This is a genomic window from Aureimonas pseudogalii (genome assembly GCF_014196835.1).
GTDB classification, from domain to species: Bacteria; Pseudomonadota; Alphaproteobacteria; order Rhizobiales; family Rhizobiaceae; genus Aureimonas; species Aureimonas pseudogalii.
Genome location: NZ_JACIEK010000011.1, coordinates 57100 through 166443, shown reverse-complemented (window position 1 = coordinate 166443; position 109344 = coordinate 57100). Strand labels below are relative to the sequence as shown.

108 protein-coding genes, 2 pseudogenes and 1 riboswitch (1 of these 111 only partly in view) are annotated in these 109344 nt (G+C 70.1%); of the genes and pseudogenes, 46 read left to right on the top strand and 64 right to left on the bottom strand.

The genetic code is table 11. From position 1 onward, the window contains the following. Window positions 1-194 precede the first annotated feature (194 nt). Window positions 195-1190, top strand: coding sequence for an endonuclease III (gene nth, locus GGR04_RS17745; RefSeq protein WP_183201242.1), 996 nt, complete (start codon window positions 195-197; stop codon window positions 1188-1190). Here nth and GGR04_RS17740 read toward each other — a convergent pair. After that, a complete protein-coding gene (locus tag GGR04_RS17740; RefSeq protein WP_183201241.1) occupies window positions 1132-1902 on the bottom strand; it encodes a sulfate transporter family protein in 771 nt (256 codons plus the stop codon). The genes nth and GGR04_RS17740 overlap by 59 nt on opposite strands. Before the next feature lie 161 nt (window positions 1903-2063). On the opposite strand from GGR04_RS17740, the gene GGR04_RS17735 reads away from it, so the two are divergent. Both GGR04_RS17735 and GGR04_RS17730 read left to right on the top strand, forming a co-directional pair. Further along, window positions 2064-3062, top strand: a complete 999-nt coding sequence (locus GGR04_RS17735) for an adenosine kinase (protein ID WP_183201240.1) — start codon at window positions 2064-2066, stop codon at window positions 3060-3062. 208 nt (window positions 3063-3270) lie between these two features. Then, window positions 3271-4284 carry a glycerophosphodiester phosphodiesterase family protein gene (locus GGR04_RS17730; RefSeq protein WP_246393275.1) on the top strand — a complete coding sequence of 338 codons (1014 nt, stop codon included), beginning with the start codon at window positions 3271-3273 and terminating at the stop codon, window positions 4282-4284. 353 nt (window positions 4285-4637) lie between these two features. Here the strand turns inward: GGR04_RS17730 and GGR04_RS17725 are convergent, their stop codons facing one another. Together GGR04_RS17725 and GGR04_RS17720 are read right to left on the bottom strand one after the other, a co-directional pair. After that, window positions 4638-4988, bottom strand: a complete 351-nt coding sequence (locus GGR04_RS17725) for a hypothetical protein (protein ID WP_183201239.1) — start codon at window positions 4986-4988, stop codon at window positions 4638-4640. A 345-nt stretch (window positions 4989-5333) separates the two neighbouring features. Further along, window positions 5334-6236 (bottom strand): annotated as a pseudogene (locus GGR04_RS17720) (YifB family Mg chelatase-like AAA ATPase); the annotation flags it as partial. A gap of 89 nt (window positions 6237-6325) precedes the next feature. Between GGR04_RS17720 and GGR04_RS17715 the strand changes: the two are divergent. The 6 genes from GGR04_RS17715 to GGR04_RS17690 are packed head-to-tail and all read left to right on the top strand — an operon-like array spanning window position 6326 to window position 10839. Then, window positions 6326-6673: an ArsR/SmtB family transcription factor gene (locus tag GGR04_RS17715; protein WP_062205596.1), complete on the top strand. Its 348-nt coding sequence runs from the start codon at window positions 6326-6328 to the stop codon at window positions 6671-6673. Next, entirely contained in the window at window positions 6670-7200 is a 531-nt protein-coding gene (locus tag GGR04_RS17710) for an arsenate reductase ArsC (protein ID WP_062205601.1), read from the top strand. Before GGR04_RS17715 ends, GGR04_RS17710 begins: the two co-directional genes overlap by 4 nt. A gap of 7 nt (window positions 7201-7207) precedes the next feature. Continuing rightward, complete coding sequence (gene arsC, locus GGR04_RS17705) at window positions 7208-7621, top strand: arsenate reductase (glutaredoxin) (RefSeq protein WP_062205677.1); 414 nt, start codon at window positions 7208-7210, stop codon at window positions 7619-7621. Beyond that, the gene (arsH, locus tag GGR04_RS17700; RefSeq protein WP_062205603.1) at window positions 7618-8343 is read left to right on the top strand and encodes an arsenical resistance protein ArsH; all 726 of its coding nucleotides are present in this window, start codon (window positions 7618-7620) and stop codon (window positions 8341-8343) included. Before arsC ends, arsH begins: the two co-directional genes overlap by 4 nt. A gap of 22 nt (window positions 8344-8365) precedes the next feature. Continuing rightward, the gene (locus GGR04_RS17695) at window positions 8366-9670 is read left to right on the top strand and encodes an arsenic transporter (RefSeq protein ID WP_183201238.1); all 1305 of its coding nucleotides are present in this window, start codon (window positions 8366-8368) and stop codon (window positions 9668-9670) included. Then, window positions 9643-10839, top strand: a complete 1197-nt coding sequence (locus GGR04_RS17690; protein ID WP_082652377.1) for an MFS transporter — start codon at window positions 9643-9645, stop codon at window positions 10837-10839. The genes GGR04_RS17695 and GGR04_RS17690 overlap by 28 nt, the downstream gene beginning before the upstream one ends. A 378-nt stretch (window positions 10840-11217) precedes the next feature. On the opposite strand, the gene GGR04_RS17685 is transcribed toward GGR04_RS17690, so the two are convergent. The 3 genes from GGR04_RS17685 to GGR04_RS17675 are packed head-to-tail and all read right to left on the bottom strand — an operon-like array spanning window position 11218 to window position 13804. Continuing rightward, window positions 11218-11688, bottom strand: coding sequence for a hypothetical protein (locus GGR04_RS17685; protein ID WP_062205607.1), 471 nt, complete (start codon window positions 11686-11688; stop codon window positions 11218-11220). Further along, window positions 11685-13478 (bottom strand): MobA/MobL family protein, encoded by a 1794-nt coding sequence (locus GGR04_RS17680; RefSeq protein WP_062205612.1) that lies wholly within the window; start codon window positions 13476-13478, stop codon window positions 11685-11687. Before GGR04_RS17680 ends, GGR04_RS17685 begins: the two co-directional genes overlap by 4 nt. A gap of 32 nt (window positions 13479-13510) precedes the next feature. Beyond that, complete coding sequence (locus GGR04_RS17675) at window positions 13511-13804, bottom strand: hypothetical protein (protein ID WP_062205615.1); 294 nt, start codon at window positions 13802-13804, stop codon at window positions 13511-13513. A 302-nt stretch (window positions 13805-14106) separates the two neighbouring features. Between GGR04_RS17675 and GGR04_RS17670 the strand changes: the two genes are divergently transcribed. Next, on the top strand, window positions 14107-14370 hold the full coding sequence (locus GGR04_RS17670) for a hypothetical protein (protein ID WP_062205618.1): 264 nt from the start codon (window positions 14107-14109) through the stop codon (window positions 14368-14370). Further along, the gene (locus GGR04_RS17665) at window positions 14367-16475 is read left to right on the top strand and encodes a DotA/TraY family protein (protein ID WP_062205621.1); all 2109 of its coding nucleotides are present in this window, start codon (window positions 14367-14369) and stop codon (window positions 16473-16475) included. The genes GGR04_RS17670 and GGR04_RS17665 overlap by 4 nt, the downstream gene beginning before the upstream one ends. 37 nt (window positions 16476-16512) lie before the next feature. Here GGR04_RS17665 and GGR04_RS17660 read toward each other — a convergent pair whose 3' ends face one another. The 8 genes from GGR04_RS17660 to GGR04_RS17625 form a co-directional block, all read right to left on the bottom strand. Then, window positions 16513-16668, bottom strand: coding sequence for a hypothetical protein (locus GGR04_RS17660; protein ID WP_156419312.1), 156 nt, complete (start codon window positions 16666-16668; stop codon window positions 16513-16515). A gap of 175 nt (window positions 16669-16843) precedes the next feature. Next, a complete protein-coding gene (locus tag GGR04_RS17655; RefSeq protein ID WP_183201237.1) occupies window positions 16844-17095 on the bottom strand; it encodes a hypothetical protein in 252 nt (83 codons plus the stop codon). A 61-nt stretch (window positions 17096-17156) separates the two neighbouring features. Next, entirely contained in the window at window positions 17157-17468 is a 312-nt protein-coding gene (locus GGR04_RS17650; protein WP_156419313.1) for a hypothetical protein, read from the bottom strand. Beyond that, entirely contained in the window at window positions 17465-17956 is a 492-nt protein-coding gene (locus GGR04_RS17645; protein ID WP_183201236.1) for a hypothetical protein, read from the bottom strand. The genes GGR04_RS17650 and GGR04_RS17645 overlap by 4 nt, the downstream gene beginning before the upstream one ends. Window positions 17957-18051: 95 nt before the next feature. Continuing rightward, window positions 18052-18447: a hypothetical protein gene (locus GGR04_RS17640; protein ID WP_062205634.1), complete on the bottom strand. Its 396-nt coding sequence runs from the start codon at window positions 18445-18447 to the stop codon at window positions 18052-18054. A 95-nt stretch (window positions 18448-18542) separates the two neighbouring features. Further along, entirely contained in the window at window positions 18543-19040 is a 498-nt protein-coding gene (locus GGR04_RS17635) for a hypothetical protein (RefSeq protein ID WP_062205637.1), read from the bottom strand. 94 nt (window positions 19041-19134) lie between these two features. After that, on the bottom strand, window positions 19135-19434 hold the full coding sequence (locus tag GGR04_RS17630) for a hypothetical protein (protein ID WP_062205640.1): 300 nt from the start codon (window positions 19432-19434) through the stop codon (window positions 19135-19137). Window positions 19435-20166: 732 nt separating this feature from the next. Further along, window positions 20167-21546 carry a hypothetical protein gene (locus GGR04_RS17625; protein WP_210291850.1) on the bottom strand — a complete coding sequence of 460 codons (1380 nt, stop codon included), beginning with the start codon at window positions 21544-21546 and terminating at the stop codon, window positions 20167-20169. A 577-nt stretch (window positions 21547-22123) separates the two neighbouring features. Here GGR04_RS17625 and GGR04_RS17620 point away from each other — a divergent pair. The 3 genes from GGR04_RS17620 (at window position 22124) to GGR04_RS17610 (ending at window position 26171) form a co-directional block, all read left to right on the top strand. Next, entirely contained in the window at window positions 22124-22960 is an 837-nt protein-coding gene (locus GGR04_RS17620) for a hypothetical protein (RefSeq protein WP_183201234.1), read from the top strand. Window positions 22961-23055: 95 nt separating this feature from the next. Next, window positions 23056-24768, top strand: a complete 1713-nt coding sequence (locus tag GGR04_RS17615) for an ATP-dependent nuclease (RefSeq protein ID WP_062205651.1) — start codon at window positions 23056-23058, stop codon at window positions 24766-24768. A gap of 5 nt (window positions 24769-24773) precedes the next feature. After that, the gene (locus GGR04_RS17610) at window positions 24774-26171 is read left to right on the top strand and encodes an AAA family ATPase (protein WP_062205653.1); all 1398 of its coding nucleotides are present in this window, start codon (window positions 24774-24776) and stop codon (window positions 26169-26171) included. Window positions 26172-26400: 229 nt separating this feature from the next. Here GGR04_RS17610 and GGR04_RS17605 read toward each other — a convergent pair whose 3' ends face one another. Continuing rightward, window positions 26401-27783: a YncE family protein gene (locus GGR04_RS17605; RefSeq protein ID WP_183201233.1), complete on the bottom strand. Its 1383-nt coding sequence runs from the start codon at window positions 27781-27783 to the stop codon at window positions 26401-26403. Further along, window positions 27780-28292, bottom strand: a complete 513-nt coding sequence (locus GGR04_RS17600; protein WP_246393273.1) for a DUF305 domain-containing protein — start codon at window positions 28290-28292, stop codon at window positions 27780-27782. Before GGR04_RS17600 ends, GGR04_RS17605 begins: the two co-directional genes overlap by 4 nt. Before the next feature lie 88 nt (window positions 28293-28380). Here GGR04_RS17600 and GGR04_RS17595 point away from each other — a divergent pair, with 88 nt between their 5' ends. After that, window positions 28381-29532, top strand: a complete 1152-nt coding sequence (locus GGR04_RS17595; protein WP_062205665.1) for a TDT family transporter — start codon at window positions 28381-28383, stop codon at window positions 29530-29532. Here GGR04_RS17595 and GGR04_RS17590 read toward each other — a convergent pair. From GGR04_RS17590 to GGR04_RS17560, 7 genes are all read right to left on the bottom strand, one after another. Continuing rightward, complete coding sequence (locus GGR04_RS17590; RefSeq protein ID WP_062205668.1) at window positions 29519-30223, bottom strand: uracil-DNA glycosylase family protein; 705 nt, start codon at window positions 30221-30223, stop codon at window positions 29519-29521. The two genes, GGR04_RS17595 and GGR04_RS17590, sit on opposite strands and share 14 nt — an antisense overlap. Continuing rightward, window positions 30220-31113, bottom strand: a complete 894-nt coding sequence (locus GGR04_RS17585) for a LysR family transcriptional regulator (protein ID WP_183201232.1) — start codon at window positions 31111-31113, stop codon at window positions 30220-30222. Before GGR04_RS17585 ends, GGR04_RS17590 begins: the two co-directional genes overlap by 4 nt. Continuing rightward, on the bottom strand, window positions 31110-31919 hold the full coding sequence (locus GGR04_RS17580; protein WP_062205685.1) for an anti-sigma factor family protein: 810 nt from the start codon (window positions 31917-31919) through the stop codon (window positions 31110-31112). Before GGR04_RS17580 ends, GGR04_RS17585 begins: the two co-directional genes overlap by 4 nt. Then, entirely contained in the window at window positions 31916-32431 is a 516-nt protein-coding gene (locus tag GGR04_RS17575) for an RNA polymerase sigma factor (RefSeq protein WP_061979106.1), read from the bottom strand. The genes GGR04_RS17580 and GGR04_RS17575 overlap by 4 nt, the downstream gene beginning before the upstream one ends. A gap of 3 nt (window positions 32432-32434) precedes the next feature. After that, window positions 32435-32851 (bottom strand): nuclear transport factor 2 family protein, encoded by a 417-nt coding sequence (locus GGR04_RS17570; protein WP_062205686.1) that lies wholly within the window; start codon window positions 32849-32851, stop codon window positions 32435-32437. A gap of 180 nt (window positions 32852-33031) precedes the next feature. Next, the gene (locus GGR04_RS17565) at window positions 33032-33595 is read right to left on the bottom strand and encodes a recombinase family protein (protein ID WP_062205688.1); all 564 of its coding nucleotides are present in this window, start codon (window positions 33593-33595) and stop codon (window positions 33032-33034) included. Between the two features lie 129 nt (window positions 33596-33724). After that, entirely contained in the window at window positions 33725-34243 is a 519-nt protein-coding gene (locus GGR04_RS17560) for a hypothetical protein (protein WP_062205690.1), read from the bottom strand. 353 nt (window positions 34244-34596) lie between these two features. Between GGR04_RS17560 and GGR04_RS17555 the strand changes: the two genes are divergently transcribed. Further along, window positions 34597-35967, top strand: coding sequence for a DNA cytosine methyltransferase (locus GGR04_RS17555; RefSeq protein ID WP_183201231.1), 1371 nt, complete (start codon window positions 34597-34599; stop codon window positions 35965-35967). A 92-nt stretch (window positions 35968-36059) separates the two neighbouring features. On the opposite strand, the gene GGR04_RS17550 is transcribed toward GGR04_RS17555, so the two are convergent. The 4 genes and pseudogenes from GGR04_RS17550 to gshB form a co-directional block, all read right to left on the bottom strand. Continuing rightward, a complete protein-coding gene (locus GGR04_RS17550) occupies window positions 36060-37745 on the bottom strand; it encodes a recombinase family protein (protein WP_062205696.1) in 1686 nt (561 codons plus the stop codon). Beyond that, a pseudogene (locus tag GGR04_RS17545) lies at window positions 37727-38431 on the bottom strand (magnesium chelatase domain-containing protein); the annotation flags it as partial. The gene GGR04_RS17550 and the pseudogene GGR04_RS17545, both read right to left, overlap by 19 nt. A 173-nt stretch (window positions 38432-38604) precedes the next feature. Further along, window positions 38605-39249 (bottom strand): SH3 domain-containing protein, encoded by a 645-nt coding sequence (locus GGR04_RS17540; protein WP_183201229.1) that lies wholly within the window; start codon window positions 39247-39249, stop codon window positions 38605-38607. Window positions 39250-39360: 111 nt separating this feature from the next. Next, window positions 39361-40299 carry a glutathione synthase gene (gene gshB / locus GGR04_RS17535; protein ID WP_183201260.1) on the bottom strand — a complete coding sequence of 313 codons (939 nt, stop codon included), beginning with the start codon at window positions 40297-40299 and terminating at the stop codon, window positions 39361-39363. 230 nt (window positions 40300-40529) lie between these two features. On the opposite strand from gshB, the gene GGR04_RS17530 reads away from it, so the two are divergent. Further along, window positions 40530-41135, top strand: a complete 606-nt coding sequence (locus GGR04_RS17530) for a hypothetical protein (RefSeq protein WP_183201264.1) — start codon at window positions 40530-40532, stop codon at window positions 41133-41135. A 22-nt stretch (window positions 41136-41157) separates the two neighbouring features. On the opposite strand, the gene GGR04_RS17525 is transcribed toward GGR04_RS17530, so the two are convergent. The 6 genes from GGR04_RS17525 to rph all read right to left on the bottom strand — a co-directional run bounded on the left by GGR04_RS17525 (window position 41158) and on the right by rph (window position 45775). After that, entirely contained in the window at window positions 41158-41553 is a 396-nt protein-coding gene (locus GGR04_RS17525) for a YraN family protein (RefSeq protein ID WP_183201259.1), read from the bottom strand. 49 nt (window positions 41554-41602) lie between these two features. Then, the gene (gene rsmI / locus GGR04_RS17520) at window positions 41603-42547 is read right to left on the bottom strand and encodes a 16S rRNA (cytidine(1402)-2'-O)-methyltransferase (protein WP_246393269.1); all 945 of its coding nucleotides are present in this window, start codon (window positions 42545-42547) and stop codon (window positions 41603-41605) included. Beyond that, on the bottom strand, window positions 42544-42873 hold the full coding sequence (locus tag GGR04_RS17515; RefSeq protein ID WP_183201228.1) for a YnfA family protein: 330 nt from the start codon (window positions 42871-42873) through the stop codon (window positions 42544-42546). Before GGR04_RS17515 ends, rsmI begins: the two co-directional genes overlap by 4 nt. Window positions 42874-43072: 199 nt before the next feature. Continuing rightward, window positions 43073-44272, bottom strand: a complete 1200-nt coding sequence (gene hemW, locus GGR04_RS17510; RefSeq protein WP_183201227.1) for a radical SAM family heme chaperone HemW — start codon at window positions 44270-44272, stop codon at window positions 43073-43075. Continuing rightward, window positions 44269-44937, bottom strand: a complete 669-nt coding sequence (gene rdgB, locus GGR04_RS17505; RefSeq protein ID WP_183201226.1) for an RdgB/HAM1 family non-canonical purine NTP pyrophosphatase — start codon at window positions 44935-44937, stop codon at window positions 44269-44271. The genes hemW and rdgB overlap by 4 nt, the downstream gene beginning before the upstream one ends. A gap of 118 nt (window positions 44938-45055) precedes the next feature. Beyond that, complete coding sequence (gene rph / locus GGR04_RS17500; protein WP_183201225.1) at window positions 45056-45775, bottom strand: ribonuclease PH; 720 nt, start codon at window positions 45773-45775, stop codon at window positions 45056-45058. A 214-nt stretch (window positions 45776-45989) separates the two neighbouring features. Between rph and hrcA the strand changes: the two genes are divergently transcribed. Both hrcA and grpE read left to right on the top strand, forming a co-directional pair. After that, window positions 45990-47114, top strand: coding sequence for a heat-inducible transcriptional repressor HrcA (hrcA, locus tag GGR04_RS17495; RefSeq protein WP_183201224.1), 1125 nt, complete (start codon window positions 45990-45992; stop codon window positions 47112-47114). Between the two features lie 313 nt (window positions 47115-47427). Continuing rightward, complete coding sequence (gene grpE, locus GGR04_RS17490; RefSeq protein ID WP_183201257.1) at window positions 47428-48084, top strand: nucleotide exchange factor GrpE; 657 nt, start codon at window positions 47428-47430, stop codon at window positions 48082-48084. Between the two features lie 76 nt (window positions 48085-48160). Here grpE and folD read toward each other — a convergent pair whose 3' ends face one another. Further along, window positions 48161-49063 (bottom strand): bifunctional methylenetetrahydrofolate dehydrogenase/methenyltetrahydrofolate cyclohydrolase FolD, encoded by a 903-nt coding sequence (folD, locus tag GGR04_RS17485; RefSeq protein ID WP_183201223.1) that lies wholly within the window; start codon window positions 49061-49063, stop codon window positions 48161-48163. A 189-nt stretch (window positions 49064-49252) separates the two neighbouring features. Between folD and GGR04_RS17480 the strand changes: the two genes are divergently transcribed. The 4 genes from GGR04_RS17480 (at window position 49253) to GGR04_RS17465 (ending at window position 53137) form a co-directional block, all read left to right on the top strand. Beyond that, window positions 49253-50032 (top strand): 3-hydroxybutyrate dehydrogenase, encoded by a 780-nt coding sequence (locus GGR04_RS17480; protein ID WP_183201222.1) that lies wholly within the window; start codon window positions 49253-49255, stop codon window positions 50030-50032. Window positions 50033-50072: 40 nt separating this feature from the next. After that, window positions 50073-50216, top strand: a complete 144-nt coding sequence (locus GGR04_RS17475) for a DUF3096 domain-containing protein (RefSeq protein ID WP_183201221.1) — start codon at window positions 50073-50075, stop codon at window positions 50214-50216. Window positions 50217-50286: 70 nt separating this feature from the next. Next, a complete protein-coding gene (locus tag GGR04_RS17470; protein ID WP_183201220.1) occupies window positions 50287-51606 on the top strand; it encodes an NAD(P)/FAD-dependent oxidoreductase in 1320 nt (439 codons plus the stop codon). 283 nt (window positions 51607-51889) lie between these two features. Then, window positions 51890-53137, top strand: a complete 1248-nt coding sequence (locus tag GGR04_RS17465; RefSeq protein ID WP_183201219.1) for an acyltransferase family protein — start codon at window positions 51890-51892, stop codon at window positions 53135-53137. A gap of 43 nt (window positions 53138-53180) precedes the next feature. Here the strand turns inward: GGR04_RS17465 and cobO are convergent, their stop codons facing one another. From cobO to GGR04_RS17435, 6 genes are all read right to left on the bottom strand, one after another. Beyond that, complete coding sequence (gene cobO / locus GGR04_RS17460) at window positions 53181-53822, bottom strand: cob(I)yrinic acid a,c-diamide adenosyltransferase (protein ID WP_183201218.1); 642 nt, start codon at window positions 53820-53822, stop codon at window positions 53181-53183. Continuing rightward, window positions 53819-57535 carry a cobaltochelatase subunit CobN gene (gene cobN, locus GGR04_RS17455; protein WP_183201217.1) on the bottom strand — a complete coding sequence of 1239 codons (3717 nt, stop codon included), beginning with the start codon at window positions 57533-57535 and terminating at the stop codon, window positions 53819-53821. Before cobN ends, cobO begins: the two co-directional genes overlap by 4 nt. 2 nt (window positions 57536-57537) lie before the next feature. Next, window positions 57538-58629, bottom strand: coding sequence for a cobalamin biosynthesis protein CobW (gene cobW, locus GGR04_RS17450; RefSeq protein ID WP_183201216.1), 1092 nt, complete (start codon window positions 58627-58629; stop codon window positions 57538-57540). Between the two features lie 6 nt (window positions 58630-58635). After that, window positions 58636-59157, bottom strand: a complete 522-nt coding sequence (gene cobU / locus GGR04_RS17445) for a bifunctional adenosylcobinamide kinase/adenosylcobinamide-phosphate guanylyltransferase (protein ID WP_183201215.1) — start codon at window positions 59155-59157, stop codon at window positions 58636-58638. Beyond that, window positions 59154-59891 carry a CbtA family protein gene (locus GGR04_RS17440; protein ID WP_183201214.1) on the bottom strand — a complete coding sequence of 246 codons (738 nt, stop codon included), beginning with the start codon at window positions 59889-59891 and terminating at the stop codon, window positions 59154-59156. The genes cobU and GGR04_RS17440 overlap by 4 nt, the downstream gene beginning before the upstream one ends. A 285-nt stretch (window positions 59892-60176) precedes the next feature. Next, window positions 60177-60380 carry a CbtB domain-containing protein gene (locus GGR04_RS17435; RefSeq protein WP_183201213.1) on the bottom strand — a complete coding sequence of 68 codons (204 nt, stop codon included), beginning with the start codon at window positions 60378-60380 and terminating at the stop codon, window positions 60177-60179. Between the two features lie 32 nt (window positions 60381-60412). After that, window positions 60413-60650, bottom strand: a riboswitch (cobalamin riboswitch). A gap of 284 nt (window positions 60651-60934) precedes the next feature. Between GGR04_RS17435 and GGR04_RS17430 the strand changes: the two genes are divergently transcribed. Further along, a complete protein-coding gene (locus GGR04_RS17430) occupies window positions 60935-61801 on the top strand; it encodes an SDR family NAD(P)-dependent oxidoreductase (protein ID WP_183201212.1) in 867 nt (288 codons plus the stop codon). Between the two features lie 4 nt (window positions 61802-61805). Here GGR04_RS17430 and GGR04_RS17425 read toward each other — a convergent pair whose 3' ends face one another. From GGR04_RS17425 to GGR04_RS17415, 3 genes are all read right to left on the bottom strand, one after another. Beyond that, window positions 61806-62387: a cytochrome b gene (locus GGR04_RS17425; protein ID WP_183201211.1), complete on the bottom strand. Its 582-nt coding sequence runs from the start codon at window positions 62385-62387 to the stop codon at window positions 61806-61808. Window positions 62388-62491: 104 nt separating this feature from the next. Continuing rightward, entirely contained in the window at window positions 62492-63955 is a 1464-nt protein-coding gene (locus tag GGR04_RS17420; RefSeq protein WP_183201256.1) for a cobyric acid synthase, read from the bottom strand. Window positions 63956-63972: 17 nt separating this feature from the next. Further along, window positions 63973-64719 (bottom strand): TSUP family transporter, encoded by a 747-nt coding sequence (locus GGR04_RS17415; protein WP_183201210.1) that lies wholly within the window; start codon window positions 64717-64719, stop codon window positions 63973-63975. A gap of 235 nt (window positions 64720-64954) precedes the next feature. Between GGR04_RS17415 and GGR04_RS17410 the strand changes: the two genes are divergently transcribed. After that, complete coding sequence (locus GGR04_RS17410; protein WP_183201209.1) at window positions 64955-66037, top strand: catalase family protein; 1083 nt, start codon at window positions 64955-64957, stop codon at window positions 66035-66037. Window positions 66038-66081: 44 nt separating this feature from the next. Here GGR04_RS17410 and mgtE read toward each other — a convergent pair whose 3' ends face one another. Together mgtE and GGR04_RS17400 are read right to left on the bottom strand one after the other, a co-directional pair. Next, entirely contained in the window at window positions 66082-67449 is a 1368-nt protein-coding gene (mgtE, locus tag GGR04_RS17405) for a magnesium transporter (protein WP_183201208.1), read from the bottom strand. Window positions 67450-67757: 308 nt separating this feature from the next. Then, entirely contained in the window at window positions 67758-68531 is a 774-nt protein-coding gene (locus GGR04_RS17400) for a glutaredoxin family protein (RefSeq protein WP_183201207.1), read from the bottom strand. Window positions 68532-68589: 58 nt separating this feature from the next. Between GGR04_RS17400 and GGR04_RS17395 the strand changes: the two genes are divergently transcribed. The 7 genes from GGR04_RS17395 (at window position 68590) to cobM (ending at window position 75795) form a co-directional block, all read left to right on the top strand. Continuing rightward, on the top strand, window positions 68590-69015 hold the full coding sequence (locus GGR04_RS17395) for a MerR family DNA-binding protein (RefSeq protein ID WP_210291856.1): 426 nt from the start codon (window positions 68590-68592) through the stop codon (window positions 69013-69015). 228 nt (window positions 69016-69243) lie between these two features. Next, on the top strand, window positions 69244-70551 hold the full coding sequence (locus GGR04_RS17390; RefSeq protein ID WP_183201205.1) for a sirohydrochlorin chelatase: 1308 nt from the start codon (window positions 69244-69246) through the stop codon (window positions 70549-70551). Window positions 70552-70561: 10 nt separating this feature from the next. Further along, window positions 70562-71239 (top strand): precorrin-8X methylmutase, encoded by a 678-nt coding sequence (locus GGR04_RS17385; protein ID WP_183201204.1) that lies wholly within the window; start codon window positions 70562-70564, stop codon window positions 71237-71239. Beyond that, window positions 71236-72453, top strand: a complete 1218-nt coding sequence (gene cbiE, locus GGR04_RS17380) for a precorrin-6y C5,15-methyltransferase (decarboxylating) subunit CbiE (RefSeq protein WP_183201203.1) — start codon at window positions 71236-71238, stop codon at window positions 72451-72453. The genes GGR04_RS17385 and cbiE overlap by 4 nt, the downstream gene beginning before the upstream one ends. Next, window positions 72450-73184: a precorrin-2 C(20)-methyltransferase gene (cobI, locus tag GGR04_RS17375; protein ID WP_183201202.1), complete on the top strand. Its 735-nt coding sequence runs from the start codon at window positions 72450-72452 to the stop codon at window positions 73182-73184. The genes cbiE and cobI overlap by 4 nt, the downstream gene beginning before the upstream one ends. Next, entirely contained in the window at window positions 73181-75010 is a 1830-nt protein-coding gene (gene cobJ / locus GGR04_RS17370; RefSeq protein WP_183201201.1) for a precorrin-3B C(17)-methyltransferase, read from the top strand. The genes cobI and cobJ overlap by 4 nt, the downstream gene beginning before the upstream one ends. Beyond that, on the top strand, window positions 75007-75795 hold the full coding sequence (cobM, locus tag GGR04_RS17365; RefSeq protein ID WP_183201200.1) for a precorrin-4 C(11)-methyltransferase: 789 nt from the start codon (window positions 75007-75009) through the stop codon (window positions 75793-75795). Before cobJ ends, cobM begins: the two co-directional genes overlap by 4 nt. A 22-nt stretch (window positions 75796-75817) precedes the next feature. Here the strand turns inward: cobM and GGR04_RS17360 are convergent, their stop codons facing one another. Both GGR04_RS17360 and GGR04_RS17355 read right to left on the bottom strand, forming a co-directional pair. Continuing rightward, window positions 75818-76555, bottom strand: a complete 738-nt coding sequence (locus tag GGR04_RS17360; protein ID WP_183201199.1) for a cobalt-precorrin-6A reductase — start codon at window positions 76553-76555, stop codon at window positions 75818-75820. Beyond that, a complete protein-coding gene (locus GGR04_RS17355; RefSeq protein WP_183201198.1) occupies window positions 76552-77691 on the bottom strand; it encodes a cobalt-precorrin-5B (C(1))-methyltransferase in 1140 nt (379 codons plus the stop codon). Before GGR04_RS17355 ends, GGR04_RS17360 begins: the two co-directional genes overlap by 4 nt. Before the next feature lie 45 nt (window positions 77692-77736). Here GGR04_RS17355 and GGR04_RS17350 point away from each other — a divergent pair, with 45 nt between their 5' ends. From GGR04_RS17350 to cbiB, 3 genes are read left to right on the top strand one after another with little or no spacing between them, the layout of a single operon-like run. After that, complete coding sequence (locus GGR04_RS17350; protein ID WP_183201197.1) at window positions 77737-79092, top strand: cobyrinic acid a,c-diamide synthase CobB; 1356 nt, start codon at window positions 77737-77739, stop codon at window positions 79090-79092. Beyond that, complete coding sequence (gene cobD / locus GGR04_RS17345) at window positions 79089-80126, top strand: threonine-phosphate decarboxylase CobD (protein WP_183201196.1); 1038 nt, start codon at window positions 79089-79091, stop codon at window positions 80124-80126. The genes GGR04_RS17350 and cobD overlap by 4 nt, the downstream gene beginning before the upstream one ends. Then, on the top strand, window positions 80123-81097 hold the full coding sequence (cbiB, locus tag GGR04_RS17340; RefSeq protein ID WP_183201195.1) for an adenosylcobinamide-phosphate synthase CbiB: 975 nt from the start codon (window positions 80123-80125) through the stop codon (window positions 81095-81097). Before cobD ends, cbiB begins: the two co-directional genes overlap by 4 nt. 23 nt (window positions 81098-81120) lie before the next feature. Here cbiB and cobT read toward each other — a convergent pair whose 3' ends face one another. Further along, a complete protein-coding gene (cobT, locus tag GGR04_RS17335) occupies window positions 81121-82137 on the bottom strand; it encodes a nicotinate-nucleotide--dimethylbenzimidazole phosphoribosyltransferase (RefSeq protein WP_183201194.1) in 1017 nt (338 codons plus the stop codon). Between the two features lie 179 nt (window positions 82138-82316). Between cobT and GGR04_RS17330 the strand changes: the two genes are divergently transcribed. Continuing rightward, on the top strand, window positions 82317-83141 hold the full coding sequence (locus GGR04_RS17330; RefSeq protein ID WP_183201193.1) for an adenosylcobinamide-GDP ribazoletransferase: 825 nt from the start codon (window positions 82317-82319) through the stop codon (window positions 83139-83141). Between the two features lie 58 nt (window positions 83142-83199). Here GGR04_RS17330 and GGR04_RS17325 read toward each other — a convergent pair whose 3' ends face one another. Both GGR04_RS17325 and GGR04_RS17320 read right to left on the bottom strand, forming a co-directional pair. Continuing rightward, on the bottom strand, window positions 83200-84555 hold the full coding sequence (locus tag GGR04_RS17325) for a UDP-glucose dehydrogenase family protein (protein WP_183201192.1): 1356 nt from the start codon (window positions 84553-84555) through the stop codon (window positions 83200-83202). Between the two features lie 190 nt (window positions 84556-84745). Beyond that, on the bottom strand, window positions 84746-85717 hold the full coding sequence (locus GGR04_RS17320) for an NAD-dependent epimerase/dehydratase family protein (protein WP_183201191.1): 972 nt from the start codon (window positions 85715-85717) through the stop codon (window positions 84746-84748). Window positions 85718-86099: 382 nt separating this feature from the next. Here GGR04_RS17320 and GGR04_RS17315 point away from each other — a divergent pair, with 382 nt between their 5' ends. Further along, on the top strand, window positions 86100-86267 hold the full coding sequence (locus GGR04_RS17315; protein ID WP_183201190.1) for a hypothetical protein: 168 nt from the start codon (window positions 86100-86102) through the stop codon (window positions 86265-86267). 99 nt (window positions 86268-86366) lie between these two features. On the opposite strand, the gene cysC is transcribed toward GGR04_RS17315, so the two are convergent. The 13 genes from cysC to GGR04_RS17250 form a co-directional block, all read right to left on the bottom strand. Continuing rightward, window positions 86367-87560: an adenylyl-sulfate kinase gene (gene cysC / locus GGR04_RS17310; protein WP_183201189.1), complete on the bottom strand. Its 1194-nt coding sequence runs from the start codon at window positions 87558-87560 to the stop codon at window positions 86367-86369. A gap of 177 nt (window positions 87561-87737) precedes the next feature. Further along, window positions 87738-88568: a 3'(2'),5'-bisphosphate nucleotidase CysQ gene (gene cysQ / locus GGR04_RS17305; protein ID WP_183201188.1), complete on the bottom strand. Its 831-nt coding sequence runs from the start codon at window positions 88566-88568 to the stop codon at window positions 87738-87740. A 194-nt stretch (window positions 88569-88762) separates the two neighbouring features. Next, window positions 88763-89434: a sugar transferase gene (locus GGR04_RS17300; protein WP_183201187.1), complete on the bottom strand. Its 672-nt coding sequence runs from the start codon at window positions 89432-89434 to the stop codon at window positions 88763-88765. 702 nt (window positions 89435-90136) lie between these two features. Beyond that, complete coding sequence (locus tag GGR04_RS17295; protein WP_183201186.1) at window positions 90137-90490, bottom strand: DUF8776 family protein; 354 nt, start codon at window positions 90488-90490, stop codon at window positions 90137-90139. 131 nt (window positions 90491-90621) lie between these two features. After that, window positions 90622-91155: a chemotaxis protein CheD gene (locus GGR04_RS17290; protein WP_183201185.1), complete on the bottom strand. Its 534-nt coding sequence runs from the start codon at window positions 91153-91155 to the stop codon at window positions 90622-90624. Then, entirely contained in the window at window positions 91152-91544 is a 393-nt protein-coding gene (locus GGR04_RS17285; RefSeq protein ID WP_183201184.1) for a response regulator, read from the bottom strand. The genes GGR04_RS17290 and GGR04_RS17285 overlap by 4 nt, the downstream gene beginning before the upstream one ends. A 16-nt stretch (window positions 91545-91560) precedes the next feature. Beyond that, entirely contained in the window at window positions 91561-92613 is a 1053-nt protein-coding gene (locus GGR04_RS17280) for a protein-glutamate methylesterase/protein-glutamine glutaminase (protein ID WP_183201183.1), read from the bottom strand. Continuing rightward, on the bottom strand, window positions 92610-93473 hold the full coding sequence (locus GGR04_RS17275) for a CheR family methyltransferase (RefSeq protein ID WP_312857479.1): 864 nt from the start codon (window positions 93471-93473) through the stop codon (window positions 92610-92612). The genes GGR04_RS17280 and GGR04_RS17275 overlap by 4 nt, the downstream gene beginning before the upstream one ends. Next, on the bottom strand, window positions 93470-93934 hold the full coding sequence (locus tag GGR04_RS17270) for a chemotaxis protein CheW (RefSeq protein ID WP_183201182.1): 465 nt from the start codon (window positions 93932-93934) through the stop codon (window positions 93470-93472). Before GGR04_RS17270 ends, GGR04_RS17275 begins: the two co-directional genes overlap by 4 nt. 6 nt (window positions 93935-93940) lie before the next feature. Continuing rightward, complete coding sequence (locus tag GGR04_RS17265; RefSeq protein ID WP_183201181.1) at window positions 93941-96211, bottom strand: chemotaxis protein CheA; 2271 nt, start codon at window positions 96209-96211, stop codon at window positions 93941-93943. A gap of 14 nt (window positions 96212-96225) precedes the next feature. Further along, window positions 96226-96591: a response regulator gene (locus GGR04_RS17260; protein WP_183201180.1), complete on the bottom strand. Its 366-nt coding sequence runs from the start codon at window positions 96589-96591 to the stop codon at window positions 96226-96228. Beyond that, the gene (locus tag GGR04_RS17255; RefSeq protein WP_246393267.1) at window positions 96591-97169 is read right to left on the bottom strand and encodes an STAS domain-containing protein; all 579 of its coding nucleotides are present in this window, start codon (window positions 97167-97169) and stop codon (window positions 96591-96593) included. Before GGR04_RS17255 ends, GGR04_RS17260 begins: the two co-directional genes overlap by 1 nt. Next, window positions 97169-99139, bottom strand: coding sequence for a methyl-accepting chemotaxis protein (locus tag GGR04_RS17250; protein ID WP_183201179.1), 1971 nt, complete (start codon window positions 99137-99139; stop codon window positions 97169-97171). Before GGR04_RS17250 ends, GGR04_RS17255 begins: the two co-directional genes overlap by 1 nt. Before the next feature lie 472 nt (window positions 99140-99611). Between GGR04_RS17250 and GGR04_RS17245 the strand changes: the two genes are divergently transcribed. The 8 genes from GGR04_RS17245 (at window position 99612) to GGR04_RS17210 (ending at window position 107282) form a co-directional block, all read left to right on the top strand. Beyond that, complete coding sequence (locus GGR04_RS17245) at window positions 99612-99893, top strand: STAS domain-containing protein (protein WP_183201178.1); 282 nt, start codon at window positions 99612-99614, stop codon at window positions 99891-99893. Between the two features lie 64 nt (window positions 99894-99957). Next, window positions 99958-100326 (top strand): response regulator, encoded by a 369-nt coding sequence (locus tag GGR04_RS17240; RefSeq protein ID WP_183201177.1) that lies wholly within the window; start codon window positions 99958-99960, stop codon window positions 100324-100326. A 2-nt stretch (window positions 100327-100328) separates the two neighbouring features. After that, window positions 100329-102377: a chemotaxis protein CheA gene (locus GGR04_RS17235; RefSeq protein WP_183201176.1), complete on the top strand. Its 2049-nt coding sequence runs from the start codon at window positions 100329-100331 to the stop codon at window positions 102375-102377. 13 nt (window positions 102378-102390) lie between these two features. Continuing rightward, a complete protein-coding gene (locus GGR04_RS17230) occupies window positions 102391-102858 on the top strand; it encodes a chemotaxis protein CheW (protein ID WP_183201175.1) in 468 nt (155 codons plus the stop codon). Window positions 102859-102945: 87 nt separating this feature from the next. Beyond that, complete coding sequence (locus GGR04_RS17225; RefSeq protein WP_183201174.1) at window positions 102946-103458, top strand: chemotaxis protein CheW; 513 nt, start codon at window positions 102946-102948, stop codon at window positions 103456-103458. A 5-nt stretch (window positions 103459-103463) separates the two neighbouring features. Then, complete coding sequence (locus GGR04_RS17220; RefSeq protein ID WP_183201173.1) at window positions 103464-104363, top strand: CheR family methyltransferase; 900 nt, start codon at window positions 103464-103466, stop codon at window positions 104361-104363. A gap of 4 nt (window positions 104364-104367) precedes the next feature. Further along, the gene (locus GGR04_RS17215; RefSeq protein ID WP_183201172.1) at window positions 104368-105477 is read left to right on the top strand and encodes a protein-glutamate methylesterase/protein-glutamine glutaminase; all 1110 of its coding nucleotides are present in this window, start codon (window positions 104368-104370) and stop codon (window positions 105475-105477) included. A gap of 5 nt (window positions 105478-105482) precedes the next feature. Continuing rightward, window positions 105483-107282 carry a hypothetical protein gene (locus GGR04_RS17210; RefSeq protein ID WP_183201171.1) on the top strand — a complete coding sequence of 600 codons (1800 nt, stop codon included), beginning with the start codon at window positions 105483-105485 and terminating at the stop codon, window positions 107280-107282. Window positions 107283-107366: 84 nt separating this feature from the next. Here the strand turns inward: GGR04_RS17210 and GGR04_RS17205 are convergent, their stop codons facing one another. Continuing rightward, window positions 107367-108248, bottom strand: a complete 882-nt coding sequence (locus GGR04_RS17205; RefSeq protein WP_183201170.1) for a LysR family transcriptional regulator — start codon at window positions 108246-108248, stop codon at window positions 107367-107369. A 107-nt stretch (window positions 108249-108355) separates the two neighbouring features. On the opposite strand from GGR04_RS17205, the gene GGR04_RS17200 reads away from it, so the two are divergent. Beyond that, window positions 108356-109344, top strand: the 5' portion of a protein-coding gene (locus GGR04_RS17200; RefSeq protein WP_183201169.1) for a CoA-acylating methylmalonate-semialdehyde dehydrogenase. It continues 508 nt past the right edge of the window; only the first 989 of its 1497 coding nucleotides appear in the window; it begins with the start codon at window positions 108356-108358; the stop codon falls past the right edge of the window.

The following is a 109344-nucleotide window of genomic DNA, read 5'->3' as shown; positions in this document are numbered from 1 at the left end:
GGTCTTGCGGGCCCGTCGCCCTCGGCGCCGTACGCCCCGAGCGCACCGACGTGCAAGACTTTGAGCCCATCCGGCGACACGGGTTCACCGGATGGGCTCAAAGTCTTTGTTTGCCGCATTTCCAGTGAAAGCCAACTCGGCTTTCACTGGAAATGCTCTAGAAGCGGACCCCGAGAGATCGCGACAGGCCGAAGATGACAGAAAATCCGCCCCCCGCCAAACCGCCTCGCCGGGCCAAATCACCGCAGCCAGCGGCGCCGTCGCCCGAAGCCTCGCTGCAGGGAACGGGGGGCCGCGTCGCCGAGACGCCCGGCGTCGGCGCGAGGCCAAAGCGCGCCGCCGGACGATCGACGCCCTCCCAGGCAAATGATACGGCTGGAAAGCCCCCAAAGTCAGGCGCGAAAACGAAGGCGGAGGCCGTCGCGAAGGCGGCGCGGCGCAAGGTCGCCGCCCGGCCGCCGAAGATCCCCTATACGCCGGAAGCGATCGCCGAGATCTTCCGGCGCTTCGCCGTGCAGCGGCCCGAACCCCAGCCCGAGCTCGAGCACAGGGATGCCTTCACGCTGCTCGTCGCCGTGGTGCTGTCGGCGCAGGCCACCGATTCCGGCGTCAACCGCGCGACGCGGGTTCTCTTTTCGCTCGCCGACACGCCGCAGGCGATGGCCGCGCTGGGGGAGGAGGCGATCCGCGAGGCCATCCGCACGATCGGCCTCTACCGCAACAAGGCGAAGAACGTCGCGGCGCTGGCGGAACGGCTGATGCGCGAGCATGGCGGCGAGGTGCCGCAGACGCGCGCGGCGCTGGAGGCGCTGCCGGGCGTCGGCCGCAAGACCGCCAACGTGGTGCTGAACACCGCCTTCGGCGAAGAGACGCTGGCCGTCGACACGCACATCTTCCGCATCGGCAACCGGTTGAAGATCGCGCCGGGCAAGACGCCGGAAGCGGTGGAGGAGGCGTTCCTGCGCATCATCCCGGCGGGATTCCTGCGCCACGCCCATCACTGGCTGATCCTGCACGGGCGCTATGTCTGCAAGGCACGCAAGCCCGACTGCGAGGCCTGCATCATCGCCGATCTCTGCCGCGCCGACGAGAAGACCACCGACGTGCCGGCGCCGCTGGTGGCGCTGCCCGTCAGCGGGCCCGGTCCACAGCCGCTGCCGCCGGGAGCGTCGGCGTCGCCGGCGCGCTGAGACTGGCCAAGCCCCCTTCGCGCCGGGCGATGCGCTGGTGGAGATGCACCATGGTGGCGGCCGCGAAGAGCGGCGTCAGCAGGTTGAGGACGGGAACGGCGAGGAACGCCGCGAGCACGAGGCCGGCGAGGAAGATGGTGGTGCCGTAGCGGGCGCGCAGCGCCTTGGCGTCGGCCTCGCTGCGATAGCGCAGCGCCGCGAACTCGAAATATTCGCGCCCGAGCAGGTAGCCGTTGATCACGAAGAAGGCGGCGACGTTGACCACCGGCACGAGGAGCAGCGCGAAGGCGAGGAGATTGCCGAGGATGACGATGCCGAAGAAGCGCAGCGACAGCACGAGGCTGCGCGCCAGCGGCAGCTCGCGGCCGACCGGGCTCTCGGGATAGCTCTCGCGCTCCACCACCTCGGCCGCGTCGTCGAGGAAGAAGCCGGCGACGACCGCGCTGACGGGCGCGATGAGGAAGGCGAGGAGCAGCGCCAGGATCAGCCCCGCCGCGAAGGCCGCGAAGCCCTCGGCATTGTCGAGCCAGGCCGGCATGTCCGGCGCGAACCGGGCGAAGAAGGGGATCAGCTCCGACTGGAAGAGCCAGCGCACCGCGAACCACAGCGCCACCAGCACCAGCGCGGTGAGCCCGAGCGACTTCCAAAGCACGGCGCGGAAGGGCGCGGAGAGAAGATCGCGGAGGCCGAGGGCGGCGGAGGTGAGAATCATCGAGAGCGGCCTCGCGTTGTGCGTGGCAACGAGATGGGGCGCGCGCCGCAGCGCGGCAATGGACGCGCCCGCTTGGCGCGAGGAGGCGGGCGGGCTATGCGGAAGGGCCGCTCCCTGCCGCCCCATCCCCCGCCGCCCCCATCCGAAGAGTTCCCGCGCCCATGCCCCGCTACGACGTTCTGACGATCGGCAACGCCATCGTCGACATCATCTCCCGCACCGACGACGCGTTCCTCGTCCGGGCCGGCATCGAGAAGGGCGCGATGACGCTCGTCGATGCCGAACGGGCGCTGGCGATCTACGCCGGCATGGGCCCGGCGATCGAGATGTCCGGCGGCTCGGCCGGCAACACGGTGGCGGGCCTCGTCTCGCTCGGCGGGCGTGGCGCCTATTTCGGCAAGGTCAGTGACGACGAGCTCGGCCGCATCTTCGCCCACGACATCACCGCGCTCGGCGTGCACTACGCCACCGCGCCGCTCGCCGGCGACCCGCCCACCGCGCGTTCGATGATCCTGGTGACGCCGGACGGCGAGCGCTCGATGAACACCTATCTCGGCGCCTGCGTCGAGCTTTCGCCGGACGACATCGACGAGGCGGTGGTGGCCGCGGCCGCCGTCACCTATTTCGAGGGCTATCTCTGGGATCCCCCGCTCGCCAAGGACGCCATCCTCAAGGCCGCCGAGATCGCGCACGCCAACGGGCGGCAGGTGGCGATGACGCTGTCGGACGCGTTCTGCGTCCACCGCTACCGCGCCGAATTCCTCGATCTCATGCGCTCGGGCACGGTCGACATCGTCTTCGCCAACGAGGCCGAGGCGCTGGCGCTCTACGAGACGCAGGTTCTGGAGGAGGCGCTGCATCGCATCGGCGAGGACGCTCCGCGCCTCGCCGTGGTGACGCGAGGGCCCGAAGGCTGCGTCGTGGTGACCGGCGCCGACCATCAGGCCGTGCCCGCCACCCCCGTCGCCGAACTGGTGGACACGACGGGCGCCGGCGACCTCTTCGCCAGCGGCTTCCTGCGCGGCTACACGGCCCGCCTGCCGCACGAGGCGAGCGCCCGCCTCGGCGCCATCGCCGCCGCCCACATCATCACCCAGATCGGCCCGCGGCCTCAAGGCTCGCTGATGGACCTGCCCGGCGTGCGCGAGATCCTGGGGTAGGGGCTTCGAGGGCCGGACGGCTCGCTCGATCCCGCATCGCTCTGCCGGTGCTCCGGCATGGGAATGCAGGGCGGTGCCCCAGACGGCAAGCGTCCGTTCCGCCGTCTCCCGCCCCGGTCGCTACGAGGCCGGAAGGGCGATCCCCGCGCAATCGTCTGTCATAAGCCGCTGCTAGAACGCTCCGATCCTTCGATCGGAGTGTCCCGTCTTGTCTCGTTCCGTCTTCTTCCTGGCCACGACCCTGTTGGCGATCCTCGGTGCGCCTGCCTCCCGAGCCGAAGACGGTCGCGCCGCCGCGATCGTCGAACGCTTCCGCGACGCCAACGCGTGGCGCGGGCACGTCATGGTGGCCGCCCATCGCGGCGGCTGGATGGAGGGCGGCGAGATCCGTCTCGCGGAAAACTCGCTCTCCTCGCTGCAACGGGCGATCGATCTCGGCGTCGAGATCGTGGAGGCCGACATCCAGCGCACCCGCGACGGCGAGTTCGTCATTCTTCACGACGAGACGCTGGACCGCACCACGACCTGCAAGGGCGAGGTCGCGCAGCAGACCCTGGCGCAGCTCGGCGACTGCCGTCTCGTCGTCGAGGGAACCGGGGCGATCACCGGCGAGGGCGTGCCGACGCTCCGGGCCTTTCTGGAGGCGGCCAAGGGCCGGATCATGGTCAATCTCGACAGCAAGCTCGGCGTCGAGAGTCTGGCGGCGATGACGGCCATGGCCCGCGAACTCGGCATGAGCGAGCAGATCGTGGCCAAGGCCTATGTCGACAAGCCCGAGCAGTTCGAGGCGGCGCGCGCGGTCTTGAGCGCGATGGGGCCGCAGGGCCAGTTCATGCCCCAACTCAGCGACGCGGTGTCGAGCGATCTCGAGCCGATGCGGCGGGCGGCCCTGGACCTGCGCCCCCAGGCGATGGAACTGCGCAACACCCACGAGGCGGGCCAGCCCCTGACGCCGGATGGCGGCCTGTTCTTCGCGATGCCGGCGCGCGCCCTGGCGGTTCGTCACGACGTCCATCTCTGGATCAACACGCTCTATGACGACAAGACCAACGGCCTTCGCTCGGGCGGACGCGGCGACGAGATGGCGATCCGCGCCGGTCTGCCCGGCGAGGTCTACGGCTTCTGGGCCGAACACGGCGCCACCCTGATCCAGACCGACGAGCCCAAGGCCGCGATCGAATGGCTGGCCGCGCACGGATACCGCATTCCCTATCGGGAGTGACACGCCCGGGAGCGACCGCCGGGCGAGATCTCGACGGGGCGGTTCTCTCGCCGGTCATGCCGCCTTGCGCGATGGCCTGAAGGCTTTTGACATGCGATCGGCTCGGCCGTCGCCCGTTCGTTCGGCCGGCTGCATTCGTCCGCGCGTCAATTGGTGGTGCATGATGCCTTTCGCGCAAGCGTCGATCATGTCGGGCGCCTCGCATCCGCCGACATCGCCGCGCCGCCTGTCGCAGTCAGGCAGACGACGAGACAGGCCGCCGATGCAGAGCCGCGCGAGGTGGGGCGGCGTCGATACCGCAGCGCTTCGTCCTTTCGGGATGGTGCGGACATCGCCAAGTCCGCACCGGCCGTTCAGCGACCCTGGAGGACGCGGACGACCTTCGGGCTCGTCTGTCCCCGCAGTTTGTTTCGATAGTCGGCGTAGGTGAGCCTGCCCGACGCGACCGCCTTGACCGCTCGCTCGCACGAGATCCGAACCACCGGGCTGCCCGGTGTGAGGTTCATCAATTTGCGCAGGAAATCTTGATGCTGCGCCGTCGAGCGATCGGACCGGACGCATTGATCGACGGCCTCACGCCGGAGCGCGGGGCTGCCATTCAAAGCCTCTGCCATCGTCGCATATTGTGTCGCGCTGACACATCCAGCAAGACACAGAATGCCGGTCGCCGCCAAGACTGTTGCAATGCTTCTGGATTTTTTCATGAGACGCGTCCTGCGTGGAGTCATTTCACAACGAGATATGATCTGAAGACAATCCAATATCTCGATCGACGCGAGGATAGATAATCGACTGAATAAAGATTCAATGATTCTGCGGATAAAATTGATCCTCTTTTCAAGTTTTTGAAAGTATAATTATCTTATTTTTGAAATGACTGACTATTAAAATTATTGACATGATGATGTCGTCGTTGATCGAGGCGACGGATGCGGCCCGAAACGTCGGTGAAACAAACCGGCTGCGTCTTCGATCGAAATGCATCCGTTGAAGGAATCGAGACCATCGGAAGGCTGGCTGCGCGACCGATCGTCGGGCGGCGCCCGCCCTCACGCCGCGTTCTGGCGACGCTCGGTGACGGCGCGATAGGCGATGGCTTCGGCGAGGTGGGGGCGGCCGACTTCGTCTGCGCCAGCGAGATCGGCGAGGGTGCGGGCCACCTTGAGGATGCGGTGATAGGCGCGTGCCGAGAACTTCATCTGCTCGGCGGCCTCGCGCAAGAGCCGCGCGCCGGCGGCATCGAGCGCGGCCACGGTCTCGACGAGGGCGGCCGGCATCTGCGCGTTCAGCGTGTCGGGGGGAAGGTCGAGCGCGGCGAAGCGCCGGCTCTGGCGCTCGCGCGCGGCCGTGACGCGGGCGCGCACCGTCGCCGAAGTCTCGGCCGGCGCGGGCTGCATCAGGTCGAAGGCGGTGACGGCGGGCACCTCGACGCGCAGGTCGATGCGGTCCATCAGCGGGCCGGAGATGCGGGCCTGGTAGTCGGAGACGCAGCGTGCCCCCCGCGCGCAGACGTGGCCGGGCTCGCCCGCCATGCCACAGCGGCAGGGGTTCATGGCCGCGACGAGCTGGAACCGCGCGGGATAGGTGACGCGGTGGTTGGCGCGCGCGATGACGCATTCGCCCCCCTCCAGCGGCTGGCGCAGCGAATCGAGGACGGCCGGCGCGAATTCGGGAAACTCGTCGAGGAAGAGGATGCCGCGATGGGCGAGCGAGACCTCGCCCGGCCGCGCCTTATGACCGCCGCCCACCATCGCCGCCATCGAGGCGGAATGATGCGGCGCGCGAAACGGCCGGCGGTCCGACAGGCGGCCGTCGGAGAGCTCGCCCGCGATCGAGGCGATCATCGAGACCTCGAGCAGCTCGCGCGGCGAGAGAGCCGGCAGGATCGAGGGCAGGCGCGCCGCCAGCATCGACTTGCCCGATCCCGGCGGCCCGCTCATCAGCATTGTATGATACATAAAACAAGCGCGCTTCTGCGGAGTTTTGCCAGGTCTGCCGAAACGCACTTGAATACTACAAGGATGCTTGCATAGTCGCAGGCATGAACGATGACTCAGCCGTTTCTGCACTCGCCGCCCTTGCCCATGCCGACCGTCTTGCGGCGTTCCGGATGCTGGTCCGCGCGGGTCCGAACGGCATGCCGTCGGGCGAGATCGCCGATGCCCTTTCCATCCCGCCGACGCGGATGAGCTTCCACCTCGCGACGCTGGAGCGCGCGAAGCTCCTGCGGTCATGGCGCGACGGGCGCCGCATCCTCTACGCGGCGAGCTACGACGACATGCGCCAACTCCTCGCCTTCCTGACCGAGGACTGCTGTTCGGGGAATCTCGAGATCTGCGGCGACCTCGCCAACCTCTTTCCCGCCTGCACGTCGGAGACCTGCTCATGAGCGCCGCCCGTCCCTTCAACGTCCTCTTCCTCTGCACGGGCAACTCCGCCCGCTCGATCCTCGCCGAGAGCATCCTGCGCAAGGATGGCGGCGGGATGTTCAACGCCTTTTCCGCAGGAAGCCAGCCGAAAGGCGAGGTCAACCCGATGGCGCTGGAGGTTCTTCAGGAACTCGGCTACCCGACCGACGGCATGCGGTCGAAGTCGTGGGACGAGTACGCCGTGCCCGGCGCTCCCGTCATGGACTTCGTCTTCACTGTCTGCGACCAAGCCGCGGGCGAATCCTGCCCGGTCTGGCCGGGCCAACCCGTCACCGGGCACTGGGGCATCGAGGACCCGAGCCACGAGACGCGCGGCGACATCTGGAAGCGCGCCGCCTTCACCCAGGCGTTCCGCTTCATGAAAAACCGGGTCTCCGCCTTTACCGCGCTGCCGCTCGTCTCCCTGGAGAGGTCGAGCCTGACGGCCAAGGTGCGCGAGATCGGCCAGCTCGAAGGCGCGTCCTTCCCGCGTCCCGATGTCGCCTGAGGTGTCCATGCCCGTCACGATCTACCACAACCCCGCCTGCGGGACGTCGCGCAACACGCTGGAGATGATCCGCCAGTCCGGCGAGGAGCCTGTGGTCATCGAGTACCTGAAGACCCCGCCGAGCCGGGAGACCTTGGCCGAACTTCTCGACGCGATGGGCATGAGGCCCCGCGAACTCCTGCGGGAGAAGGGCACGCCCTATGCCGAACTCGGGCTGGGCGATCCAGCCCTCTCGGACGAGGAACTGCTCGACGCGATGATGGCGCACCCGATCCTCATCAATCGGCCGATCGTCGTGACGGAGAAGGGCGTGAGGCTCTGTCGCCCGTCCGAGGCTGTGCTCCCGCTCCTCGATCGTCCAGTCCACACCTTCACCAAGGAGGACGGCGAGACGGTCGCGGCGCCGGGCGCGTCCGAATGACCGATCCCGTCTCCACCGACCTGCCGAGCGTCGATCCGTCCGCGCTTCTCCCGATCGACGTCGAGGCGCTCGGCCTGCCTGGCGGGCCGACGCATCCGCCGCGCATCCTCGTCCTCTACGGCTCGATCCGGGAACGGTCCTTCTCCCGGCTCCTGTCCGAGGAGGCCGGGCGCCTGCTTCGCTGGTTCGGCTGCGAGGTGCGCACCTTCGACCCGCGGGGACTGCCGCTACCCGACGGGGCCAAGCCGGACCATCCGAAGGTCAAGGAGCTGCGCGACCTGGCGGAATGGTCGGAGGGCATGGTCTGGGTCAGTCCAGAGCGTCACGGGGCGATGACCGGGATCATGAAGGCGCAGATCGATTGGATTCCGCTGGCGGTCGGAAGCGTTCGGCCGACGCAGGGCAAGACGCTCGCCGTCATGGAGGTGTCGGGAGGCTCGCAGTCGTTCAACGCCGTGAACCAGATGCGAATCCTCGGACGCTGGATGCGCATGGTGACGATCCCGAACCAGTCGTCGGTCCCGAAGGCCTTCCTCGAGTTCGACGAGGCCGGGCGCATGAAGCCCTCCGCCCTCTACGGCCGGGTCGTCGACGTCTGCGAGGAACTGGCGAAGTTCACCCACCTCGTACGCGGCCGGTCGTCCTATCTGACGGACCGCTACTCCGAACGCGTCGAGAGCGCCGAGGAGCTTTCGAAGCGCGTCAACCTGCGCGCCATCTGACCCTCCCGCATCCGGACATCCCATGCTCGCCCTCGCGATCTTCGTCGCCACCCTCGTCCTCGTCATCTGGCAGCCGCGCGGACTTGGCATCGGCTGGTCGGCGCTCGGCGGCGCCGTCGTCGCGCTCGCGACCGGCGTCGTCGACTGGGCGGACATCGCCACGGTCTGGGACATCGTCTGGGACGCGACATTCACCTTCGTCGCGCTGATCGTCATCTCGCTGATCCTCGACGAGGCCGGGTTCTTCGCCTGGGCCGCTCTTCACGTCGCACGGTGGGGCGGCGGCGACGGGCGACGGCTGTTCCCCCTCGTCGTGGTCCTTGGCGCGGCCATCGCTGCGGTCTTCGCGAACGACGGCGCCGCGTTGCTCCTAACACCGATCGTCCTCGCGATCCTCCTGCGCCTGAACTTCCCTCCGGCCGGGGCGCTCGCCTTCGTCGTCGCCTGCGGCTTCGTTGCCGACGCGATGTCGCTTCCCCTCGTCGTGTCGAACCTCGTGAACATCGTGACGGCGAACTTCTTCGACGTTTCCTTCGGACGCTACGCCGCGGTCATGGTCCCGGTGAACCTCGTGTCGCTCGGGGCGACCCTGCTCGTCCTCTGGACCTACTTCCGACGGGACATTCCCGAGCGCTACGACACGTCAGCGCTGGAGGACCCGGGACACGCCATCAAGGACCGCCAGGTGTTCCGCGCCGCCTTCCCGCTGCTTGGCCTCCTGCTCGTCGCCTACTTCGTCACCGGACCGCTCGGCGTGCCGATCTCGTTCGTGACCGGCGCGGCTGCCGTCATCCTGATGGCGGTCGCCGGGCGATGGTTCGCGGGCGGTCATGGTGCCGTCGTGCCGCCCGCCAAGGTGCTGCGCGAGGCACCGTGGCAGATCGTGCTCTTCTCGATCGGCATGTATCTCGTGGTCTATGGCCTCGGGAACGCCGGGCTGACCGACATCGCCGCCGGGGTCCTCGTCTGGCTCGGCCAGCAGGGCACCTTCGTCGCCACGATCGGCACAGGCTTTGTCGTGGCGGCGCTCGCCTCCGTCATGAACAACATGCCAGCCACCCTCGTCGGGGCGCTTGCCATCGACCGCGCCACGCTCGACCCGTTGACCCGCGAGCTCATGGTCTACGCCAACGTCGTTGGCAACGACCTCGGACCGAAGTTCACGCCGATCGGCTCGCTCGCGACGCTGCTCTGGCTCCACGTCCTCGCGGGCAAGGGGCAGACGATCACATGGGGCCAGTACATGAAGGTCGGCCTCGTGTTGACGCCGCCGGTCCTGCTCGCGGCGCTCGTGGCGCTATGGGTCTGGCTTCCGGTCGTGTCGTGAGACCGCGGTGGCAGGTCATCCCGGCACTCGGCGTCTTCGAGATCCTCGCGTGGGGGTCCTCGTACTACCTGCCGGCCGTCCTCGCCCTCCCGATCGCCACGGACACCGGATGGCCCTTGCCGTGGATCATCGGGGGTCTGACGGTCGGCCTGCTCGTATCCGCGGCAGCCTCGCCGTGGATCGGCGCGACGATCGGGCGGGCCGGCGGGCGGGCGGTCCTCGCGAGCGGGGCGGTGCTACTCGCGTCCGGCCTCGCCGTCCTCGGGTCGGCCGCGAACCTGCCGACGTTCCTCGCGGGCTGGCTGGCGATGGGGCTTGGCATGGGCATGGGCCTCTACGATCCGGCCTTCGCGACGCTCGGCCGCCTCTACGGTTCCGACGCCCGTTCCGCCATCACCACCCTGACTCTCTGGGGCGGGTTCGCCAGCACGGTCTGCTGGCCCTTGTCGGCGCTCCTCGTCGACCATCTCGGATGGCGGGCGACATGCTTGGTCTATGCCGCCCTCCATCTCCTCGTGTCCCTGCCGCTGGCATTGCGGTTCATCCCGCGGGTGCCGCCATCGACGGTCACGAGGAGCGGACCTGGCAGCGATGGACTTGGTGTCCCGACCGGGGATCGCACGTTCCTCGTGCTGGCCGCGCTGCTCGTCGTCTCGGGCGCGATCATGGGCCTCGTCTCGGTCCATCTCCTGACGCTCCTGCAAGCGCGCGGCGAGACGTTGGCGGCGGCCGTCACGCTCGGCGCGATGGTCGGGCCGGCGCAGGTCGGAGCGCGTCTTTTGGAGATGGCCGGTCGCGAGCGGCACCACCCACTTTGGACGCTGCGTGCGGCTGTCGTCCTCATCGCCGTCGGATTGTGCCTCCTCGCATTCGAGACATCGGCCGTAGCGGTGGCCGTCGTCCTCTACGGCGCCGGGAACGGCATCCTCTCGATCGCCCGCGGTACCGTGCCTTTGGCGCTGTTCGGTCCGGAGGCGTACCCGACGATGATGGGACGGCTCGCACGGCCGGCGCAGATGGCGCAGGCGATCGCGCCGACGGCCGGCGCCGCCATGATCTCCTACGCGGGTCCGTCGGCGACCCTAGGTCTCCTGGCAGTCCTCGCATGCGTCGGCGTCGTCCTCGTGGCCTCGCTGACGATCGCCGCATCGCGGATGCCGTCACGCTGAAGGATGCCAACTGAGAGTCAGAGTACCGGAGCGCCGAGCATGGCGACCGCCCCTCGGCGGACGGCGCGGGAGTCTCGCGTGCGGCGAGCGGTCCCCGGGGTAGCCGCAGGAGCGACAGCCGAAGGCGGTCGCGGGACCGACCACCCCCGACGCCGCACTCCATGGCCCCGGCAGGGGTATTCCGTCCTTGCGGGCCTCCTCCTACGTGTCGGCGTTCGACAGGAGCGGCGAAGACGGTTCGGGTGGTGTCCAAGCCCACCCAAGGGGTCGAAGCGCTTAAAACGGCCTTCCTGCGAGCCATCTCGTCGCATCGAGCGGACGGGGTGGCACTTTCCTACCCCGACGAATCCTTGCGACGTGGCACGCACGCCCGCCGCGTCAGACGGCCGCGAGGCTCCGCTTGCCCGTCCCTCTCGCGGCGAACCGCCCGGCCAAGGTTCCGCCCGCCTCGACGGGTTCGCTCGACACGGCGGCGAGGAGGCGCCGGCCGCGTGCCCGCCATTCGGCCAGGCATCCGGACGGGGAGCGGTCGGCGGCGATGTGCAGGCATCGCCACGCGCTGAGGTCGTCCGGCTCGATCGTCGCGAATGTCGCCTGAAGTTCGTCGTCGGCCGCGATGCTGAGGTCGCGACCAAGGACAGAGCACCATGGCTCGGACGGCCTGCGGACGCGGCGCCACGCGCGGCCGGACGTCGTGGCCGTCACTTCGTCGGCGGCAAGCCACGCGCCCAAGGAGCCATCATAGACGACCCACTCGGTCGCGCCCCTGCCGGCGGCGCGCTCGCGGATGTACCGCCGGAGCGCGTTCGCGTCCCGGCGGGATTCGAGAATGGCGGCGACGGCGGTCACGTCGGGCGCCGCTCGTACTCGTCGGACGGGGCCTTCGGCTCGGGCTGCGCAACGACGGTTGCCGCGTTCGGATCGCGATCGAGTTCGGCGCGGCCCAGCTTCCGGAAGGCCGGGAGGGAGGCCGTGACCTCCTCGCGGTCGGCGCGAGCGAGTTCCGACCGCTGATCGTCGTCCATGTGGCCCTGTACGAACGCTCGGAGATCGGGATCGAGGCGGCGAAGCGCGGCGACGTCGCCCGATGCCGCCGACAGGAGCAAGTCGGCTTCCCGGGTCTCCGACCGCACGGCGCGAAGTTTCGTTGCCGTGTCGGCAATGGAACCGCTCTCTGCCGCCCATGCTGCCGCGACGGCGGGTGACGGCTCGTAGCCGACGAGGTCGATGCCCTGGCGCTGGCATTCCAGCCAGAGCCGGCCGGTTGCTTCTTCAGGCCATGGGCCGTCGAGCGTCAGGCTGCCGCCCCAGTCCTCGGCCGCTTTGGACGCGAGGGCGCGCAAGGACTCGTCCGAAACCGGGCCGAAGAGGTCTACGTGATCACCGGAATCGAGGAGGTTGGAACGGCCGCCAACCCCGACGCGGACCCCGGCGGGACTTTCCGTCACGTCCGCGAAGCCGCGGCGGCGCCATTTGTCCGCGATCGAGATCGACTCGTCCTCGGAAACTGCTGATTTCCGGCGGGTTTTGCCGGGCCTCCCGGCGGAGGCGGTGCGCTCGACGCGGTCGACGCCGTAGCCGGTGGACTCGGCGATCGCGTTCGCGAGGGCGGTGGCGGGCGCGCTGCGCGGCCCCCAAAGGGAAACGGTGCCGGACTCGTCGTCGCTCTCGACCCAGCCGCCGTCGCGAAGGAGGACGCGGACCTTCCGCGGGTCCTTGGCATCGACGAGGTACAGGGAGTCGGCGGTGCCGGGCGGGAGAACTGCGTCGGGGAAGCGATCCTTGAGGAGTCCGAGCTTGTAGTCCTGCTGGTGCAGTGCCTTCTTGCGGTCGGGGGCGCGGGCGAATCCGCGTGCTGACAAGGCCATTTGTTTCTCCGTTTCGATGAGTTCGTTTTCGAGTTTTCGGGTTTCGCGAAGGCCGGTCACGACTGCTGATCGGCGATCGTGTTTCCGTCGTCTCCGGACGGCCGCGACGCGCTGCTCGCCCATCTTCGGCTCAGGTGCACGGGGGTCGCCGCGCGCCTGGTAGGAGCGATGATCGGCGCGGCGTCGCGAGCCGGCGGCGCGGAGGTAGGAGTTCACCACGACGGCGACGCGCTCGCGCTCGGCCATGAGAGCATCGCCTCGAGTGCCGCCGCGACGCCCGCCGCTCTCGAAGATCGCGGCAAGGGCATCGTTCCGAGTCTTGGCGAATCCGGTCGGGCTGGCAGGGTCGAGCCGGCGGCAGGTCATCAGGAGATGGGCATGCGCGTTGATCCCGTTGTCGCCGGCGGGCGGGACGTGGATGCACGTATCGACCACGGCTCCGGCCTCGACGTAGGGGCGCGCTACGTCTGCCAAGAAGGCCCGCCACGCGGCGGGCTGGAGGTCCCGGGGGATCGAGATTTCGATCTCGCGTGCGGTCTGCGAGTTCTTGCGGACCTCGGCCAGTTCCACGCGGCTCCAAAGCGTCTCGCGGTCCAGCGCCCAGGCGGGCGCGTCGGCCGGACCCGTCATGAAGGAATCCAGTACGTGGCGCTTGCGCGAGTAGTCCCAGGTGCTGCCCGTCCGGGCATCGGTCAGACGCGCCCCGGCGCGGTATGCGGCGGCGGCGACGGCGCTCTTCCCGCGGCTTCGCTGAACGATCTTCGCGCTCATGTGGAACAGCGCCTCGTGAGCCGGGAGCGAAGTCACGCGAGGTCGTCCGGCTCGGCGAACGGGTCCCGGCCGTCGTCACTCCACCAGCTTCCGCCGGTGGCACCGAAGTAGCTTGGCTCGTTCTCGAGCGCGCGAAGCCGGTCATCCTCGCGTCGGGCGCGATCGTCAGCGCGTATCCAACGGTCGCGCTGCTCGTCGGCGAAATCGGCGATCGCGTCATGATCGGCACGGGACACGCCCTCCAGCCGCGCGGCGAGGAGGATAGCCGAGGCGTGGTCCCAGGCTGCACGCGAGGCCTCGGCGATCTGACGAAGGACGGTCGGCATGCGGTCTCTCCTCGGCGACGACGGGGAGGCCAGCGCCGCAGGCCGCGGCGATCTCAACGAGATCGCATAACCGCGCCTTCCAGGATTTCGGTTTCCCCTCTCACGAGGGTCTGGCGCCGATTTGCTCGACGCAACCTCCGCACTCACCATCGTTGTCAGGCGCTCCACGTTGGGCACCTCCGGGCCGCGCGAAACCTTGAAAAACTGGTCGGCGGCTCATTCGACGCGGAAGGACTCGCCGCTCCGCGCGATGGGATTCCGCCGGCGGCGTTGGTCGACCGGCGTGATGAGGGGACGGAACGATGGTGGACCTGACGAAGCTCAAACAGAAGCGGGCGCGGCTGGAAGCGAGCCTCGCGGCGGCGACGACAACGCTACGGGATGCCGAGCGGCGGGACGATACGAGGCGCAAAGTCGTAGCCGGCGCGGCTCTCCTATCGGCCGTCCGGGACGGGGCGATCTCGGACGACGTGCTGCCGTCGCTGGTCGGTCGGATGATGCCTCGCGACGCCGCGCTGTTCGCCGACCTGGCCCTGCTCCCCGAACTCGAGGAGAGCCGGTCGTGACCTTCGCCGACCTCCTCGCCACCCCGAGCGATACGGACGTCGCATGGAAGGTGGCAACCACGCTGCTGCCGCTCGACGGGGACGACACCGCGTTCGCGGTGGTCATGCGCTCCCTGTCGTCTTCGCTTGTGCTGATCGCGACGGCGTACCTCGCCTACGCCATCCTGTCCCTGATCGTGCAGGCGGCGCGGACTGGCGAACCCGTGCCCGAGAAGTCGTCCAGCGTCTTCGCGATGCTTCGGGTGGTTCTCGGGTTCGGGATGCTGATCCCGCTCGGCAGCCTGTCGGCCGTCCACTACGTCCTCCGGGACTTCGTCGTGGCACCCGGCATCCAGATCGCGAACGCGGGCGCCTCGGCCGCGGTCGGGTTCACCTTGAAGGACGGGCATCCCCTTTCGCCGGTCTCCGCGTCCGGCCGGGACCTCGTCCTCGCCGTTGCCGAGTCGGAGGTCTGCGCGCGAACCTACGCGACGGCGCGAGAGTGGCGCGTGATCGAGGGAGAAGGTGCGGCGCGCCTGCCCGATCCCGGCGGCTCGCCGATCGTCTCGCCTGCGGAGGAGTCCTGGTGGCCATGGGGCGAGGACCAACCCGAGCGGACGGCCGGCTATGCCTGGTCATGGGGTCCGGCCTGCGGCAGCTTGACCCTGACGACGGCTGAGGGGTTCGCGAAGGGTGAGTTCGGGGAAGCGAGGCGACAGGCCGTCGCCACGGTCATCGGCGCTGTCCGGGCCATGCCCTTCGCCGAGAAGCTGGCGGATGCGGTCAAGACTGCTTCGGATGCCGGGGCGCATCTGACAGGGCCGGACATCGAGACCGTCTACCAATCCCGCGGCCTGCTCCGTGCGCAGGTCGAGTCCGCGCTGCGCGAAGCCGGGAATCGGTACGATCGGGGCCTCTCCGAGATCGCCGCCTCTCTGTCGACCGGTGACGACACGGGCCTGCGCGAGGAGGTCGTGCGCGACGTCAGCGAGCGCGGATTCCTCGCGCTGGGGAGCTACTACCGGGTGCTCGCGCACTCGTCCCTCGCCGCGTCGGAGGCCGTGGCGGAACGTCCGGTCCGGACGGCTCCCGATCCCGCGTCGTGGGAGGGCTTGGCGGGTCCCGTGGGAACGGCACTCGCCCTGATCGACTCCCAGCTCCGTCGTGAATCCGTCGCGACGACGCTGGCTTCCGGCGAGGCATTGACGGGCGAGGCGGCGGGTGCCGGGAACGTCTTTGCGACGCTGCTCGGCTCGGTCACGACGCCGGTTGCCGACTTCCTCACGGGGTACGAGGGGTTCAGGCCCGATCCCGTGGGCGATCTTATGACGCTTGGCAACCGGCTGATGGTCGGAGGCCAGGTTGCGTTCGCGACGGCGCTCGCGGCCTACGGCGGCAGCGCCTTTGCGCTCGGTGCCGGGCAAGGGCTGCTCGACTTCGTCATGGTCCCCGGATGGACCCTGATCGGGCTGGCGTGGCTCGGCGGCGCCATCATGGTCTACGTGCTGCCGCTGGTGCCGTTCTTGTTCATGTTCTTCGCGTTCTCGGCATGGGCGCTCGAGGTGCTCGTCGCAGCCATCGCCGTCGTTGCCTGGGCCTTTGCGCATGTTCGGATCGACGAGCCGGACTTCGTCGGCAAGGCCCAGCTTCAGGGCTACGCCTCTCTGCTGATCTCGGTGATGCTCCGCCCCGTCGTGACGGTCGCGGGCTTCGTCGCCGCGCACATGATGACGGTCACGCTCCTGAACGTGTTCCTGTCGAGCTACAACTTGGCTTTCAATGCGGGTCAGGTCGGGTTCACCCTCGGCGCGACGGGCGTGGTCGTGTCGGTCGGGGTCATGGTCTACGTCCAATGGCACCTGGTGCTCTGGAGCTACCGCATGATCCTGACGGCACCCGAGCGCGTCGGGCAGTTCCTTGGGTTCTCCGTCCCGTCTTGGGGCGAGGGCGAAGCCGGGTCCACCGTCATCGGCGGGGTGGTCGGCGGGCACCGCCACCTCCCGAAAATGGGAGGGGCCGGGGGCAAGGGGAAAGACAAGCCTGGCGACGACAAGGCAGGGGCAAAGGCCGGAACCCCGCTGCGGGCCACGGGCAACGCCAAGAAGCCTGACGCGTCGGCGGCGTAACGAATGCGAAGGGGACCCGATCGGGTCCCCTTGTTCGTCAGATACCGTGGATGACCGACAGGCTCCACAGGAGTGCAAAGCCGCCGAGGGCGGCGAAGGCAACAAGGACCGGACTGGCGACGATCAGCATTGCGGCGAGCGCACGGAGAAGCGGATTACGGATGCCTGCCACCATCGAGAAGTCGTACCGCATCGCCTGATCTCCTGTCGTTCTCTTGGCCGCCCCTGCGGCCGTTCCGACCTCTCGACGCGGCATCTTGGCCGAGGGTAGCTGCCTCGCCTGCGCAGCAGGCGACGCCACGCGCTTGGGCATGAGCGCCCCCAGACAGGTATGCCGTAGAGGTGTGGAGGAACGGCGTCCAGGAAGGTCAAGATTCGATCGGATCGGGCTTGCGGGCGGTTCGGATCGCTTGGCGGACCTCATGGGTCCCGAACATTGCGATGATAGCGCCGGTCAGCCAGTAGCCAGACGCGAGCGTGTCGTCGCTCAAGGCAGCCCCGGCATTGAAGAGCAGGACGCCGTAGACAATGGCGGCAACCCCGCCGAGATACCCGGCGAGGCTGAGGAGGCGGCGCAACGCCGTTCGGCGGCGGAGGGCGAGGAGGACGGTCGTCGGCAACATGAGGGGTCTCCCGTGAGTCAGGAGACCAGCGTGCGGGCGGTCGGCGACGGCGTCTAGGTCAGGAAGTGGCGGCGATGTCGGCCAGGACGGCAACCGCGGCAACCGCAGCGCATGCCTGGGCGTCGTCCAAGGTCGCGGCGATGCCGTGGAGCAGGATGTCGTCCGACACGCCGACGATGGTCCACTCGTAGCCTGACGAGGTGCGCGACGGCTCGATCTCGGCCGCGACGACGAATCCGCCGACCTCGATCTCGGCCCAGGCGGCACCGACGACGGCGTGGCGGTCGGTCTTCCCGGGGAGGTTCACATCCCAGATGACGGGCAAGCGTTTGCCTGCCTCGATTGCACGGAGGCTGGCGGGGAGTCTCATGCGCGCGGCTCCGCGATCTCGTCGGGCAGCGCAGTCCAGGTCGGATCGGCATTGCGGTCAAAACGAGCGATCTCGAGGCTCGTCTTGGCCGCCAAGTAGGCCGAAAAGACCTCCTTCGTCACTACCTCGGAGACCGCGTAAACGACCTCGCGGAGACTGTCGGCACGCTCGCGAGCAGCGGTCTCCACAGCCTCCCTCGTCATCTCCGGGCCGTCGATGTCGATCCAGAGACGGTGCCCTCTCCAGTACACCTCGGACCACCATTGTAGCCGCCCGTCAAAGCGGGCGGGGCGCTGGTAGACCTGGATGGTCATGCCGCCCAGCGTGGCCTCCCGAATCTCGTATCGGGAGTGGTCGAAGGGGGGCATGGCGGGTCGCATCGGGGCCGCGGCCGTACCGGACTTCTGGCCTACGGTGGCGAGGTCCAAAGCGTCGCCAGGCACGCCCTCGTCATCGCGCGGGCGCGTTGTCATTTCATCGATGTCCATGGGTCTCTCCGGGGGATACCGCTCCCCACCAAGGCGCCGCGCGGGTTGGCGGCGGCTTGGTGGAGGGCGGCGGGCCGTAGCCCGCCGGGGGGTCGTCAGGCTGCCTCGCGCCGCTCCCACATCTCGGCAGCGAGGTCCCGCGACTCCCAGACGTATCGACGGTAGAGGTCCTTCCGTGCCGCGACGTCGTCAGGCATCTGCATGACCGAGACCGTGACGGAGCGATCGGGCGCGAAGAAGAAAGCGCGCACCTCGGCGCGGACCTCATCGTCGCTGTCGATCACGAAGAGCTGGACCGTCCACCCCCTCGGCACGCCTGCGGCGCCTTCGATCTCGGTCCCGGTGACCTCGTGGGGAAATTCGGCGGTCCAGTAGCGCGGGTCCTTGGAGCGCATGTTCACACGCATCCAGTCGGACAGGGTGTGCCACCTGTCGGCATAGGGCGGCCGATCGCCCTCGCGCGAGGGCGTCAAATCTTTCTCGATGTCCATGGGGTGTCTCTCCGGGACTCCGCGTCCCGCTGCGGCGCCGGTGATCCCCGGCGGCTTGGTGGAGGGCGGCGGGCCTTAGCCTGCCGGGGTCGGTGTCAGGCAGCCTCGGCGGTCCGACACTGCGTCACGATCCGATAGCGTGCGACATCGTCGCCGAAGCGCTGGACGAGTCGCGCGTCAGTCTCGTCGCCGACGTAGGCGCCTTCCGGCATCCGGAAGGCGCGCAGGATGTCGTCTCCCTCCTCGCGGCCTGAAACGCGCTCCAGGTTGACGGCCTCGCCACCTTCCTCCGTTAGGTCCCGCGCGGCCTGGAGGATGACCTCCTCGTCCTCGATCATGCCGAGGTAGCCGATCTTCACTGCGACGATGACGCGGTAGTCGCCTCGCGTGAAGACCAGCACCGGACCGAAGTCCGCGCGCATCGCCTCGACATGCGCCGCCTCGATCTCCTCGTCCGTGATCGCGTCGTCGACGCCGTAGAACTCGCGGAGCTGCACGGCGGTGTTGCGGACGTTCACGGCACCGTAGTCGACGCCATCCCTGATGGCCTGCGTGAGGTCCTCGACCTCGGTGATGGCCTGCTGCTCGGTCATGCTGGTCTCCAGTTGTTGGTTGTCGCGAGGGTGCCGTCTTGGCCGTCCCCCATTGGGCCGCTCCTGCCGCGAGCGGTCGGGTGGAGGACGGGGATCAGGCTCCGCCCCGTTCCACGATCTCCCGCACCGCCTGCGCGTCTTCCAGCACCCACGGCGCATGGTCGATGACGTATGCCCGAGCCTCAAGCGCCTCGGTCAGCACCGAGCCTGGATCGACGCCAAGACGGTCGGCCAAGGCGGTGAGCCAGTCGGCCGGGTCCGCCGGGAGCCGCAGGAGGCGGGTCGTGGAGTGCCTGCGACGGTAGCGGCGGGAGCGCTCCGCGTCGGTCATCGCGCGGTCGCCGATCGGCAATGCGCCGCAGCGGCGTGGGGTCTGGGTCGTCGTCTCGATCATCGTCGTCGCGCTCTCCGTCATGTGATGACACACACAACATGACGCAGAGCAATACGGGGCGTCAACCACCTCTATCAGCAAAATTGAACATACGTAAAGTTCTAGTTACTTCATCCGAAGTTTATGTGAAGCTCTATCTTGGGTAGAGTGACCGTCCATGCAGGAACTCTGGTGTATCGGGTCGCGGACGTGTCCTACAATTGCGCGGCTGAAGGCACTCAATACGTTTCGAATACTTTCAATCGAATCTTTTGGCGGAGCGAATACAAGGACTCGATCCGGGCGGCGCAAGGACTCGCAAGGATTCGAACCGCGGCGGTCCTGGCCGCGGCAAGGATTCGTCAAGGCGGACGGCACCGCCGATCTCGGCGACGCACGGTGTCCCGACCGACACGGCAGGACGGTCTCAAAGGTATGAGGTCGCCAAAATCGAGAATGTTCCCGGCCTCGCGAACTTTTTTCGATCAGGTTTCGCCCGTCGTCCGCCTGGGCTTGATGAGGGTCGGCAGCAGGGACCCCGATCGGCAGCGGGCGCGAACGGTCCCTGGCACCCCGCCTCGGCCGGGGAAGGCGGCGGCGAGGGCGGACATGATCTGCGCGGCGCCGGGCGCGTCCGTGGCGAGGATCATCAAGGCGGCATCGGCAAGGGCGGACCTGATCGCGTCGTCCGTCGCCAGCGGGACCCAGTCGCGGATGCCTCGCGCTTGGGCCGATCAGGCGCAGACGATGCCCCTAGAACGGCGCGCCGTACTTGATCCAAGAGTCCGCGGACCAAGTTCCCTCCCGCTCCTCGCGGGCGAGCCGCTCGCACAGTTCGAGCGCGGTGCTGCCGTCGATCCAGCAATCGCCGTCCGATACGTCGACGATCGCTTGGAATGCCTTGATCCGGGCGCGCGCATCGTCATCGAAGCATTCGATGAAGGGCACGCCCCGCGACTCGAACGAGAGCAGGGTCTGCACCGTGTCAAACGCGGAACGTCCCCAGCGTCCGTCTTCCTCCAGCATCGTAATCCGGCGCCCGAGCTCGCCGAGTGCATGGCTGACGGTTGCCTCCGTTCGGATGCCCCAATTCCCGACGGCGGCCCGGGCGAAGAAGTCCGGAAGGTCATTGCACCAGTGGTTGATGCTGCCGCTGATCCGATGGGCGAAGTGGTAGATGCCCATGATCGCGCGTCCGTCATGGACGAGGCGCTGGATCGCGAGGAAGTCCTCGAACACGTCGGGACGGTCGCCGCCCCTGAGGGAGACGCGGAGCGTAGCTATCAGGCCCCTGACCTCGACGGACTCCCAGAAGAGGCCCTTGTCCCGCGGGACGGGGAGAGGCGCGACGCGGCCGGGCTTCTCGGCCGCGGCTGCCAAGCGAGCGGCCGCATCCTCGGGCGTCCACTTGCGGCCCCGCCGCAGGGCCAAGAGGTCGCCCTTGGCAACGACGTGGAACGACAGCAGCGCAAGCGGCGCGAACGCCTTCAGGAGCCTCTCCCGCCGCTTGCGACGGGCGGCATCCGTCTCCGCCGGGTCCGACCACAGACGAGCCGCGATGTCGCTCGCGCGAAGGACGCAGAAGCCATCGACGGGGAGGAGGGCCGCTGCGATCTCGTGGAGGATACGGCCGTGCCCGTCCAGCGCGGCCACGCGGGCGTCGCGCTTCGGAGCGCCCCGGCCCGTCGCCAGCGCGCGCGATGCCTTGCGCTCGCTCACGTCGAGGTGCTGCGCGACGGCCTTGGCGGTCACCGGTCGTCCAATCTCCTCAAGGTAGTCGGGAACGACGGCGCTGATGATCAGCTTCTCCACGGCGCGTCCCTCGGCTGTCGTCCGCGGCGCCGGACGGGCACGCTTCTGGCCGAACCGCTGGACCATGAAGCGCGCGACGCCCTCCGCCGTCGTCCGGATCTGAGCGTCGGAGAGATCGACTCCGTCCGGCCGCCCCTCGCGCCAGCGGAGGAGGGCCGACCGACACCAGGCGGCGATTTCCCCGGCCTGACGCTCGGCTTGGGGCATCATGCCCCAGCGCTCGTATGCCTGCGCGCGAAGCCACTCGAAGGCCTCCGGCGCAATGCTCATGTCTTGACGGGTGCGGCTCGATCGCGCATCGTCACCTCCATTGAAACGCATCCATGACCCGGCCGGGACTGCAATCCCATGTGGCCGGGTCGATGCGTTAAAGGGTCAGGTCCGGACGGACCTCCGTCAAGCGTCCGACTGCGTCGGCCGAAGACGGGCCGACCGTCGCTCCGCTCCTAACGGCCCTACCCAAAGACCCTCCCTAACTAATAAAGGCATTTCGGCGAAGACGGCTTTCGCGCCGGGTAAGCGCCTGTATGGTCTGGCGATTTCCAGGAAACGGCGTGTCACATGGCCGGACGCCGAAGTCGCAAAACGCTTCGAAAGTCGAAACATTCGGTTCGAAACTCCCGAACCGTCGAAGGTCGCCTTAGTTCGAGAGTCCCGAACCGTCGAACCATCCGGCTTCGTGTGGTCGTTCGATAGTTCGGGACTCTCGAACTATCCGCTCGGTCGTCGATCCTGCATCGATCGAGAACGTTTCGAAACTCGAAGCGTCTTATTCGAGAGTTCCGAACTCTCGAAGCTCCGCGTTTCGGCGTGGATCCGTGAGAATGCGAGTAGCTTTGGCAACCGAAGGTTTCCTCGATCGTGCCAGGGTGACGGCTCCACGATCGACGGAGTCCTCATGCGTCTAGCCGCCAGCGTCCTGACCATCGCCGCCATGCTCACCCTGTCGCCCGCCGCGATGGCCGGTCCCGATCTGTCGCGGTCGGTCTCGGCGGGGGCGGAGCGGGGTGCAGCCGCCTTCCGCGGCATCTACGGGGAGAGCGGGATCAGCGGCGCCGCCGAGGCGGTCGAGACGTGCTACGGGTCCCTCAACAGGACGGCAACCGTGGAGAAGCTGGCGGAGTGCGCCGCGCTCGACATCACCGCCGCCAACGTCGATGGGCAGGCGGTCGCGAGCCTGGGGGTTCCTGCGTATCCCTTCTTCTCCGGGCCGCAGCTCGAACGTCGAGTCGGCACCGGAATGAAGGTGGCGGGCCTGACCAAGGCCGAGCGCGCCGCCTTCGATCGCGCGATCATGGCGGCGCTGGGCGGCGGGGAGGAGGAGCCGACGCCGTCCTCGTCGACAAAGGCCGAGGTGGTCTCCCTGAACTCGCTCGACGGCCTGCCATACGACCACAACGGGTCCGAGATGATCGTCGACGCCGGGAAGGGTGTGATCGTGTACGCGAAGCCAAAGGCCTCGATCGCCGGGACCGTGAAGCCGGGGACGGTGCTCTACCGCGGCCGGCCGTGGAGCCTGGACCCGAGGTCGGTGCCGATCCGCGGGACCGCCTTCGTCTACAAGAAGGGCTGCGCGCCTGCGCCATACGAAGTCCGGGGGGAGTACCGGGGCCAAGGGTTCAGCCTGTCCGGGGCCGCCCCCGTCCGGTCGAAGACCTCGTGCGCCATCACCGGCGTCACCACCTCGTCGGGGAACGCGAGGTTGGCGTTCGAGAGCACGTACATGGACGAGTGAACTTAGCGGCGACTGACAATCGGACCCGCTTGGCGTAAGTGATTCCTCCATGACGTGGTCGGCATCCATTCGGCCAGCATGGAGCGCCCCGCGACATGACCCGCATCAGAAAACTGAGCGTGCAGAACTTCCGAGGGATTCGCTCGCTCGAATGGCTTCCGGAAGAAGGCATCAACTGCCTCGTCGGTCCCGGCGACAGCGGGAAGTCGACCGTCCTAGAAGCGATCGACCTATGCCTCGGTGCGCGCAGGGCCCCACAGATCGGGGATGCCGACTTCCACCTGCTCGACTGCGGGCGCGAGATCGTGATCTCCGCCACGTTGGGGGCATTGGACGGAAACCTCATGGCGCTGGAGTCCTACGGCCAGTTCCTGCGCGGCTTCGACCGTACGGTCGGCCTGCTGGAGGACGAGCCGGGGCAGGGCCTCGAGACCGTGATCACCGTCGAGATGCGGATCGGCGAGGACCTCGAGCCTCAGTGGTCGCTGGTCTCGGACCGCGCGTCCCGACTAGGGCTGACCAAGAACCTGTCCTGGGGCGACAGGACACGCATCGCGCCGACTCGGCTGGCGGGAGCCGGCGGCCATAATCTCGGCTGGCGTCGCGGATCGGTCCTCAGCAAGGTTTCCGACGAGAAGGTCGATGTGTCTTCCGTGCTGAGCCGGGCAGCACGCGACGCCCGGACCACGTTCGGCGAGGAGGCCGCGAAGGACCTCGCCTCGGCGCTCCAGTCCGTCCAGGGCCTGTCAGATCGGCTGGGGGTGCCGGTGGGCACTGGGGTCACGGCAATGCTCGACCCGCGATCGATGGACATCCGCAGCGGGACCGTGTCGCTGCACGATTCCGACGGGGTCCCCCTCCAGGGCCTTGGGCTTGGCTCGTCCCGTCTTCTGGTCGTCGGCTTGCAGAGGCTCGTCGCCGAACAAGCATCCATGATCCTGGTGGACGAACTCGAGCACGGACTGGAGCCGCACCGCATCCACCGCCTACTCTCGGAACTGGGGTCGAAGGAGCAGGTTCCGCCGCTCCAAGCCTTCCTAACGACCCACTCGCCGGTCGCGGTCAAGGAACTCACGACGCATCAGCTCCAGGTCGTCCGACGCACCTCGTCCGGAGAGGTCTCGATCGTTCGGGTCTCGGTCGCGGGCGACGTGCAGGGTGCCGTGCGGCTCGCGCCCGACGCGCTCCTGTCGCGGTCGGTGCTGGTCTGCGAGGGAGCGACGGAGGTCGGGTTCGTCCGGGGCATCGATCGCTACCGGACGGATCACGGCTATCCATCTTTGACCGCCCATGGTGTCGGCTTGGTGGACGGTGGCGGAAGCAACACCTTCGCGCGCGCCTCAGCGTTCATCGCCATGGGCTATCGCACCGCCGTCCTTCGGGATAGCGACAGGCCGTCTGGACCCGAGGAGGGCGCGTTCCTCGCTCAGGGCGGCGAGGTGTTCGCTTGGCGGGCTGGCCATGCTGTTGAGGACGAACTGTTCCTCGGCCTCGGCGACGCGGCGGTTGGCGCTCTGCTGGAGAGCGCAGTCGCGATGAAGGAGGCCGATCTCGTCGATCAGCACATCAAATCGACTTCGGCAGGGAGACACGGACTAGAGCATCTACGTAACTTGATTGCCTTCGGCGGGCTGGGCCTCGACGAGCGGGGTGCGCTGGCGTCCGCCGCGAAGAAGGGGGGCTGGTTCAAGCAAATCACCGCTATGGAAGACGCGGCTCATGACGTAGTGGGGCCGAACCTCAGGACGGCCGACGCTCAGTTGACCAAGGTCGTAATCGATGCGTTCAAATGGATCGACGGAGTCTAAGGCTCATGGACCTTTTGTCGATTGAGCGCGGTTCGGTCGTCGCACCCGCGGGGTGCGGCAAGACCGAACTGATCGCCACGGCGTTGCTCCGCCATGCCCGGCCGTTGCCGATCCTTGTTCTCACGCACACGCACGCGGGCGTCGCAGCACTTCGCCGCAGGCTTGAGCGGTCGGGGGTCTCCCGTCGGGCCTACAGGCTGTCGACGATCGACGGGTGGGCGATGAGGCTCATATCGACGTTCCCCGCGCGTTCGGGCCATGACCCGGCGATCGTCGAGGCGGCACGTCCCGACTATCCGGAGGCGAGGAGAGCTGCGGCCGGGCTGCTTGCCGCCGGGCATGTCGACGACGTGATCCGGGCCAGCTACGACAGGCTGATCGTCGACGAGTACCAGGACTGCTCCTGCCTCCAGCATGCCACCGTCGCAGGGATCGCGGCTCTCGTTCCGACTGCGGTGCTGGGCGACCCGATGCAGGCGATCTTCAACTTCGGCAAGATCGACTGCATGGCGGACTGGGTCGGCGACGTCCTCGCGACGTTTCCGGTGGCGGAGACCCTGGACACCCCATGGCGCTGGATCAACGCGGGAGCGCACGATCTCGGCGCTTGGCTCCTGGAGGTTCGCGGGACCCTGGAAACTGGCGGCCGCGTTGATGTGAGGAACGGGCCGAACGTCACCTGGGTGCGGCTCGACGGGTCGGGAAGCGACCACCCATCCCAACTGCGCGCCTGCCTCACCAAGTCCCCCGTCGCGGGCGGCAACGTGCTCATCATCGGCGAGAGCACCAATCCGGCCTCGCAACGAGCGTTCGCCAGCCAGACACCCGGCGCGGTGACCGTCGAAGCCGTCGACCTCCAGGACCTCGTCATGTTCTCGCAGCGGCTCGACCTGTCGGCACCGAACGCGCTCGAGGTGATCGTGGACTTCGCCGAGAGCGTCATGAACAACGTCGGGGGCAAGGACTTCGTCCGACGGGTTCAGGTGCTTCGGGGTGGACGTGCGCGGAAGGAGGCTAACGGTGCCGAGTCTGCCGCGATGGCGTTCGAGGACGATCGGTGCCACAGCCGGGTCCTCGCACTCCTGTCGGAGATCAACGCTCAGTCGGGCGTCAGGGTCTACCGTCCGGCCGTTCATCGGGCGTGCATGCAGGCACTCCGTCAATCCACCGATGCCGACGGGTTTCGCGCTGCCTGCGTCCGAATGCGCGAAGAGCATCGCCAACTCGGCAGGGAACTACCGAACCGAGCGGTTGGGAGCACCTTGCTCCTGAAGGGGCTGGAGGCCGACGTCGCGGTGATCCTGTCGGCGGACAAGATGGATGCCCGACACCTGTATGTCGCCATGACGCGCGGTGCACGCAAGCTGGTGATCTGCTCGCGCGCGCCCACGCTGGGTTTCTGATCAAGGCATTCGGTGAACGCCGCAGCGGGTGGTTTTCCGCCCGTCCGCTTACTGCTGCTACTCGTAGGTAGCTGACATTCAGTTGCTCCCGACGGGTTCGGCGACGTCCAAATTTGAGTCCAATCGATCGGCCCCAAAGACAGCGCCACACGCAGCGAACATGCCACCAAGCCAATTCGGCGCGGACTGTTGCTCGCGCCGAGCATGGCGATTTTGGACCCAAGCGTCTCTAGCGGCTGGCGAGGACCGGGCTGGCCGTGCCCTTCAGACCCTCGACCACGACCAGCCCCGGCTCCTTGCCCGCCGTCGGCTCCCCCGGGGCGCCGATCGTGCGCACCGGGCCGATGCTGGAGGCCATGCCGACTCCCTTGTCGTTGGTCTTCAGCACCACGACGGGCTCGGTTTGCCCTTCGAAGAACACGCCGTATTCGGTCATCGGCTTCAGCTTGGCGACGCTGACGTCGATCGTATCGACGAGCCCGAGATTGCGCGAGACGACCATGCCGGAACCGTCCGCGCCCTCGGGTGCCTTCAGCGATAGCGTCAGGTTCTCTGGACCCGCCTTCAACGGCACGAGGTTTTCGGTGCCCGCGCCCTCGGGAACCGCGCCCGGCACGAATACGAGGGCCTGCGGGGCCTGTCCGATCGGGATTTCCGCGACGACCTTCTGCTCGGCCGTGTCGATCACGTCGACCTTGTCGCCGTTCTCGAGCCCGACGAAGATCCGGCTGCCGTCCTCCGATCCCCAGATGCCGTGCGGCAATGCGCCGACGGGGATGGTTGCGACGAGCTGCGTCTTCTCGCCGGGCTTGTAGACCTTCACGACGTTCTCGCCGCCGATCGTGACGTAGACCAGCGTCGCGCCGTCCACCGTGCCGAAGCCGAGATGGTTGGAGATCGGTCCGCTGTCGATCACCTCCTTCACCTCGAGCGTCTTGGCATCGACGCGCGTGACCTTGCCGACGTCCTTGTGCGTCAGCCAGACGTCGCTGCCGTCAGGGCTCACCTGTACGAAGGGCACGAATGGCGAGACGACCGGGATCCGCTTCACCAGCGCATGGCTCGCGACGTCGAAGACCTCGAGCACCGGGTTGAACGAGTTGGCGACGAAGGCGAGCTTGCCGTCGCGTGAGAACTTGGTCATGCCCGGACCGCTTGTCGTCGGGATGCTGCCCGTCTCCTTGAAGGTCGCGGCATCAATCACCGACAGATAGTCCTCACCGCGCACCGTCGCCCAGACTTCCGTCCCGTCCGGCGTGAAGAAGGCCTCGTGCGGGTTGCGCCCGACATAGGTCGTGCCCTTCACGACATTGGTCGCCGTGTTGATGAAGGTGACGGAGTTTGTCACCGTCGAGACGACGACAAGCGTCTTGTGGTCCGGCGAGAAGCCGAGGCCATGAACGTTGACCTCGCCCTTGTAGAGGGGGCTCAGAACGTCCGGGCGCGGATTGCCGAGCCGGATCTGGCCCAACAGCTTGTTCGCGACGGGGTCGATGACCGAGACCGTGTTGGAGTTCTGGTCGGCGGTGTAGACGCGGTCTGACGCGGCAGGCAGCGCGAAGGCCGACGTCGAGACGAGGAGCGCGGCGGCGAGGATGGCGGTGCGGGTCATGGGGTTGTCTCCGGAACGGGCTTTGGTTTGTCGGCGGATGCGGCGAGCATCGAGCGCATCAGCGCGATCTCGTAGGTCTGTTCGGTGATGATGGACTGCGCGAGGTTGCGGATCGCCGGGTCCCCGGTCGAGCCGAGGACGGCCTTGGCCATGTCGATCGCGCCCTGGTGATGCGGGATCATCTGGGACAGGAAGTCGTGCTCGGGATCGCCGGTCACCTGAGCCGACATCATGCCGGCGTGCATCCTCTCCATCGCCTCGGCGGTCGCTTCGGCATAGTGTGAACCGTCGGGCGTGGCCGGCACCATCGGCGAGTGCTGATGAGCGGGCGCGTCCTGCGCCTCTGCCGAGGAGAGTGACGCCCCGGCGAAGGCCAGGGTCAGGAGAAGCGTCTTCAGCATGGATTCACAGGGTCCTCGAAGTACGGGGTCGGCAAGAAGACGCGTGCGGACGCCTTTCATTCCCGTGGCGGCAACATTTATTCGGGGCGAGGCGCCTGAAGCATCCATCGCCTCCATCGATCGGAATGACCAAAACAACGCGTTGGATCGAACGATCGCCGTTGTGCATGGTCCCGGCAGGATAAGGACCCCGCCGATGACCTTCGAACAGATGCGTGCCGTCACCCTCGGCCTCCAACCGCTGTCACGCCTCGACAGCCCGCGGGAGGTCGTGCGCCAGTTCACCCCGAACTGGTTCGCCGCCACGATGGGCACCGGGATCCTGGCAATCGCGCTGTCGCAGTTCCAGGCAGACGTGCCGATGCTGCATCCGGTGGCCGAGGGCCTCTGGATGTTCAACATCGCGCTGTTCACGCTCTTCGCCGGCCTCTATGCCGCCCGCTGGATCTTCTTCTTCGACGGGGCTAAGCGCATCTTCGGCCATTCCGTCGTGTCAATGTTCTTCGGCTGCATCCCGATGGGCCTCGCCACCATCGTCAACGGCTTCCTGATCTTCGGCCTGCCGCGCTATGGTGAGGTCGCGCTCAGGATCGCAGAGACGCTCTGGTGGATCGACGTCGCGATGGCAGCAGCCTGCGGGGTTGCCATCCCCTTCATGATGTTCACCCGGCAGAGCCACTCGATCGACCAGATGACGGCGGTCTGGCTCCTGCCGGTGGTCGCGGCCGAAGTCGCGGCCGTCTCCGGGGGACTGCTCGCGCCGCATCTCGTCGATCCGCATTCCCAGCTCGTGGTGTTGACCCTCTCATATGCGCTCTGGGCGCTGTCGGTGCCGATCGCGCTCAGCATCCTCGTCGTGCTCCTACTGCGCATGGCCGTCCACAAGCTGCCGCACGCCAACATGGCAGCGTCGAGCTGGCTGGCGCTCGGGCCGATCGGCACCGGTTCGCTCGGGCTGATGACGCTGGGCGGCGCGGCCCCCGCGATCCTTTCCGCCAACGGTCTGGAGCGCTTCGGCGCCTTTGCGGAAGGGCTCGGCCTCTTCGGCGGGCTGCTTCTCTGGGGCTATGGGCTCTGGTGGCTGGCGATGGCCGTGCTCGTGACGCTGCGCTACCTGCGCGATGGCCTTCCCTTCAACATCGGCTGGTGGGGCTACACGTTCCCCCTTGGTGTCTATGCCGTGGCCACGCTGAAGCTCGGCACCCTCCTGCCGATCGCTGCCATCCAGGTCTTCGGTGCGGTGCTCGTCGCGGTGCTGGCAGTGCTTTGGGTGATCGTCGGCACGAGGACGGTGCGCGGTGCCTGGAGGGGCGATCTCTTCGTCTCGCCCTGCCTCAAGGCCGATTGAGAGAAGGAAAAGCAGCCGCCGGCGGTTGCTTGTTGAGGAAGGCGGTGACGCCGGCCCGGAACCGGACGGCGCCGCCCTGGGCGGGGTGGCGCACGTAGGTGGCGGGGATACCGAGCCCGTCCGCCGCACGCTGTGCCACCCGGCCGATGCAGAGGATTCGGCGCGGCGCGAAGATCGCGACGATCATCTCCAGCACCTTCCGATGTTCGGCGATCTCGGTCCGCGTCGGCGTCCGGTTGCGCAAGGGCAGAACGCCGCGATGGGGATGGAAGAGCACCGCGTTCCAGAACAACGGCAGCGGGTCGGGCACCGCGTTCCAGATCTCCCGGGAGGTTCCAGACTCCAGTGTCGGCAGGGTCCCGCGGGTCGCCCGCGCCAGCGGCGGATCGAGGCCGAGCCGCTCCGACAGGTCGGCGAGCCGCCCGTCGCCCGTGAACGGCACACCTGTCCGACGCGCTCCAAAGCGCGAGGGTGCTTCGCCGAGCCAGAGGTCATTGACGCCGCGATCCGCCATCGCGGCGAGATAACGCCCGAGATTGCGACGGCGGATGGCTGGCGCGTCAGCGTCCTCAATCTCCGCGTCGAACCCGGCATAGGGGTTGAACAGGTTGGCCTTTTCAGGCAGCGCCGCGAGACGCTCGACGATCGCGTCGACTGAATGTCGTCTGGACGTGGTCGATCCATCGATCACGCCGGCGGCACCTCGATCGTCGGCAGCTCGGCGAGAAAGGCGGCGACGGCGCGGCTCGGGTGACGGTCCCTCGCCAACACCGAATGGAACCCGCGCGACGGCAGGTCGAAGGGTAGCGCCACCAGTGTCCCCGTGCGAAGGCCTGCATCCGCGACCACGGCGGGGAGGATCCCGACGCCGGCGCCCGCCTCAATCGCCGCGCGCACGGCCTCGTTCGAGGGCAGTTCGAGTTCGACCGACAGCGCGGTGAGATCGACACCGAAGGCTTCGAGCGCACCTTCGAGGATCGCGCGGGTGCCCGAGCCCCGTTCGCGAAGCACCCAGCGCGCCGATGCAAGATCCCCGGCCGCGACGGGAGACCTGGAGCCTCTGTGCCCTGATGCCGCGACCAGCATCAGTCGATCATCGGCGACGCGTTGCGTGCCGAGTCGGACATCGCCGAGCTCGTCCTCCACGAAGCCGAGATCGGCCGTGCCATCCAGCACCGCCTCGGCCGTGCGCGCCGTGTTGGCGATGCTCAGCCGAAGTTCGATGCCGGGATGGCGAGCCTTGAAGCCCGCGAGCACCGGCGGCAACCAGTGGTTCGCCACCGTCTGGCTGGCGACGATGCGGAGACGACCCCGCTTCAGTCCGGCAAGTTCGGAAAGCATGAGGCCGGCATCCTCGGCCCGCGCAAGCACCGCGCGGGCCTCGGGCAGGAACAGGCGCCCCGCCTCGGTGAGTTCGATCCTCCGCCCCACGCGGTCGAACAGCCTGATGTCGTGGCGCTCCTCCAGCGCGGCGATGGCGGCGCTCGTCGCCGACTGCGTGAGGTTCAGCGACTTCGCCGCCTCCGTCACGTGCTCGCGTTCGGCAACGGCAACGAAGATGCGAAGCTGATCGAGCGTCACAGCGTACCGCCGGAGATGCCCGGGGCGGGGCGGTTCAGGCTGTCGTAGATGGCCGTCGCCACCTGCATCAACCGTTCGCGCGGCGCCTCGGCCGACACGACGTAGCCAAGGCCGGCGTCGCGCCAGAAGAAGGCTGAGACGCCGTTCTCCTCGACGAACTGGAACGACGTCTCGTCCTTCTCGTCGGTCTTGATGAACAGCGTCAGCCGCGTGCCCTGGTCGTCGTCGTACATCAGCATCGCGGCGGGACCCACGCCCGCAGGCAGGAGGCGCCCGCCCATCAGCCGATAGCCGAGCCCTGTCAGGTCCGGAGCCGACAGCCGCGTTCCCAGCCGCTTCGATAGCCATTGCAGGAGATGTGCCTCCTCGTCGGCCCGCACTTCGACGGGATGGACCACCTCGACCACGAAGGTGCGATGCGCCGCAATCGCCTCGTCGGCCATGACCGCCACACGAGGCATCTGCGGCGGCACGCGCAGGACGTCGTTCGCCAGCCACCCGCCGGCGCTGCCGAGGATCAGCCAGCCCATGACAGCCGCGATGCGCAGACGCGTGACAGCAAACCGACCGCGCCGGGCCTCGCGGATGTTGGCGATGCGTAACCGCGCCGGGATCGGCTCCCCGGCCTTGAAGGCAAGCCGTTCGCGCAGTGCCCGGGCGATCTCGCGGTCGCGATCGAGGGCCGCGGCGATCTCCGGTCGCTCCGTGAGATAGGCCTCGACTGCGGACAGCCGCTCGGCCTCAAGCCGTCCGTCCACATAGGCTTGCAGGTCGTCCTCGCCGACGGGCGTGTCCCTGCGGCTCATTTGACTCTCCTCAAGGGCGCGCGAATCCCGGTCTCCAGGATGGCGCGCAGCTTCTCGCGCGCCCGCGATAGGCGCGACATGACCGTGCCGACCGGCAGCCCGATCACCCGCGCCGCCTCGTCGTAGCTCATGTCTTCGACCCCGACGAGAAGGAGGACTGTGCGGTGCTCTTCACTCAGCGCATCGAGCCCAGCTAGGACGTCGCGGAGCCCGGCGCGGCCGTCCTGGTCGCCGTCCACCGCCGGCGGCGAGGCCATCTCGTCGAGCGCCACGTGAGGCCCACGCCGCTTGTGCTGGCGCAGGCCCGAGAGGTGGAGGTTGCGCAGGATGGCGAACAGCCAGGCGCGCAGGTCGCCGTCGGGCCGGCGCAGGTGCCAGCGCCCGACGGCACGCTCCAGGCAGTCCTGGACGAGATCGTCGGCGGCGTCGCCATCGCGCACCAGCCCATAGGCATAGCGCCTCAGGCCCGGAATGAGCGGTTCGATCCGCGCCGCGATCTCGTCGGTGGACATGCCTTACTTCGCCAGCGTTGGGTCGATCTGCCAGATCTCGTCGGTGAGCTTGCCGTCCCGGAACAGCATGACGTAGCGCACCGGGATCTTGTTGTCGTTGGCGAAGACGACATCGGCGACGACGGTGGCGCCCTTCGGGTTCATGCTCTCGCGCATCTCGACGACGGTGGCCTTGAGGCCGGTCTGCGCCTTGGCGAACTTTGCCCAGGTCGCGGCGATCTCGGGGCCCGTGTAGGTGCCATCGAGCGGACCGCCGACCCAGTGAAGCGTTGCGGACGGCGCATAGGCGGCGGTGACCGCGGCGCTATCGCCCTTGGCGATTGCTTCGATATGCGCCTTCGCCATGTCGCCGGCGGGACCCGCAAGCGCGGTCGAAGCCCCGGCGGAAAGAATGGCGATGGCTGCGAAAAGGGTCTTCATGGCTCGGTGTCCTTCGGTTCGGCCGCGATTGGCCGACGGAAGACGTTCAGGAACGGCGCTTATTCCCAAAGGACTGAAAATTAGAGACGAGCAGGTTCAGTTCGGCGTTCAGACGGAACGTCCGCTAACGGCGCAAGCTGAAAGGGCGCCAAACGGCTCCGAGGGGTCGATAGCGGCGGTTCAGTGCGGCCGTGCCTTGGCGATGATTCGGGAAACGGTTGGCTGGCTCACCTGGTAGAGCCTCGCCATGTCGGCCGCCGTTTTCCGGCCTGACAACACGCTCTCGGCGATCTCCTCGCGCTGGCGGGCGGAAAGCTTGCTCCGACGCCCGCCGACCCGGCCTTCGATCCGAGCTTGTCGGAGACCGGCCGCGGTGCGCTCGCGGATAAGCGACCTCTCGAACTCTGCGAATGCCGCGACCATGTGTGACATCATCCGTCCGGCTGGGGTCGTGGTGTCGATGGCCTCGGTCAGGCTGCGGAATCCCGCCCCCGCGGACTCGACCCGCTCCATGATCGTCAATGCGTCGCGGAGGGACCTCGACAGGCGATCGAGCTTCCAGGTGACGAGGGTATCGCCGGGGCGCAGGTGGTCGAGCAGCCGATGAAGCTCTGGGCGGTCCCAGCGCCCGCCCGACGCGACCTCCTCAAACACGCGATCGCATCCGGCGTCGCGCAGCGCGCAGGCCTGGGCGGTAGTGGACTGATCGTCACTGGTCGAGACGCGGGCGTAGCCGAGGAGCATGGGAGGGGCCTTTCGCAAACGGCCGTTTGGGGAAGGCTCGGGCGGGCACCGACGGCGCAACGGGTTCGGCCTTTCACAATCCTCTTGCGCTGGGTCGGCAAGGCGCAAGCGGTTTCCGGAAGGCGGCGGTCAGCCTGGAACGACTTGCCGGAAATCGAAGCGGACGAGGAACGCCCGCTCCTCCGCGCTCGCCGGGGTGAAGGCGAAGCCGGCGGGCGACGAGTAGTACAGGTAGCCGTCCCGCTCGTAGGCCGTCACGGCTGGGTCGGCGTTCACGACGACATCGCGGAGGCAGGCCGGAAGGCTGCGCGTCGGGATGTAGCAGACGTAGTACGTGCGCCCGTTGACCGACAGGATGTTCGTCGGCCTGTCCGCGATAATCTCTGCGCCGATCACCGCCATGGGCCGGGTCGTGCGGTACGTGGCGCCGGCGACGGCGGGGCGGGAACTGTCCGCCGTGACCGGCGGCGGGAGCAGCACGTCGGGTCCCGACTGGACGGCCCCGGCGGGCAGAGACGGCGCGGGCGCCGCGATCGCGACAGGGCGGGCGCGGTAGAGGTAGTTCGCTGCCGGGGCCGGGACGGTCGTCCCGGCGGCGAGGACGAGGGCCAGGAGGGCGGTGGCGGTCGGGGTGGTTGCGCGGGGCATCGGCATTCCTCGTGAGGTCGGAACTCCGATGGTCGGTGCCGGCGGACTCCCCGTCGAGCGTGATCGACGTCGCCGGCGGGAACGCGGCCGGGGAGCGGCGGCACGGCCGTCGCTAGACGGACGGACCGGGGCGCTGCTCGGCGGGTAGGGCCGTCCCTGTTTTCCAGTCCCGCGAGCCGGGATCGTAGCCGAAGGCGGAGCAGCCCCGGCGCGCCGCGCCGTCACGTAGCGCCGAAGGCGCGCCGGGGCTGTGGTAAACGGGGGCGGGACGGGTCCAGTCGAACGCAAGGTCCGCTCCCATTCCGTTGGCTACGACCGTACCTGAGTTGTTAGGTATGGTGAGGCGGGCGACGTTGCGGACAGTCGAGCTTTTCTGCGGTGCGGGCGGTCTCTCGCTCGGGCTGGGCCGCGCCGGTTGCGAGGTGGCCCGCGCGATCGACGTTTGGCCGGAGGCGGTTGCGGTCTACCGCGCGAACCTCGGCGATCATGCCGAAGTGGCCGACATCGGCGATCTCCTGGCGGTCGCGCCGGCCGTGGCTGCGCTACGTCCCGAGCTCATCTGCGGTGGACCGCCTTGCCAGGATTTCTCCGCCGCGGGGCGCCGCGTCGAGGGCGAGCGGGCATCCCTGATGGTGGCGTTCGCCATGGTCGTCGTTGTCGCGCGACCGCGATGGGTGCTTATGGAGAACGTGCCGCAAGCCGCTAAGTCCGCCGCATGGGCGACAGCGCGGGAACTGCTCGTCCGGGCAGGCTATGGTCTGTCGGAGGCCGTGGTCTGCGCGAGCCGCTATGGGGTCGGCCAGAGTCGCCGACGTCTGATCGTGGTGGGGAGGCTGGGGGAGGCGGACGGATTCCTCGCCTCCTCGATCCGTGCCGCGGCGAGCGACAGGCCGACGACGATCCGCGACGTTCTAGGCGGCGAGGTCGGGGAAGTCGTCCATGCCCATCCGCGGCATGCGGGTAAGCGGCGGCTCTGGAGTTCGGACGGTCCGATGCCGACCATCCGCGAATCGACACGACGCCCGCTGCCTGCGAATGCCGACCTCTCGGCCGCTGACCGGGCCTTGCTCGCACTTGGCGCCCTCTACGTCAGACCGTTCGGCGGCGGACGCGGCGTCCGCAGCGTAGATGAGCCGTGCCCTGCCATCGTCCGGACTTCGGCGGAACCGCCGGGGCCACGCTACCTGTCCGCCCCGCACCGCGACGACATCGCGCCGGCCGGTTCGGTCCCATGCCTGACGCGGGAACAGGCATCGCGTCTGCAAGGGTTCCCGGCGGGCTGGGACTGGTCCGCTGGCGGCCGACTGAGGAACGTTGACCAGATGATCGCCAACGCGGTCCCTTCCGGCCTCGCCGAAGCGATCGGCCGCGTGATCATGGCGCGCGACAGGGGCGAGACGGTGCCGGCACTGGAGCCGGGGTTCTCGACGTGGCTTCGAGCGAAGGGGGTGGTCGGGCAGACCCTTCGAAATCGACGCACCCAACTCGGTCGGGCGCGTCGGCTGCTCGGAGGTCGAATCCTTGCCGACCTCGCTGCCGAACTGGCGATGCTTGAGGCCGTCGAAGGATTCGCGAAGCTCTCGACGGGGGTCCGGTCGGACCTGCGGGCTGCGCTGCGGCTGCATGCCGAATGGCGGGCGATCCCGCCGACGCCGCGTCGGACGAGGTCCGTGATGGTGGCGGACGCGGTCGAAGAGAGGTCCGACGAGCGGGCGGCTGCCTGATCCCCTCCCGGTCCTTCGGACCAGCTCCAACCTTCCCAGGAGGGTCTCACGCCCCCGCAGGGGCGTTGCCGGGATCGGACGGTTCGCGCCGGCTACGCCGACGCTCGCCGTCCCCGCAACTTTGCAAGGATACGGAGGGCTTTCGCATCTTCGTCGGGACGAGGCATGTCCTCGACCCCGGCGAGGCCGGCCGGGTCGGAGTCGTCGTTGAGCCACAGGCGCCATGCCGCCATCTTCGACGCTCCGACGATCGACGGAACCTGATCGGCAGGAAGACCGGGTCGCGGGGTCAAGATCGCAAGAACCCCGATCGCGGGATCGAAGCTCACCTCGGCGACAATTTGGCGGAGCTGCTCGGCGAGGCGCGTCCGGATCGCGTGACGGTCGTCCCCGTCGGCCTCGTTCATCGCCCTCGACAGATCGACGGCCTCGCCGAGCCGAGCCTTGAGTCCTGGGTCGGCGGCGACTGCCGCGGCTGCCTTCGTGGCCTCTGCGAGTTCGCGCCTGATCGTCTTGGCTTCGCCACCGAGCGCCCGGTAACGATCGACTGCTCCCTCTTCGCCGTCCTCCACCAGCGCGAGGAGGCGTCCACGGCCTACCTCGATTTCGGCAAGCCGGGCGGCAAGGAGCGACACGCGATCCGCCTCGGTGGTCGGCTGCGCGCCATTCAGGATGGCTCCGGCATCAAGGTAAGCGAGTCCCCGGAGGAGGCGGGACTCGATATGGTCAACCCGCCAGCGGCCATCGTTCTCACAGCCAGCCTTCCGAGCTGCCACCGAGCATACGAAGTAGCTCCCGCCTTTCGGCATGGCACCTTTGTTGACGAGGTGCATGGCCCCGCCGCAACGCGTGCAACGGCCGAGGCCGAGGAGGAGGTGGGCAACGCCCCTTCCGCGTCGACCAGCGGCGACGCGGCGTCCCTGCGATGCCTGTTGGGCGCGCCAGTAGGTGTCTTCGTCGACGATCGGCGGGTAGTAACCGATGATCGGGTCTCCAGAAGGCTGACGGGTCCCGGCCCGGCTGCTGCCGACGTGAGGCTGGTACTCACCGAGAACAAGACGGCCAGTCAGAATCTTCCCGACCGTTGATATTTGCCACCCGACGCCGCCTCGCCACGTCGGCGTGCCCGCCCCGTTGAGCTTGGCGACGATCTGCCTTCGCCCATAGCCCTCGATCGCCCATTGGAAGATCGTCCGCACGATCTCCGCGCGATCCTCTCGAACGACGAACCGCCCGCCCTCGATCGCGATCCATTCGGGACAACGCGAGGTGAGGGGACGGCCCTCCTCACGGGCGGCAGCCTTCTTGGCGGCCCATGCCGCCCCGACGCGTTCCCCTTTGATCCGGGACTCTTCGTGGGCGCGAGCCATGACCGCGATGGACACTATCAGCGGCGTCCAGTCCGTCCGCAGGCGCTCTTCGGAGTAGACCTGCCCATCGGAGAGGGTGACGACGATCACGCCTGCGCGGATCAGGTCGAAGAGCCTCGCCGCGGCATCCAGGACGGCCTCGCGGGACAGGCGGTCCAAGGATTCGACGATGAGAAAGGAGTCTCGCGGAACCTTGCCTGCCTCGACCAAGGCAAGGAACGACCGGAGCGCGCCGACATCCCGGTTCGCGCCTTTGTAGGCGGAAATGCCAAGGTCACGAAGGCTGTCGTCGAGTTCTAGGCCGCGCGCCTCGCACCATGCACGAGCGGCCGTAAGCTGGCGACGCAGCGAGTCCCCCCGCGCCTGATCCGGGGTGCTGAAACGGATGTAGGAGAAGGCTTTGGGCATCCGGCGTACTCCATCGAATCGATGGAGTTTATGTAGCACACCTTCAAGAGGTTGTGCCCGCCGGCGGCGGCCACCTCCAGCGCGCGCTTGGCCACCGTCTGGCCCTTGATCTCCGCGAGATCCGGCAGGTCGCCGGGCGCCGCCTGCACCGCCGGGGCGGGACGCGCGAGAAGCTGCGTGCCGCGAAAATGGTTGCAGATCTGGATGAGCGAGCGCGCCGCGACGATCTCCATCTCGCCGCTCGCCCAAGCCGCCTCGGGTCCGCAGGCGTCCGGGCAGATCAGCCCGAGGCCGAGCGCGTTGGCGGCCATCGCCGCCGGCAGCACCCCCGCGACCGGCGCGACCATGCCGTCGAGCGAGAGCTCGCCCAGCACCGCGAAGCGCGACAGCGCCTCGGCCGGCAGCGCGCCGAGCGCGGCCATCAACCCCAGCGCGATCGGCAGGTCGTAATGCGAGCCCTCCTTCGGCAGGTCGGCCGGCGCGAGGTTCACGGTCACGCGCTTCGGCGGCATCGACAGGCCGGAGGCGTGCAGCGCCGACTGCACGCGCTCGCGGCTCTCGGCCACCGCCTTATCGGCGAGGCCGACGATCTGCATGCCCATCTTGCCGGGCGCGATCATCACCTGGACGTCCACCGGGTTGGCGTCGACGCCCTGGAAGGCGACCGTCCTCACGCGAGCGATCATCGACGAACTCCGCACCCCTCGGGCACACGCCCCGCTGGTGCGAACCTATCGCGCACGGCCGTTGGAGACAAGAACAGGGCGCGAACAAATTTCGGCGAAAACGCGACCTTCGACAAGAAAAGGGCGGCCCTCATCAGCCGCCCCGATCGTCTGTGCTCGAAAATGCGGAGCGCTCAGTAGCCGTCGCTGCCGTAGTCGTCGACGCGGCCGAGCGGCTCGGGGCGCCCGCCCTCACGCCAGCGGCGCGGCGGGCCGTCCTCGAAGCGGTCCCGGTCGCGCCGGCCCTCGAACCGGTCGCGGTCGCGCTCGAACCGGTCGGCCCGGTCGTCGCGGCGGCGATCCTCGAAGCGGCGCCGGTCGTCATAGCGGTCGCGCACCTCGCGGCGCGGCGGCGGGCCGTCGAAGATGCGGGGGCCGTAGACCCCGTCCCAGCGGCGGCGGTCGCGGTAGAAGTCGCGGCCGCGGTAATGGTCGTCCCAGTAGCGGCCGAAGGAATAGCCCACCACCGGCGCGCCGAGATAGCCGACGACCTCCGGCCCCGTGTAGCGCCGCCCGCCGCGCACGAAGGCGAGGTAGTTCGACGACATCCAGCCGCGCTGGCCGTAGAAGTCGACGTCGCACCAGGAGCGGTTGGAAAGGCAGCCGTAGACCTCGACGTCCTCGCCGCCGCGCACGACGTTCACCGGCGGATAGGCGGTGGAGGGGCCGGCGCGAAGGTTCACGTTGGTGGTCGCGATGGCGGTGGCGGCCTCGGCCATTGCGGGCGCGAGCATCGCGGCGGCGAGGGCGAGGAGGCGGAAGCGGGAGAGCGTGGTCACGGGAAGGCACCGTCCGACAGGGGTGAAGGCGTCGATGGGGGAACCTAGCGCGGCGCGCCCCAACGAAAACGGAATGCGGCGTTCATCGCGCGTTCAGGCAAGTCCGATGGCTCAGAGCTTGGCTTCCACCGCGTCCCAGAACAGGGCCGCGATGTCGGCGCCGCCGAAGCGCTTGACCTCGCGGATGCCGGTGGGCGAGGTCACGTTGATCTCGGTGAGATAGTCGCCGATCACGTCGATGCCGACGAAGACCTGGCCACGCTCCTTCAGCGTCGGGCCGATGCGCTCGCAGATCTCGCGCTCGCGGGTCGTCAGTTCGGTCGCCTCGGCGCGCCCGCCCACATGCATGTTGGAGCGCGCGTCGGTCTCGGAGGGCACGCGGTTGATCGCGCCCACCGGCTCGCCGTCGATGAGAATGACGCGCTTGTCGCCCTTCCTCACGTCCTTCAGGTAGCGCTGCACGATGAAGGGCTCGCGGAAGAGGAGCGCGAAGGTCTCCATGAAGGAGGAAAGGTTGCGGTCCTCCTTCGTCAGGTGGAAGACGCCGGCGCCGCCGTTGCCGTAGAGCGGCTTCATCACGATCTCGCCGAACTCGGCGCGGAAGGCCGCGACCTCGGCCGGGTCCTTGGTGATGATCGTCTCCGGCATCAGGTCGGCGAATTCGGTGACGAAGATCTTCTCGGGCATGTTGCGCACCCAGGCGGGGTCGTTGACCACCAGGGTCTTGGGGTGGATGCGCTCGAGGATGTGCGTCGAGGTGATGTAGTTCATGTCGAAGGGCGGATCCTGCCGCAGCAGCACCACGTCCATCGTCGAGAGGTCCACCTTTGTCGGTTCGCCCAGCGTGAAGTGCCGGCCCTGGTCCTCGGTGAGCACCATCGTCTCCACCCGCGCGGTGGCGACGCCGTCTCGCAACGAGAGCCGGTCGGGCGTGTAGTGGAAGAGTTCGTGCCCGCGCCGCTGCGCCTCGAAGGAGAGGGCGAACGTCGAGTCGCCCTGGATGGTGATGCCCGACACATGGTCCATCTGGACCGCGACCTTCAGCGACATGGCGGCTTCCTCGAAGACGTTCCGGTAAGTCCCCGCGAGGTAGCGGGGTTCGGGGGCCGAGTCCACGGGGAAGGGTTTCGTGGCCGGGGTGCAACACCATCCATGGGTTGTGTCGCAAGATCACGCAAACGTCAGGGTGGACACGGGGATCGAGCGCGCCAGCGCTGTCGATCCGCGAGGCCATCGGCTAGGCGAAGACCTCGCAGGACCAGAAATGCAAGGAATGATAAGTGCTTAGAACCATTGTCGCGACGCTCGGCCTCGCGGCGCTCCTCTCCGGCTGCGCCAAGCCGCTCGTCGACACCACCGGCCCGCTGGCGATCCGCCGCGTCGAGGTGAGCGCCGCGCCGACGCTGAAGGCCGACACCGATCTCCTGTCGCTCGCCCGCCAGACGCTGCCCTCGCAGCTCGTCGGCGCGCACGAGGGCAAGCCCGCGACGCTCGACGTCACGCTCACCGACGTCCACTACAAGAACCCGCTGGCGTCCCTCCTCGTGGGCGACGCCAACCGACTCTCGGCCCTCGGCGTGCTGCGCGGCGAGGACGGACGCGAGATCACCCGCTTCAACACCGTCACGCTGGATGCGGGCGCGATCAACGGCATCGCCGGCGCCGTCATCTCGGCGGCGCAGGACCGGGCCCGCGTCGACCGCGCGCTCGCCCGCGGTCTCGCCAGCACGATCGAGCGGCAGATCTACGGAAAGACCACCCGCGAGGTGATGACGCCCGAGCTCGCCGCGAAGTCCGCTCCGGTGGCTGCCGCCCCCGCCGCCCCAGCGCCGGCGCCGAAGACGCTCGCCCCGAAGGCTCCCGCGCGCGGCGCCGCCGGCGTCTGACGATGGCGGCGGGCGCCGGAGATCACCGCGCCCGCCACGCGTCCTTCACATGCACCGGCCAGCGGCGCGGCACGACGGCGACGATGTCGAAGCGCAGCGAGAGGCGCGCGTAGTCACGCTGGCGGGCGAGCCAGAGATCGGCCGCCGCCTCGATGCGGCGCTGCGCGGCCGGCGTCACGGCGTCCATCGCCTGCTCCACCGTCGCGCGCGCCTTCACCTCGACGATCGCCACCGTGTCGCCCCGCCGCGCCACGAGGTCGATCTCGCCGAGCTTCGTTCGGTGGCGCACCGCGAGGATGCGATAGCCCTTCAGCCGCAGCGCCCAAGCGGCCAGCGTCTCGCCGCGATGACCCCGCGCAAAGCCTTCGCGGCGCTTCGCCAGCTCTTGGCGCCTTGCGTCCGGTCCGCCGTCCGTCATCCTCGCCATGCGTCGCCCTCCGCTCCCGCTCGCCCGGACAGTGTCGGGCTCAGGCGCCCGATTTCAACTGCAGCGCGCGCTGGTAGAGATCGCGGCGCGAAAGCCCCGTCAGCTTCACCGCCTCCTGCGCGGCCTTTGCCGGCTTCATCTCGGCGAGCAGACCTCTGAGAATCGCATCGACGTCAGCCGGTGCGCTGTCCGCCGCTTCCGCCGGCGGGCCGACGCAGACGACGATCTCGCCGCGTACCCGCTCCATGGCCGCGAAGCGTGTCGCGAGATCGGGCAGGGGCCCGCGATAGATCGTCTCGTAGGCCTTCGTCAGCTCGCGGCACACCGCCGCCGGGCGGGGCCCGAAGACATCGGCCATGTCGGCGAGGCTCTCGGCGATGCGATGCGGCGCCTCGAAGAAGATCAGCGTGCCCGGCACCCGCGCCAGCGCCTGGAACCGCTGGCGCCGTGCCGTCTCCTTGGGCGGAGGGAAGCCGGCGAAGAAGAAGGCGTCGGACGGCAGGCCGGAGGCGAGGAGCGCGGCGAGCGGCGCCGAGGCGCCGGGGATCGGATACACGGGGATCCCGTGCGCGATCGCCTCCTCGCCGAGCCGGAAGCCGGGGTCGGAGACCATCGGCGTGCCCGCGTCCGACACAAGCGCCACCGAAAGGCCGGCGTCGAGATCGGCGAGCAGCGCCTCGCCCGCCTCCTTTGCATTGTGCTCGTGATAGGGCGTCATCCGCCGCCGGATGCCGTAGCGCGCCAAGAGCTTCGCGGTGACGCGCGTGTCCTCGCAGGCCAGCCGGTCGGCGGAAGCGATGACGTCGAGCGCCCGCACCGTGATGTCCGCGAGGTTGCCGATCGGCGTCGCCACGAGATAGAGCCCGGGCTCGGGCTTGTGCGCCGAAAACGCCGTGCCGCGCAGCGTGAACGACGCGGCGCTCGGCTCGGGCGCGCCTTCGTCCTCGACCTCGTGGTCCATCGGATCCTCGCCCTCGTCGCTCATGCCACGCTCCGTGGAGCCCAGAGGATCACCGCCGCGCCCAGGAGGCAAAGCGCCGCGCCGATCGCGTCGTATCGGTCGGGCCGCACGCCCTCCACCGCCCAGAGCCAGCCGAGCGAGGCCGCGATGTAGACCGCGCCATAGGCTGCGAAGGTGCGACCGGCATGGCTCGCCTCGACCTGCGTCAGCAGCCAGGCGAAACCCGCGAGCCCCGCCATCGCGGGCGCCAGCCACCAGACGCCGGCACCCGATCGCACCACCGCCCACACCGCGAAGCACGCCGCGATCTCCAGCACCGCGGCCAGCGCGAACGCCGCGATCGCGGTCATGCAGGCAAGACGGGGGCGCTGCCCCCGGCCCCGCCAAGGGCCTGAGGCCCTCGGAACCCCGTCTCTGGTTTCCGATCCCGGGGTGGGCCGCTGGCCCGCCCCGAGGATGGATAGAAGAAAAGCGGGGGCTTCGGGGCGTCAGGCCCCGAGCGGGGACCGGGGCGGCAGCCCCGCCTCACATCGCTCACGCCCGCCGCGCTCATGCGAGGTCCGCGACCACGGCGTCGAGCACGAGCATTCCGGCGGGGGTGGCGCGGATGCGGTCGGGGCCGAGGCGTTCGATCATGCCGTGGCCGGTGAGGTCGGCTTCCACTTCGGGGTCGAGGTCGCGGCCGGCGAGGGACCGCCAGCGCTTGAGGTCGATGCCTTCCACGAGGCGAAGGCCCATGAGCATGAGCTCGTCGGCCTGCTCGTGCGGCTCAAGCGGGGTGTCCTCGGTGAAGCCGGCGTCCCAGTCCTCGACCATCTGGAGCCAGGTCTCGGGATGCCGCTCGTTGGCGACGGCGTGGCGGGCGCCGCCCTCGCCCAGAAGGCGGGCATGGGCGCCGGGGCCGACGCCGGCATAGAGGCCGTAGCGCCAGTAGGTGAGGTTGTGGCGCGACTCGGCGCCGGGGGCGGCGTGGTTGGAGATCTCGTAGGCGGGCAGGCCGTGGGCGCGGGTGATGGCTTGCGTCGCCTCGTAGAGGTCGGCGGAGAGCTCGCCGTCGGGCACGATCAGCTTGCCGGCGCGGTGGAGCGCGTGGAAGGGCGTGCCCTCCTCGATGGTGAGTTGGTAGAGCGACAGGTGGTCGGCGGCGAGATCGATGGCCTCGCCGATCTCGCGTTCCCAGGCGGCGACGTCCTGGCCGGGGCGGGCGTAGATGAGGTCGAAGGAAAGGCGCGGGAAGATCTCGCGGGCGAGGCGAATGGCCCCGAGCGCCTGATTGGTGTCGTGAAGGCGTCCGAGACGGCGCAGGTCCGCGTCGTTCAGCGCCTGCACGCCGAGCGAGACGCGGTTGACGCCGGCGGCGCGATAGCCGCGGAAGCGCTCGGCCTCGACCGAGGAGGGGTTGGCCTCCAGCGTGATCTCGGCGCCCTCGGCGACGGTCCACAAGGCGGCGATCTCGTCGAGGATCGCCGCCACGGTGGCGGGCTCCATCAGCGAGGGCGTGCCGCCGCCGAGGAAGATCGAGGTGACGCGCTCGCCGCGCGAGCGGGCGGCCTGTGTGGCGAGCTCGCGCCGGAAGGCGGCGACGTAGCGCGCCTGATCCACCGGCTGGTGGCGGACATGGCTGTTGAAGTCGCAATAGGGGCACTTGGCCGCGCAGAACGGCCAATGGACGTAGACGCCGAAGCCGGGATCGCCCGCCGGCGGCGTGAACGGCCGGATGTTGGAGAGCGGGCGGAGGGCGACGTTCACGAGATGCCGAGCGCTTCGCGCGCGAAGAGGCGGAAGGCGCGGGCGCGGTGCGAGAGCGCGTGATCCTGGCCGGGCACCCAGCCGTGCTTCTCGTCGGACGGCATCTCGCCGAAGGTGCGCGTCTCGCCCTCGGGCAGGAAGCAGGGGTCGTAGCCGAAGCCGAGCGTGCCGCGCGGCGGCCAGACGATGGTGCCCTCCACCTCGTCGCGGAAGAGATGCGTGGTGCCGTCAGCTTGCGCGAGACAGAGCACGGCGACGAAGCGGGCGCTGCGCGCCGCCGGGGCGGTGGCGCCCTTCGTCTGGAGCAGCTCCTCGATCGTGCGCATCGCCATGGAGAAGTCCTTCTCCGGCCCAGCCCATCGCGCCGAATAGATGCCGGGATCGCCGCCGAGCGCATCCACCACGAGGCCGGAATCGTCGGAGAGCGCCGGCAGGCCCGTGGCGCGGGCGGCGGCGAGCGCCTTCAGCGCGGCGTTCTCCTCGAAACTCGTGCCGGTCTCGTCGGGCTCGGGCAGGGCCTTCTCCGCGGCCGACACGACGGTGAAGCCGAGGGGCCCGAGAAGCTCGCGGAATTCGGCGATCTTGCCGCCATTGTGGCTGGCGACGAGAAGCGGCCCGCCGGCGGGGTCGAGGCGGGGAAGGGTAGGCGTCGTGGCGTCGGTCATGGCAAGCGATCCTCGTCGCCCTCGCGCGGGCATCTGCCGCTCGCAATGTGGGCCGGCTGGCTGGAGTGTGCCACCGCCGGGATCGGGTCCCGGCGGTGGCCTGTCGAAACGGCCGGCGTCAGCCGGCGAGCACCGCGCGCTGGCGCTCCACGAGATCGGCGATGCCGGCCTTGGCGAGCGACAGCAGCTCGTTGAGCTGCGCTTCAGCGAAGGGCTCGCCCTCGGCCGTGCCCTGGATCTCGACGATGCCGCCGCGGCCCGTCATCACGAAATTGGCGTCGGTCTCGGCGGCGGAATCCTCGAGATAGTCGAGGTCGAGCACCGCCGTGCCCTTGGAGATGCCGCAGGAAATCGCGGCGACATGGTCCTTCAGCACCTTGGCGCGCACCACCATGCCGCGTGATTCCATCCAGGCGAGGCAGTCCGAGAGCGCCACGAAGGCACCGGTGATGGCGGCGGTGCGGGTGCCGCCGTCGGCCTGGATCACGTCGCAGTCCACCGTGATCTGGCGCTCGCCGAGCGCGCCGAGATCGACCACGGCGCGAAGCGAGCGGCCGATCAGGCGCTGGATCTCCTGCGTGCGGCCGGACTGCTTGCCCGAGGCCGCCTCGCGGCGCATGCGCTCGCCGGTGGCGCGCGGCAGCATGCCGTATTCGGCAGTGACCCAGCCCTTGCCGGAATTCTTCAGCCAGCCGGGCACGCGCTCCTCGAGGCTCGCCGTGCAGAGCACGTGCGTCTCGCCGAACTTCACGAGGCACGAGCCCTCGGCATGGCGCGACACCGCGCGCTCCAGCGAGACCGGGCGCAGTTCGTCGTTCTGGCGTTGGGAAGGCCGCATGAGGGTCCTGACGTGTTCAAGGCTCTGGGCGCCCGCACGGGCGCCGGGGGAGGCGCCGTCCGGCGCGCGAAGCGGCCTTCTAGCGCATCGCGCCGCGAAGCGGAATCGATTTGCGGACGGAGCGCGCGGGCGAGGTGGAAATTCCGGTCAAGGGGTTGCGACCAAAGCGGTCTCCCTCTAGGCCGCCGATGCGCCGCCGCCTATAGTCTGGGGCATGAAGCTCAGCCTCGTGCCCCCCGCCAAGGATCTCATCAGTGCCCGTCTCGACACCGGGCTGGCGCTCGACGAGCGCTCGCGCGAGGTCTTCCGCCTCATCGTCGACACCTATCTGGATTCCGGCGAGCCGGTGGGCTCGCGCAACCTGTCGCGCCTGCTCACCTCGGCGCTCTCGCCGGCCTCGATCCGCAACGTCATGGCCGATCTCGAGGCGCTCGGCCTGATCTACGCCCCCCATGTCAGCGCCGGCCGGCTGCCGACCGAGATCGGGTTGCGCTTCTTCGTCGACGCCTTTCTCGAAGTCGGCGACATCGCCGAGCGCGAACGCGCCGAGATCGAGGAGAAGGTGCGCGATCTCGGCGACCGGCGCCCCGTCGAGACGCTGCTCACCGAGGCCTCGCAGCTCCTCTCCGGCCTGTCGCGCGGCGCGGGCATCGTGCTCGCCGCCAAGAGCGACATCCGTCTGAAGCACATCGAGTTCGTGCGGCTCGATCCCGAGCGCGCCCTCGTGGTTCTGGTGGGCGAGAACGGCGAGGTGGAGAACCGCGTCCTCGAACTCGCGCCCGGCACCACCGCCTCGCAGCTGGTGGAGGCCTCCAACTTCCTCAACGCCCATGTGGTGGGGCGCACGCTCCGCGAGGCGCGAGAGCGCGTCGAGGCGCTGAAGGAGGACACCGCCCGCGCGCTCGACGCGCTCTCGCGCACCATGGTGGACGCGGGTCTCGCGGTCTGGTCGGGCGCCGGCGCCGGCCAGCCCTCGCGCCTCATCGTTCGCGGGCGCGCCAATCTCCTCGAAAGCGTCACGGCGGCGCAGGATCTGGAACGCCTGCGTCATCTCTTCGACGATCTGGAGACCAAGAGCTCGATCATGGACCTGATCGACCTCACGGAAGCGGGCAACGGCGTGCGCATCTTCATCGGCTCGGAGAACAAGCTGTTCTCGATGTCGGGTTCCTCGATGGTGATCGCACCCTATTCCGATTCCGACGAGCGGATCGTCGGCGCCGTCGGCGTCATCGGGCCGACGCGGCTGAACTACCGGCGCATCGTGCCGATGGTGGACTACACCGCCCGCCTCGTCTCGCGGCTGCTTGCCGGCGGCAGCGCCACGCGCCGGCCCTGACCGGCCTCGCCTCGGCGGGGCCGCGATCCGCGACTTGAGCGGGGCTCGTCTTCCGCGCGCCTTGATTTCCAGCGCCGCCCATTCGATATCCCGCACCGACGACACCCCTTTTCCGGGAGGGTGCGCGCGCTCGAAGGGTTCCCCGGGCGGCGCGCCCCATCTTCTCATGACCGACCGCCAGGAGCGCCCTTCGATGACGAGCGAAACCGACAAGCACGACGCGGCTCCCGCCACCGACACCGCCGAAGCTGCCGCGCAGCCGCGCCCGGCCGGCGAGGGTGCGGCCTATTTCAAGGGCGGCGGCTCGGCCGGCATGACGGCGGGCGACCGCGTGTCGCCCAAGAGCGCCGATGACCGTTTCGCCGCCGAGGACGCCGAGACCTTCGGCTGGGCCGGGGCGGATGCCGGCGCGGGCGACCGCGCGCGGATCGCCGAGCTCGAAGCCGAGAATGCCGACGTGAAGGACCGCCTGCTGAGGCTCGCGGCCGACATGGAGAACCTGCGCCGGCGCACCGAGCGCGAGATCAAGGACGCCCGCACCTTCGCGGTGACGAACTTCGCGCGCGACATGCTCGCCGTCTCCGACAATCTCGACCGCACGCTCCAGGCGCTGCCCGAGGGCGCGCGCGACAGCGGCGACGCCGGCTTCAAGGCGTTGGTCGAGGGCGTCGAGATCACAGGCCGCTCGATGCTCTCCACGATGGAGCGCCACGGCGTGCGGAAGCTGCAGCCGCAGGGCGGCCGCTTCGATCCGAACTTCCATCAGGCGATGTTCGAAGTGCCGAACACCGAGGTGCCCAACAACACCGTGCTGCAGGTGGTGCAGGACGGTTACGCCATTGGCGAGCGCGTGCTGCGCCCGGCCATGGTCGGCGTCTCGAAGGGCGGCCCGAAGGCGGCGCCGGCAGCAGTCGAGCCGGCAGTGGACGCCAAGCCCGGCGTGCCCGACGAAAGCTCGAAGGACGCCTGAGGCGCTCGGTCCGAATGGAGGAAACGGCGGCTTCGGCCGCCGTTTTCGTTCCTGGCCGATCTCGTCGAACCGAAGGTCAGAAGCGCGGCGGCGCTTCGCCTGCGGCGCGATAGGCTGCCGAGACCGTGTTGGCCATCAGCATGGCGATGGTCATCGGGCCGACGCCGCCGGGCACCGGCGTGATCGCGCTCGCCAGTTCCGAGGCCGCCGCGAAGTCGACGTCGCCGACGAGGCGCGTCTTTCCCTCGCCCCGTTCCGGCGCGGCGATCCGGTTGATGCCGACGTCGATCACCACGGCGCCGGGCTTGATGCAGTCGGCGCCGAGCATTTCCGGCCGGCCGACGGCGGCGACGAGAATGTCGGCCTCGCGGCAGACGCGGGCCAGATCCCCCGTGCGCGAATGGGCGATCGTCACCGTGGCGTCGGCGAGCAGCAGAAGCTGCGCCATCGGCTTGCCTACGAGGTTGGAGCGCCCCACCACCACGGCGGACTTGCCGGCGAGGCTCTCGCCCAGCACCTGTCGGATCAGCACCATGCAGCCGGCGGGCGTGCAGGGCACGAAGGCCTCCCCCGCCATGCCGCTGGCGAGGCGCCCGGCATTCACGAGGGTCAGGCCGTCCACGTCCTTGTCGGGATCGATGCGCCCGACCACGCGGTTGGCATCGAGGCCGCGCGGCAGCGGCAGCTGCTGCAGGATGCCGTGGATCGCGGGATCGGCGTTCAGCTGGTCGATGACCGCGAGAAGGTCGGCCTCGGTCGTGTCAGTGGGCAGGCGATGCGTCACCGAGTGGAAGCCGCAGGCCTCCGCCGTGCGGCCCTTGTTGGCGACATAGACCTGGCTCGCCGCGTCCTCGCCCACGAGCACCACGGCGAGGCCTGGCCGCACGCCCGTCTTCGCCGCCAGCGCCGCCCCGGCCGTCTTCGCCCGCTCGATCACGCCGGTCGCCGCCGCCTTGCCGTCGATCACCCTGGCCGTCATGTCTTGCCTCGCGCCTGTCGTCTGCTGCCGCGCCTTATAGGGTTCCCCGCTCGCGCTCGCGAGAAAAAACCGGCCGCCGGGCGGGTGCGGGCGCGACGCCGGGCTTCCAAGACCCTTTCCTCTCCCGGTGCGCCGCCTATCATGGGCGCGTTCGGCCGCGCAGCGGCCTTGAGGAGAGGGACCGCCGTCATGCAGCTTCAGGACCGGGTGGCCGTCGTCACGGGTGCGGGCTCGGGCATCGGGCGCGCCATTGCGCTGCGCTATGCCGGCGAGGGCTGCGCCGTCGCGGTCGCCGATCTCGACGAGACCGCCGCCAGCCGCGTCGCCGCCGAGATCGAGGCTGCGGGCGGCCGGTCGCTGACTGTCTGCATGGACGTCGCCGACGAGGCGGCGGTGGAGCGCGGCGTCGAGGAGACGGTCGCCGCCTTCGGCCGGCTCGACGTGATGGTCGCCAATGCCGGCATCCAGATCGTCCACCCCGTCGAGGACTTCCCCTATGCCGAGTTCCGCAAGGTGGTGGACATCCATCTCGGCGGCTCGTTCCTCCTCACCAAGGCCTGCATCCGCCATTTCTACCCGCAGAAGTCCGGCTCGCTCGTCTACATGGGCTCGGTCCACAGCCACGAGGCCTCGCCCCTCAAGAGCGCCTATGTCGCGGCCAAGCACGGCATCCTCGGCCTTTGCCGCACCATGGCCAAGGAGGGCGGCCGCCACGGGGTGCGTGCCAACATCATCTGCCCCGGCTTCGTGCGCACGCCACTCGTCGAGAAGCAGATCCCCGAGCAGGCCCGCGATCTCGGCATCTCCGAGGACGAGGTGGTGCGCAACGTCATGCTCGGGCGCACCGTCGACGGCGAGTTCACGACGCTCGCCGACGTCGCCGACGTCGCGCTGTTTCTCGCGAGCTTCCGCTCCAACGCCCTCACCGGCCAGTCCATCGTGCCGAGCCACGGCTGGTATATGGGCTGACCCAAGCCCGGCCCGTCCCCCTCTCTTCGGAGCGTCTCCCATGGAAATCATCACCGTGCAGCCCCTCGTGGCGCTGGTCGCGGGCGTCCTCATCCTCCTGATGCCGCGCCTTCTCAACTACATCGTCGCCTTCTACCTCATCGTGGTCGGGCTCACCGGCCTGATGGGAACCTTCGGCTCCTGATCGTCTTGGGATGGGGCGCCCGCGGGGCCCATCTCCCGCCCGCCCCGAACCTCGAAGGAGATCCGAGACGATGAGCACATCCCATGCCGTCGCCACCCCGTCGCAGCCGGGGGACCGCCCCCGTGTGGTGATCCTCGGCGGGGGCTCCGGCGGCCTGGAGCTCGCCGCCCAGCTGGGCGGGCGGGGCGATCTGGAAATCGTGCTCGTCGACCGCGAGCCGACGCATCTCTGGAAGCCGCGGCTGCACGAGTTCGCCGCCGGCACAATCTCCTCCTCGCTCGCGGAACTCTCCTTCTACCTGCTGGCGAGCCTGCGGAGCTTCCGCTTCGAGCAGGGCTCGGTGACCGGGCTCGACCTCGCCGCGCGCCGCGTGCGCCTTGATGCCATCCGCGACCGCGACGGGCGCGTCGTCGCGCCCCCGCGCGAGATCGCCTACGACTGGTGCGTGGTGGCGCTTGGCGGCGTCGTGCCCGATGCCGGCACGCCGGGCGTCGCCGAACACGCGATCCGGCTCGACACCAAGGACGACGCCGACCGGTTCCGCGCCCGCTTCGCCGCCGCGATGATCGCGGCGCGCGAGACGCGGCGCCCAGCGGAGGTCGTGATCGTCGGCTCGGGCGCGACGGGCACGGAGCTCGCCGCGCATCTGCGCCGCTCCGAGCGGGCTTTCTTCGACGGTGGCGAGAACGGCCGGCAGCCGCGGCTGCTCGGCATCACGCTGCTGGAGGGGGCGCCGGAGATCATGCCGGGGGTCGACGCGGATCTGCGCGCGAAACTCCTGGAGCGGCTCGCCGCGCTCGAGATCGACACGATCACCTCCGTCGAGGTGTCGCAGGTCGCGCCCGGCGAGGTGAGCGACGCGCGGGGCAAGAGCTGGCCTGCCGATCTCGTGGTCTGGGCCGCCGGCCTCGTCGGCGCCCCCTCGCTCGCCGATCTCGGCCTCGGCACCGACGAGAAGGGCCGCATTCCCGTCGACACCACCCTTCGCTCGCAGGCCGACGAGCGGGTCTTCGTGTTCGGCGACGCCGCCTCCCTGAAGGCCCCCGGCAGCGAGCGCCCGCTCCCGCCCACGGCCCAGGCCGCCAGCCAGCAGGCCTCCTATCTCGCCGAGACGCTGCCGATCGTGGCGAAGGGCGATCCGGTGGAGCCCTTCCGCTACGACGACAAGGGCCGCATCGTCTCGCTCGCCGCTGCCGGAACCGTGGGGCGCATCGGCTTCGGCGGGCACGACGACCTGCTCATCCACGGGCAGTTCGCAACGGCCGCCTACCACGCGCTGCAACGCCAGCATCAGTGGCGGGTGCTCGGGCTCCTGCGCGGCAGCGTCGCCATCGCCGCCGACATGATCTCGCCGGCCAAGGGTCCGGCGCTGAAGCTCCACGGCGGCTGAGAGAGTCGATGCGGTGAACATGGGCCCGCCGAATCCGTTCTCGGCTTTCGTCTGTCGCATCGTCCGCCGTATGAAAGTCGGCCCGGCTTTCACTGGAAAGGCTCCAGGGCGAAGGGGCCGACGTCGGCGGCCCCTTCCACCGCGCTCGGCGAAGAGGGGCGATTGGAACGCTCAGCCTTACAGACTATAGATCGCTGCGAAGAGGGGCGCGTCGCACCAATGAGGCCAGGGGCCGGGGCGCGACGAAGGGGGACCTCCCCGCCGAACGAATGAGAGAGCTGCGATGCCGAGTCTCGAGGGCAAGCTGAAGCTGGCCGACAATCGTCCCGCCGGCTTCGACTATATGCGGCTGGGGCTCGCGGCCGCGGTGATCCTGCAGCACACGATCAACGTCTCCTACGGACGCGATGCGGCGCAGGCCTTCTTCGAGACGCCGGCGCGGGGCGTCGCGGCGCTCATCCTGCCGATGTTTTTCGCGCTTAGCGGCTTCCTCGTCGCCGGCAGCCTGGTGCGCTCGGCGACGCTCGTCAGCTTCGCGGGGCTGCGCATCATGCGCATCGTGCCCGCGCTCGCGGTGGAGGTGACGCTGTCGGCGCTGCTACTCGGTCCGCTGTTCACGGCGCTGCCGCTGTCCGAGTATTTCACGGCACACGAGTTCTACGTCTACTTCCTCAACATTCTCGGCGAGATCCACTTCACGCTGCCGGGCGTCTTCCTCGACAATCCGCTGCCGGCCACCGTTAACGGCCAGCTCTGGACCATTCCCTACGAGCTGAAATGCTATCTGGCGCTCGGGCTGCTGGCGCTGTTCGGCCTGTTCACCCGGCGTGGCCTTCTGCTTCTGGCGCTTGCCGTGGGGCAACTCGGCATCCTCGCCTGGATGGCGCTCGCGCAGCCCGCCTGGACGCCGATCGTGCCCGGCATGATCCTCGTCGCGAGCTTCCTGGCGGGCATCCTTCTCTTCCAGTTCCGCTCGCTCGTGCCCTGGCATCCCGCGCTCTTCGCCGCCGCGCTCCTCGCCACGGTGACGCTGCTGCTCGTGCCGCGCGGCGACTATCTCGTCTCGCTGCCGCTCGCCTACATCACGGTGTTCCTTGGTCTTTCGAACCCGCCGCGTGCCAAGCTGCTGCTGTCGGGCGACTATTCCTACGGCCTCTTCCTCTACGGCTTCCCGATCCAGCAGGCGGTGGCCGCTCTCCTCGGCGACGAGCAGAACTGGCTCCTGAACTTCGCGCTGACCATGCCCTTCGCGGCCGCGATCGCCGTCTTCTCGTGGTGGTGCATCGAGAAGCCGGCGCTGCGCGGCAAGCCCGCGCTCGTGCGCTTCGAGGAGCGCGTCTTCCGGGCGCTGCCTCCCCGGCTGGCGCGCCTCATCACGCCGGACGGGCTCTCCGTCCTCTGGGCACCGCCGACGCGCTCGACGCAGCACCCCCCGAAGGTCACCGACTTCCGCGGCTATGTGCCCGACCTCGAACTGCAGCAGACCCGCCTCGGGCAGTTCAAGAGCCGGGTGCGCTCGCTCGTTTCCTGAGACAGAGCGACGCCGAGGCGGTGGTTCGCCGCCGCCTCGGCCTTTAGAACTCGATGCCGCGCTGCGCCTTTATGCCGGAGCGGAACGGGTGCTTCACCATCTCCATCTCGGTGACGAGATCGGCGAACTCGATCAACTCCTCCTTGGCGTTGCGGCCGGTGACGACGACGTGCTTCATGGCCGGCTTGTGGTCGCGCAGAAAGCCGACGATCTCGGCGACGTCGAGATAGTCGTAGCGCAGCACGATGTTGAGCTCGTCGAGCACCACCATCTCGTGTTCCTCGTCCAATATCATCGCCTTGGCGCGCTCCCAGGCGGCACGGGCGGCCTCGATGTCGCGCTGGCGGTCCTGCGTCTCCCAGGTGAAGCCGTCGCCCATTGCGGTAATCGTCACCTCGCCGGGGAAGCGGTCGAGCGCCCGGCGCTCGCCGGTTTCCCACTTGCCCTTCACGAACTGCACGATGCCGACCTTCATGCCGTTGCCGAGCGCGCGGAAGACGAGACCGAAGGCAGCCGTCGACTTGCCCTTGCCCTTGCCGGTGTGGACGATGACGAGGCCCTTCGTCTCGGTCTTCGTCGCCAGGATCTTGTCGCGCGCCGCCTTCTTCTTCTTCATCTTCTCGGCGTGGCGTGCGTCGAGCTCGGCTTCGCTCATGGCGGCGACGAGGGGCGATTTTTCGCTCATGATTCGATCCGTTCTCCCGGGGGCGCCATTGCAGCGGAATTCGAGCGGGGATGCCAGAGCCCGCGTCGCGCAGCCTCGGCGAAGCGCGCCTGCATCTCCGCGAAGGCGGCCGGGTTGTTGGCGCGCATGAAGCCGGCCACGGTCTCGTCCTCCACGAAGGCGGCGTGGACGAGGTCGAACTGGTGCGAGGCGACCGCATCCGTCGTCGCGGCGAAGGCGAAGAGATAGTCCACCGTCGCTGCGATCTCGAAGGCGCCCTTGTAGCCGTGGCGCAGGACGCCCGCGATCCATTTCGGGTTGACGACGCGGGCGCGCACGACGCGGGCGATCTCCTCGCGCAGCGTGCGGATCACCGGGCGCTCGGGGCGCGAATGGTCGTTGTGATAGGCGGCGGGGGCGTGGCCTGACAGAAGCTCCACCGCCGCGCTCATGCCGCCCTCGAACTGGTAGTAGTCGTCGGAATCGAGAAGATCGTGCTCGCGGTTGTCCTGGTTCTGCACGACGGCGTCGAGCCGCCCGAGCCGGCGCTCGAAGGCGGCGCGCTCCGAACTGCCCTCGGTGTCCGCGCCATAGGCATAGGCGCCCCAGACGAGGAAGCTTTCCGCCAGATCCGAGCGGTTCTCCCAGCCGCCCTCGTCGATCAGCGCCTGCAGCCCCGCGCCGTAGGCGCCGGGCTTGGCGCCGAAGACCCGGTGCCCGGCCGTAAGCGCTGCGTCCGCAGCCGCCGCGCCTTCGGCTTCGAGGCCGGCGCGCTCCTGCGCCATGCGCGCGGCGATCGGGTTGTCGCCTTCGTCCTCCTCCAGTGTACCGACCGCCCGCACCGCCCGGTCGAACAGGGCGATCTGGTCGGGAAAGGCGTCGCGGAAGAAGCCGGAAATGCGCAAGGTGACGTCGACGCGCGGACGCCCGAGCGCGGCGGGGGTGAGGATCTCGAAGCCGGTGACGCGGCCCGACGCGCGGTCCCACACGGGCTTGACGCCGATCAGCGCCAGGGCTTGCGCGATGTCGTCGCCGCCGGTGCGCATGTTGGCGGTGCCCCAGCAGGTGAGCCCGACCGCGCGCGGCCAGTCGCCGTGGTCCTGCAAGTGGCGGGTGACGAGAAGCTCGGCCGACTTGCGCCCCAGCGTCCACGCGGCCTCCGTCGGCACGGCGCGCGTGTCGACCGAGAAGAAGTTGCGCCCCGTGGGCAGCACGTCGGGCCGCCCGCGGGTCGGCGCGCCGGAGGGGCCGGGGGGCACGAAGCGCCCGTCGAGGCCCGCCAGCAGCCCAGCGATCTCGGCGGGGCCGGACGCGGTGATCGAGGGCCGCAGCTTCGCCTCGACGTCAGCGAGGACGGTGGCTGTGGAAACCCATGCGGGATCGGAAGGGATCTCGCCGGCGACGAGGCCGGCCGCCAGGAGTTCCAACCGCTCCACACTGTCGCCAGCGCTGCGCCAGAGATCGGTGGAGAGGCTGTGGAGAACATGGGGGCGGGGGCCCGTCCACGGCGCCGCCATGTCGCAGGCGAGGGGGTCGAAGTCGGCCATCCCGAGATCCTCCGCCAGCGCCCGCAGGATCGAGGCCTCGCTGGGCTCCAGTCCGCGCGGCAGGCGGGCGAGCGCCACCGTCAGGTCGGTCAGCAGCCGACCCTCGGGCGCGAGGCCGAAGACATGCAACCCGTCGCGAATCTGCATCTCCTTGAGGTCGCAGAGCCAGGCGTCGAGCCGCTCCAGCGCGGCGTCGCCGAGATCGGTCGGGTCGATGCCGGCATCCCGCGCCAAGCCGGCGGTGGTCACGAGCTCGAGGATGCGGCCCTTGAGAAGCGCCGTGCGGCGCGGGTCACCGCCGGCCGCCTCGTAATACTCGTCCACCAGCCGTTCGAGATCGCGCAAGGGGCCGTAGCTCTCGGCGCGCGTCAGCGGCGGGGTGAGGTGATCGACGATGACGGCCGACGTGCGGCGCTTGGCTTGGCTCCCCTCGCCGGGATCGTTGACGATGAACGGATAGAGATGGGGCATGGCCCCAAGCACCGCCTCGGGAAAGCAGCCTTCCGAGAGCGCCAGCGCCTTGCCCGGCAGCCATTCGAGATTGCCGTGCTTGCCCATGTGGATCAGCGCGTCGGCCGCGAACTCGCGCCGGAGAAACGCGTAGAGCGCGAGATAATTGTGCGGCGGCACGAGGTCCGGCGCGTGGTAGGTGGCCTTGGGGTCGATGTTGTAGCCGCGCGCCGGCTGGATGCCGACCATCACGTGGCCGAAGCGCGCCAGCGGCAGGGCGAAGCCGTGGGCGGGATCGAAGAACGGATCGCCGTCCGGGGCCCCCCAGCGCGCCGTGACGGCCTCGCGCACGGGCGCCGGCAGGATCTCGAAGAAGGCGCGGTAGCCATCCATCGACAGCGTCTCGCGGATCGTTCGGGCGCGCGTGCCTGCATTGGTCGGCCCGGCCATCAGATGCTCGATCAGCGCGTTGCCGGTCTCGGGGAAGCCGGCGACCGCGTAGCCGGCCTCCCGCATCGCCTGCAACACGCGCACCGTGCCGGCGGGCGTGTCGAGCCCGACGCCGTTGCCGAGCCGCCCGTCGCGGTTGGGATAGTTGGCCAGCAGGATCGCGACGCGGCGCTCCGCCGGCGGCTTGCCGCGCAGCCGCGCCCAGGCATGGGCCAACTCGGCGACGAAGCGCACGCGGCTCGCCTCCGGTCGGTGCGAGACGATGTCGATCTCGCAGAGCGCGTTCCACTCGCCGGCCGACTTGAAGGCGATCGCGCGGCCGAGTACGCGCCCGTCCACCTCGGGCAGCGCGACGTTCATCGCGAGGTCGCGGCCCGAAAGTCCCTGCGAGGACGCCGCCCAGGCCGCTTCGCTGCCGCCGGCGAGCACCGCCTGCAGCACCACCGCGCCCCCTTCGTCGAGCACCGTCGGCCGGTGCGGCGCACCGGGGGCCGAGACCGCGAAGCCCGTGAGGTTGACCACCACGGCCGGTGGATCGACGGCGAAGGCGGCGCGCAGCAGGGCGATGCTGTCGGCATCCTTCAGGCTGGAGACGAAGAAGGCCCGCGCCCGGCATCCCGCCCGCTCGATCGCCTTCGCCAGCGCCTCCACCGCCTCGGTCTGCCCGCTCTGCACGAGCGCCCGGTAGAAGACGATCGCGACGGAGGGGCGCGGGGAGGGCGCTCCTTCGTCATTCGCCTCACCTCGGAAAAGCAGTCCCGCCTTGGCGATGGGCCGCGCCGCGCCCGGCACCGCGCGGCCCGCGACGATCGCGCGGCAGCCCCGAAGAAAGCCCTCGGCATTCTCCGCCCCGCCCTCGCGCAAAAACCCCCAGAGCCGGTCGCGGTCTTCAATAGGGAGGGTGGAGAAGCGGTCGAGGCCGGGGTCGGGGCGGTCGTCGCCGGGCAGGATCGTCAGCGCGAAGCCGTGGGTTCGCGCGCCCGCGAGCATCGCCTCGCAGCCATAGGGCCAGTAGCGCTCGCCGCCGAGCAGCCGGATCACCACGAGCTTCGCCGCAGTGCCCATGCGGGCGAGATAGGTGTCGACCGACATCGGGTGGCCGAGGCGCAGGAGGTTGGCGAGGCGGATCTCGCCCGCTCCGAATCCGAGCCGCCCCGCCGCCAGCGCGATCGCCGCAAGCTCGGTGTCGGCGGCCGAGAGCACGAGGATCTCGCCCGGCGACTGCGCGAGATCCACGGCCTCGCCGCCCTCCGCGATCGTTCCGCGCTGGGCGGCGAGGAGGTGCATGGCTATTCGGCCGCCTGCACCTGGGGCCCGGTCCCGAGCGCCGCAATGCCGGCGAGGATCGCGGCCTCCCCGTCCTCGATGGCGTCGTGCAGGCCGATCGCCACCAGCTTCGTCGCCCGCGCCTCGCCGGGCCGGAAGGGTCGGTCGAAATAGGTCTCGATCCGCCCGCCGACGGCCTGCACCAGGAGGCGCATCGGCTTGCCCTGCACCGCCGCGAAGCCCTTCAGCCGCAGAATGCCGTGCGCCGCCACGATCTCGCGCAGGCCGGCCGTGAAGGCCTCGACGTCGGCGATCTCGCCGGCCGTCGCGACCACGCTTTCGAAATCGTCGTGGTCGTGCATCTCGCCGCCCTCGTGCTCGATCTCGTGATGCGAGCGGCGGGCGTGGATGAGATCCTCGGTGCCCGCAGTGAGACCCAGCAGCACGTCGGCCGGCAGCCGGCCCTTGTCGGCGGTGACGATGCCGAGCGGACGGCCGGCGGCGGTCTCGATCTCGGCCTTCACGCGAGCGAGCGCCGCGGCGTCGATCAGGTCTGTCTTGGTGAGCACGAGAAGGTCGGCGGCGCGGATCTGGTCCTCGAACAGCTCCTCCAGCGGGTCGTCGTGGTCGAGGCTGGGGTCGGCGGCGCGCTGCGCCCGCACCTTGTCCTCGTCCGCCGCGAAGCGTCCGGCGGCCACCGCCTCGGCGTCGATCACCGTCACCACGCCGTCGACGGTGGCGCCGGTCTTCACCTCCGGCCAGTTGAAGGCGGCCACCAGCGGTTGCGGCAGGGCGAGGCCCGAGGTCTCGATCACGATGTGGTCGAGCCGGTCGCGGCGCTCCAGCAGCATGCGCATGGTCGGCACGAAATCGTCGGCGACGGTGCAGCAGATGCAGCCGTTCGTCAGCTCCACCACGTCCTCTTCGCGGCAGGTTTCCACGCCGCAGCCGGCGAGGATGTCGCCGTCGACGCCGAGATCACCGAACTCGTTGATGACGAGCGCGATGCGCCGGCCGCCCGCGTTTTCCAGAAGGTGGCGGATGAGGGTGGTCTTGCCGGCGCCGAGAAAGCCGGTGACGACGGTGACGGGGATCTTGGAGAGGGTTTGGGACATGAGCTTTCAGCCCTTGAGCTTGAGGGGCAGGCCGGCGGCGACGAAGGTGACCTCGTCGCAGGCCGCGGCGATACGTTGGTGGAGCCGGCCGGCCTGGTCGCGGAAATCGCGCGCCATCCGGTTTTCCGGCACGATGGAGAGCCCGACCTCGTTGGAGACGAGGACCACAAGGCCGGGCAGGCCGGCGGCGATGCGGGCGGCGAGGCGTTCGCCCTCCGCCCCTACGTCGCGGTCCGCCAGCATGAGGTTGGTGACCCAGAGCGTCAGGCAGTCGACGAGGATCGCCGTATCAGGGCTCGCCTCCCGCTCGATGGCGTGCACGAGATCGAGCGGCGCCTCCACCGTGCGCCACGGGAGCGGGCGGCGCTCGCGGTGCTCGTCGATCCGCGCGCGCATCTCCTCGTCGAAGGCCTGACCCGTGGCGAGATAGACCGGCGCAAGGCCGCTCGCCGCGACCAGCCCTTCGGCGAGCGCGCTCTTGCCCGAGCGCGCGCCGCCGAGGACGAAATGCGTTCCGCCGCCCGTCACGCCGGCGCGAGCACGGCGGCGCGGCGCGTGCGCTCCAGCGCGAAGCCGAGCGCCAGGCCGATCGCCACCCACATGAGGGCGGAGACGGCGAGCGAGGCCACCGCGAACTCGGCCGCCAGCGTCGGCGGGATCGGGCTCGCGAGATCGGCCGGGTGCGGCGCGGTAGAGAAGAGCGGCAGGATCATCAATACGCCGCCCGCGAGCTTGAGGGCCGGCCGCGCGGCGAAGACCGCGAGGCCGAGGCCGATCGCCGTGGCCCCCACCGTCAGCGCCCACCAGAGTTGGCGTGCGGCGAGATCCCCCGCCGGCATCGCCGGCAGTTCCGGCGGCAGGCCGAGCGCCGGGGCGAGCGAGACCACCGCGAACCCCGCGAGGCCCCAGAGCGCGCCGTTGCGCAGCGTCACCGGCTGGCCGAGACCAAGGCTCGCGGCCGCCAGCACCAGCGCAAAGCCCGCTCCGAGCACCATGTTGGCCATCGCCGTTCCGAGAAGCCGGCTCGCCACCAGCGTCGTGCCCGCCGCTTCCTCGTTCGCGCCGTGGGCCGCCGTATGGGCCGCGGCGGGCGAGACGAGCGCGGGCAGACCCGCCGCGTGGTCGTGATCGACGGTGCCGCCGTCCTCGTAGACCTCGGCCGCGACGATCAGCGGCGTCGTCTTCCAATGCTGGACCGACGTCACCGCTAGCCCCGCGAGCATGCCGGCCAGCAGCGCGGCCAAAATCGTCCTGACGATCATCGTCGTTTCCATCCTGTGTGAAACGGGCTCTCTCCGACGCGCTTCCTCTGAAGGGAAGCCGCGACCGGGAAGGGCTCTGCCTGTCCATCCTGCCGAGCCGCCGCTCGCCTCTCCACTCGCACGCGAACGCGAGGGACGACCCGCCGACCGAACGGCCAGGGGGGCATCCTCGCGCACGAAGCGCGGAGCAGGCAGCCAAGGCGGCGAACGCTCGGGCGTTCGATCCCGGCGAAGACGCCCACCGCCGCAGCGGCGGAGCGCTCAACGCCGGGCAGCGTCAAGCGCCTAGTGGCAGGGCAGGCCCATCGCGTGGCGGGCGTCGTGTGCGGTGTCGTGCAGCGTCTCGGCCCCGGCGAAGCCGGCGCCCCAGACGAAGAACGCGCCGAGCGCGAAGGCCGTGGCCGCACCGAGAAGGCGCGTGGACAGGGATGTGTCGGATGGGGACGACAGGGCGTCCGGCGAAACGGCCGTGGGGCGCGTCGCATTCATGGGCTCAACCTCCGTGGCGGCGGCCGGGCTGGCCGCCTCTCAAAGGGATGGCAGGTCTCCTGGCTCGCGGGTCGTCGGTCGTCTCCTGCCTTCCCGGGCGAACCCAGTGGCGTTTCCCGGTGGCGCGTCGCCGCCGGGTGGAGGAACCTCGCCGCTCTACAGTCGCGGGGTCGGCTGCGATCCGGGCCCTTGGTTTAAGTCGGCCCTTCGCATTCCCTCTTAGCCCGCGCACGCAAGTCGCGACGCGGGACCATCCACCGCGCAGGATAGCCACCCCCGGGGCCGAGTCAATCCGCGGGCGGCGGGTGGGGAAGACGGGGGCTCTGCCCCAGACCCCGCCAAGGGCCTGAAGCCCTTGGATCCCCATCACTTCGTCGATGATCGGGGTGGGCCGCTGGCCCGCCCCGATCATCGATAAAGCAAGCGGGGGTCCGGGGGTGTCAGCCCCAGGGCGGGGACCGGGGCGGCAGCCCCGCCATGCCACCCGCCACCCTCGGCTCGAAATGGCGCGGGGGGTTGCTATGTGCGCTGGGAACTCACCGAGGAGACCTGTCATGCATCATCCCGCCATCGCCCCGCTGCACACGGCCGTCGTGATGGGAGGCGCGTCCGGCATCGGGCTGGCGGCGGCGAAGCGCTTCGTGCGGGCCGGGTTGAGGGTGGCGATCGTGGATCGGCGGATTGAGGATCTGGCGGCGGCGCTCGCCGAGTTGGAGGCCCTGGCGGACGGGCCGGATCAGGTGCTGGCGGCGGCGTGCGACGTCAGCGACCGGGCGGGGCTGGAGAAGACGGCGGCGCACATCGCCGAGACGTTCGGCAAGGTGCATGTGCTCATGAACAATGCCGGCATCCAGCCGGGCTCGTCGATCTTCGGGGACCAGACGAACTGGGACGCGGTGCTGTCGATCAATCTCGGCGGCATCATCAACGGCACGCGGGTCTTCGGACCTTCGATGCTGGCGCATGGCGAGCCCGGGCTGATCGTCAACACGGGATCGAAGCAGGGCATCACGACGCCGCCGGGCGACCCCGCCTACAACGTCTCGAAGGCAGGCGTGAAGGTGTTCACCGAGGCGCTGCAGCACGAGCTGCGCAACACGCAGGGCGCGCAGGTCGAGGCGGCGCTGCTCATTCCCGGCTTCGTGTGGACGGGGCTGACGAAGGGGAGCCGCACGGAAAAGCCGGCGGGGGCCTGGACGGCGGAGGAGACGGTGGACTTCATGATGGAGCGGCTGGAGGCCGGCGACTTCTACATCCTCTGCCCCGACAACGACACGCCGCGCCGGCTGGACGAGCGACGCATGCGCTGGGCGGCGGGCGACATCATCGACAACCGGCCGCCGCTGTCGCGCTGGCACAAGGACTATGCCGAGCATTTCGCGGCCTATGCGGCGGGCGAGGACGAGGCGGACGCCGGCTGAGGCGTCACTCCGCCGGCAGCGACCGCGCGTCGGGGCCGCGCGTCATGCGGGTGAGCGTTCCGTCGCGGCGTACGAGGCCGTGATGGAGCGCCATCGCGACATGGCCGGCGATGAGGACGAGCAGCGTCCAGCCGAGGAAGCCGTGCGCGAGATTGGCGGGGGCGGTGAGGGTCGGGTTCGGCTCGCCGCCGGGCGCCACGAGCTGCAGTCCGTAGACGGTGAGGCCGCGCCCGTTGCCGGCGGCGCGAAGGATGGCGAGGGTCGGCACCACGATCATCAGCGCGTAGAGCACGAGATGGCCGGCGGTGGCGGCGCGCGCCTGCAGCGGCGGCCCCTCGTGGGCCGGGCGGCGGCGAAGATTGGCGAGGCCCCAGGCGCCGCGCAGGAGCACGAGCAACCAGAGCGTGAAGCCGACCGAGTAGTGTGTGTTCCAGAAGAAACCCTCGACGGCCGTGTCCTCGGCGACGACGCGTAGGATCGCGCTCGCGAACTGCCAGACGAAGAGCAGCGCCATGCCCCAGTGCAGCGTGCGGCTGACGAGGCCGTAGCCGAGCGGCGTGTCGGCAAGCGGTCGGGTGCGGTCCATACGGGGCTCCTTGTGCACCAACACAACTCTAGGGGCCCGATAGAAGGCGGCCAATGAAACTTTCGTAAGCGAAGCCGGAGGATCCCTTGATGGGGACCATTCGCTCAGCGCGTGCGCGCCAGCCGCAGCATCGCGGGCGTGTCGAGCGTGCGGGCGAGATCCGCCGCGATCTCGTCAAGCGCGGCCTCCACGCCGTCGCCGTAGCGGCTGCCGGCGTCGGTGAGGCCGAGATTGGCGAGGAAGTGCGCGCGCCAGCGGTCGGCGGTGAAGAGCCCGTGCAGATAGGTGCCGGCGACGCTCCCGTCCGCGCTGGTGGCGCCCTCCGGGCGGCCGTCGATCAGCGCCAGCGGCCGGGCGCGGTCGGGGCCGTCGGTCGCGCCCATGTGGATCTCGTAGGCTTCGATCGGGTCGCCCTCGGGCGAGCGGGCGGCGACGGGGCGCACGGTCTTCTCGCCCGCCATCACCGTCTCGACGTCGAGGAGCCCCAGCCCTTCGGCTTCCCGGATCTCGCCGTCCGCGCCCTCGGGGTCGCGGATGCGCCGGCCGAGCATCTGGTAGCCGCCGCAGAGGCCGAGGACGCGCCCGCCGCGTGCATGGTGGGCGGCGAGATCGCGGTCCCAACCGTTGCGGCGAAGGGCAAGGAGATCGGCGATCGTGGATTTCGAGCCGGGGATCAGCACGAGATCGGCGCGCTCGGGCAGCCGCTCGCCCGGCGCCACGAAGACGACCGTGACGCCGGGATGATGGAGGAGGGGGTCGAGATCGTCGAAATTGGCGATGCGCTCCAGCCGCGGCACGGCGACCACCACGTCTCCCGCCCGAGCGGGCTGACGCGACAGGCGCTCCAGCGCCACGGAATCCTCGGCCGGCAGCCGCGCGGCTCCGGCAAGCCAGGGCACGACGCCGAAGGAGGGCCAGCCGGTGAAGCGCGTGACGGCCGCCAGCCCTTCGTCGAAGAGCGACACGTCGCCGCGGAACTTGTTGACGAGGAAGCCCGCGATCGGGGCGCGGTCCTCGGGGGGCAGGATCGCGTGGGTGCCGACGAGCGAGGCGATGACGCCGCCGCGGTCGATGTCGCCGACGAGCAGCACGGGCACGCGCGCCGCGGTGGCAAAGCCCATGTTGGCGATGTCGCCGGCGCGAAGGTTGATCTCGGCGGGCGAGCCCGCGCCCTCCACGATCACGAGATCGGCGTCGGCGCAGACATGCTCGAAGCTCTCGAGGACGCGGGCGAGGAGCGCCGGCTTGAGGCGCTGGTAGTCGCGGCCCCGCGCGGCGCCGGCGACGCGGCCCTGCACCACGATCTGCGAGCCCGTCTCGGACTGCGGCTTGAGGAGCACCGGGTTCATGTGGACGGTGGGCGGCACGCGGCAGGCCAGCGCCTGCAGCCACTGCGCGCGGCCGATCTCGCCCCACTCGTCGCTGCCGGGAATGGCGGCGACGGCGGCATTGTTCGACATGTTCTGCGGCTTGAACGGGCGCACCCGCAAGCCCTGGTCGGCGAAGAGCCGGCAGAGCCCGGCGACGAGGACGCTTTTTCCCACGTCCGAGCCCGTGCCCTGCAGCATCAGGGCGGGCGTGCGGCTCACGACCACAGGAGCTTCACGGCGAGCGCGATGCAGACGGTGACGAGAAGCGGGCGGATGAGCCGTGCCCCGAAGCGCATGGCCGAGGCCGCGCCGAGCCGGGCGCCGAGGAACTGCGCCACCCCCATGGCGAGGCCGAGCTTCCAGTGGATCGAGCCGACGGCCGCGAAGACCGCGAAGCCGCCGACATTGGAGGCGAAGTTCAGAAGCTTGGTGTGGGCGGTGGCCTTCAACACGCCGTAGCCCGCGAGGCCCACGAAGGCGAGCATGAAGAAGGAGCCTGTGCCCGGTCCGAACAGCCCGTCATAGGCGCCGACCAGCGGCACGAGGAAGAGCGCGAAGCTGCGCGGCGAGATGCGGCGCTCGCGGTCGATGTCCGACAGGCCGGGCTTCACCGCGAAATAGACGGCGATGGCGATGAGGAGGAAGGGCAGGAGCGTTCGCAGGAACTCGAGCGGCAGGTTGGCCGCGAGCAGCGCGCCGGCCACGGCGCCGGCGAAGGACAGCGCGGCGGCCGGGAGCAGCGAGCGCAGATGGACGTGCCCCTTGCGGGCATAGGAGATCGTCGCCGATCCCGAGCCGAAGAGCGACTGCAGCTTGTTGGTGCCGAGCGCGGTGAGCGGATCGAGCCCGCCGATGAGGAGGGCGGGCACGGTGATCATGCCGCCGCCCCCGGCGATCGCGTCGACGAAGCCGGCGAGGAAGGCGGCCCCGACGAGCAGGAGGAAGATCGTTTCGGGCGACATGGGCTGCAATCCGGCGGCGGGGACGACCGGGCATAGGCCGCGGCGCGCATGCCGCGCAAGCGCCACGCGTCGAGCGAGAGCTTCCCGGCGGCGCGGCGGGATCTGCCCGAGGGCCCAAGTCGTTGGCGCGCTATCGTCTTGCGCGGGAACGGACGGCCGGTCCGGTCGCTTTTCCTCTCCAAAGGCGGCGCCGACGATCGGTCGCCCGCTGCCCCTTCCTGGGAAAGGATCCGCCATGACGCCGCTTCGCTACGCCCCCGAGATCGAGACGCCCGAGCCGGACGAGCAGGCGACGATCCGCGGGATCATCGACGGAATGACGAAATCCAGCCAGACCGTGGAGAAGCGCGACGGCCATGCGGTGCGCGCCAGCCACGCCAAGAGCAGCGCCTGCGCGCTCGGCACGCTCGCGGTCTCGCCGGCGCTGCCGCCGGAACTGGCGCAAGGGTTGTTCGCGGCAGGCGGCACGTTCGACGTCGCCCTGCGCTTCGCGCAGGGACCGGGCGAGACGCTCGGCGACCGCGTCTCCACCCATCGCGGCGTGTCCCTGAAGGTCTTCGGCGTCGCCGGCGAGAAGCTGCCCGGCCACGATGCCGAGACGCAGGACTTCGTGCTCGCCACCGGCACGACCTTTCCCTCCGGCACCGCGAAGGGGTTCCTGCGCGACGGCAAGATGATCGGCACGGCGACGCCGATGCCCGAGGGCTTCAAGAGCGCGGTCTCGGCCGCGATGCGCGGCGTCAACACCGTGCTGAACGCCTTCGGCACCGAAAGCGCAAAGGCCGACTTCTTCGGCCATCCCTTCTCGCACCCGCTCGCCGAGCCCTATTTCAGCCAGGCGCCGCTGCGCTACGGCGAACATGTCGCCAAGTTCGGGCTGTTTCCGGTGGCTCCGGCGCAGCTCGCGCTGAAGGACTGGACGCTCGACCCGAAGGACGACGAGGACGGCTTCCGCCACGCGGCGGTGGATTATCTGCGGGCCCAGGAGGCGGTGTTCGAACTGCGCGTGCAGCTCTGGACGAACGCCGAGACGCAGTCGATCGAGGACGCCTCGGTCGACTGGCCGACCGAGGAAAGCCCCTACCGCACCGTCGCGACGCTGCGCGTGCCCGCGCAGGACGCCTATAGCGACGCCCGCCGGCGCTATTTCGACGACGTGATGACCTTCCGTCCCGCCCATGGCCTGGCCGCACACCGTCCGCTCGGCTCGGTGATGCGGGCCCGGCTGCAGGTCTACGAGGCGCTGTCGAAGTTCCGCCACGCCGAGAACGGCATCGCCGCCGAGAACACCGGCACGGTCGATCGCATCCCCGCCTGAGACGGGCGATCCGGGAGGTCGAGATTTCGGCCTCCCGGATGGGCTCAGAGCAGCGTGCCGCTTAGCACCAGCGTCGCCACCGAGAAGTAGATGACGAGGCCGGAGACGTCGACGAGCGTCGCCACGAACGGCGCCGAGGCGCTCGCCGGGTCGAAGCCGAGACGCTTCAGCGCGAAGGGCAGCATCGAGCCCGCAAGCGAGCCGAAGGTGACGATCGCCACGAGCGCTAGGCCGACGGTCAGCGCCACCAGCGGCCAGTGCGGCCCGTAGTCGTAGATCCCCGTTTGCTGCCACAGCGCGATGCGGGCGATGCCGATGACGCCGAGGAAGCTGCCGAGCGCGAGGCCCGTCGGCGCCTCACGCAGCGCCACGCGCCACCAGTCCTTCAGCTGCAATTCGCCGAGCGCCAGCGCGCGGATGATGAGCGAGGTCGCCTGCGACCCCGAATTGCCGCCCGAGCTCATGATGAGCGGAATGAAGAGCGTCAGCACGACGGCCTTTTCCAGCTCGTCCTCGAAATGCTGCATGGCGCTTGCCGTCAGCATCTCCGACAGGAAGAGCACGGCGAGCCAGCCGGCGCGCTTCTGCAGCATGTCGAGAAAGCCGATGCGCGTGTAGGGCTCGTCCAGCGCCTCCATGCCGCCGAACTTGTGCACGTCCTCCGTGGTCTCCTCCGTCATCGCGTCGATGACGTCGTCCACCGTGACGATGCCGAGCATGTGGTTCTTCTCGTCCACCACGGGGATGGCGAGAAGGTCGTATTTCGAGATGAGGCGGGCCACCTCCTCGCGATCGACCTGCGGCAGCACCGTGACGGGCCGCTCGAAGCGCGCCACCGAGCCGACGGGCGCTTCCGGGTCGCCCGAGATCAGGCGGCGCAGCGACACCGAGCGCTGAAGCCGATGGGAGACGGGATCGAGCACGTAGATCGCGTAGATCGTCTCGCGCTCGCTCTCGACCTCGCGGATGTGGCGCAGCGTTTCGCCCACGCTCCAGCTGGCGGGAACGCTGACGAACTCGGTGGTCATCAGTGCGCCCGCGCTGTGGACGGGATGCACGAGCAGCGCTGCGACGATGGCGCGCGCCTCCGGCGTCAGCAGCGCGGTCAAGCGCTTGCGCGGCGGCTCCTCCATGTCGCGGAAGAGATCGGCCAGACGGTCGGCCGCCATCGCGTCGAGGATCGCGGCGGCGGCGGAGGGCTCCAGCGCGGCCAGGAGCCCCGTGGGGTCGGCCAAGGAGGGATGGTCGAGAACCGCCGCGGCGCGCTCCAGCGGCAGGCGGGACACGGCGAGCGCGGCCTCCGCCGGCGAGAGCGCGTCGAGATGGACGGCGATGTCGGCGACATGGAGGGCGCCGAGGTCGCCCGAGCGGTCATGGCTCGCGAGCCGATCGCGATCGAGAAGGTCTTGCATGGGTCGTCTCCGTGGATCGCCGCGTGCGGAGTCCGGCGGAAGGCGACCCCACGGCGCGTCAGGCGATGCGCGGGAGGCGGCGTCCGGCAAGACACGCGCGCGGCGACGTCAATCGAGGGTGACTGTCGCTGGGCATGGGGTCGGTGAGGTCCGTTTTGAGATGCCCCGCGCGGCGGGAGGGCCGGCGGAGCGAGGAGGGAATTGGCACTTTCCGAAGCCCCGATCAAGTGGGCGTGATGTTACGAATTGGACGGGTTCACTGGCTTGGCGCCCCGGTCCGAGGCGGCTTTTCTCGCGAGGTCGTGGCCTCACATGGGGCCGGCCGCCGGCCCCCAGACCTTGACCGCCATCCACAGCGCCATGGCGACCATCATCAGGTTCTCTGTCAGCGACACGAAGCCGAGCGGCACGTTGCTCGCGCCGCCGACGCAGGCACATTTCAGCTCGCGCCTGTCGAGATAGACGGCCTTGAACACCGACACCGCGCCCACCGTGCCGACGAACAGCGCCACCGGAACCGAGATCCAGTTCAGCACGCCGGCGATCATCAGGAGGCCCGCCAGCCCCTCGGCGAAGGGGTAGAGGTAGGAATAGGGCACCCAGCGCTTCGCCAGGAGATCGTAGTTCAGGAACATGGTGGCGAAGCTCTCGACGTTCTGCAGCTTTAGGAGCGCCAGCACCACCATGCTGAAGGCCACGAACCACTCGGCCGCGCGCGGCGTCAAGGCGGTGCCATCGACCGCATGGCTCGCGGCCAGTGCCATCAGGGCCGTGATCGCGAACAGCGCCGCCACCGGCCTGTAGCTGGTGGCCTTCGGGTCGGCGACCGCCTTTCCGAAGTGGCGGCGCACGTCGTCGTAGCCGCCGATCCGCCGACCGTCGATGAAGGTCTGCGGCGTCGTCTTCACGTCGTGCTCGGCCTTGAAGGCGTCGGTCGCCTCGCGTGTCGTCAGCCAACGGTCCTCCACCGCGTAGCCCTGCCGCCGGAGGAGATCGCGGGCCTTCAGCCCGTAGGGGCAGACATGCGTGTCGGTCACCATGCGGTAGAGCACGGCGTGGCGGGGCTCGGCTGCGGACGACATGGAAGCAGCTTTCTCGTCTCGTTGATGGGCGAACTGCTCCCCATATGGGGTCCGTACCCTGGTACGGAGTCAAGCGATGCGGGAATGGACGATTGCAGGGCTGGCGCGCGAGGGCGAGGTCGGCGTCGAGACGGTGCGCTACTATCAACGGCGCGGTCTCTTGGAGACGCCCACACGCCCGGAAGGCGGCGGGTCCGGCGGCGGCATCAGGCGCTATGGCGAGGAAGCCGTCCGCCGCCTGCGCTTCATCCGCTCCGCCAAGGCGGCGGGGTTCACGCTGGAGGAGATCGCCGAGCTTCTCGCCCTCGACGCCACAGACGACCGCGCCCGCGCCCGCGAGCTCGCCGCCGGGCGGATCGCGGCGCTGGACGCCGAGATCGCGAAGATGAAGGCCGCGCGCGAGGCCCTGTCACGCCTGACGCGCGAATGCGGCGCGGGGTCGGCGGGGCCGTGCCCGATCCTCGCGGCGTTCGAGCCCTCGTGACCGGCGGGCGCCCGCGCACCGGACGGCGTCACTGCGTCCCGTGATTTGACCTGCCGGCGCATTCCCGTCATGGAGGCCGCTCAACTGACGGTGCCCTCACGGGCTCGACACCGGATTTTGCGATGCGCCGACCCAAACCGGGGGTGGCACGCGAAAACTGTCGGATCGCGTCGCTGCCGGGCTCCACGCCCGCGGCGCCTCCTCCGGCGAAGACGAGGAGACGATGCGATGAAGGCCTTGATGCTGTGCGGCCATGGCAGCCGCGACCAGGGGGCGGTGGACGAGTTTCGCGGCCTCTCCGAGAAGATCGCCCGGCGCCTGCCGGACTGGCGCGTCGAATACGGCTATCTGGAATTCGCCAAGCCGATCATCCGCGAAGGTCTCGACAAGCTGCGGTCGGAGGGCGCGCGCGAGGTGATGGCGCTGCCGGGCATGCTGTTTGCCGCCGGCCACGCCAAGAACGACATTCCCTCCGTCCTCAACACCTATTCGGCCGCCAACGGCCTACCCGTGACCTACGGGCGCGAACTCGGCATCGACCCCAAGATGATCCGCGCCGCCGGCGAGCGCATCCGCGAGTGCCTGCGGGACGATGGCTGGCGCGACGGCGAGGCGCTGCACGACACGATGCTCGTGGTGGTGGGCCGCGGGGCCTCGGACCCTGACGCCAATTCCAACGTCGCCAAGGTCATGCGCATGCTCTGGGAGGGGCTCGGCTTCGGCTGGGGCGAGACCGCCTATTCCGGCGTCACCTTCCCGCTCGTCGATCCCGGCCTCGAGCACGCCTCGCGCCTCGGCTACCGGCGTATCGTCGTCTTCCCCTATTTCCTCTTCACCGGCATCCTGGTTCGCCGCATCTTCGACGCCACCGACGCGGTGGCCGCGCGCCATCCCGAGATCCGCTTCCTGAAAGCCGGCTATCTCGGCGCCCACGACCTCGTGGTGGAGACCTTCGTCGATCGTCTGCGCGAGACGATCGAGGGCACGAACAACATGAACTGCCAGATGTGCAAGTACCGCGAGCAGGTGCTGGGCTTCGAGGTGGAGGTCGGCCTGCCGCAGGAGAGCCATCACCACCATGTCGAGGGCATCGGCACGACCGCCGACTGCCGCTTCTGCGAGGGAACCTGCATCGGTGCCTGCAAGGCTGCGGCGATGGAGGGGCACGACCACGCGGCGGAGGGTGCGTCTCATGGACACTCGCACGTGGCGGGCGGGCAGGGGCATTCCGCCCGGCACGGTCACGAACATGCCTCCGAGGCGAATACGCATGACCATGGCGACCATGCGCATTCGCACGGCCATGACCACGCCCACCCCCATGCTCACGATAACCCGCATCCCCACATCCATTCGCACGAAGCGGCGCACGCGCACGGAAATGAGCCGGCAGGTCACGGTCATTCCCATTCGCATGGGGACGCGCATGCTCACGGCCACGGCCACGGCCACGGCCACGGCGACCACGGGCACACGCACCACCCCTATCCCCATGCCGACCACCCGCTGGGGCCCCGCTCGATGAAGCGGCGCTGAGGGCTGCGCCATGTCGCCTGACCCCGTGCCGCTCACATCCAAGCCGCTCCCCTACCTGCGCGATCCGCAAGGCATCTACGACGCGAGCTTCGAAGCGATTCGCCGCGAGGGGGGCGCCGCTCTGGCGGACCTCGCCGAGCCCGAGCGGGCGCTCGCCATCCGCCTCGTCCACGCCTGCGGCATGGTCGACATCCTCGCCGATCTCGTGATGTCGCCCGGCGCCGTCGCGGCCGGGGCCTCAGCGCTCGCGGCCGGCGCGCCGATCCTCGTCGATGCCGAGATGGTGCGCCACGGCATCATCGTCCGGCATCTGCCGGCGAACAACGCCGTGATCTGCCGCCTGAACGAAGCCGGCGTCAGCGAGCAGGCTCAAGCGGCTGGCACGACGCGCTCGGCCGCACAGGTCGATCTCTGGACCGGCGATCTCGCCGGGGCGGTGGTGGCGATCGGCAACGCGCCGACCGCGCTCTTCCGCCTTCTGGAGCGGCTGGACGAGGGCGCGCCGCGCCCGGCCGTGATCCTCGGCCTGCCCGTCGGATTCGTTGGCGCTGCCGAATCCAAGGCCGAACTCGAGGCCAATCCGCGCGGCGTGCCCTTCGTGACGCTGCGCGGCCGGCGCGGCGGCAGCGCCCTGGCCTCGGCCGCCGTCAACGCACTCGCCGCCGGCCTTCGCGGCGGCGTCGCATGAGCGGCGCCTGGCTCCACGTCGTCGGCGTCGGCGACGGTGGCCTCGCAACGCTGACGCCCGAGCAGGCGGCGGCGCTCGGCCGCGCCAAGATCGTCTTCGGCGGCGCGCGCCATCTCGCCATGCTGCCCGACGATCACCCGGCCGAGCGCATCGCATGGCGCTCGCCCTTCGCCGATTCGGCCGCCGACATTCTCGCTGCCCGCGGTCGGCCCGCCGCCATGCTCGCCACCGGCGATCCCTCCTGGTTCGGCCCGGCGCGCTGGCTGCGCTCGATCCTGGCGCCCGGCGAAGCCGTCGTCCTGCCCGCGCCCTCCGCCTTTGCGCTGGCCGCCGCCCGCCTCGGCTGGTCGCTGGAAGACCTGCGCTGCCTCACCGTCCACGGCCGGCCCGTCGCAGCGCTCAACCCCGAGATCGCCGATCGCGCCCGCTGGCTCGTCCTGTCGGAGGACGGCGCCTCGCCCGCCGCGATCGCGCGGCTCATCGCCGACCGGGGTTATGGGAAAAGCCGGCTCACCGTTCTTGAACATTGCGGCGGCGCTGCCGAGCGCGTGCGCGATGCCGAAGCCGGATCGTTCGACCTCGGCGGCATCGCGGCGCTCAACCTCGTTGCCGTCGAATGCCGCGCCGATCCCGAAACGCGCGAGTTCGCCCGCACCGGAGGCCTGCCGGACGAGGCCTTCCGCCACGACGGCAAGATGACCAAGCGCGTGCTCCGCGCGCTCGCGATCGCCGCGCTGGAGCCGGCGCCCGGCCTCCTTCTCTGGGACGTCGGGGCCGGCTCGGGCTCGATCTCCGTGGAATGGCTGCGCGCCGCGCCGGGCACCCGCGCGGTCGCGATCGAGCCGGTGGCCGAGCGCCGCGCCATGATTGCCGAGAACGCCTTCCGGCTGGGCACCCATGGCATCGACATCCGTGACGGCCGCGCACCCGCGGCGCTTCAGGGTCTGGAGGCGCCCGACGCCGTGTTCCTTGGCGGCGGGCTGACCGACGGCCTCTTCGTCGCCGCCTTCAACGCGTTGAAGCCCGGCGGGCGGCTCGTCGCTCATGCCGTGACGCTGGAATCGGAGGCGATCCTTCTGGCGCTGCACGAGGTGCACGGCGGCGAATTGCTGCGCGTCGGCGTCAGTCGCGCCGAGCCGGTCGGCCCCTATCGCGGCTGGCGTCCGGCCATGCCGGTGACCCATTGGCACCTGACGAAGGCGCAGCTGCCGTGAGCGGGCGCCTCTACGGGCTCGGCCTCGGGCCGGGTGACCCCGAACTCCTGACGCTCAAGGCGCACCGGCTGCTGCGCGCGGTTCCGGTGATCGCCTACCCGTTGGCGGCGGGCGGCACGAGCTTTGCCCGCACCATCGCCGCGCCGCATCTGCCCGGCGGCCAGCGCGAGATCGCCATTCCCCTGGAGATGTCCACCGACCGCGCGCCGGGGCAGGCCGCCTACGACACCGCCGCCCATGCCATCGCGGCCGAACTCGAAGCCGGCTTCGACGTCGCCGTGCTCTGCGAGGGTGACCCGTTCTTCTACGGCTCGTTCCTCTACTTGTTCTCCCGCCTCGCCGCGCGATACGAGACGACGATCGTGCCCGGCATCTCCTCGGTGATGGCCGGCGCGGCTGCGATCCGCCGCCCCTTGAGCGCGCGGCACGACGCGGTGACAATCCTCCCGGCGACGCTGCCGGACGAGGCGCTGCGAGCGCGGATCGAGGCGGCGGACAGCGTCGCGATCCTCAAGCTCGGGCGCCATTTCGGCCGTGTAAAGACGCTGATCGCCTCGATGGGGCTGACGGGCCAAGCCGTCTATGCCGAGCGCGTCTCGTTGCCGGGCGAGCGCATCCTGCCGCTCGCCGAGACCGGCGACGCCGCGCCCTACTTCGCCCTCGTCCTCCTCTATCGCGGCGCCGAGCCGGCCATTCTCGGCCCCCTCGCGCCCGCCGAGCCCGGCCGATGACCAGACCCGTCCTGCTGCTTCTCTCCCCGGCCGCCCTGCCGCTCGCGCGCCGTCTGGCGGAGGGCCTCGGCGCCGAGATCCATGGCGCCCGCGCCCGCGTGCCGGAGGCGGACATCCTCTTCGACGGCGCCGCCGAGCACATCCGCGCGCTCTTCCTCGCCGGGCGCCCGATCGTCGCGATGGTGGCGGCGGGCGCGCTCATCCGCATCCTCGCGCCGCTCCTCGCCGACAAGCAGGCGGAACCGCCCGTGGTGGTGCTGGCCGAGGACGGCTCGGCGGCCGTGCCGCTGCTCGGCGGCCACCACGGCGCCAACGACCTCGCCCGCCGCTGCGCCGCGCTCACCGGGGGCGTCGCCGCCGTCACCACGGCGGGGGACCTGCGCTTCGGCGTGGCGCTCGACGAGCCGCCCGAAGGTTGGCATCTCGAAAATCCCGACGACGCCAAGGCGGTGATGGCCGAACTGGTGGCCGGCGAATTCGCCTGGATCGAGGGCGCGGCGGACTGGCTCGCGGGCTCGCGCATTCCCGTCTCCGACGACGGCCGCGTCACCCTCAGCGCCACGAGCGAGGCGCGCACGCCCCGGCCGCTCGAACTCCTCTACCGCCCGAAGACGCTGGTGCTCGGGGTCGGCACCGAGCGCGGCACCGAGCCGGCCGAGGCGATCGCCCTGGCGGAAAGCGTGCTGCATGAGGCCGGCGTCAGCCCGTCGAGCCTCGCCGCCGTCGCCTCGATCGACCTGAAGGCAGACGAGCCGGCGGTGCATGCGGTTGCCGCCCATTTCGGCGTGCCCGCCCGCTTCTTCGACGCCGCCACGCTGGAGTGCCAGGCGCCGCGCCTCGCCAACCCCTCCGAGATCGTCTTCCGCGAGACCGGCTGCCATGGCGTGTCGGAGGGCGCGGCGCTCGCCGCCGTCGGCCCGGCCGGCGCTCTCCTGACCCCCAAGCGCAAATCGGCCCGCGCCACGGCCGCTCTGGCGGAGGCGCCGCGGCCTCTCGACCCCGCCACCATCGGCCGTGCGCGCGGGCGCCTCTTCGTCGTCGGCATCGGGCCGGGCGGCGCGGCGTGGCGTTCGCCCGAGGTTTCGGCGATGGTGACGGAGGCCACCGACCTCGTCGGCTATTCGCTCTATCTCGATCTCCTCGGTCCCCTCGCGGCGGGCAAGGCGCGCCACGATTTCGACCTCGGCGCGGAGGAGCGCCGGGTGCGCCATGCGATGGAACTCGCCGGCGAGGGGCGCACCGTCGCCCTCGTCTGTTCGGGCGATGCCGGCATCTACGCCATGGCGACGCTCGTCTTCGAGCTTCTCGATCGCGGCGACCTGTCGGACAGCGCGCGGCGCATCGAGATCGAGGTTTCGCCCGGCATCTCCGCGCTGCAAGGCGCGGCCGCCCGCGCCGGCGCCCCGCTCGGCCACGACTTCTGCACGATCTCGCTCTCCGACCTTCTGACGCCGTGGCCCGACATCGTGCGCCGCGTCGAGGCGGCCGCCGCGGGCGATTTCGTCATCGCCTTCTACAATCCGGTGTCGATGAAGCGCCGCACCCAGCTGGCGTTCGCCCGCGACGTGCTCCTGCGCCATCGCGCGCCGGAGACGCCGGTGATCCTCGCGACCAATCTCGGCCGCGAGGGCGAGCGGGTACGCATCGTGGAACTGGGACGCCTCGACGTCGACGAGGTCGACATGCTGACCGTCGTCGTCGTCGGCTCCACCAACACGCGCGTCGTCACCACCGGCGAGGGGCGCCGCTTCGCCTACACGCCGCGCGGCTACGCCGCCAAGCCCGGCACTGGGATTGCCCCCGCCTCCACGGAAGACGCCGCATGACCGTCCATTTCATCGGCGCCGGCCCCGGCGCGGCCGATCTCATCACGCTGCGGGGCCTGCGTCTCATCGAGCGCTGTCCGGTCTGTCTCTTTGCCGGCTCACTGGTGCCGGAGGAGATCGTTCGCACCGCACCGAAAAGCGCGCGCGTCCTCGACACCGCGCCGATGCATCTCGACGAGATCATCGCGGAGATGGCGGCCGCCCACGAAGCCGGCCTCGACGTGGCCCGCGTCCATTCCGGCGACCCGTCGATCTACGGCGCCACGGCCGAGCAGATGCGCCGGCTCGACGCGCTCGGCATTCCCTACGACGTGACGCCCGGCGTGCCCGCCTTCGCGGCGGCCGCCGCCGCGCTGAAGCTCGAACTCACCGTGCCCGAGGTCTGTCAGACCGTGGTGGTGACGCGCACCTCGATGAAATCCTCCGGCATGCCCGAGGGCGAGGATCTCGCGACGCTCGGGCAGAGCGGCGCGACGCTGGCGATCCACCTCTCGATCCGCAACCTCGCCCATATCGAGCGCGAGCTTTCGCCCATCCCCGCCTACGGACCGGACTGCCCGGTGGTGGTCGCCTACCGCGTCGGCTGGCCGGACGAGAGCTTCATCCGCGGCACGCTCTCCACGATCGCCCGGCTCGTGCGCGAGGCCAAGCTCACGCGCACCGCGCTGGTTCTGGTCGGCCGGGGGCTTGCGGCGGAGGGCTTCGTCGATTCCAAGCTCTACGACGCCGCGCATCCCCATATTCTGCGGCCGAACGCACGCAAGACGGCGAAGGCGGCGGACTGATCCGCACTCGGCCGGATGGTGTTTAGCCGGCGAGCCACGCCATCACCTCGTCCACGCCGCGCGCCAAGGGGCCCGCAGGTTCGGGCGGGCGGGCGATCATCACCACGGGGATGCCGAGGAGCCGTGCTGCCGCGATCTTGGCGTGGGAGCGGGCGCCGCCGGAATTGCGCGAGACGAGATGCGTGACGGCGTGCTCGCACAGGAGCGCGGCTTCCGCCTCCACGCTCTGACCGGGTCGGCCGATCACCAGCTTGGCCGCGAAGGGCAGGGGCTCGGTGGGCGGGTCCACCATGCGCAGCACCGGCGCGAGGTCCGGCCGGTGGCGGAAGGGCGCGATGTGCTGGCGCCCCAGTGCCAGGAAGGGCCGAGCGCCCGCCGGCAGCGCGTCGCACGCGGCCTTGAGACAGGCGACCTCGATCCAGTGTTCATCAGGTGCCCGGGTCCAGGGCGGCCGCAGTAGCGTGAGCAGGGGGATGTCCACCCGCGTCGCCGCTGCGACCGCATTGCGCGAGATGCCGGCGGCGAAGGGATGCGTTGCGTCCACGAGCCGGGTCATGCGCTCGGTCACGAGAAACGCCGCGAGCCCCGCCGCGCCGCCGAAGCCGCCGATCCGCGTCTCGCCTTCGCCGCGATCCGGCGCGAGCGTGCGTCCGGCAAGCGAGACCACCAGCCGGTCGCCCGGCCGCTCCCGCGCGATGCGCTGCGCCAGGATCGTCGCCTCCGACGTGCCGCCGAGAAGCAGGATCGCCTCGCCCGTCACGGCTCCTCCCGCACATGGGCGATCACCGCGCCAGACCGGTCGGTGACGACGATCTCGGCGGCCACGGGCGCTTCGCGCAGGGTCTCGCGCACGGTGGCAAGAGCGCGCGCGGCCACGAGGGCCGGCAGGTCCAGCCCCCCCGCCGTGCAGAGGTCGAGCACCGCCTTCGCCGTGTTGGCGCCGAGGATGGCCGGCGCCAGCCGTTCGGCCGCGCCGGCGTCGATCTCGGCGACGAGCCGCAGGAGGAAAGCGAAGTCCACCTGACTGCGGCCGGAATGGAGGTCGAGCGAGCCCGCCGCGAGCTTCGTCAGCTTGGCGAAGCCCCCGGCGATCGTCAGTGCTGGCACGGGGTGGACACGGAGGTACTTGAGGAGCCCTCCGGCAAAGTCGCCCATGTCGAGATAGGCGACCGTCGGCAGGTCGGGATAGAGCCGGCGCGCGGCGTCCTCGCTGCTGGAGCCGGTGGCGCCGACGACGCGGCGAAGGCCGCTCGCACGCGCCACGTCGATGCCGCGATGAATGGAGTGGATCCAGGCGGCACAGGAGAAGGGATGGACGATGCCGGTGGTCCCGAGGATCGACAGACCGCCGACGATGCCGAGCCGGCCGTTCCAGGTCTTCTCTGCCAAGGCTACGCCATCGGCGACACCGACCGTAATCTCGACGTCCGACGCTGAGTTTGTTAGCCGACAAACGTCGTCGACCACGGCACACATCAGCGCGCGCGGCACCGGGTTGATCGCGGGCTCGCCCGTTGGGATCGGCAGGCCGGGAAGCGTAACGGTGCCGACACCCTCGCCGGCGCGGAAGATGACACCCGAGCCGGCTTTTCCGAGGCGCACGGTGACGCTGATCTCGGCGAGATGCGTCACGTCGGGATCGTCGCCCGCATCCTTGACGATCGCCGCGAAGGCTTCGCTTTGCGTCAGCCGCGTGCGGGCGAGCGGGAAGGCGGGGCGCTCGCCCTTCGGCAGCGTGATCTCGACGGGATCGGGAAATTCACCGGTGAGGAGGGCGGTGAGCGCGGCCTTCGTGGCGGCGGTGGCGCAGGCGCCCGTGGTCCAGCCACGGCGAAGGGTCTCCCCTTCGCGCTTGCCGTCGCCGCCCTGCCGCCGCCTGCCGAGATTGAAGCCCATGGGGGCTTATAGGCCGCGCGGCTTCGTGCGAAAAGCGCCGGGCTCATGTCCGATCGTCCCGCCCCCCCCCCGTCCCACGCCCGCCCCGGCTTCCTGCTCGCCGCGCCGCATTCCGGCAGCGGCAAGACGCTGGCGACGCTGGCGCTGCTGCGCTGGCTGGCGCGGCGCGGCGTCGAGGTCGCCCCGGCGAAGGCCGGGCCGGACTATATCGATCCCGCCTTCCACGCGGCGGCAAGCGGACGGTCCAGCGTCAATCTCGACCCGTGGGCGATGCGGCCGGCGCTGCTCCGCCGCCTCGCCGGCAGCGGCGACCGGCCGCTGGTGGTGGAGGGCATGATGGGCCTCTTCGACGGCGCCGCCGACGGCACCGGTTCGGCGGCCGATCTGGCCGTGCTGCTGGGCCTGCCGGTGGTGCTGGTGATCGACTGCGCGCGCCAGTCGCACTCGGTGGCCGCCCTCGTGCGCGGCTTTCGCGACCACCGCGCGGATGTCGTGCTCGGCGGCTTGATCCTCAACCGTGTCGGCAGCGCACGGCATGAGGCGATGCTGCGAGCTGCGCTGGAGCCGCTCGGCCTACCCGTGCTCGTGGCGCTGCCGGCGCGGGCCGATCTCGCATTGCCCGAGCGCCATCTCGGCCTCGTGCAAGCTGGTGAAACCGAGGGGCTGGAGGCCTTTCTCGAGCGTGCGGCGGATGGGATCGGCGAGGGGCTCGACGAGGCGCTGCTGATGCGGCTGCTGGCGGGGCCCGGTCGCGCCGACGCCGACCTTTCAGGCACGCAAGGCACCGGCTCGCCTGCCGCTACGCCGCTCACGCCTCTCGGTCAGCGCATCGCGGTGGCCCGCGACGTCGCGTTTGCGTTCGCCTATCCCCATCTCCTCGACGGCTGGCAGGCGGCGGGAGCGGAGCTTTCCTTCTTCTCGCCGCTCGCCGACGAGGGCCCGGCACCGGATGCCGACGCGGTGTTCCTGCCCGGCGGCTATCCCGAGCTGCATGCCGGGCGTCTCGCCGACGCGGCGGGTTTTCGCGCCGGGGTTCATGCGGCGGCCGTGCGCGGCGCGCGGATCTATGGCGAGTGCGGCGGCTACATGGCGCTCGGCGAGACGCTGGAGGATGCGGACGGGAAGACGCACGCGATGCTCGGCCTCCTGCCGCTCGCGACCTCGTTTCGCCTGCGCCGCCGTCATCTCGGCTATCGCCGCCTCAGCCCGCTCGAAGCCTCGCCCTGGGCCCATCCGCTGACGGCGCACGAGTTCCACTATGCGACTGTCCTGCGCGAGGGCGAGGCCGACCGGCTGTTCGCAGCGCGCGACGCGCTCGGTGCTGATCTCGGCGCGATGGGCCTCGCACGCGGGCGTGTCGCCGGCTCGTTCCTCCACGTCGTCGACCGGGGGGCGGCATGAACGCGGCGCGCCGTCACGGCGGGGCGCTGGATGCCGCGATCGCGCGCTATGGCGGCGTGCGGGCCGACTGGCTGGACCTCTCCACCGGCATCAATCCGGTGGCTCCGCCGCTGCCAGCGCTCGACCCCGAGACGTGGACGCGTCTGCCGGAAGCCGCGCTCGAAGGCGCGGCGAGCAAGGCCGCCCGGCGCTTCTACGCCGCCCCCGGCGAGGCCGGCCTCGTCGCCGCGCCCGGCAGCCAGGCGCTGATCTCGCTGCTGCCGCATCTCCTGCCGCCCGGCCCCGCCGCCGTTCTGGCGCCGACCTATGCCGAGCACGAGAGGGCGTTGCGCGCCGCCGGCCACGAGGTGCGGACGGTTTCGACCCTTGCCGACCTCACGCCGGACATCCGCCTCGCCGTTCTCGCCAACCCCAACAACCCCGACGGCCGCCGCTTCTTGCGCGCTGAGCTTTTGACGCTGGCGGACCGGCTCGCCGCCGCCGGCGGTCACCTCGTCGTGGACGAGGCCTTCATGGACGCCGACACACGTGAAACCTTGGCGGCCGACGCCGGCCGGCCAGGGCTCGCAGTGCTGCGCTCCTTCGGCAAGTTCTTCGGGCTGGCGGGCTTGCGGCTCGGCTTCGCGCTGACGACGCCCGATCTCGCCGCGCGCCTCGACGAGCGGCTCGGCCCCTGGGCGGTGTCGGGCCCGGCGCTGGCGATCGCCGCGCGCTGGATGGCGGACGACGCTCTGGTCGAGGGATTGCGAGAGGGCATCGCCAGCCGCGCCGCGCTGACGCGCACGGCGATCCGCGCGGGCGGGTTGAAGCCGACGGGGGACGCCGCGCTCTTCGCGCTGGTCGAGGCGCCCTTGGCCGGCGCGCTGTTCGAGGCGCTGGCACACCGCCACATCCTGACGCGACCCTTTTCGCTGCGCACCGACTGGCTGCGGCTCGGTTCGGTGCGGAACGAGGGCGAGGCCGCGCGGCTGACGCGGGCGCTGTGCGAGGGGATGGCCGAGGCGCGAAGGACCCAGGGGGAGAGAGTCCGTTGAGCGCGGTCGTGCTGCTCGGCGCCACGCTGATCGACCGGCTCGTCGGCGATCCCGACTGGCTCTGGCGGCGGCTGCCCCATCCCGTGGTCGGCTTCGGCTGGGCCATCGCCGCCACGGAGCGCGGTCTCAACCGGCCGCAATGGCCGCCCCGGTGGCGCAAGGCCTCGGGCATTGCCGCGATCCTCGCGCTCTTGGCGCTTGCCGCCGGGCTGGGGTTCGCAATCGAGGTGGGTTTACGTGGGCTCGGGCCTGCGGGGCTTGCCGCCGAGGCGGTGGTCGCCTCGGTGCTGCTGGCGCAGAAGAGCCTCGCGGATCACGTGCGCCGGGTGGCCGTCGCCCTGGAGACGGGCGGCGTCGAAGCGGGGCGCCGCGCCGTGTCGATGATCGTCGGGCGGGACCCACAGTCGCTCGACGCCGCCGGGGTCGGACGCGCCGCGATCGAGAGCCTCGCCGAGAACGCCTCCGACGGCGTCGTCGCGCCCTGGCTCTTCCTCGTGCTCTTCGGCCTGCCCGGCCTGATGGCCTACAAGATGCTGAACACCGCCGACTCGATGATCGGGCACCTCGACGCGCGCTATCGCGAGTTCGGCTATGGCGCCGCGCGGCTCGACGATCTCGCCAACTGGCCGGCGGCGCGGTTGACGGCCGGGCTCTTCGCGCTCGCCGCCCTCCTGCGGCGAGGCCGTACCGCCGCCCGCGGGGCTCTCCATGCCGCCCGCCGCGACGCGCCGCACCACCGCTCGCCCAATGCCGGCTGGCCGGAGGGCGCGATGGCCGGCGCGCTCGGCCTCGCGCTCGGCGGGCCCCGGCGCTACGGCGAACTCGTGGTGGACGCGCCGATGCTCAACGCGGCCGGCCGGCGTGAGGCCGGCACGGGTGACATCGCGGACGCACTCGCGCTGTTCGGATGCGTCGGCGACACGCTGCTGGCGGCGAGCGTCCTGGCCGTGGTCCTCGTCGCCGTGCTCTGACGACGCGTGGAGACGGACGACGCTCAGGCCGGGCCGGCGACGCCGGCTTGCGTGAACGTCGCCATGCCCGTGTGGCAGGCGACCGCCGCCTTCACCACCGCCGCGGCCATGGCCGCGCCCGTGCCCTCGCCGAGCCGCATGCCGAGCGCCAGCACGGGCACCTTGCCCATCGCCTGAAGGGCACGCTGGTGGCCGGTCTCGGCCGAGACGTGGCCGAACAGGCAATGGTCGAGGGCGGAGCGATCCATGGCGAAGAGAACGGCGGCGGCGGCGGTCGCCACGAACCCGTCGACGATCACCGGCACGCGCTGCTGGCGCGCCGCGAGGATCGCGCCCGCCATCGCCGCGATCTCGCGCCCGCCGAGGCGCCGCAGCACCTCCAGCGGATCGCCGAGATGCGGCGCGTGGAGATCGAGCGCCTCCTGCACGACCGCGGCCTTGGCGCGGATGCCGGCGGCGTCGTGGCCGGTGCCGGCGCCCGTCCACTCGGCCGCCGTGCCGCCGAAGAGCGCGGCGAAGATCGCGGCGGCCACCGCCGTGTTGCCGATGCCCATCTCGCCGATGCACAGGAGATCGGGCTCGCCGGCGAGGCACTCCATGCCGAAGGCCATGGTCGCCGCGCAGTCCTTTTCAGAGAGCGCGGCCTCGCGGCTGATGTCGCCGGTGGGATAGTCGAGCGCGAGGTCGAAGACCTTGAGGCCGAGGTCGAAGGTGGCGCAGAGCTGGTTGATCGCCGCGCCCCCCGCAGCGAAATTCTCCACCATCGCCTGCGTCACCGACGAGGGATAGGCCGAGACGCCGCGCGCCGCCACGCCATGATTGCCGGCGAACACCGCCACCACCGGCCGGTCGACGCTGGGCGCGCGCCCCTGCCAGGCCGCCATCCATTCGGCGATTTCCTCCAGCCGGCCGAGGCTGCCCGAGGGCTTCGTCAACTCCTCCTGCCGGTGGCGGGCGTCGTGGCGCGCACGCACATCCGGGCCGGGCATGGAGGCGATGAGCGCGCGAATATCGTCGAAGGGCAGGCCGGTGGCGGACATGGGGCACGTCTCTCGAAGGGTTTCGCGACGCGAGCCGCGGGAGTGTTCCGCGTCATAGGAAGAAAGCCGGGCCGGCGCAAACCGAGGTGCATGGCGACGGGGCCGGCTTCGCGGGGCCCTCGTTCGTCGCTCCCGCTCGCGATGGCGACGAATCGCGCGGGCTCGGGCATGGTCGCGCGATGATCGCGTTCCTCCATTCCGTCTTGCGGGCCACCGCCTTTCTCACCCGGCTGCCGCCGGCCGCGCGCGCCTTTGCCGGCGGGCCGTACCCACTCGGGCGCGATGCCCCGGCGTTTCCCGTGGCCGGGCTGGTGGCCGCCCTGCTGCCGGCCGGCCTCCTCATCGTCCTCTGCCGGCTCGGGCTGGATCCTCTGGCGGCCGCCGCCTTTGCGGTGCTCACGCTGGTGGCCTTGACCGGGGCGCTGCACGAGGACGGGCTCGGCGACACCGCCGACGGGCTGTTCGGCCACCGCGACGCCGAGGCCGCGCTCGCCATCATGAAGGACAGCCGCATCGGCACCTATGGCGCGCTGGCGCTGATGGGCTCGCTCCTCCTGCGGATCACGCTCGTTGCCGATCTTGCAGTACGCCAGCCGACCGTGGGAGCGCTGGCGATGCTGGGCGCGGCGGCCGCCAGTCGCGGGGCGATGGCCTGGCTCTGGTCGGCGCTGCCGACGGCCGATCGCGGCGGGCTCGCCGACCGCGTGGGGCGACCGGGACCGGCCGCTGGGCGCCGCGCGGCGCTTCTCGGCGCGGCGCTCGCCGTGCTGACGGGGGCAGCGGCGGGCGTGCTGGCAGCGGGGGAGGGGGCGAGCCTCGAAGCCGCGGCGGTGCGGGGCGTGGGCGCGGCGTTTCTCGGCCTCGCGTTCGCGCTTCTCGTGCTGTTTCGGCTGGCGGGCATCCTGATGCGCCGTCTCGGCGGCCAGACCGGCGACACGCTCGGCGCCGCCCAGCAACTCACCGAGATCGCGCTGCTTCTGGGGTTCGCGCTCGCTCTGCCCTGACGGCGCGATCCGGCACGCGCGGCAGCGGATCGAACGTCGTCTCGACCGGCCAGATCCGTCAGCCGGCGCGCCGGGTCTCCGGCGAGGCGAGCACCCCGAGATCGTCCTCCAGCGGGCGGCCGATGCCGAGATAGCCGAAGCCGTAGGGCGCCACCTCGTCGCGGCTGTAGACGTTGCGCAGATCCACGAGCAGCGGCGTGCGCATCACGCCCGCGAGGCGGCGGAAGTCGAGGGCGCGGAAGGCGTTCCACTCGGTCACGATGACGAGCGCGTCGGCCCCTTCCGCGATGTCGTAGGGGCCGGTGCCGAAGGTGACGCCCTCCAGCATGGGGCGGGCGTTCTCGATCCCCTCGGGGTCGTAGGCCGAGACCTGCGCCCCCGCGTCGCGCAGCGCCTGGATGATCGAGATCGCGGGCGAATCGCGCATGTCGTCGGTGTTGGGCTTGAAGGTCAGGCCGAGGATGGCGATCGTCTTGCCGCGCACGTCGCCGCCGAAGGCCGCGATCACCTTGCGGGCCATGGCGCGCTTGCGCGTGTCGTTGATCGCGACGGTGGTCTCGATGAGGCGCACGGGCGAGCCGTGGTCCTGCGCGGTCTTGACGAGGGCCAGCGTGTCCTTCGGAAAGCACGAGCCGCCATAGCCGGGGCCGGCATGGAGGAACTTCGAGCCGATGCGATTGTCGAGCCCGATGCCGCGCGCCACCTCCTGCACGTCGGCGCCGACGCTCTCGCAGAGATCGGCCATCTCGTTGATGAAGGTGATCTTCATGGCGAGAAAGGCGTTGCCGGCATACTTGATGAGCTCCGACGTGCGGCGCGTCGTGAAGAGCAGCGGCGAGCGGTTGAGGTAGAGCGGCCGGTAGACCTCCTCCATCACCTCGCGCGCGCGCTCGTCCGAGAGGCCCACCACGATGCGGTCGGGCCGGCGGAAGTCCTCGATCGCGGCGCCCTCGCGCAGGAACTCGGGGTTGGAGACCACCGCGATGTCGGCCTCCGGATTGGTCTCACGCATGATGCGCTCGATCTCGTCGCCCGTGCCCACCGGCACGGTGGACTTGGTGACCACCACCGTGAAGCCCTTGACGCCGAGGGCGATCTCGCGCGCCGCGGCATAGACGTAGGAGAGATCGGCATGGCCGTCGCCGCGGCGCGAGGGTGTTCCGACCGCGATGAAGACGACGTCGGCCTCCGTGAGGCCGCTTGAGAGATCGGTGGTGAAGGTGAGGCGCCCCGAGCGCCGGTTCTGCGCCACGATCGCGTCGAGCCCGGGCTCGAAGATCGGGATCTTGCCCTCCTCCAGCGCCCGGATCTTGGCCTCGTCCTTGTCGACGCAGATCACGTCGTGGCCGAAATCGGCGAAGCAGGTTCCCGAGACGAGGCCCACATAGCCGCTGCCGATCATCGTAATGCGCATGAGATCACCTTGAAGTCCTGTCCTGCGACGGGCGTCGCCGGCGGGTTTGGCCGGCCGCCGGGCCGGTGACGATGGTGGATGAGCCCTCGTGGGGCGCCGCATTCGCGGGAGGTCGGGAACGATCCACGGAACGAAACCGCGAGGCCGGCCGACGCGAGCCCACGCCGCGGCAGGGCGGCGGCGCTACCGGTCACACCAGTTCGCCGGCGCGGTTGTCGGCCTTCCAGCGGCGGATCGCCTCGTCGAGATCGGTGTCGAAGCGGTAGCCGGCGGCGTTCAGCCAACCCGGCTCCACGCGGGTCGAGAGCACCAGCTTGGCGATCCGCTCGCGGTTGATGGAGTTGCGAAGACCCACCTTGTCGAGCATTTCGAAGGGCATCGCCGCGCCGTTCATCAGGCTCTGCGGAATGAGCCCGCGCGGGGCGGGCAGCTGCGCCACCCGCTCGAAGGCCTGGCAGATCTCCTCGATCGTGTAGGCGTGCGGATAGCAGAAATTGTAGAGGATGCTCGGCTCCTCGCGGGCCACCGCGAAGCGCATCGTTTCCACGAGCTCGCCCACATAGCCGCAGCTCTTGATCGTGTCCTTGCGGCCGGGATAGACGAACACGCCCTTGCGCAGCGTGGCCGCGAGGCGGGTGAAGTTGCCACGCTCGCCCTTGCCGAAGATCACGGCGGGCCGCGCCACCACGAGGCGCCGGCCCTCGCCGCTCGCCTGCCACTCGCGGTGCACCCTCTCGGCCAGCAGCTTGGAGCGGCCGTAGTCGGAGGTCGGCGTCGGGTTCGTGGTCTCGCTTTTCAGGTCCTCGCCCGGCCCGTAGATCGCGATCGAAGAGGTGAAGACCAGGACGGGAACGCCGTTCCGGCGGGCGAAGTCGCAGATCTCGACGGCGCCGCCGACATTCGTCTCGTAATATTCGTGCGGTTCGTGACCGGGCGTGCGGTGCACCGCGGCGAGATTGTAGGCTTGCGCGAAGTCGGTGCCGACGCTGTCGGGCACGGGGCGGCGCAGGTCGTGCGAGTGGTAGTCGACGCCCTCGACGGGCTCGGCCGGGGGCGCCATGTCGACGCTGACGAGGCGGCCGTATTCGCCGGTGGCGGCGAGGCGGCGCAGGAGATGGGTTCCGATGAACCCGGCCCCTCCAAAGACGATGGCGTTCTTCATCCGGCTGGCTCGGCTCCTGCCCACGGACCCCTCGCACATGGCCGTTCGCACGGCGGGCGGCAGGCCCGTGATCCTTCTGTCTTTCGCACTGCAACCGATAGGCAAGATGCCGACCGGAGGCAAGCCATGCTCCGGTATCCTTACCGATTTCTCTCGCCTGTCGATTTTGGTTCATACAAATTGAAGCAAGTCGGACGACCTCTCGTTCACCATTGACCGAAGTATCACGGCAAATCCGGCTTCGAAATGCAAGTCTCGGCTGCGGGGAACTGTTCGGAAACCCGGCTTGACTACAGATGAACGTCGAAGGTGACGGTTCTGCACTGTCACGATCCGTTAGGCATTGGGTTCGCCCGGTGCGGACACAGCAAGGAGACTTCCCATGGCCCGCAACGCTTCTCCTGCCATCATCAGTCTGGTGGCGCCCCGCGCCGAGTTCCGCGGCGTTCGTCGGCGCGACGATCGGCTGCGCCCAGCCCGCGGCATCCTTCTCGGCCTCGGCATTTCCTCGGTCCTCTGGGCCGCGCTGGCCAGCGTCGTCCTGTTCTAGGCGCAACCCGAGCGGGGGGGCGCCCAAGCCCGTCCGGTCTCGCCGCCTGCCGGCGAAGACGCATCCACCCGGCGATCCCGGAAGCGCCGGCCCCCGCGCCTAGCGCAGCGTCCCGCGAGACGCGAGATAGGCGAGAACCTCTTCGGCCAGCGCCTCCGGCGTCGAGCCGCCCGTCGCCAGGCGGATCTCGGGCGAAAGCGGCGGCTCGTAGGGGCTGTCCAGCCCCGTGAAATTGCGGATCTCGCCGGCCCGGGCGCGGCGATAGAGCCCCTTGGGATCGCGCGCCTCGGCCACGGCCAGCGGCGTGTCGACGAAGATCTCCACGAACTCGCCCTCGCCCATCAGCGCGCGCGCCATCGCCCGGTCGGCCCGGAAGGGCGAGATGAAGGACGCGAGAACGATCAGCCCGGCGTCGAGCATCAGCCGCGCCGTCTCCGCCACGCGGCGGATGTTCTCCACCCGGTCGGCCTCGGTGAAGCCGAGGTCGCGGTTCAGCCCGTGGCGCACGTTGTCGCCGTCGAGCAGATAGGTGTGGCGCCCCACGGAAAACAGCGCACGCTCGAGCGCGTTGGCGATCGCCGACTTGCCGGCGCCCGACAATCCCGTGAACCAAAGGCAGACCGGCACCTGCCCCTTGATCTCGGCCCGCGCCGCCCGGTCGATGTCCACCGCCTGCCAATGGATGTTGGTGGCGCGCCGCAGCCCGAAGGCGATGCGCCCCGTGCCGAGGATCGCGTCGCCACTGAGCGCGCGGATGGTCAGCGCGCCGGTCGCCTCGTTCTCGGTGAACGGGTCGAAGGCGAGGGCGCGGGCGAAGGTGAGGTTGACCCGCGCCGTCTCCCCGGTGCCGACGATCTTGCCGGCCAGGGCTTGGCCGCTCCGCGGGTCGATGCGGTGGCGGATCTCGGTGACGCTGCCCGTCGCCGTCTGCGCGCCCACCGTGAAGGAGAGGTTGCGGCCGGGGATCAGCGGTCCCTCGCCCCGCCAGTCGATGTCGGCCGCCACCTGATCGGCCACCGCCGGCCGCCGATCGGCGCCGGCGACGAGATCGCCGGGTGTGAGGCTCCAGGCGTCGTCGAGACCGAGAACCACGTGGTCGCCGACCTGCGCGGCGTCGAGCGGTTCACCGGCGCCGTTGCGCAGCGACGTGACGCCCGCGGTGCGCCCGGAGGTGGCGGCGACGAGCCGGTCTCCGGCGGCGACGCGGCCGGAGAGAACCCGCCCCTCGATCTCCGGCCCACGCGAGGCGGAGATGGCGAGGCGAAACGGAGCGGCGGTGGCGGGATCGCTCATCGGAACCGGGGCGGCTGCGGCACGGGGGCGGGGCGAGGGTGTGTCACGGGATGCGCGTCCTTGAAGGCGACCGGGTGCGAAGAGACTAGAGCGTTTCCCGGCGAAGCGCAGGGGCGTCGCCGCACGGTGAGGAAGCGAGGCACCGCGAGCGGCGAGGTCGCTCGGATCGGGCGAATGCTAGACGGCGGCCGCGCTCGCCGGCGTCGGGGCGAGCCAGCGTTCGCCGGCTGGATCGCCGAAGGCCAGGAAATGCGGATTGGCGTAGTCGGCCTCGTCCAACTGGCGGCGCTTGCCGTAGCGCAGCGGCGCGCCGTCGAGCGTCACCACGCGCCCGCCGGCCGCGCGCAGCACCGCGTCGCCCGCCGCCGTGTCCCATTCCATGGTCCGGCCGAGGCGGGGATAGACGTCGGCCTCGCCTGCTGCGAGGAGACAGAACTTCAGCGAGGATCCGCGCGACACCGTCTGCGTGATCGCGTGGCTTGCGAGCCAGGCGCTCGTCTCGGGCGTCGGGTGCGAGCGCGAGGCGACGGCGACGGGCCGGGCGGGTGCAGTGCGCACGGCGATCGGGTGCAGCGGCCCGGCGTGTCCGCCTTCCACCGCGGTTTCGAAGGCCCGGCCGGCCTCGCCGAGGAAGAGGCGCCCGCAGACCGGCGCGAAGACGATCCCGGCGACCGGCACGCCGTCCTCGATCAACGCGATGTTGACCGTGAAGTCGCCGTTGCGCCCGACGAATTCGCGGGTCCCGTCGAGCGGATCGACCAGGAAGAAGCGCGTGGACTCCGCCGTCGGCAGGCGCCCGGCCTCCGCTTCCTCCTCGGCCACCACCGGGATGGCGGGATCGAAGCGGCGCAGCGCCGCGAGAATGACGGCCTCCGCCTCGCGGTCGGCCTCCGTGACCGGCGAGCCGTCGGCCTTGGCGGTCGCGGGGGTGCCGGCCTCGTAGTGGTGCAGGATCACCGCGCCGGCCGCAAGGGCCGCCTGGAGGAGCGTGTCGAGGAGAGGGGACATGGCAACTCGCGGGAAACGGGAGGGCGACGGGGCTCGCCTCCGCCCTTACGCCAGTCGCTACCCGGTGGCGAGACCGCAGGCGGGATGGCAGCGCCGCGCCCAGGCTGCGCCGCCATCGCCCCCATGGAAACGCCGTCCGGCGAAACCGGACGGCGTGATGGTCTCGACATTCGGCGATGGGCTGGGGCGGCGGCTCAGCAGCTGCCGTTGCGGCGCAGCACCACGCCCACGGTCTTGAACAGAATGGCGAGGTCGAGCGGCACCGACCAGTTGCGCACGTAGAACGTGTCGAACTTCACCCGCGAGGCGTAGGTGGCGTCGGAGCGCCCGTTCACCTGCCACATGCCGGTGACGCCGGGGCGCACGCGCTTGTAGGCCGAGAAGCGGTGCGAGTAGCGGTAGATCTCCTCGTCGACGATCGGGCGCGGGCCGACGAGGCTCATGTCGCCCTTCAGCACGTTGAAGAGCTGCGGCAGCTCGTCGAGCGAGGTCTCGCGCAGGATGCGGCCGAGACGCGTGACGCGCGGATCGTTGCGCAGCTTCTGGCTCGTCTCCCACTCGGCACGGGCCACCGGGTCGCTCTGCAGCAGGCGCTGCAGCAGCTCGGCCGAGTTGGTCGCCATCGAGCGGAACTTGAAGCAGTGGAAATGCCGCCCCTCGAAGCCGACGCGCTTGTGGCCGAAGAACACCGGACCGGGATCGGTCAGCTTCATCAGGACCACGATCATCAGCATCAGCGGGCTGAGAACGATCAGCGCGAGAAGGGCGATCGTCACGTCGATGGCCCGCTTCGCCCCCCCGCCGACGGGGAGGTCGCCGACCGCCGTCACTTCGGTCTGGCGCAGCAATGTCGAGATCTTGACCATGGGAACGCACCGACGGGGAGAGCAATTGGGTGCGAGCGGTAGAGCAAGGGTTCAGGGGCCGCAATCGCAACCCGAGACGGCTTGCCCCACACGTTACAGAGCGCGAACGCGAGGCACGTGCCGCCGAATTCCCGATCTATTGGCTGACCCGTAGTAGAGCGGCGTCTTCGCTGCGGGCGACGCGGCCGCCTCGCGGGAATGGGACGACCGAGCCCGGGATCTCAAGGTTTACGAAAGATGAACCGCTCGCGTCGAACACTATCCTTCGTAAGATGGCGGGCGGACGATGGTCTGCTGTCCGCACGGCGGCGGACCGAAGGATCTCCTCCCGGTGCGGCCGATACGGCGCCGTATCGGCCGCACCGGACGCCGTCATTTCAGTGCAGCACGGACGAATGCGGCCTTGTCGACGTCCCGGACCCGCCCGGAGACGCGCGGAAGGGGAGGGCCGTGGAAGGGAGGCGTGGCGCGACCGGAAATAGTTGGGAATACTGATCATTAAAAGGGGAGGCATGGTTTCCCGACTCACGACCCGCATACGCCGTTCTCTCGCAGCGCAGCATAACGTGATCGAAGAAATATAACGTGATCGATTGCCTGTTGCGGATCGGCATCAGACACACCGCGAAAGGACGATGGATCGGTCCCCCATGGAACCTTCCCGCCCCGATCTCCATCGAAAATGCCGCGTAGGTCCCCGCGTCAGAAGAGATCGAGGTCGCCGTCCGTGTCCGGGGCCGCCTCGGCGCCGGGATCGAACAGCGTGCGCCGCAGCTCGGAGAGACGCACGTTTTCGGCAAGCGGCGCGGGATCGCGCATCGGCGCGTCCGGCGCGGCGCCGGGGGGCGGCGCGAGAGCCCCGAGCAGGCCGGCGATCTCGTCGAGAACCTGCGAGGCCGTGTCGATCGTCTGCGCGAGCCGCACCGCCTCCGGTGTCTCGGCGCCGTCCGTCAGGGCGTGCAGCGAGCGCACGGCGTCGGCCTGACGGGCGAGCTCGGCGCTGATCCGCTCCAGAAGCTGGCCGGGGGTGGTTGCGGGCAGGGCGTCATCGCTCATGGGGTCGTCTCCGGCGGCGGGTGGAGAATGAGATGGGTTCGCGCGCGCCGGGAATGGAGCCCGGCGTGCGCGAACCGCGAAAAGACGGGCGGGCGGCCGGGGGGAGGAGATCTCCGGTCCGGCGGCGAACTCTAGAAGAACTCGACCTCGCCGAGGTCGGCGAGCGCCGGGCGCGGCGGCGGCGCCGGGGGCGGCGGCTCGTTGGCGAGCGCGATCTGGCGGGCCCGCCCGCTCGTCGGCCAGAACTCGACGCGCCGCGCGCTCGTGCCGCCGAGGCTGCCGCCGAGGAGCGGGATGTTCTCCATCGCCAGGAAGCCCTTGGCGAAGGTGGCGTTGGCCTCGCCGATGTCGCCGCGCGTCGCGCCGATGCGCGACCCCCCGAAGAGCTTGGCCTCGAGGCGTCCGCGCTTGGCGCCGCGCGCCAGCAGCCCGTTCACCAGCACCTCCATGAGGAAGGCGCCGTAGCGCTCGGCCGCGCCCGCCCCGGTGCCGCCCTCGCCCGAAAGCAGGAAGTGGTTCATGCCCCCGGTGCGGGCCGTGCGATCGAAGATGCAGGCGGCCACGCACGAGCCCAGAACGGTGGTCAGCACGAGATGCGCGTCGCTTTCGATGCGCGTCTCGCCCTCTCCGACATGGACCCGGGTCTCCGCCTGCACTGTGCTCATTGAATGTTGCCGGTGACCGCCTGGATCGCCTTCTGCAGGGCCGCCGGCTGCACGGGCTTGGGCAGGTAGTTGTTGACCCCGAGCTTCACCGCCTGCTGCAGCACCGTGCGGTCTCCCGAGCCGGTGAGCAGGATGAAGGGCGTGATGCGCGTCGCGGGGAAGGTGCGGATCGCCTGCAGCAGCTGCAGCCCGTTGAGCTTGGGCATGTTGTAGTCGGAGATGACGATGTGGGCGGGGCTCGACATCATCATCTTCAACGCCTCTTCGCCGTCCTTGGCGAAGGGAATGTTGGCGAAGCCGATCTGCTGGAGCGCGTCCCGCATGAGCAGCCGGCTCGTGGTCTGGTCGTCGACGATCAGGATCTTGATCGTTTGCTTGGTCAGCGACATGGCTGTTCTTTCAGGTTCAGGCGCCAAAGGCGGCGTTTGAAATGCTTTCGAGAGCGAGTTGTTCGTCGATCGCGCCCAAGTTGAAGGCGGCTTTCGGCATCCCATAGACCAGGGAGGACTGTTCGTTCTGGCCTATTGTCCACCCTCCACTCTTACGAATCTCCAAAGCACCGTGTGCTCCATCGCTTCCCATGCCCGTCAAAACGATCCCGAGGGTGGATTTTCCGAAACGGCGGGCGAGCGAATGGAGGAGAACGTCGACGGAGGGGCGATGACCGCTGACGGGCGCGGCCTCCACCAGCGAGCAGACGGGCGAGGCGCCGACCACCATCAGGTGGCGGATGCCGCCCGGCGCCAGATACACGGTGCCCGTCTCGATCGGCATGCCGTCCTCGGCCTCCACGACCCGCACCGGCGAGGACCGGGCGAGGCGCTGGGCGAAGCCGCGGGTGAAGCCGGCGGGCAGGTGCTGCACGACGAAGGTGGGCGGGCAGTCCGGCGGCCAGTCGGCGAAGAGCGCCGTCAGCGCCTCGATGCCGCCGGTGGAGGCGCCGATGCCGATCGCGGCGGGCCGCCGGCGGCCCGGTGCGTGCGCCGTGCCAGCGCTGGCGGCGCCGGTGCGCTTTGGCGGGGCCGCGAGCGCGTCGTTGCGCCGGGCCGAGACGGCCGCCAGCCTGTGCCGCGACTGGGCGGCGAGACGCACCGTGCCGGCGAGGGCGTTGAAGGCGTCGTCGTTGGCGCGGCGCGGCTTGGCGAAGCAGTCGAAGGCGCCGATGGCGAGCGCCTCGATCGCCGCCGAGGTGCCCGGCCCGGTCTGGCTGGAGACCATCACCACGGGCATCGGGCGAAGCCGCATGATCTTCTCGAGAAAGTCGATCCCCCGCATGCCCGGCATCTCGACGTCGAGCGTCACCACGTCGGGATCGAGCATCTTGATCTGCTTGCGGGCCTCGAACGCGTCTCCGGCCTCACCCACGATCTCGATGTCGCCGGCCTCGCGCAGCGCCCTGCCGATGAGAAGTCGCATGGTCGGCGAATCGTCGATGATGAGAACGCGCGTCGGACTCATCCGGCGAGCCGTCGGTAGGTGGTGTTGGCCGCGTGCGAGAAGAGCGCGGCGGGCTCGCCCGTGATGCGCTCGGAATGGCCGACATAGAGCCAGCCGCCCGCCGGCATCCGCTCGGCCATGCGCAGCCAGATCGCCTCGCGCACGCCCTGGTCGAAATAGATCGCGACGTTGCGGAAGAACACGACGTCGAACGTGCCGCGCATCGGCCAGTCCGACAGGAGGTTGAGCTCGTGGAAGGCGACGAGTTCGCGCAGTTCGGGGCGCACCTCGAAGAGGTCCGGTCCCGCCGCGCGGAAGCCGCGGTCGAGATCGGCCGGCGTCAGCACCTTCAGGGTGGCCGCGTCGTAGCGCCCGGCGCGCGCCGTCGCCAGCACGTTGCGGTCGATGTCGGTGGCGAGGATGCGGATGTCGTGACGCCCGGCGTCGGGCATCCGCTCGAGAAGGCGCAGGGCGATGGAATAGGTCTCGTGCCCCATCGAGCAGCCGGCGCTCCAGATCCGCACCCGCCCGCCCGCCGCCGCGCGCGCCGCGAGCCCGGGCAGGGCGGTCTCTGCGAAATGCTCGAAATGGTGCGGCTCGCGCAGGAAGAACGTGTAGTTCGTGGTCAGCGCCTCGACCATGAGCGGGCGCTCCACCGCGCCCGCCGCCGACTGCACGAGGTCGCAATAGCGCTCGAACGAGGTCATCCCCAGCGCCTTCAGTCGCTTCACGAGGCGCGCGTAGACGAGCGAGGCCTTGGCGTCGTCGAGATGGATGCCGGCCTCCGCCCGGATGATCCCGGCGATGCGCTCGAACGCGGCCGGCGACAGCCCGCCATCGTCGGCGGCGGCCGGACGGCTGGCCGCCGCCGCGGCGGTCACGACAGGCGCATCCGCTCGGGCAGCATGCGCTCGGGCATGATGCGGGCGATCATCCGGTCCTCGATCGCCACCACCGCCGAGACGAAGGCCTTGGCCGAGTCCTGCGCCAGGTCCGGCGCGCCCTGCATCAGCTCGGGGCTGACGGAGAGGATGTCGGAGACGGCGTCGACGAGGAGCCCGAAGACCTGGTCCTCGGCCGCCACCACCACGATGACGTGGCGCGGCGTCGGGGGATCCACGGGCAGGCCGAGCCGGGCGGCGAGGTTGACCACCGGCAGCACGGTGCCGCGCAGGTTGATGACGCCGAGAATATAGTGCGGCGCGTGCGGCAGCGTGGTGGCCGGGGTCCAGCCCCGGATCTCGCGGACCGCCTTGATGTCGACGCAGAACTCCTGCGGGCCGACGCGGAAGGCCACCATCTCGGTGCCCTGTGTGGTGCTCTTGCGAACCGTCTGGGACATGGGTCTCTACTCCGCCGCGACCTGTTCGATGCCGAAGATGAAGCCGTCGAGCGTGCGCTCGCCGGCCATGGCGTCGACGTCGACGATGAGCGCGACGCGCCCCTCGCCCGAGATCGTCGCCGCCGAGATGCCGGCCACCGGTCGGTAGTTCTTCTCGAGGCTCTTGATGACCACCTGCCGCTGGCCGCGGATCTCGTCGACGAGAAGCGCGATGCGCCGGTTGTTGTCGACGTCGACGAGAATGGCGACGGAGGTCAGCGGGTCGGCCGGCTCGGCGCGGAAGCCGAGCTCCACGCCGACGTCGATCAGCGGCACGATGGCGTCGCGCACGTGGACGGTGCGCCCGTGCCCGAGCGCCTGCAGCTCCTCGGCCTGCGGGCGGAAGGTGAAGACGATGGCCGAGAGCGGCACCACCAGCGTCTCCTCGCCGACCTTGACGATCATCCCGTCGAGGACGGCGAGCGTCAGGGGCAGGCTCATGGTGAAGGAGGAGCCGAGCCCCGGCCGCGAGGCGATGGCGAGACGCCCGCCGAGCGCCTCGATCGACTGCTTCACGACGTCCATGCCGACGCCCCGGCCCGAGATCGCCGAGACGGTGGTGGCGGTGGAGAAGCCCGGCAGCATCACCAGCTGGTCGGTCTCCTCGTCGGAGAGGATGGCGTCGGCGGCGATGAGGCCCTTGTCGATGGCGATCTGCTTGACCTTCGGCCGGTTGATGCCGGCGCCGTCGTCGGAGATCTCGATGATGATGCGGCCCGAGCGGTGTGCGGCCGAGAGGGTCACCGTGCCCTCGGCCGGCTTACCCTTGGCGACGCGGTCCTCGGGCTTCTCGAGCCCGTGGTCGATGGCGTTGCGGATCATGTGGGTGAGCGGGTCGGAGAGGCGCTCCACCACGGTCTTGTCGACCTCGGTGTTCTCGCCCTTCGAGACGAAGGCGACCTTCTTGCCGGTGGCGGCCGCCACCTCGCGCACGAGGCGCGGCATGCGCTGGAACACCGACTTCACGGGCTGGGCGCGCACCGCCATCACGCTGTCCTGCAGGGTGCGGGTCAGCCGGTCGAGCTCCTCGATCGAGGAGACGACCTCGGAGCCCGTCGGGAGGCCGGCCTCCTCGACCTTCTGGGCGAGCATGGTCTGCGTCGTCACGAGTTCGCCGACGAGATCGATCAGCTTGTCGACGCGGTGCAGCTCGACGCGGATGACGGCGGCCGGCGCCTCGGCCTTGGCCGCGCTCTCGCCCTCGGCCTTCTCCGACTTTTCGCCGGGCTCGGCCTTCTCGGCCGGGGCGGGGGCAGGCGCCTTGGTCGGGGTTGGGGCAGGGGAGGGGGGCGCCGCGTCGCTCGCGGGCGCGTCGCCCTCCGTCACGATCTCGTTCTGCAGGCGCGCCAGGAGGTCGGCCACCGAGATGCCGCCGGCGTCGCCGAGCGCGGCGAGGTCGATCTCGGGCATCGCGCCGGCACGGGCGGTGACCGTGAGGTCGCAGTCCCATTCGGCGAATTCGAAGATCTCGCGAACCTTGGCCTCGCTCACCTCGTCGCCGTCGAGGTCGATCGCGAAGGAGAGATAGGCGCCCTCCGGGTCGATCGTGTCGAGGAGCGGAACCTCGGACGTGTCGCAGGCGATCGTCGCCTCGCCGAGCGCGGAGACCTCGCGCAGCAGCACCGTCGCCTCGTTGGCCTTGGCATAGAGGTCGCGATGCGGCTTGAAGGCGATGCGCACGGCCGGGCCGTCCTCGCCGAGCGCCGGCGCGGCTCCTGCACCGAAGCCCCCGTCGAAGCCGGTGTCGAGGCCCATGGCCGACCAGTCCACCGCCACCGGCGTGAACTCGAAATCGGCGAGCGCCATGCCGCCGTCCTCGTCGGCGCCCTCCTCGTCGTCATGGCCGCCCTTCGGGCCGCCGATCAGCGCCTCCAGCTCGTCGATCAGCTCCTTCGAGCGCGCGAGGTCGCCTTCCGCGCCGTCGCGGCCCGCAGCCACCATGTCGCGCAGATGGTCGGCCGAGCGCAGCATCACCGGCATCACGGCGTCGCCGGCGACGAGCCGGTGCGAGCGCACCTCGTCGAGCACGGTCTCGAAGACGTGGGCGAACTTGACGAGCTTGGTCAGGTCGAAGGCGCCCGCGCCCCCCTTGATCGAATGCACCGCGCGAAAGACGCGGTTCACGGTGTCGTCGTCGGTCTGGCCTTCGCTCATCGCGGTGAGGCCGTCCTCCAGCTCCTGGAGCTGTTCGTCGCATTCCTGGAAGAAGACGACGCGGATCTCGTCCAAAGCGCTCATGATCGGCAGGTCCTTCAGGCGACGACGCGGTTGATGGCGGAGACGAGCTTCACCGGGTCGAAGGGCTTGACGATCCAGCCGGTGGCGCCGGCCTTGCGGGCGCGGTCCTTCTTGGCGGCGTCGCTCTCGGTGGTGAGCACGATGATCGGGATGGCGCGGCGCGTCTCGTCGACGCGCACCGCCTCGATGAACTCCAGCCCGTTCATGCGGGGCATGTTGATGTCGGTGATGATCACGTCGGGCTCGGAGGCGCGCAGCACCTCCAGCCCGTGCAGGCCGTCCTCGGCCTGGATGACGTGGAAGCCGGCCTTGTCGAGCGCGGCGCGCAGCAGCTCGCGCATCGTGCGCGAATCGTCGATCGTCAGGATGGTCTTCGTCATCACGCGGCCTCGCTCTGGGTCAGGTCGGCGGCGCTGCAGCCCAGAAGCGCGAGATCGCGCTCGAAGGCCGGCGACGTCGCGGTGAGGGTCAGCGCCAGCCCGTCCGCTTCCCAGGTCTTGCGAGCCGAGACGAGCAGCTGCAGGCACTGGCCCCCGAGGCGGCGCACCTCGGCCGCATCGAGGCCGAGCGGGGCGCCGCGCCGGGCGAGAAGCTCGGCGTGGAGCGCCGCGGCGGCGGTGATGTCGAGAACGGGCGCGAGCGTCAGCGTCTCGCCGGCCTCGCCCGAGACGATGGAGGCGGGGAGGGGCGCTCCGGCCTCGTCGCCCGTTGGTCCCGCGTCGGCGTCGGCGTCGGCGGAAGCATCGAGATCGCCGGCTTCGGAGCCGAAGCTCGAAGGCTGGTCGGCGGACAGGGTCGCGGCAGGGGACTCGCCGTTCGAGGCCTCGTCGAGGGTGGTTTCATCGACGGCCGCCTCATCGGCGGCGGGCGTCTCGTAGGAGGCCATCATCGCCAGGATCTCGGGCGGCAGGGACACCACGAGATCGTCTTGCGCGGGGGCTTGCGGCAGACCGGACATCAGAACTCCTCCCAGCCGAGCTCTTCGGCGGCGGCGGTTGCGGGAGCCGCGGCCGCGCTCGCACGCGGGGCGGCGATCGGCGAGGTCGGGGCGTGTGCCTGGACGGGGGACGGGACGGCAGCGCGGGGCGCGCTCGCCGCCGGCGTCTTCATCACGGCCGCGACGCCGCGAAGTTGCTGTACCGCGAGGTCGGTCGTGTCGACGCGGAAGCTGGCGACGAGGCGGCCGAGTTCCTCGGTCTCGGTGCGCAGCGAGAGGGTCGCGGCGGTGGTCTCCTCCACCATCGCGGCGTTCTGCTGGGTGACGCGGTCCATCTTGTTGACGGCGTCGTTGACGTCGGCGATGCCGATCGACTGCTCGCGCGCCGAGCCGGCGATCTCCTGCACCAGGGCGTCGATCTGGGTGACCTGAGCGGCGATGCGGGTGAGCACCTCGCCGGAGCGGTTGACGAGGTCGACGCCGTTGCCGACCTGCGTGGAGGAGGCGCCGATCAGCGTCTTGATCTCCTTGGCGGCCTCCGAGGAGCGCTGGGCGAGCGCCCGCACCTCGAGCGCCACCACCGCGAAGCCGCGACCGGCATCGCCCGCCCGCGCCGCCTCGACGCCGGCATTGAGGGCGAGGAGGTTGGTCTGGAAGGCGATCTCGTCGATCACGCCGATGATGCGGGCGATCTGCTGCGAGGACTTCTGGATCGCGGTCATCGCCGCCACCGCCTCGAGCATCACCTCGCCCGAGCGCTCGGTGTCCTGGCGGGCGGTGGCGACGGAGGAGGCGACCGAGGCGGCGTTCTCGGCCGAGTGCTTGACGGTGGCGGTGATCTCGCCGAGCGCCGAGGCGGTCTTGTCGAGGCTGGCGGCCTGCTGCTCGGTGCGGCGCGACAGGTCGTCCGAGGCGTGGCCGATCTCGTTCGTGCCGTTGGCGATCGAGGAGACCGAGGCGGCGACGCGCCCGACCATGTCGTGGAGATGCGCGGCGGCCTTGTTGAACTCGTCGCCGAGGCGAGCGTAGCGGCCGGGGAAGGGGGTGGAGATGCGGGCGGTGAGGTCGCCCGACGACATGCGCGTCAGCGCTTCCTCGAGGGCGTCCACCACCAGCGCTTGGTCGGCGGCGATGCTCTCGCGCTCGTCCTCGGCGCGGGCGTGCTCTGCGAGGCTGGCGGCATGGACCTTGGCGGCCTCGGCCTCGAGCGAGCGGTTGGCGAGGAGGTTCTGGCGGAAGACGTCGAGCGCGGCGGCCATCCTGCCGATCTCGTCGCGCCGGCCGAGCATCTTCAGCGTCACGTCGGCGTCGCCCGCCGAAAGCTTCGTCAGCGCTTCGGCCACGTGGCGCACGGGGGCCGCGATGCCGCGAACGAGCAGGAGGCAGAGAAGGCCGGCGAGGGCCAGCGAGCCGAGGACGCAGGCGATCACGATCGACGGGAGCCGGCCGTAGGCGACGTCGATGGCCGTGGAGGCGGCTTGCCGCTCGGCGCGCGCCGTCTCGGCCAACGCCCCGGTGAGCGAGAGCATCGCCGCCTGTCCGCGGGAGGCGGCGAGTGCCTTTTCGGCCTCGGCGCGGGTCTGCGGCGCGGCGAGCCGGCGGGCGATGTCATCGGTCTCGCCGCGGTAGTCGGCGTCGAGCGTGCCGAGACGGGCGAGGCGCGACGTCTCGGTGGCGTCGACGCCCTCCGCCGGAAGCTCGGCCAGGGCACGGGCGACCGCGGCGTTGGCACCGGCGAGGCGCGCCGCCGCTTCGGGATCGGCCGCCGGGCGCAGCACCGCCGCCGCCGCGGTCTCGCGCGCCGCCAGACGCTCGCCGAGCACGGAGAGCGCGTCGAGGCGGGCGGTGGCCGTGCGGCCGGCCTCGCGGACCGTGTCGATCGCGCCGAGCTCATGGACGACGAGGCCGCCCAAGCCGGCCGTGGCACAGACCATGACGGCGAAGGCCAGCATGAGCTTTCGCGAGAGGGCGAGATTCTGGATCGCGGACATGACGTCTCCGAAGGACGCGGCGCCGGTGCCACGTGGCTGGACGGGTGGGCTTCGGAGGGATCGTCGCGGCACGCCCGGCAACGGGGGCGGATCGACCGATCTCTCCGGCAGTTCCGCCATTTAGACTTCTAACTTATAAAATTTAGTTAGAACGTCGGTATCGAGGTGGAACCAGGCGCAAGCTCTACTTGATGCCGGCTGCCACGAGAAAGACTGGTAAGCATAACGAACGGAAAACGCCGGCGGGTCGGCTGCCGCGGGGCGGGCACCGTCCGTCGCTCGTTGCAACGCAAGGTCGCGCCGACGGGCGGACCGGATGCGGCGCGGCGTTCTTCTATAGCACGACTTGTCGCCCCGGCGGTGCGGCGGCAAGAGACTTGCCAGTTCCGTCGTTTAAACTTCGCAGCTTTAACCGCGCCGCAATCTGTTTGGGCCAGTGTGCGATCCAATCGATGTGACGGAAACCCGATCCATGACCTCACCTGCTGCCCATCTCGTGCTCGACGGATCCTACGACCTGTCGGGACTGGTCGTCCTGCGGGAGGATCTCATGCGTGCCGCCGGCGAAACGGTCGATGGCGTGCTGCATCTCGACATGGGCGGCGTCGGCGCCGCCGACGTCGGCTTCGTGCAGCTTCTCCTGTCGCTCGACGTCTCGCTCGCGGCCTCCGGCCGCCGGCTCACCGCCACCGCCTCGGAGGCGGTCCGCGCTTTGTTCGAGCGCTGCGGCGCCCCCCTTCCGGCCGTGTCCTGACCGCCGGCCTGCCGCCTCTCCCCCCCGTCTTCTTTTCTTCCCCGAATCCAGAAAGGTGAAGTCCGTGGCGAAATCCGTACTTTGCGTCGATGACTCCGCCAGCGTGAGGCAGATGGTCTCCTTCACGCTCGAGAGCGCAGGCTATGCCCCCGACACCGCCGTCGACGGCGCCGATGCGATCACCAAGCTGGACCAGAACAAGTACCAGCTCATCATCACCGATCTGAACATGCCCAATCTCGACGGCATCGGCATGATCCGCAAGGTGCGCGAGATGCCCCAGCATGCCGGCATCCCGATCGTCATGCTGACCACCGAGTCGGACGAGACGAAGAAGATGGAAGGCAAGGCCGCTGGCGCCACCGGCTGGATCGTCAAGCCGTTCGACCAGGCCAAGCTGGTCGCCGTCGTCAACAAGCTGATCGGGGCCTGATCATGATGGGCGGCGACATCATCGAGACCTTCCTCAACGAGGCGCGCGACCTCCTGGAGCAGCTCGAGGCCGCGCTCCTCGATCTCGAGAAGCGCCCGAACGACCGCGAGCTCGTCAACACGACGTTCCGCGCGCTGCACACCCTGAAGGGGTCGGGCGGCATGTTCGGCCCGCCCGCGATGGCCGCCTTCGCCCACGAGCTCGAAAACGCCTTCGAGAAGGTGCGCCAGGACCACGCTCCGGTGACCCCGGCGCTCGTCTCGCTGCTTCTCCAGTCGGCCGACCAGATCCGCAAGCTGCTGTTCGAGGCCGACGGCGACCATTCCGCCGAGAGCACCCGGCTCGCCAAGGCGCTGATCGCCGAGGTGGACGGCGCACCGGCCGCCGCCGGCTCGTCGCCCGCCGCCGCCCAGCCCGCCGCCGCGCCCCCCGTCTCGGCGATGGCGCGCCGCTTCCGCATCGCACTGCGCCTCGAGCGCTCGGCGCTCGCCTTCGGAACCAACCCGCTGGCGCTGCTCGACGAGCTGCGCGACCTCGGCCCCCTCACGGTCGCCGCCGACGTCTCGCAGCTTCCCCCGATCGAGGATCTCGTTCCCACCGACCTCCATCTCGGCTGGACGATCCTGCTCGACACCGCCGCGCCGCGCTCGGCGATCGACGACGTGTTCATCTTCGTCGACGGCCCCGACGCCGTGGTGATCGAGGAGATCGACGCGGACGCCTCAGTGGCCCCCGCTCCGGCTGCCGCTGCCGCCCCCGCTCCGGTTGCCGCCGCTCCGGCCGTCGTCGCCGCCGCGCTGAAGGCCGAGGCCCCCAAGCCCGCCGCCGCGAAGGCCGACGCCGCGAAGGCCGAGGCGCCCGAGGCCAAGGGCCAGGACGCGCGCGCCGAAGCCCATGTGCGCGTCTCCGCCTCGCGCCTCGACATGCTGCTCGACCAGGTGGGCGAACTGGTGATCGCGCAGGCCCGCCTCTCGGCGCTCGCCCGCAACCGCCACGATCCCGTGCTCACCACGGTGGCCGAGGAGATCGAGCGCTTGTCGGCCGATCTGCGCGATAGCGCGATGGGCATGCGCATGGTGCCGATCGAGCAGCTCTTCGGTCGCTACCGGCGCGTCGTGCGCGATCTCTCCTCCGACCTCGGCAAGGAGATCGACCTCACCTTCACCGGCGAGGAGACCGAGCTCGACAAGACCGTGCTCGACCGTCTCGGCGACCCGCTCGTCCACATCATCCGCAACTCGATCGACCACGGCATCGAATCGGCCGAGCGCCGCGCGAGCGCCGGCAAGTCCAAGCGCGGCTCGCTGCGCCTCGGCGCCCGCCAGGCCGGCACCGAGGTGGTGATCACCATCGACGACGACGGCGCCGGGCTCAACCGCGAGCGCATCCTCGAGAAGGCGATCGCCTCCGGCATCGTTGCCGAGGGCACCGTGCCGACCGACCGGGAGATCGACGAGCTGATCTTCCATCCCGGTCTCTCCACCGCGGCGGCCGTCTCCAACCTCTCGGGCCGCGGCGTCGGCATGGACGTCGTCAAGCGCACGATCAACGAGCTGCACGGCTCGATCGACATCGACACCCGGCCGGGCGAGGGCACGCGCTTCACGCTGCGCCTGCCGCTCACCCTCGCCATCATCGACGGGCTGCAGGTCGCCGTCGGCGAGACCCAGTGCATCCTGCCGCTCACCAGCGTCGAGGAATGCGTCGAGCTCTCGGCGGTGGAATCGCGCGCCTCGGCAGGGCGCAACTTCGTCGACATCCGCGGCACGCTTGTGCCGCTCCTGTGGATGGACGACGTCTTCGGCACGCCGAACCGCGGCACGATCGTGGTGGTCACCGAGAGCGACACCGGCAAGCTCGGCGTCGTGGTGGACCAGGTGGTCGGCCAGCACCAGACGGTGATCAAGCCGCTGTCGCCGCTGCACGCCCGCACGCCCGGCCTCGTCGGCTCCACCATCCTCGGCGACGGCTCCGTCGCGCTCATCCTCGACGTCAATCCGCTCGCCCGGCACGCGGCCCAGCCGCGCCTCGACGCCCGCGTCGCAGCCTGAAGGTCCGATTCCCATGTCGCTCGCCATCGAAACCACCGACACCTCCCTCGAGGACTACCTCACGGTCGCGCTCGGCGACGACCTCTTCGGGCTGAAGGTGGCGCTCGTGCACGAGGTGCTCGATCCGCCGCCGATGACGCGCATTCCCAACGCGCCGCCCTTCGCGCCCGGCCTCATCAACGTGCGCGGCAACGTGCTGCCGCTCGTCGATCTTCGCGCCCGCTTCGGCATGGCGCGGGCCGACGACACCCCGACGAGCCGGGTGATCGTGTCGGAGGTCTCCACCGCCGCCGGCGAGACCTTCCAGGTCGCGATCAAGACCGACGCGGTCTACGAGGTGATCCACGTGCGCGAGAGCGACGTGTCGGCGATGCCCGAATACGGCTCGCGCTGGCCGAGCCGCTATCTCGAGGGCGTGGTGCGCCAGGGCGACCGCTTCGTGGTGCTCCTCGACGTCGAGCGCCTGCTCGACGACGCCTGACGGCGCGCCTTCGGGCCCTCTTGGCGCCCAGACCGTCCACCCTTCGTCCCACGCCTTCCCAACCCTTCGCCGTTCCGGGGACCGATCATGAGCCAACACTTCCAACCCTCCGCCGAGGCCGATCCGGACGAGGGCAGCGAGATGCTCACCTTCCAGCTCGGCTCGGGCGACTTCGCGGTGAACGTGCGGCAGGTGCGCGAGGTCCTCGACTACAAGCCCATACAGCCGATGGCCAACGCGCCGGCGAGCCTTCTCGGCATGATCGACGTGCGCGGCGTCGGCGTGCCGGTGGTCGATCTCAAGGCCAAGCTGGCGATGGCCGCGAGCGAGCATCGCGAGATCGGCCCCGACACCCGCATCGTGGTGCTCGAGTTCGAGGCCGACGCCCGCCACCACACGGTGGCCGTCATCGCCGACGCCGTGCACGAGGTGGCCGACCTCTCCGACCAGACGCTCGAAGCCCCGCCGCATGTCGGCGAGACCTGGAACAACGACTTCATGCAGGGGCTCGGCCGGCGCAAGGAGGCGTTCCTGACGCTGCTGCGCATCGAGCAGCTGTTCGGGCGCCTCGACGGCGCCGCGCCTGCGCGCGCGGCGTAAGCCTCATGGCCCAGGTCTCCGCAGCCCTCAAGCCGCCGGTCTCGGCCCCCTCCGACGCTATTCCCCAGTGGACGCGGGTGGAGCTCTCCGACCAGACGTTCGACGTCCTCGTGCGGCTCGTCTACACGAGCTGCGGCGTCTCGCTCTCGCGCATCAAGAAGACCATGCTCGAGACGCGGCTGCGTCGCCGGCTGCAGGTCACCGGGCTCCCCGACTTCGAGAGCTACCTGCGCCTGCTGCAAACCCCCGCGGGCGCCGCGCAGGAAATGCAGTCCTTCGTCGACACGGTGGTGACGAACGAGACCTCGTTCTTTCGCGAGCGCGCCCATTTCGACCACCTGAACGAGGCCGAGCTGAAGCGCCTCGTTCAGAACGGCGACGGGCGCACCCTGCGCGCCTGGAGCGCGGCCTGCTCGTCGGGCCAGGAGGTCTACACGCTGGCGATGGTGCTCGACGCTGTCGCCTCCCAGTCGCGCCAGTGGGACTGGCAGATCCTCGCCACCGACATCTCGGTGAAGATCCTGACGGCGGCGCGCGAGGCGATCTACCGCACCGAGGACGTGGCGCCGGTGCCGGCGGCGCTGCAGGAGCGCTATCTCCTGCGCTCGCGCGATCCCGACTCCGACGCGGTGCGCGTCTCGCCGGAGCTGCGCGGCCGCGTCACCTTCGGCCAGATCAATCTGATGCATGCCGAGTACCGCGTGAAGACGAAGATGGACATCATCTTCCTGCGCAACGTCCTCATCTACTTCGAGCCGCAGGTGCAGCACGACGTCGTCGCCAAGCTCTGCCGGCATCTGCGGCCGGGCGGTCTCCTCATCCTCGGGCATTCCGACACGACGCGCTCGGGCAAGCTGCCGCTACGCCTCATCCGCGGGAACATCTACGAACGGCTGGAGGACTGACCCCATGAAGACCATCCGTGTCCTGCTGGTCGACGACAGCGCCAGCGTGCGTCAGGTCCTGTCCGAGATCATTTCCGCCGAGCCGGACATGGAGGTCGCCGCCACCGCCTCCAATCCCTACTTCGCCGCCGAACGGCTGCGCGAGGAGGTGCCGGACGTCATCATCTGCGACATCGAGATGCCCCGCATGGACGGCATCACCTTCGTGCAGAAGCTGATGAGCCAGCGCCCGATCCCGGTGATCATCTGCTCCTCGCTCGCCGAGGCCGGCTCGAAGATGGCGCTGCAGGCGCTGGAGGCGGGCGCCGTCGAGATCATCGCCAAGCCCAAGGTCGGCACGCCGCAGTTCCTGATGGAGGCGCGCACCCGCATCTGCGACGCCGTGCGCGCCGCCGCGCAGGCCACCGTGCGGGTGCGCCGGCCCTCCGCCTCCAGCGCGCCGCAGGAGAAGCTCACCGCCGACGCCGTGCTGCCGCCGTCCAGCGGGCGCCCGATCGACCGCACCACCGACAAGGTCGTGGTGATCGGCGCCTCCACCGGCGGCACCGAGGCGCTGCGGCGCATCCTCGAGCCGCTGCCCGTGGACTGCCCGGGCATCGCCATCGTACAGCACATGCCCGCCGGCTTCACCTCCGCCTTCGCCAAGCGCCTCGACGGGCTCTGCCGCATCGAGGTGCGCGAGGCGGTGACCGGCGACCGGCTGATGCCGGGCCTGGCGCTCATCGCGCCGGGCAACCACCACCTGCTGCTGCAGCGCTCGGGCGCGCAGTATCACGTCGAGGTGCGCGACGGTCCGCTCGTCACCCGCCACCGCCCCTCGGTGGACGTCCTGTTCCGCTCGGCGGCGCGCTCGGCCGGCGCCAACGCGCTCGGCATCATCATGACCGGCATGGGCGACGACGGCGCCAAGGGCATGCTGGAACTGCGCCAGACCGGCGCCCACACGATCGGCCAGGACGAGGCGACCTGCATCGTCTACGGCATGCCGAAGGAGGCGATGAAGGCCGGCGCCGTGGCGCAGGAGATCGCCCTCGACCGCATCCCCGCCGAGATCGTCCGCTTCGCCCACGACCAGTTCCCCAAGACCGCGCAGCGCGCGGCGCAAGGCCGGTGATCCCCATGACGACCCTGCTTCCCTCCAGCACGTTCGCCCAGGCCGGCTTGCCCGACGGCTTCGAGGCGTTGCGCCGCACGCTCGCGCAGATCCACCAGTGGAACGTCTCCTCCGAGGCGGTCTATCTCGGGGCGGGCGAGGATCTGCAGCTGCTGCACCGGCGCATCGGCGCCGTGCGCGACTGCATCCGGCGCTCCACCGAGGTGGTCACCTCGCCCGAGGCGGACCGCGTCGAGAGCCTGCTCGGCACCGCCGCGACCTCCGCCGCCTCGCTGGAAGAACTGGCGATCGAGCGCTCCAGCGTGCTGCGCACCCTCGCCGACGGCGTGTCGACGGCGGCCGCCGGCTCCACCGCCGTGGCGTTGGTGTTCCGCCTCCTCGACTACGTGGTGCTGGTGGCGCGCACCCATGTCGAGGGCATGACGCAGGCGCGCGACGTGCTCGTGCCCTTCACCCAGCACGTGCACGAACTCGTCGGCTCCGGCCAGAGCGTGGCCCGCGCGCTCGACGAGCGGGTGCGCCTGCTCGCCGGCCATATCGGCGAGAGCCGCGCCATCGACGCGCGCGTCGGCGCCAAGGCGATGCTCGGCGAGCCGAGCCTCGCCTTCCAGTTCCGCACGCTCGGCCGCAGCCTCGCCCAGGAGCGCGACGCCGTCGCCACCACGCGCGCCGAGGCGCACCGCTCCTTCTCCGCCATCCGCGACGCCGTCGGCGGGCTGGTGATGGGCCTGCAGTTCCACGACATCGCCCGCCAGCGCCTCGAACACACGCTCGGCAATCTCGAACGCCTCTTCCTCATCGCCGAGACCGGCCAGCTCTCCCATGACGGCGCCCCGCTCGAGGGCACCGCGCGCAACCTGGCGCTGCGCCGCATCGTCGAGCTCGAGATCGCGCAGATCGAGAGCCTGACGACGCTCTACGAGACCAAGATGGGCGATCTCCACGGCAATCTGGAGATCATCGCCGGCGAGATCGCGGCGAGCGACCGGTTGCTCGGCCAGCTCTTCTCCGACGATTCCGACGGTGCCGGCCAAAGCGCCATCGCGGTGCTGGAGCGCGAGGCGGGCAAGGTGCGCGCGCGCTTCTCGCGCGACGAGGTCGATCGCCAGCATCTCGACCATTCGCTGCGCGAATGCGTCGAGGCGGCCGGCCCGCTCATCGAGATGACCGACGAGCTCGCCGCGCTCGAGCACACGCTGCGGCTCGCCGGCTTCAACGCCGCGGTGCGCGCCGCCCATGTCGACTCGGGCGACGAGACGATCGGCTACATCGCCCGCGAGATCCGCGAGCAGGCCTCGCTCGCCAAGGCGCAGGCCGACCTCGTGCGCGAGGGCATCGAGGTCGCGGTCAGCGCGACGCGCGAGCTCGAAGGCGCGATCCTGCCGAAGATCGGCTCGGCCGAGGGCGAGATCGCCTCGCAGTTCGCCGAGGCGACGGGCATCCTGCAGCGCATCGACGCCGAATGCCTCGACACGCTGCGCGAGGCCTCGGTGAACGCCCGCGGCCTCGGCGCCAAGGTCGAGGCGATCACCGCGCTGATGACGCCGCATGTCGAGGGCTGCGGCCTGATGCGCCAGACCATCGCGATCCTGCGCCAGCTCCTCGCCGGGCTGCCCGACGAGGCGATGTCGGCGGAGGAGGGCCTGCGCCTCTACGGGCTGCTCGCCGCGCAGTACACGATGGCCGAGGAGCGCGCGATCTTCGAGGCCTCGTTCCGCGCCATGGGCCTCACCGTCCTGCCGTCGGCCGTGGTGAACGCCGCGCCGCCCCCGCCCGCCGACGACGTCGACGACTTCCTGTTCTGAGCGATCGGACGTCCCGACATTCCATGAGAGGGTGGCTCCGGCCGCCCTCTTCTGCGTTTCGGCAGGAGCGACAGCTCGCGGCTTTCAGCCGAAGAGCGCGCGCTCGCGCTCCACCGTCTCGGCGATGAAGTCGGCCGCCGCGCGGATCGGCGCCAGCGCCCGCGCGCTCTCGTGGATCACCAGCCAGTATTCCCGCCGGATCTCGGCCCCCGGCAGCACCCGCACCAGCCCCGGCCGATGCGCCGCGATGAAGACGTGGAGGATGCCGATCCCGGCGCCCGCCGCCACCGCCTCGGTCTGCCCGAGCGCCGAGGCGATCTCGAAGCGGCTCTGCCAGTCCGGGGTGATCTCGGCGGTGTATTGCAGCGAGGCGCTGTAGTGGAGATCCTCCACCGCGCCGACCAGCCGGTGGCGGGCGAGATCGCCGACGCTTCGCGGCGTGCCGTGCGCGGCGAGATAGTCCCGTGAGGCATAGAGCCCGAGCGCGTAGGCGACGAGCCGGCGCGCCACCAGCCGCCCTTCGGCCGGGCGCTCCACGGTGATGGCGATGTCGGCCTCGCGCCGCGAGATCGAAAAGGCGCGCGGCACCGGCACGAGCTGCAGCCGCAGGCCGGGATGGCGCTCTGCGAGCCCCTTCAGCCGCGGCGCCAGGAACGCCGTGCCGAACCCGTCGGGCGCGCCGATCCGCACGGTGCCCGTCAGCGCGGCGTCGGCGCCCGCCGCCAGCGACAGGGCGTCGGCCATCTCCGCCTCCATCCGCTCGGCGCCGGCGAGGAACGCCGCGCCCTCGCGCGTCGGCTCGCAGCCGCTCGGGCGCCGTGTGAAGAGCGCGACGCCCATCGCCGCCTCCAGCGCGTCGAGCCGGCGCCCCACCGTCGCGTGGTTGAGTCCGAGGCGCCGCGAGGCCGCCAGAATCTGCCCGGCCCGCGCCACGGCGAGAAAGATGCGCACGTCGTCCCAGTTCATGGCCGTTCCTCACATCATTCCACGCACAATGGATGCGCGGGGATGCCGCTTGATTTCAAGTCCCACCCCGGCGCATCTCTGGGGCCACACGAACGGGAGGAACGGCCATGAACGAGATCGGTCACTTCATCGACGGCGCGCGCGTCGCCGGCACGAGCGGACGCACCGCCGACATCTTCAACCCCGCCACCGGCCAAGTGACGGCGAAGCTTGCGCTGGCCTCCGAGGCCGAGCTGCAGCGCGCGGTGGACGCCGCGAAGGCCGCTCAGCCCGGCTGGGCCGCCACCAACCCGCAGCGCCGCGCCCGCGTCTTCATCAAGTTCGTGGAGCTTCTGAACGCCCACATGCAGGAGCTCGCGGAACTCCTCTCCTCCGAACACGGCAAGACGGTCGAGGATTCCAAGGGCGACATCGTGCGCGGCCTCGAGGTCTGCGAGTTCGTGATCGGCATCCCGCACCTCATGAAGGGCGAGTTCACGGAAGGCGCGGGTCCGGGCATCGACATGTACTCGATCCGTCAGCCGGTGGGCATCGGCGCCGGCATCACGCCGTTCAACTTCCCGGCGATGATCCCGATGTGGATGTTCGCGCCGGCCATCGCCTGCGGCAACGCCTTCATCCTCAAGCCCTCCGAGCGCGACCCCTCGGTGCCGATGCGCCTCGCCGAGCTGATGATGGAGGCGGGTCTCCCGAAGGGCGTGCTCCAGGTCGTCAACGGCGACAAGTCGAGCGTCGACGGCATCCTCCAGCATCCCGACATCGGCGCGGTGAGCTTCGTCGGCTCCACGCCGATCGCGTCCTACGTCTACGCCGAGGCGACCGCGCGCGGAAAACGCGCCCAGTGCTTCGGCGGTGCCAAGAACCACATGATCATCATGCCCGACGCCGATCTCGACCAGGCCGCCGACGCGCTGATCGGCGCCGGCTACGGCTCGGCCGGCGAGCGCTGCATGGCGATCTCGGTGGCGGTGCCCGTGGGCGAGGCGACGGCCGACGCGCTGATGGCCAAGCTCATCCCGAAGGTCGAGGCGCTGAAGATCGGCCCGGCCACGGACGCGAGCGCCGACTACGGCCCGGTGGTGACCAAGGCCGCGCA

What these genes read in the sequence shown, in the direction of transcription:
- GGR04_RS17230 (WP_183201175.1), top strand. Translation starts at nt 102,391, where the DNA reads ATGTCGCTCGCCATCGAAACCACCGACACCTCCCTCGAGGACTACCTC.
- GGR04_RS17235 (WP_183201176.1), top strand. Translation starts at nt 100,329, where the DNA reads ATGATGGGCGGCGACATCATCGAGACCTTCCTCAACGAGGCGCGCGAC.
- GGR04_RS17615 (WP_062205651.1), top strand. Translation starts at nt 23,056, where the DNA reads ATGACCCGCATCAGAAAACTGAGCGTGCAGAACTTCCGAGGGATTCGC.
- GGR04_RS17560 (WP_062205690.1), bottom strand. Translation starts at nt 34,243, where the DNA reads ATGCCCCGCGCAACCACCCCGACCGCCACCGCCCTCCTGGCCCTCGTC.
- cobJ (WP_183201201.1), top strand. Translation starts at nt 73,181, where the DNA reads ATGACCAGACCCGTCCTGCTGCTTCTCTCCCCGGCCGCCCTGCCGCTC.
- GGR04_RS17635 (WP_062205637.1), bottom strand. Translation starts at nt 19,040, where the DNA reads ATGACCGAGCAGCAGGCCATCACCGAGGTCGAGGACCTCACGCAGGCC.
- GGR04_RS17320 (WP_183201191.1), bottom strand. Translation starts at nt 85,717, where the DNA reads ATGAAGAACGCCATCGTCTTTGGAGGGGCCGGGTTCATCGGAACCCAT.
- GGR04_RS17725 (WP_183201239.1), bottom strand. Translation starts at nt 4,988, where the DNA reads ATGAAAAAATCCAGAAGCATTGCAACAGTCTTGGCGGCGACCGGCATT.
- GGR04_RS17220 (WP_183201173.1), top strand. Translation starts at nt 103,464, where the DNA reads ATGGCCCAGGTCTCCGCAGCCCTCAAGCCGCCGGTCTCGGCCCCCTCC.
- GGR04_RS17410 (WP_183201209.1), top strand. Translation starts at nt 64,955, where the DNA reads ATGACGCCGCTTCGCTACGCCCCCGAGATCGAGACGCCCGAGCCGGAC.
- GGR04_RS17610 (WP_062205653.1), top strand. Translation starts at nt 24,774, where the DNA reads ATGGACCTTTTGTCGATTGAGCGCGGTTCGGTCGTCGCACCCGCGGGG.
- GGR04_RS17215 (WP_183201172.1), top strand. Translation starts at nt 104,368, where the DNA reads ATGAAGACCATCCGTGTCCTGCTGGTCGACGACAGCGCCAGCGTGCGT.
- GGR04_RS17440 (WP_183201214.1), bottom strand. Translation starts at nt 59,891, where the DNA reads ATGATCGTCAGGACGATTTTGGCCGCGCTGCTGGCCGGCATGCTCGCG.
- arsH (WP_062205603.1), top strand. Translation starts at nt 7,618, where the DNA reads ATGACCGATCCCGTCTCCACCGACCTGCCGAGCGTCGATCCGTCCGCG.
- GGR04_RS17570 (WP_062205686.1), bottom strand. Translation starts at nt 32,851, where the DNA reads ATGAAGACCCTTTTCGCAGCCATCGCCATTCTTTCCGCCGGGGCTTCG.
- GGR04_RS17465 (WP_183201219.1), top strand. Translation starts at nt 51,890, where the DNA reads ATGCCGAGTCTCGAGGGCAAGCTGAAGCTGGCCGACAATCGTCCCGCC.
- mgtE (WP_183201208.1), bottom strand. Translation starts at nt 67,449, where the DNA reads ATGCAAGACCTTCTCGATCGCGATCGGCTCGCGAGCCATGACCGCTCG.
- GGR04_RS17245 (WP_183201178.1), top strand. Translation starts at nt 99,612, where the DNA reads ATGACCTCACCTGCTGCCCATCTCGTGCTCGACGGATCCTACGACCTG.
- GGR04_RS17250 (WP_183201179.1), bottom strand. Translation starts at nt 99,139, where the DNA reads ATGTCCGCGATCCAGAATCTCGCCCTCTCGCGAAAGCTCATGCTGGCC.
- GGR04_RS17580 (WP_062205685.1), bottom strand. Translation starts at nt 31,919, where the DNA reads ATGAGCCGCAGGGACACGCCCGTCGGCGAGGACGACCTGCAAGCCTAT.
- GGR04_RS17600 (WP_246393273.1), bottom strand. Translation starts at nt 28,292, where the DNA reads ATGGATGCTTCAGGCGCCTCGCCCCGAATAAATGTTGCCGCCACGGGA.
- cobW (WP_183201216.1), bottom strand. Translation starts at nt 58,629, where the DNA reads ATGTCCCAAACCCTCTCCAAGATCCCCGTCACCGTCGTCACCGGCTTT.
- GGR04_RS17270 (WP_183201182.1), bottom strand. Translation starts at nt 93,934, where the DNA reads ATGTCCCAGACGGTTCGCAAGAGCACCACACAGGGCACCGAGATGGTG.
- GGR04_RS17715 (WP_062205596.1), top strand. Translation starts at nt 6,326, where the DNA reads ATGAACGATGACTCAGCCGTTTCTGCACTCGCCGCCCTTGCCCATGCC.
- rph (WP_183201225.1), bottom strand. Translation starts at nt 45,775, where the DNA reads ATGCGGCCTTCCCAACGCCAGAACGACGAACTGCGCCCGGTCTCGCTG.
- GGR04_RS17430 (WP_183201212.1), top strand. Translation starts at nt 60,935, where the DNA reads ATGCATCATCCCGCCATCGCCCCGCTGCACACGGCCGTCGTGATGGGA.
- GGR04_RS17525 (WP_183201259.1), bottom strand. Translation starts at nt 41,553, where the DNA reads ATGACGGACGGCGGACCGGACGCAAGGCGCCAAGAGCTGGCGAAGCGC.
- GGR04_RS17640 (WP_062205634.1), bottom strand. Translation starts at nt 18,447, where the DNA reads ATGGACATCGAGAAAGATTTGACGCCCTCGCGCGAGGGCGATCGGCCG.
- GGR04_RS17415 (WP_183201210.1), bottom strand. Translation starts at nt 64,719, where the DNA reads ATGTCGCCCGAAACGATCTTCCTCCTGCTCGTCGGGGCCGCCTTCCTC.
- GGR04_RS17420 (WP_183201256.1), bottom strand. Translation starts at nt 63,955, where the DNA reads ATGCTGCAGGGCACGGGCTCGGACGTGGGAAAAAGCGTCCTCGTCGCC.
- GGR04_RS17690 (WP_082652377.1), top strand. Translation starts at nt 9,643, where the DNA reads ATGGGTCTGGCTTCCGGTCGTGTCGTGAGACCGCGGTGGCAGGTCATC.
- hrcA (WP_183201224.1), top strand. Translation starts at nt 45,990, where the DNA reads ATGAAGCTCAGCCTCGTGCCCCCCGCCAAGGATCTCATCAGTGCCCGT.
- GGR04_RS17205 (WP_183201170.1), bottom strand. Translation starts at nt 108,248, where the DNA reads ATGAACTGGGACGACGTGCGCATCTTTCTCGCCGTGGCGCGGGCCGGG.
- GGR04_RS17385 (WP_183201204.1), top strand. Translation starts at nt 70,562, where the DNA reads ATGTCGCCTGACCCCGTGCCGCTCACATCCAAGCCGCTCCCCTACCTG.
- grpE (WP_183201257.1), top strand. Translation starts at nt 47,428, where the DNA reads ATGACGGCGGGCGACCGCGTGTCGCCCAAGAGCGCCGATGACCGTTTC.
- GGR04_RS17285 (WP_183201184.1), bottom strand. Translation starts at nt 91,544, where the DNA reads ATGTCGCTGACCAAGCAAACGATCAAGATCCTGATCGTCGACGACCAG.
- GGR04_RS17225 (WP_183201174.1), top strand. Translation starts at nt 102,946, where the DNA reads ATGAGCCAACACTTCCAACCCTCCGCCGAGGCCGATCCGGACGAGGGC.
- GGR04_RS17280 (WP_183201183.1), bottom strand. Translation starts at nt 92,613, where the DNA reads ATGAGTCCGACGCGCGTTCTCATCATCGACGATTCGCCGACCATGCGA.
- GGR04_RS17605 (WP_183201233.1), bottom strand. Translation starts at nt 27,783, where the DNA reads ATGACCCGCACCGCCATCCTCGCCGCCGCGCTCCTCGTCTCGACGTCG.
- gshB (WP_183201260.1), bottom strand. Translation starts at nt 40,299, where the DNA reads ATGTCGCTGAAGGTCGCGGTCCAGATGGACCATGTGTCGGGCATCACC.
- rdgB (WP_183201226.1), bottom strand. Translation starts at nt 44,937, where the DNA reads ATGACCGACGCCACGACGCCTACCCTTCCCCGCCTCGACCCCGCCGGC.
- GGR04_RS17475 (WP_183201221.1), top strand. Translation starts at nt 50,073, where the DNA reads ATGGAAATCATCACCGTGCAGCCCCTCGTGGCGCTGGTCGCGGGCGTC.
- cysC (WP_183201189.1), bottom strand. Translation starts at nt 87,560, where the DNA reads ATGAGCGATCCCGCCACCGCCGCTCCGTTTCGCCTCGCCATCTCCGCC.
- GGR04_RS17255 (WP_246393267.1), bottom strand. Translation starts at nt 97,169, where the DNA reads ATGTCCGGTCTGCCGCAAGCCCCCGCGCAAGACGATCTCGTGGTGTCC.
- cysQ (WP_183201188.1), bottom strand. Translation starts at nt 88,568, where the DNA reads ATGTCCCCTCTCCTCGACACGCTCCTCCAGGCGGCCCTTGCGGCCGGC.
- GGR04_RS17355 (WP_183201198.1), bottom strand. Translation starts at nt 77,691, where the DNA reads ATGGGCTTCAATCTCGGCAGGCGGCGGCAGGGCGGCGACGGCAAGCGC.
- GGR04_RS17425 (WP_183201211.1), bottom strand. Translation starts at nt 62,387, where the DNA reads ATGGACCGCACCCGACCGCTTGCCGACACGCCGCTCGGCTACGGCCTC.
- cobT (WP_183201194.1), bottom strand. Translation starts at nt 82,137, where the DNA reads ATGTCCGCCACCGGCCTGCCCTTCGACGATATTCGCGCGCTCATCGCC.
- GGR04_RS17515 (WP_183201228.1), bottom strand. Translation starts at nt 42,873, where the DNA reads ATGACCGCGATCGCGGCGTTCGCGCTGGCCGCGGTGCTGGAGATCGCG.
- GGR04_RS17650 (WP_156419313.1), bottom strand. Translation starts at nt 17,468, where the DNA reads ATGAGACTCCCCGCCAGCCTCCGTGCAATCGAGGCAGGCAAACGCTTG.
- GGR04_RS17295 (WP_183201186.1), bottom strand. Translation starts at nt 90,490, where the DNA reads ATGAGCGATGACGCCCTGCCCGCAACCACCCCCGGCCAGCTTCTGGAG.
- GGR04_RS17325 (WP_183201192.1), bottom strand. Translation starts at nt 84,555, where the DNA reads ATGCGCATTACGATGATCGGCAGCGGCTATGTGGGCCTCGTCTCGGGA.
- GGR04_RS17290 (WP_183201185.1), bottom strand. Translation starts at nt 91,155, where the DNA reads ATGAGCACAGTGCAGGCGGAGACCCGGGTCCATGTCGGAGAGGGCGAG.
- GGR04_RS17660 (WP_156419312.1), bottom strand. Translation starts at nt 16,668, where the DNA reads ATGCGGTACGACTTCTCGATGGTGGCAGGCATCCGTAATCCGCTTCTC.
- GGR04_RS17735 (WP_183201240.1), top strand. Translation starts at nt 2,064, where the DNA reads ATGCCCCGCTACGACGTTCTGACGATCGGCAACGCCATCGTCGACATC.
- GGR04_RS17575 (WP_061979106.1), bottom strand. Translation starts at nt 32,431, where the DNA reads ATGTCCACCGACGAGATCGCGGCGCGGATCGAACCGCTCATTCCGGGC.
- GGR04_RS17400 (WP_183201207.1), bottom strand. Translation starts at nt 68,531, where the DNA reads ATGTCGTCCGCAGCCGAGCCCCGCCACGCCGTGCTCTACCGCATGGTG.
- GGR04_RS17680 (WP_062205612.1), bottom strand. Translation starts at nt 13,478, where the DNA reads ATGAGCGCGAAGATCGTTCAGCGAAGCCGCGGGAAGAGCGCCGTCGCC.
- GGR04_RS17550 (WP_062205696.1), bottom strand. Translation starts at nt 37,745, where the DNA reads ATGCCCAAAGCCTTCTCCTACATCCGTTTCAGCACCCCGGATCAGGCG.
- GGR04_RS17710 (WP_062205601.1), top strand. Translation starts at nt 6,670, where the DNA reads ATGAGCGCCGCCCGTCCCTTCAACGTCCTCTTCCTCTGCACGGGCAAC.
- cobD (WP_183201196.1), top strand. Translation starts at nt 79,089, where the DNA reads ATGAACGCGGCGCGCCGTCACGGCGGGGCGCTGGATGCCGCGATCGCG.
- cobO (WP_183201218.1), bottom strand. Translation starts at nt 53,822, where the DNA reads ATGAGCGAAAAATCGCCCCTCGTCGCCGCCATGAGCGAAGCCGAGCTC.
- GGR04_RS17315 (WP_183201190.1), top strand. Translation starts at nt 86,100, where the DNA reads ATGGCCCGCAACGCTTCTCCTGCCATCATCAGTCTGGTGGCGCCCCGC.
- cbiE (WP_183201203.1), top strand. Translation starts at nt 71,236, where the DNA reads ATGAGCGGCGCCTGGCTCCACGTCGTCGGCGTCGGCGACGGTGGCCTC.
- GGR04_RS17630 (WP_062205640.1), bottom strand. Translation starts at nt 19,434, where the DNA reads ATGATCGAGACGACGACCCAGACCCCACGCCGCTGCGGCGCATTGCCG.
- GGR04_RS17265 (WP_183201181.1), bottom strand. Translation starts at nt 96,211, where the DNA reads ATGAGCGCTTTGGACGAGATCCGCGTCGTCTTCTTCCAGGAATGCGAC.
- GGR04_RS17480 (WP_183201222.1), top strand. Translation starts at nt 49,253, where the DNA reads ATGCAGCTTCAGGACCGGGTGGCCGTCGTCACGGGTGCGGGCTCGGGC.
- arsC (WP_062205677.1), top strand. Translation starts at nt 7,208, where the DNA reads ATGCCCGTCACGATCTACCACAACCCCGCCTGCGGGACGTCGCGCAAC.
- GGR04_RS17260 (WP_183201180.1), bottom strand. Translation starts at nt 96,591, where the DNA reads ATGACGAAGACCATCCTGACGATCGACGATTCGCGCACGATGCGCGAG.
- GGR04_RS17330 (WP_183201193.1), top strand. Translation starts at nt 82,317, where the DNA reads ATGATCGCGTTCCTCCATTCCGTCTTGCGGGCCACCGCCTTTCTCACC.
- GGR04_RS17350 (WP_183201197.1), top strand. Translation starts at nt 77,737, where the DNA reads ATGTCCGATCGTCCCGCCCCCCCCCCGTCCCACGCCCGCCCCGGCTTC.
- cobN (WP_183201217.1), bottom strand. Translation starts at nt 57,535, where the DNA reads ATGCACCTCCTCGCCGCCCAGCGCGGAACGATCGCGGAGGGCGGCGAG.
- GGR04_RS17435 (WP_183201213.1), bottom strand. Translation starts at nt 60,380, where the DNA reads ATGAATGCGACGCGCCCCACGGCCGTTTCGCCGGACGCCCTGTCGTCC.
- GGR04_RS17670 (WP_062205618.1), top strand. Translation starts at nt 14,107, where the DNA reads ATGGTGGACCTGACGAAGCTCAAACAGAAGCGGGCGCGGCTGGAAGCG.
- nth (WP_183201242.1), top strand. Translation starts at nt 195, where the DNA reads ATGACAGAAAATCCGCCCCCCGCCAAACCGCCTCGCCGGGCCAAATCA.
- GGR04_RS17675 (WP_062205615.1), bottom strand. Translation starts at nt 13,804, where the DNA reads ATGCCGACCGTCCTTCGTCAGATCGCCGAGGCCTCGCGTGCAGCCTGG.
- GGR04_RS17645 (WP_183201236.1), bottom strand. Translation starts at nt 17,956, where the DNA reads ATGGACATCGATGAAATGACAACGCGCCCGCGCGATGACGAGGGCGTG.
- rsmI (WP_246393269.1), bottom strand. Translation starts at nt 42,547, where the DNA reads ATGAGCGACGAGGGCGAGGATCCGATGGACCACGAGGTCGAGGACGAA.
- GGR04_RS17390 (WP_183201205.1), top strand. Translation starts at nt 69,244, where the DNA reads ATGAAGGCCTTGATGCTGTGCGGCCATGGCAGCCGCGACCAGGGGGCG.
- GGR04_RS17565 (WP_062205688.1), bottom strand. Translation starts at nt 33,595, where the DNA reads ATGCTCCTCGGCTACGCCCGCGTCTCGACCAGTGACGATCAGTCCACT.
- GGR04_RS17625 (WP_210291850.1), bottom strand. Translation starts at nt 21,546, where the DNA reads ATGCGTTTCAATGGAGGTGACGATGCGCGATCGAGCCGCACCCGTCAA.
- GGR04_RS17740 (WP_183201241.1), bottom strand. Translation starts at nt 1,902, where the DNA reads ATGATTCTCACCTCCGCCGCCCTCGGCCTCCGCGATCTTCTCTCCGCG.
- GGR04_RS17470 (WP_183201220.1), top strand. Translation starts at nt 50,287, where the DNA reads ATGAGCACATCCCATGCCGTCGCCACCCCGTCGCAGCCGGGGGACCGC.
- folD (WP_183201223.1), bottom strand. Translation starts at nt 49,063, where the DNA reads ATGACGGCCAGGGTGATCGACGGCAAGGCGGCGGCGACCGGCGTGATC.
- GGR04_RS17595 (WP_062205665.1), top strand. Translation starts at nt 28,381, where the DNA reads ATGACCTTCGAACAGATGCGTGCCGTCACCCTCGGCCTCCAACCGCTG.
- GGR04_RS17620 (WP_183201234.1), top strand. Translation starts at nt 22,124, where the DNA reads ATGCGTCTAGCCGCCAGCGTCCTGACCATCGCCGCCATGCTCACCCTG.
- cobM (WP_183201200.1), top strand. Translation starts at nt 75,007, where the DNA reads ATGACCGTCCATTTCATCGGCGCCGGCCCCGGCGCGGCCGATCTCATC.
- GGR04_RS17695 (WP_183201238.1), top strand. Translation starts at nt 8,366, where the DNA reads ATGCTCGCCCTCGCGATCTTCGTCGCCACCCTCGTCCTCGTCATCTGG.
- GGR04_RS17300 (WP_183201187.1), bottom strand. Translation starts at nt 89,434, where the DNA reads ATGGTCAAGATCTCGACATTGCTGCGCCAGACCGAAGTGACGGCGGTC.
- GGR04_RS17210 (WP_183201171.1), top strand. Translation starts at nt 105,483, where the DNA reads ATGACGACCCTGCTTCCCTCCAGCACGTTCGCCCAGGCCGGCTTGCCC.